Here is a 115,343-nt window from a genome sequence, read left to right as displayed (position 1 = left end):
AGCTCATAGTCCTTCCAGTCGCCGGCCATGGCGAAGGCGAGGTCGCCCTCGTCGGTGCGATCGAACGGCAGGTTCTCGGCCGTCAGCACATATTCGACCACGTCCAGCGGATCGAAGGGAACATCGACCTCTTGCGGCCCGGCGACATCCATGAGGCGAACTCGTCCTTTGGAACGGCGAAGTGATTGGTGAATCACCTCTTAACCGGACGCTAGACGTGTTCGGGGTCGCGGCTCAACCGGCTGCGTCGATAGGGGGAGTTCCGTCTGTGGAGTTTCCCGCCTCGGGCTTGTCGGCCAGCTTGGCGGCGAAGGCGGCGCGCAGCACCACCATTTCGGCGCGCAGTGCGGCGACCTCGCCCTTCAGCGCGTCCAGCTCGTCGCGGCGCACCAGGTCCATGTCGGCGGCGAGGCGGTCGGTCTGGGCGCGCCAGGCGGACTTGGCTTCCTCGCCCGCAGCCTGGGCCAGGCCCATGGCGCCGGTGGTCAGCTTGGCGAACTCGTCCAGAATGGGGTTGCGGGTCTGCATCGGCGTGCTCCGCCCGGCGCGCCGGGCTGGTTGAAGGGTCTGAAGCGGATATAGGCCCTGCTTCGGCCACGGCGAAGGGCCAGGCTCTGGCAAAAGCGTCGCAGCCGCCGCAACAAACCGGCGACGACGATGGCGACGCTTGCTAAACCACGCCGCACCGAAGCGCTCGAGGACCGCCCTTGCCTTTTCCCGAATTCGATCCGGTTCTGATCAGCATCGGCCCCTTTCCGATCCGCTGGTACGCCCTGGCCTATGTGGCGGGCATCGTGCTGGGATGGTGGTACGCCTCGCGCCTGATCAAGGCCGAGCGGTTGTGGACGCCGGCGCGGCCGCCGCTGACCTCGGCGCAGCTGGACGACCTGGTGCTGTGGATCGTGCTGGGCATCATCCTGGGCGGGCGGCTGGGATACGCGCTGTTCTACGATCCGGCCATGTACGGCCAGCTGTTCACCGGCCAGAGCTGGGCCGAGCGGCTGGAGTTGTTCCAGCTGTGGACCGGCGGCATGAGCTTCCACGGCGGCTTCCTGGGCGTCTGCCTGGCCATCGTGCTGTTCGCGCGCGGGCAAAAGGTCGACATGCTGCGGCTGGGCGACATGGTCGCGCCGGTGGTGCCGATCGGCCTGTTCTTTGGCCGCATCGCCAACTTCATCAACGGCGAGCTGTGGGGTCGCGAGACGACGGTTCCCTGGGCGGTCCGCTTCTGCAACGACAGCATCCAGCGGATGTACGGCTTCTGTCCGGCGGGCGATGCGCCACGCCATCCCAGCCAGCTGTACGAGGCGGGGCTCGAGGGCCTGCTGCTGCTGGGCCTGCTGTCGCTGGGCATCTGGAAGATCGGCCTGCTGAAGAAGCCCGGCTACATCACCGGCCTGTTTCTGCTGTTCTACGGCCTGTCGCGGGCGGCGCTGGAGAATGTGCGCCAGCCGGACGTCGGCATGCCCGAGTTCCCGCTGGGGCTGACCATGGGGATGATGCTGTCGATCCCGATGATCCTGGTCGGCGGCTGGCTGGTGTGGCGGGCGTGGAGCCGTCCGCCCGTCCAGGGATGACGCGCGACAGCCTGAAAGCCCGGCTGGCGCGCGAGATCGCCCTGTCCGGGCCGATCACGGTCGCCGACTACGTCACCCGCTGCCTGCACGACCCGGCCGGCGGCTACTATGCGGCGCACCCGGCGCTGGGCGCGGGCGGGGACTTCATCACCGCACCCCTGGTCAGCCAGATGTTTGGCGAACTGATCGGCCTTTGGGCCGCCGAGACCTGGAACCGGCTGGGCGCGCCCGAGCGGGTGCGGCTGGTCGAGGTGGGTCCCGGCGACGGCACGCTGATCGGCGACGCCCTGCGTGCCGCGCGGCTGGCGCCCGGCTTCCTGGAAGCCTGCGACCTCGTCCTGATCGAGCCCAGCGGCCCCTTGCGGGCGCAGCAGGCGCGAGCCCTGGCGGGCGCCGACCTGCAGCCTCGCTGGGTGCGCGGCCTGGACGCCGTCGAGACCGACGCGCCCGTGATCCTGATCGCCAATGAGGTGCTGGACTGCATGCCGGCGCGCCAGTTCGTCCGCACCGAAGGCGGCTGGGCCGAGCGGCGCGTGGGCGTCACCGACGACGGCGGCCTGGTGTTCGGGCTGACCGGCGTGACTGCCGGCTTCGCCAGGCCGGACTTCGACATGGCGCCGGGCGAAGTGCTGGAGATCTCGGATCAGCAGGCGGCCTTTGGGCGCGACCTGGGGGCCCTGATGAGGCAGGCGTCCGGGGCGGCCTTGCTGATCGACTATGGCCGGGCAAGGCCGGAGGCCGGCGACACCCTGCAGGCGCTGCGGCGCCACCACAAGGTTGACCCACTGGAGGTGCCCGGTGAGGCGGACCTGACGCAATGGGCCGATTTCCCGCAGGTGCTGGAGGCGGCGGTCCGCGCCGGGGCCGACGTGACCGGCTGCCTCGGGCAGGGCGAGTTCCTGCGCCGGCTCGGGATCGATGCCCGCGCTGACGCCTTGAAGACGGGACGGCCGGACGCCGCGCCCGTGATCGACCGCCAGCTGAACCGCCTGACCGCCGAGGACCAGATGGGAACCCTGTTCAAGGCCGCCGCGATCTTTTCGCCCCGTTCTCTGGTCGTGCCCGGATGGGACTCATGAGCGCGCCGGAGCCGATCACCCATCCGCTGCTGGACGGCGTGCGCCACGGCTTCTTCACCCGCGCGGGCGGCGCGTCGCAGGGACTTTACGCCGGGCTGAACACGGGTGTCGGCTCGCATGACGACCCTGCCGCTGTGGCCGAGAACCGCCGCCGGATCGCCGTGGCGCTGGGCGGATCGGCCGCCGATCTCGCCAACTGCTACCAGATCCACTCGGCGGTGACGCGTGTGGCCGAGGGACCGTGGAACGGCGAACGGCCCGAAGGCGATGCGGTGGTGACGGCGACGCCCGGCGTGATCTGCGCGGTCCTGACGGCCGACTGCGCCCCGGTGTTGCTGGCTGATCGCGAGGCGGGCGTCGTCGGCGCCGCCCACGCCGGCTGGAAAGGCGCGCTCGGCGGCGTGATCCATTCGGCGGTTGCAGCCATGGAAGCGCTGGGCGCGCGAGCCGACCGCGTCACGGCCGTCGTCGGTCCTTGCATCGCTCAGAACAGCTATGAGGTCGGGGCCGACTTCCAGGACCGCTTCGCCCACCACGATCCCGGAAGCGAGCGCTTCTTTCGCCCCGGCTCTGCGCCCGACAAGCGCCGGTTCGACCTGCCGGCGTTCGTGCTGTGGCGGCTGGAGCAGGCAGGCGTGAGTCAGACCGCCTGGACCGGCGACGACACCTGCGTGGACGAGAACCGCTTCTTCTCCAACCGCCGCGCGCACCTGCGGGGCGAGCCGGACTTCGGCAGGTTGATGAGCGCGATCAGGCTGTAGACAGGCAGGCTCAGCCCGCGCGCGCCAGCTCCGGCACCCGCACCGTCTCGCGCCAGGCGTGCGGCTGGGCCAGCAGGGCGCGCACCAGCTTGTTGTTCACCGCGTGGCCGGCCTTGTAGCCGTCGTAGCGGCCGAGCAGCGGCGCGCCCAGCACATAGAGGTCGCCGATCGCGTCCAGCGCCTTGTGCCGCACGAACTCGCGCTCCATCCGCAGGCCGCCGGGGTTCAGGATCTGGTCGCCGTCGATCACGACCGCATTCTCCAGCGAACCGCCGCGCGCCAGGCCGGCCTGGCGCAGCGCCTCGACCTCATGGGCGAAGCCAAAGGTGCGGGCCGACATGATGTCGGTGCGGAAGGTCGCCTCGTCCACCACGAAGTCGATCACCTGATTGCCGATGACCGGCGTGGGGAAGTCGATCTCGAACCGCATCTCATAGCGGTCGCAGGGCGTCAGGGCCGCATGCTTGTCGCCCTCGGTCACATGCACCGGCTCGAGGATCTCGATAAAGCGCACCGGCGTCGGCTGGCGGCGGAAGCCCGCCCGGTCCAGCAACTGCACGAATCCCAGGGCCGAGCCGTCCAGGATCGGCAGCTCGGGCCCGTCCACCTCGACCACCACATTGGCGATGCCAAGCGCCGCAAAGGCCGCCATCAGGTGCTCGATGGTCGACAGGCGAACGCCCGCCGCATTCTCGATCATGGTGTTCAGCCGGGCATCGACCACAGCCTCGCCCGACACCCGGATGCGGTTGTCGCGGTCGGTCACGTCCGTGCGCACAAAGACGATGCCCGCGCCCGCCGGCGCCGGGCGCACGACCAGCCGCACCCGGCGGCCAGTATGCACGCCCACGCCGGCGCAGATGGCCGGCGCCAGAACGGTGCGTTGGTGAGGGTCGTGGCTGACCGACAAGGCTGAACTCGCTTCTTCGCATGGGCGCCGATTGAACCGCTCGCGGTTCGCGCCTCATGAGTCCTCTAGGGCGAGCGCGGCAATGCCGAAAGCAAAGTCCGGTTTCCGATTGTTTCGTAACGGCACAGCGACGGAAACGTAAAACGCCCCGGAGCGAACTCCGGGGCGTTTCAGGTCAGGCCTGGCCTCGATCAGTTGGCGAGGCGGCGTAGAAAGGAAGGGATTTCGAGATCGTCATCGCCGGAAGAGGCCTGCGGCTCGGCGACGGGAGCCGCCTGGGTCGATTGGCGCATCTGCGGCTGCGGACGCGGGCTGTAGGCGGCTTGCGGCTGCGGACGCTTGCCCCGGCCGAACAGGCTCCAGCCGCTGCGGCGGTGATCCCGGTCGTAGTCGTCGTCTTCCGCCACCGGCTCAGGGCGAGCGACGGGGGCTTCGCGGCGCGGCTCGGCGCGGACCTGCTGCGTCGGCTGGGCGCTCGGCGCGGGCGTCCGGTGGGTTTCATACTCCTCGACCCAAGGATCGACGATCGGATCGAGGCTGCGCATTTCCGGCGCGGCGTGGATCACCGGCTCGGGCCGGGCTTCGATGCGAGGCTCGAGGCGCGCCTCGACCTGGCGGGAAGGCTCGGGCGCGCGGGCCGCGGGCGCGGACTGGAAGGTCGGCTGAACCGGCGCCGGCTCGATGCGCGGCTCGGGCGCACGCGGGGCCTCTGTGCGGACCGGTTCGCGATACGGCGCGCGGCTGGGCTCGGGCGCGCGGGCGGATGCGCCGTACAGGCCGCCGGCCGAGCGACGGGCGTCATGGTTGGCCAGCGGCGAAGCAACCTCAGGCGCCGAGCGGCCCGCCACGCTGGCCCCCTGGCCGCCGCCGGGTCCGCCCTGGGCGCGGGCCAGCGATTCCTCGTCCATGCCGGTGGCCACGACGGAGACGCGGATCTTGCCGTCCAGCGCCGGATCGAAGGCCGCGCCGAAGATGATGTTGGCGTCGCCATCCACCTCGGCCGAGATGGCGTTGGCGGCTTCGTCGACTTCCAGCAGGGTCATGTCCAGGCCGCCGGTGATGTTCACCAGCACCGCCTTGGCGCCCTTCAGCGAGGTCTCGTCCAGCAGCGGGTTGGCGATCGCGTTCTGGGCCGCCAGCAGGGCGCGGTCGTCGCCCGTGGCCTCGCCCGTGCCCATCATCGCCTTGCCCATCTCGGACATGACGGCGCGCACGTCGGCGAAGTCGAGGTTGATCAGGCCCGGCAGGATCATCAGGTCGGTGATCGAGCGCACGCCCGAATGCAGTACCTGGTCGGCCATGCCGAAGGCGTCGGCGAAGGTGGTGCGCTCGTTGGCGACGCGGAACAGGTTCTGGTTCGGAATGACGATCAGGGTGTCGACGTAGCGTTGCAGCTCGGCGATGCCCGAGTCCGCCAGGCGCATGCGGTGACGCCCTTCGAAGGTGAAGGGCTTGGTCACCACGCCCACGGTCAGGATGCCGCGATCGCGCGCGCATTTGGCGATGATGGGGGCCGCGCCCGTGCCGGTGCCGCCGCCCATGCCGGCGGTGATGAACACCATGTGCGCGCCTTCCAGGTGCGCGTGGATCTCGTCGGCGCTTTCCTCGGCGGCGTTCATGCCGACCTCGGGGTGTGCGCCGGCGCCCAACCCTTGCGTGATCGTCTCACCCAGCTGGATACGGCGGTCGGTCTTGGCGAAGCTGAGGTGCTGGGCGTCGGTGTTGGCGACGACGAACTCGACGCCCTCAAGCCCGGCGTCGATCATGTTGTTCACGGCGTTGCCGCCCGCCCCGCCCACGCCGAACACGACGATGCGCGGCTTCAATTCCGTGTTCTGCGGCTTAACCAACGAGAGCGACATGACTTTACCGACCTTCCGACCTGCCCTGTGACGCCGATGCGAGCCCGCCGATTCGCATCGTTACGCGTCCGTTAATGAATCAACGCGCGGGGTAAAGGAAGGGTTAACTGCAGCAAGCTGCGACGCGCTGAATTCAGAGCCGGTCTGGACGCACGCGCCAAAGCAAAAAGGGGCGGCCTTTGAGGCCGCCCCTTCTCGCGAGATTGACCGCTAGGATCAGTAACGCAGCGTGATGCTGCCGAAGTAGCGACGACCGAACAGGTCGAACTGGTCGGCAAGGCCGGACTGGATGTTCGGCTCCTCGTCGAACGCGTTCAGCACGCCGCCGCGGAACGTGGCCTTGTCGGTCAGGTCGTAGGCGAAGGTGAAGTCGTTCTGGTAGAAGTTGCCGGTACGCAGCAGATCCAGATCTTCACGGGTGTCGAAGTTGGCGAGCACCTGATCAATGCGCGTCAGGGTCTGCGACCCTTGAACATCCAAGCGCCACGTCACCGAAAGCGGCCCCTTGCTCCACGTCGTATTGGTGCGGAAGCGGAAGCGAGGATTGTTGGCCGTCGTGTCGATCCGGGTCGGGAAGTTCGGATCGGTCGGGCTGGTGAAGTTGGTGCGCTCGATCAGCCAGCTGCCGGTGAGGCCCAGATCGATGCGACCATAATCGTCGCCGACCAGGTCCGACGTCTCGAAGCCGAAGCGGGCTTGATAGTCGATCCCGCGCACCTTCAGCGCCGCGAAGTTGAACGGTCCTTCAACAAAGTCGCTGATTTCGTACTCCTGCGGATCGCCCGCGGGACGACGCGTGAACGCATCGCACGCCGTCTGATTCAGCTGCTCCTCATCGGTGCAGAGATTCAGCAAGGTCTGCGCAGACAGGGTTGCGATCGCGTTCGTGATCTCGATGTCGTAGTAGTCCGCCACGAACGAGAAGCCCGGAGCAAACCGCGGCGTGAACACGAGACCCACGCTGTAGCTTTCCGACTCTTCCGATTCAAGGTTCGGGTTCGACCCGCTCTTGCCTTCATTGGAAGAGGTTGGATTTGGATCGACGTACGTCGTGGGAATGCCCAGAAGCGCGCAGTTCGTAATGCGGTTTTGCCGAATGCGAGCATCTGCCGTCCCGTTGATGACAGCCGAAGAGCAGTTGTCGGTCAGGTTGGGGAAGGTGTCGAAAGGCGGCGAGAACAGTTCCCCCAGCGTGGGCGCGCGGACGGAAACCCCGTAGGTGCTGCGGAACGCGATGTCCTGAACCGGACGCCAGAACAGATCGGCGCTGTAGGTTTCGGTGTGGCCCGTCGTCGAATACTGAGACGTGCGGTAACCGCCGCCGATTTCCAGCTTCTCGGCCAGGAAGACGTCCGAAAGCAGCGGGATGCGAAGCTCCGCAAACGCTTCCGCAACGTCGTATCCGACTTCCGGCAAATCGTCGCCGGTGTTGCCGAAAATCACTCGCCCGTTAAACGGCGTCAGATCGGTGCTCGTGCGTTCGTCGCGGTATTCCCCGCCAATAGCGACGCCGATCGGACCTGCGCCCCAGAAGTCCCACAGGTTGCCCGAGATGACGCCGCGGACGTCATGCTGCGTATTGTTGTCGATGGTGGTCAGCTGGGTCAGGATGTAGTCCCGCGCAACGGTCATCCCACCTTCGCCGAAGATGTTCGACGGCACGCAACCGGCGATGGTCGGATCGGTGGCCGCCAGAACGCGCCCATCGTCTTGCGAGTTGATCGTGACGCCGCGGGCGGCCAGCAGCTGCACGCGGCAGACGATGGATCCTGCGCCCCGCCCGGTTTCATTCAGGGTGTCGCGAACAGCATCGACCGAATACAGGTAGCGTTCGACGTCGATCGTCTCGGTTTCGACGTTCACCGAGTCGAGCGACCCGTAAGTGTAGCCGATGTCCCAGGAGATGTCCTTGACGAAGGCGAGCTGATCCAGATCGCCACGGAAGCCGCCGACGAAGCGGGTCAGTTCGCGATCCGTGGTCTGAGGCCGGAACCCGAGATCATAGCTGAAGGTGCGGAACTGAGCGCGAGCGTCAGCGACGGTGGCGGTCTGAACGCCCGCAGCATTATACACCGCGCGAGTATTCGCGAGAATGGCCGCGCGAACGGTCGGATCGAGATAGGCGTTGTCCAGCCCAATTTCACCCGAGGTCAGGCCAAAAAGGGTCGCGTTCTGCCTCGGGCCAAAAGCGCGGATCCCCAGGTCGATGAAATGCGGCTGGAAGACATCGACGTTCCGCTCATCGACGTACTTCAGCTCCGCATAAGCCTGCACATTCTCGAGTACGTCGAAGTTGGCGCCAACCTGGAACCGCTTGTTCTCCTGCCGAGGCAGACGGTTGGTCTCAACTTCAACCAGGGAGTCGCCGCTGCCGCCGATGGTGGTCGTGCGGTTCACCGCACCTGTTGTCTGACCAAACCCGAAATCAGCCAGATAGGCTTGGCCGCCGGGGCGGAACTGATAGGATTTTCCGGGGGTGGTGGCGAAGCAGATGCTGGGCGAGAAGGCGTTGGGCTGCTGCGTCGCCGAGCAGTTGCCGAAGGGAATGTCCGGATCGGTCGTTGGGCTCGGCCGCACGCCATTCGCCAGAGAAAGGATGCCGCCACGAGGGCGGTTCAGCGAACGTAGATTGCCAACGGCAATGACGTCAAAAACGCCATCGTTCGGTGCGGCGGCCGGGTCAACGTCGGCCGTGGCCAACCGAGTTTCCGTGTTGATCCAGTCGATGTCGAGTTGGCTGTCAACGAGGACATCAGACGTGTTGTACTGAGCAAACCCGTAGATGTTCAGCCTGTCATCGAACAGGTTCGTTCCGGCGATGATGGAGTAGCTCTCGTTCAGGGCGCTTTCGCCCTGCGTCAACTGGGTTACGCCAGCTTCGAACTCGATGCCCTCGAAGTCATCGCGCATGATGAAGTTGACCACGCCGGCCACGGCGTCGGCGCCGTAGGTGGCGGACGCCCCTCCCGTGATGATCTCGACGCGCTCGATCAGCGGGCTGGGGATAGTGTCGACGTCCACGGCGTTGCCGCCGGCGATCCCGGCCACGTGCCGGCGGCCATCGACCAGCACCAGCGTCCTGTTGGAGCCGAGATTGCGCAGGTTCAGCAGCGAAAGGCCGCCGATGCCGATGAAGCCGCCCGTGGTGTCTTCCGGCGTCTGGCTGCTTTGCAGAGCGGGAATGTCAGCAAGGAAATCGACGACGTTGTTTTCGCCCGACTGAAGGATTTCCTCGCGCGACGCCACCGTCAGCGGCGTCGGGGTCGTGGTGGGATCTCTGCGGATCAGAGACCCGGTGACGACGATTTCGTCCAACTGGGCTTCATCCTGCGCCGGCAGAGGCGGAACAGGGACAGCCGGCTGCGCGGTTTGCGCGAGCACCGGTGCAGCAAGAGCCAAGGCCCCGGCCAGAATGGTCGATCCAAACAAATAATGTCGCTTCAGCATCAATGCTTCCTCGTCGCGGTTCGCCTCCCCAACGGGCTGGCCGCCTTCGGTTGCACCATCAACAAGGATCGGCGCTCCATCAACCGCGATCCGCGAACAATGGCGCGATCATGTCGAGAGAGCGACATTTTCGCTACAGCTTCAGTCAAGCCGTTGTTGCGCTAAAGATTCTCCCGTAGCCAGCCCGCCACACGGCCGACAACATTGCCCCTGTAAACCCGGGGCGCGTCGGCTGCGGTGATCTGACGCGCCATCAGCTTGCGGGCGGAGACGGCTTCGCGGGGGCCGTAGGCGGCGCGGAGGAGGACGCCGGCAGAGGCGCAGAAGGCGGGGCCGGACGCGGCGTCGGCCAAATGTGGCGCCCGTTGGGGCTTTCCGAGGCGGACCGGGCGGTCAAACACCCGCACGGCCAGTTCGCGCACGCCGTTCAGCTGGCTGGCGCCGCCGGTGAGCACCAGGCCGGCGCCGGGCTCAAGCCCCACGCCTGCGTTGCGCAGCCGGTCGCGCAGCAGCTCAAGCGTTTCCTCGACGCGAGGGGCGATCACGGTTTTCAGCATAGCGCGGGGCACGATCACGGGACCGGCGGAGGCGTCCTCGCCGCGCGGCGGGGCTTCCAGCATCTCGCGGTCCTCGTTGGCGCTGGCCATGGCCGAACCGTGCAGGGTCTTGAGCCGCTCGGCGCCCGCCTTTGAGGTCGATAGGCCCCGCGCGATGTCGGAGGTGACGTGGTCGCCGCCGACGTTCAGGCTTTCGATGTGCAGCAAGGAGCGGCCGCCCCAGACGGCGGCGCTGGTCGAGCCTCCGCCCATGTCGATGCAGACGGCGCCGAGGTCCATCTCGTCCTCTTCCAGCGCGGCGAGCGAGGAGACGACGGGGGCGGCGGCCACGCCCTGAAGGTCCAGGTGCGCCAGCTCGAGGCAGTGGCTGAGGGTCGTGAACACGTTCTCGGCCATGGACACGACCAGCAGGTCGAGGCCCAGCGATCCGCCGCGCATCGAGCGCGGGTCGTGCACGCCGCGCGCGCCGTCCACCGACCAGGCGATGGGCAGGACGTGGATCGGCCGGCGATTAGGCAGGCGGATCTGGGCCAGGGCCATGCCGATGGCGCGCGCGAGATCGGCGTCGCCCACCGGATTGGCGCCCAGCGACACGCGGGCCTGCACCCGGTGGCTGGCCATCTGGCCGATGGCGGTGGTGACGATGACGCCGGACACGGGGCTGGAGGCGGCCCGCTCGGCGCGCTCGACGGCGTGACCGATGGCCTGGGCGGCCTCGTCCATGTTGATGATGGCGCCGCCCTTGACGCCGCGCGACTGGACGTGGCTGGCGCCGGCGACGCGGATCGTGCGGTCGGCGTGGCGCACGCCCTCGGGCTTCATGATGAAGCAGGACACCTTGGACTGGCCGATGTCGAGCGCGGCCACCACCGGCGCGCGGCCCGTGCGCGGGTCCCCGCCCCTGCCGTGATCGTTGGCTGCGCCGCCGCGTTCCTTGCCGCCCATGACGTTCTTGTCCTTCTTCTTGTCAGGCGTCGCCGGAGGGCCGCACCGCGACCTCTTCGGGGGTTCTGAGATCGACGCGGGCGAAGCCCAGGTCGAGCAGGCGTTCGCGCTGGTCCAGCGCATCGAGGCGGATCAGGGCCGCCTCCTGGTCCACGGCCGGAAGCTGGATCAGGCTGCCGTCCTTGAGCCGCAGATCCCAGCGGCGCTCGTCCACGCGCACCAGGGCGTCGACGCGGCCCATCAGGCGGGGGCGCTGGGCCAGCAGCGGCAGCACCTCGGCCGCGGCCTGATCGGCTCCCTTGCCCACCACCAGCGGTAGGCCGGGATACCGGCCGGCCTCGGCGCCGGGGATGACCTGGCCCTGGCCGTCGATGACCTGGGCGCGCCCGGCGGATTGCCACACGGCCAGTCGGTCGTGCTCGACCACCTCGACGATCAGGGTGTCGGGCAACAAGCGCACCACGCGCGCCTCCTTGACCCAACCGACGGCCTGGACACGCTCGCGCACCGCATCGAGATCGAGACCGACCAAGGGTTGGCCGGCGCTGAGGCCCAGCGCCTGGCGGATCGCCGGTTCGGCCTCGCCCGAGGCGCCGGCGATGTGCACGCGCTTCAGCGAAAAACCCATGCCGATGGTGACCGCATCCACCCCGTGCGAGATCGAGGCGCCGATGCGCTCGGCCCGCGCCCCCGTCGCCAGCACGACGGCCAGCGCCAGGACCCCGGCGGAAATGCAGACAACGACGGCGCGGGGGGACAGGTCCAGGCGACCGATTGCCGCCATCTGGCCGGGGATGGCCCCGGCGCTGCGTGAAGAGCCGCCGCGCGCCTGCCCCCTCCCCCCGGAAGAGGCGCCGCGCGGCGATCCTTGAACACCTTGTCGCCGACCGCCGCGAACTACCGCGGGCATGAGGCGTCCTCCACCATCCAACGCACCAGATCTTCGTAACTCATGCCTGCATGAGCGGCCTGCTCGGGCACGAGCGAGGTCGAGGTCATGCCGGGCTGGGTATTGACCTCCAGAAGAACGAGATCGTCGTTAACATCGTCATAACGGAAGTCGGATCGCGACACGCCGCGGCAAGCCATGGCTGTGTGGGCAAGCTCGGCTTCGCGCAGCGCGGCCTCGAAAACGTGCGCCGGCAGCACGGCCGGCAGAACGTGCACCGAGCCGCCCGGCGTGTACTTGGCCTCATAGTCGTAGAAGCCCTTGGTCGGGGTGATGTCGGTGACGGTCAGGGCGCGAGGGCCGGCGGCCTCGCCCAGCACGGCGACGCACAGTTCCTTGCCGGCGATATAGGGCTCGACCACCACCTGCTCGCCATAGGTCCAGCTGTCGGCGCCCACGGCCGCGACAGGGGCGTCATCGGCGCCGCGGACCAGATAGACGCCCACGGAGGAGCCCTCGGCATTCGGCTTGACCACATAGGGCGGGTCGATGACGTGGCGGCGAGACACCTCCAGCCGGTCAAACAGGCCGCCGCCCGGCACCCGCACGCCGGCCCCGCGCAGCACCGCCTTGGACTTTTCCTTGTCCATGGCCAGCGCCGAGGCCAGCACGCCCGAGTGGCTGTAGGGGATGCGCAGCGTCTCCAGGACGCCCTGAACGCAGCCGTCCTCGCCCCAGGCGCCGTGCAGGCAGTTCAGCACCACGTCCGGCCGGATCAGACCACCCAGAACATTGGCGAGGTCCCGCCCCGCATCGACGCGTGACACGCGCGCGCCCTGCGCCTCCAGCGCCCGCGCGCAACCCTCGCCCGAGTTCAGCGACACCTCGCGCTCGGCCGAAAGCCCGCCCATCAGGACGGCGACATGCAGGTCGGAAAGAGGACGGTTCATGCGCGGCTCCGGGAAGCCTCCCTGAATGCCGCCGACGCGGTTAACAGCGCGTCAACCAAAGGGGCCGGACTGGCCCGTAGAAGCCTGGCTGTCCATGTTCACGCTGTCGGAGCAAAAGCCTCAAAACCAGCGTTCCCATCATTGGCGCAGCAGGATGGTGCGTCATCCGCCTAGTAGGATTTGATCTTCCGGGAGGCGCCGCATGCAGCGGGTCAGAACGTCGGCGGGTTCGATCGCCGTCGAGATTTCAGGTCAAGGACATCCGCTGCTTCTGCTTCATGGCTTTCCGCAGACGGGCCTGATGTGGCGAGACATTGCGCCCGACCTGTCACGCGACCACACCGTCGTTGTCGCTGACCTGCCCGGCTACGGTGAAAGCGATCCTCCAAAGGAGGACGCCGGTAAGCGGATGTCCAAGCGCAGCATGGGATCGATGCTGGTCGATCTGATGGCGGCACTGGGTCACGAGCGGTTCGCGGTCGCGGGCCATGATAGAGGCGGTCGCGTCGCATATAGAATAGCGATGGATCACCCTCACAATGTCACTCACCTGGTGGTGATGGATGTCATTCCGACTTCGGAGGTTTGGGGGCGAGCGGACGCGCGAATGGCTTTGGCGTTTTGGCCGTACTCGTTTCTCGCTCAGCCCGCGCCTCTGCCGGAAACCCTTCTGCTTGCCGCGGCGGAGGCCGTCGTGGATGACGCGCTGACGAACTGGGGCACGCCGCCCGAAAGCTTTTCGCCCGAAGTGCGTGATGCCTATGTTGCAGCGTTGCGGGATCCTTCAACGGCAGCGGCGATCTGCGATGAATATCGCGCGGCTTCAACCATCGATCGCGAGCATGACCAAAGCGATCGTCAAAACGGCAAGCTCATAGAATGTCCCACGCTGGTTCTTTGGGACGCAGAGGGAGGTCTGGGGCAGTGGTATGAGGACGCGGGCGGGCCGCTCGGCATCTGGCGGCGCTGGGCTGTTCATGTGACTGGCGAACCCATGGAAGGCGGCCACTTTTTTCCAGAGCATGTTCCCGCACGAACCACCCGAGCCATGGCCAAGTTTCTGTCGGTCGGGAATGACCGCTTACGCTGGCCGTGACGCTTGAGCCTGGTTGCGTTCTAACCCGTCAGGCGGATCGTCCAATCCGCCTGATCTCCCAATCCAGCTGCACACCGGTCTTCTTCAGCACGTCCGCGCGGACGGCTTCGCCGAGACCTTCGATGTCGGCGGCGGTGGCGTCGCCGGGGTTGATCATGAAGTTGGAGTGCAGTTCGCTGAACTTGGCGCCGCCGCCGGTCTCGGCGTGCAGCCGGCCGCGCCAGCCGGCGTCGTCCACCAGCTTCCATGAGGAATGGCCCGGCGGGTTCTTGAAGGTCGAGCCGCCGGTTTTTTCGCGGATCGGCTGGGTGGTCTCGCGGCGGGCGGTGATCTCGTCGATGCGCGCCTGGACGGCGGCGGGCTCGTCGGGGGTTCCCTGATAGATCGCCTCGATCCAGATGATGTCGGCCGGCGCCTGCGAGTGACGATAGGCATATCCGAAGTCGGCCAGCGCATAGTCGACCCGCGCGCCCCCGCGGGTCAGGCCCCAGGCGGAGACCAGCACGTCCCTGGTCTCGGCGCCGTAGCAGCCGGCGTTCATGGTCAGGGCGCCCCCGACGGTTCCGGGGATGCCGGCATAGAACTCAAGGCCCGCGACGCCCGCCTTGGCCGAGGCGCGCGCGACCATGGCGTCCAGCGCGCCCGCGCCCGCTGTGATCGTGTCGCCGTCAGCCGAGACGCCGGCGAACGGCCGCCCCGCCAACCGGATCACCACGCCCTCGACCCCGCCGTCGCGCACGATGACGTTGGAGCCGACGCCCAGCACCGTCACAGGAACGGCCGGGTCCAGGGCCTTCAGAAAATCGGCGAGATCGTCCGCATCGGCCGGGATGAACAGCACCTCGGCCGCCCCGCCCACCCGGAACCAGGTAAAGGGCGCCAGGGGCTCATTGCGCAGCAGCTTGCCGCGGACGGACGGCAGGTCGATCACGACAGCGCCTCCAGCTGCGCCGGCAGGGCGTAGGCCCAGGCGGTGACGTCGCCCGCGCCCAGCAGCACCACCAGATCGCCGGGCTTGGCCTCCTCGCGGATGAGGCGCGGCAGGACGGCGGCGTTCTCCAGCGCCTGAACATGGCGGTGGCCGTAGCGGCGGACGCCATCGACCAGGGCGTGCTTGTCCACGCCGGGAATCGGGGCCTCGCCCGCCGGATAGACGTCGGCCACGATCACGCTGTCGGCGTCGGAGACGCTGGTGGAAAACTCCTCCATCAGGTCGCGCAGGCGGGTGAAGCGGTGCGGCTGGACCACCGCGATGACGCGGCCTTCCGTGACCTGGCGAGCGGCCTTGAGCACGGCGGCGATCTCGACCGGATGGTGGCCGTAGTCGTCGACGATGCGCACCCCGTTCACCACGCCGGTGGTGGTGAAGCGCCGCTTGACCCCGCCGAAGGAGGCCAGGCCCGCCTTGATCGCCTCGTCCGCCACATCCAGCTCGCGCGCCACTGCGATGGCCGCCAGCGCATTGGAGACATTGTGCCACCCGGCCATGGGCAGGTGCAGGCCCTCGATACGGGTGGTCTCGCCGTTTTCGATAACCACGTCGAAGCGGCAGCCGTCGGCCCTCATGTCGCAGTTCTCGGCCCGCACCATGGCCTGGGGATTGAGGCCGTAGGTGACCAGACGCCGATTATCGACGCCGGCGACGAGCTTCTGCACCTCCGGATGATCCAGGCAGACGGCGGCGAAGCCGTAGAAGGGAATGTTCTCGACGAAGTCCACGAACGCCTGCCGCACCCGGTCGAAGTCGCCGTAGTGGTCGAGGTGCTCGGGATCGATGTTGGTGACGATCGCGACCGTCGATTTCAGCCGCAGGAAGCTGCCGTCCGACTCGTCGGCCTCGACCACGATCCAGTCGCCGTCGCCGACCTTGGCGTTGGTGCCATAGGCGTTGATGATGCCGCCGTTGACCACCGTAGGGTCCAGCCCGCCCGCATCCAGCAGCGCCGCCACCATCGAGGTGGTCGTGGTCTTGCCGTGCGTGCCGCCGACCGCGATCGAGAACTGCAGGCGCATCAGCTCGGCCAGCATCTCGGCGCGGCGGACCAGGGGAATGCGGCGCGCGCGTGCGGCCTTCATCTCCGGATTGTCGGCCTTGACGGCGGTCGAATAGACCACCGCCGAAACCTCGTCGCCCAGGTGGGCGGCGTCGTGGCCGATGAAGATGCGGGCGCCGAGACGCTCAAGCCGCTCGGTGTTGGCGCTGGCCTTGGCGTCCGAGCCCTGAACCGAATAGCCGATCTTGAGCATGATCTCGGCGATGCCGCTCATGCCGATGCCGCCGATGCCGATGAAGTGGACGGGACCGAGGTCGAACGGAATGGGGCGAAGGCGCGCGATCATCGCCGCGCCTTAGCAAGGCTTCACCGCGATTGCACGATCTCAGATGCGGCGGCCGACAGGCGCGTCGAACGCGGCGAAACCGCCGGGGGCTGACGTGGCCGGCTGCGTCACTCGAGCAGCGAAGCGGGCGACCGCCTCCACATAGGCCTCGTTCCGTTCGACCGGGCCCATGTGGCCGGCCTCGGGGACGCGGACCAGTTCCGCATGCGGAATGGCCTTGGCGATGAACTCGCCCGCGTGATCCTTGGTCACCAGATCGCGGCCGCCGACCAGCACCAGCGTCGGGACGGGGATGGCCGGAAGGCTGTCGGTCACCGACCAGCGGATCATGGCCAGGTTGCCGTGGGCCTGGACCGCCGGCGAGGTCCGCACCGGCAGGCGCGAGGTCAGCTCCAGCTGCGCGCGCGTCGGCCAGGCGCCGAAGCCGGCGATCCGCATCGCCATGTGGGTCGAGCCGCTGAGATAGCTCTGCCAGTTCATCAGCCAGACCAGCGGCGACAGCAGGATGTCCAGCCGCATCATCAGCACGATCAGCGGCCGCAACGCGGTCACCAGGCCGCTCAGGATCATGGTGCGCAAGGGGTTATGGTGGGTGGTGTTCTCCAGCACCACGCCGGCCACCCGCCCGTTCAGGATCTCGGGATGGCGGGCGCAGAAGGTCTGGGTCGTCATGCCGCCGATGCTGTGACCGACCACGACGATCGGGCGATCCTCGGGCAGTCTGTCGATCACCGCCTTCAGGTCGTCCGCGAAGCCCTCGATCGACCATCCCTTCGTCGGCCGCGTCGAGAGACCCGATCCCGGCAAATCCCAGGCGGCGATGCCGAACCGGTCAGACAGGGAGGCGCGCGCGTCGGCCCAGATCCGCGAGGACATGCCCCAGCCGTGGGTCAGCAGCAGGATCGGGCCATCCGTCCGACCCTCGATCTCCAGCCGCAGGCGTGATCCATCCGCGCCATCGACCATGACGCCGTCGCGCCGCTTGTCCGACGCCATGCCGCCGCCGCGACCCAGGAGCAGCAGGATCAGGAAACGACCCAGGAAGGAAAAGGCCAGAAGGCCGAGCCCCCAGTAGAGCCGATCGTTCGACGGATCGCCGAACCCCAGCGCCTCGAAGTCCCGCTCGCGGTCCCACCAGCTCCAGATCAGCCAGCCGGACAGGCCAAGGACAGCCAGCGAAACCAGGGCGAACAGGCGCTGGAAAAGAGCAAAGAGGATCATCGAGGCGCCTGACAAGAAGGTTGCAAGGCTAACCGCTGCCTCTCGCCGCCGTTCCGCACCGCCGGAAATAACCCCGCCTTAACCGTAAGGATTCACCATCCCGGCATCTGAGTTGCGGGGCCGCTTTCCATGTCCGAGTTGAAGACCGACGTCATCCATCGCGGCGACTGCATCGAGGTGCTGCGCAGCCTGCCCGACGCCTCGGTCGACATGGTGTTCGCCGATCCGCCCTATAATCTGCAGCTGGGCGGCGACCTGCTTCGTCCCGACAACTCCAAGGTCGACGCGGTCGACGACGACTGGGACAAGTTCGGCAGCTTCGCCGAATATGACGCCTTCACCCGCGCCTGGCTGGCCGAGTGCCGGCGGGTGCTGAAGCCGGACGGCTCGATCTGGGTGATCGGCAGCTACCACAATGTGTTCCGCCTGGGTTGTGCGATCCAGGACTTGGGCTTCTGGGTGCTGAACGACGTCGTCTGGCGCAAGTCCAACCCGATGCCGAACTTCAAGGGCACGCGGTTCACCAATGCGCACGAGACCCTGATCTGGGCCGCCCGGAGCCGGGACCAGAAGCGATATACCTTCAACTACGATGCGTTGAAGGCCTTCAACGAGGACGTGCAGATGCGCTCGGACTGGACGTTCGCGCTCTGCACCGGCGAGGAGCGGATCAAGGACGCCGAAGGCCGGAAGGCGCATCCCACGCAGAAGCCCGAGGCGCTGCTGCACCGCGTGCTGCTGAGCTCGACCCGCCCCGGCGACGTCGTGCTGGACCCCTTCTTCGGCACGGGCACGACGGGCGCGGCGGCCAAGCGGCTGGGCCGGCGCTACATCGGTATCGAGCGGGACCAGACCTATGCCCAGGTCGCCGAGACCCGCATCGCCTCGGTCATTCCCGCGAACGCCGAGGACCTGCTGGTCATGGGCTCCAAGCGCAACGAGCCCAAGGTGCCGTTCGGCGCCCTGGTTGAGGCCGGCCTGCTGCAGCCCGGCGACCGGCTTTACTGCCCCAAGGGCCAGCGCGAGGCGCGGGTGCGCGCCGACGGCTCGCTGATCTCGGGCGACCTGACCGGCTCGATCCACAAGCTGGGCGCGCTGCTGGAAAACGCGCCGGCCTGCAACGGCTGGACCTACTGGCGCTTCAAATCGGACCAGGGCTTCAAGTCCATCGACGCCCTGCGCGCCGAGGTGCGGGCGGGAATGCAATAGGTTTACCCAACGGCAACTTCCGGCCGACGGAGGGCGGAACCTTGCCGGCCTGAAGACATTCATGCTCACGGCCGCGCTTGAGCGGGTCGGAGCACACACGTCATGAAGATCGCGCAGGTCACCCCGCTTTACGAGGCCGTGCCTCCGAAGCTGTATGGCGGCACCGAGCGTGTGGTCGCACACCTGACGGACGCCTTGGTCGATCTGGGTCATGACGTCACCCTGTTCGCGAGCGCCGACGCAGAAACCAAGGCCCGTCTCGTGCCCGTGCGCGACCAGGCGATCCGTCTGGATCCCGCGCCGCTGAAGTCCGATCTGGCCGCCCACATGACCATGCTGGCCGAGGTGCTGGACCGCGCCGACGACTTCGACGTGATCCACTTCCACACCGACATGATCCACTTTCCGTTCTTTCGGAAGTGCGCGGACAAGACCCTGACCACCCTGCACGGGCGACTGGACCTGAAGGACCTGCCGGAGGTCTATCGTCGCTGGAGCGAGTTCGGCCTGGTGTCGATCTCCGACGATCAGCGCAAGCCTCTGGCCTTCGCCAACTGGACGGCGACGGTGCACCACGGCATGCCGGGCGATCAGTACAGCTTCCACGCCCGGTCCGACGGCTACCTGGCCTTTCTGGGCCGCATCTCGCCGGAGAAGCGCCCGGACCGCGCCATCGAGATCGCCACCAAACTGGGCAAGCGGCTGAAGATGGCGGCCAAGATCGACGCCGCCGACAAGCGCTACTGGGAAGAAAGCATCCGCCCGCTGGTCGAGGGCAATCCGTTGATCGAGTTCATCGGCGAGATCGGCGACCACCAGAAGTCGGATTTCCTGGGCGGGGCGGAGGCGCTGTTGTTCCCGATCGACTGGCCCGAGCCCTTCGGCCTGGTGATGATCGAGGCCATGGCGTGCGGCACGCCGGTGATCGCCTTCCGTTGCGGCTCCACGCCCGAGATCATCGAGGACGGCGCCACCGGCTTCCTGGTCGACACCATGGAGCAGGCGATCGCCGCCGCCGGCCGCGCGCATCTGCTGGACCGCGAGGCGATCCGCGCCCGTTTCGACCTGCGCTTCTCCTCCGTCGCCATGGCCCGCCGCTATGTCGGGGTGTACGGCGACCTGCTGGCGGCGAGTCGCCCGAACCTGAACCTCGGCGTCAACGACGATGGCGCCGTGCTGCGCCGCATCGGCGAGGAACGATCGTTCGCCGTCTCGGCCTGATCGGCGCCTTCGTATTTTGCAGGCGGCGTGGTGAACCCGCGCCGCCTGTTTTCCTTAGATTCACAAGAGAATCCGGAAAGCGGCCAGCCAGCGCCGCATTCCGGTGAGACGTTCCGACGACGGCCTCGAACTTCAAGGAGACCTCATGGACGACGCCTATTCGACCCAGATGGCCGCCGCCGAGTCGGCCGAAAGCTCAGGCCTGGCCGAACTGATGGCGCTGAAGGAAGGCGACGCCTTTCTTGTCGCCGATCACTGGGGCGACCTGAAGGGCGGGGCCGACGGCCTGTTCGCCGGCGACACGCGAGTGCTGTCGCGCTGGATCATGACGGTGGGCCTGGCGCGCCCGTCCAAGCTGAGCTCGGGCGTGTCGCAGGACAACGTCTTCTTCTCCTGCCACACCACCAACCGCCCCTTGCCGCCGATGGGCGGACGCTCGGCGCCGGCGGGCGTGCTGCACATCGAGCGCCGCCGCTTTCTGTGGAACCGGCGCATGTTCGAGCGGGTGCGCATGGTCAACCATGGCGTCGAGGATGTGCTGCTGCCGCTGGCCTTCGACTTCGCCGCCGACTTCGCCGACATCTTTCAGGTGCGCGGCACACCTCGCGCCAAGCGGGGAACGGTCGAGACGCCGACCACCGACGGTCGCCGCGTCGGCTTCCGCTACCAGGGCCTGGACGCGGTCGAACGTCGCAGCTGCCTGGCCTTTTCGGAACCGCCGGCTCGCCTGACAGGATCGCGGGCCGAGTTCATGTTCAGCCTGCCCAAGGGCAAGGACCTGGACCTCTTTATCGAATGCGGGATCGACGTCTGCGACACGCCCGATCGTGACCGCTGGCGGCGCTTCTCGGTCGAGGCCAAGCTGGCCATGCGCGCCAAGCGGCGTCGCGGCGCCTCCGTTCGCGGCCCGCGCAGCCCCCGCTTCAACGACTGGCTGGACCAGTCCCGCGCCGACATCGCCCTGCTGACCACGGACCTGCCGACCGGACCCTATCCCTACGCCGGCACGCCCTGGTTCTCGACGCCGTTCGGGCGCGACGGCATCATCACCGCCTGGCAGATGCTGTGGCTCGACCCGTCGTTGGCCGAGGGCGTGCTTACCTATCTCGCCATGCGCCAGGCGACTGAGACCAGCGCCTTTCAGGACAGCCAGCCCGGCAAGATCATGCACGAGACGCGCGGCGGCGAGATGAGCGCGCTGGGCGAGGTGCCGTTCGGCCTTTATTACGGGGGCGTCGACACCACCTGCCTGTTCATCGCCTTGGCCGGCGCCTATGTCCGCCGCACCGGCGACTACGCCCTGATCCGCCGGCTTTGGCCGAACCTGATCGCCGCCGCCGACTGGATGCGCGACTACGGCGACAGCAACGACGACGGCCTGATCGACTATCAGCGCGGCGCCGAGACGGGTCTGTCGAACCAGGGCTGGAAGGATTCCGAGGACTCCATCAGCCACGCCGACGGGCGCTTTCCCAAGGGACCGATCGCGCTGCTGGAGGTGCAGGGCTACGCCTACGCCGCCTGGAAGGCGATGGGAGAGTTCGGCGATCACCTGGGCGATCCGCGCGCCGCTGAATGGCGTGAGCGGGCCGAGACGATGCGGACTCTGGTCGAAGAGCGCTTCTGGATGGAGGACGAGGGGTTCTACGCCATCGCGCTCGACGGAGATGGCGAGCCGTGCCGCTCGATCGGCTCCAACGCCGGGCACCTGCTGTTCACCGGCCTGCCGCTGGCGACGCGGGCGCACCGGGTGACGCGCCGGCTGCTGTCGGCCGAATTCCGAACCGGTTGGGGCGTGCGAACCCTGGCGCATGGGCAGGCGCGCTTCAATCCGATGAGCTATCATAACGGGTCGGTATGGCCCCACGACACGGCGCTGGCCGCCGCCGGCATGGCCCAGTACGGAGAGCGCGACGCGGTGGCCTTGCTGCTGGGCGAAATCTACGCCGCCGCCGCCCATTTCCACCTGCGCCTGCCTGAGCTGTTCTGCGGCTTCACCCGCCAGCCGGGCGAGCCGCCCATCGCCTATCCGGTCGCCTGCCTGCCGCAGGCCTGGGCCGCCGGGTCGGTGTTCCTGATGCTGCAGGCGTGTCTGGGCGTGTATGTGGACGCGATCGAGGGCGTGGTCACGGTGGATCGCCCGGTGCTGCCGGCCGGCATCGACCGGCTGACGGTGTCGAACCTTCAGGTCGGCGCTGCGATGGTCGATCTGGCGTTCCAGCGCGTCGACGGACACACGGTGGTGATGCCGAGGAACCGGCGGGGCGACGTCTCGGTGCGCTCGCTGCGTTAGGCGAGCGCCCGGTCCAGCGCCTTCTTGAACACGGTGGGAAGGGCCGCGCGCGCCTCGGACGCCGGGCGCCAGTCGAATTCGCCCGCGCCGGTCGCCTCCACCACCCGCAGCGTCAGGGCGAAGTGGGTGAAGACGTGCTCCACCGCCCCCGCCTCGCGCCAGTCGGCCGCGACCGGCGGATCGAAGGCGGGGGCGGCGGTTCTCCACTCCGAGGTCGGCAAGCCGGCCATGCCGCCCAGCAACCCCTTGTCCGGCCGCCGCACCACAGCGACCCGACCGCCCGCGTCGCGCAGCACATAGGCGATCCCTTGCCTGTGCGGCCGCTCGGCCTTCTTCGCCTTCAGCGGAAACCGCTCAGGCGCGCCAGACCGATAGCCCACGCAGGCGAAGGCGACCGGACACAGCAGGCACAGCGGCGCCTTGGGCCGGCAGACGGTCGCGCCCAGGTCCATCAGTCCTTGCGCCCAATCTCCCGGCCGCGCGTCCGTGACCAGGGTTCCCGCCAGTTGCCGCAACTCCGGCCGGGCGGCGGGCAGCGGCGTCTCCACCGCGAAAAGGCGCGACACCACCCGCTCCACATTGCCGTCGACCACATTGGCCGGCTGGTCGAAGGCGATGGCCGCCACCGCCGCCGCCGTATAGGCGCCCACGCCCGGCAGGCTCAGCAGCCCCGTCTCGGTGTCGGGGAAGACGCCGCCGTGCTCGTTCGCCACCGCCCGCGCGCAGGCCAGCAGGTTGCGGGCGCGGGCGTAGTAGCCGAGCCCCGCCCAGGCGGCCATGACGTCGGCGTCCTCGGCGGCGGCGAGGTCGTTCACCGTCGGCCAACGCTCGGTGAAGCGCAGGAAGTAGGGTGCGGCGTGCGCAACCGTGGTCTGCTGCAGCATCACCTCCGACAGCCAGACGCGGTAAGGACCGGTGCGCTCGGCCGAACCCGGGGGTGCACGCCACGGCAGCACGCGCGCGCCCGCGTCGTACCAGTCGAGCAGGGCCTGTCGGAGAGCGGAGACGTCGGGCATCTGGCGAGCTATATAGGGCCATGCGCCGCCCCCTGCCCACCGACGCCGAGGTCCGCGAAATCCTGTCGCGCCGCAGGACGCGCCCGGCCCCGCGTCCCGCGCCCCGCGCCGGCCGCGCCTTGCAGCCGCTGATCAAGAAGCTGGACGAGACCTTTGGACGCGGCGCCTCGGCGCTCGAGCCGCGCTGGGTCGAGATCGTGGGCGAGCGGCTGGCCCGCGTCTGCCGCCCGCAGAAGCTGACCAAGGGGCGCGGCGGCCAGCCCGGCGTTCTGGAGTTGCGCGTCGTCGGCGCCGCCGCACTTCTGGTGCAGCACCAGTCGGCCGAAATCCTGTCGCGCGTGAACCTGTTTCTGGGTCCCGGCTCGGTGGACCGCCTGAGGATCGCGCAAGGACCGGTCAAGCCCCTGCCCGCCCCTGCCGCCAAGCCTAGCCGCGCGGCGCGGCCGCCCCTGCCCGCTTCGTCTGAGGCCGAACTGGCGGCGTCCGTCGCAAGCGTGCCCGGCGCGCTGAAGGCCGCCCTGCAAGCCCTCGGGCGCTCCGCCCTCGCGCGCGACGCCGAGGAGCGTGGATCGTAGACGAACCTCGGCACAAGTTCTGCGGGATGGCGAAACTACGCGGGATTGTGTAGCCTGCGCACAAGATCGAGAGCGCCGATCCGGCAATCGACCTTGGCCACTTGCAAGAATGCGTTCGCAGCAGATCCATCGGACAGGTCACGCCATGCAGAACTACAGATGGGGCCTTTACAACGACCCTGCGGATCGACGGCTCATTGTTCCGAAGATGAATCCTGCATTGGGCTGGACCGTCAATGTCGCCCATCCATCAGCACGCCTCGCCTTGGTGCTGATGGCCGTGATCATCGTGGCGGCCGTGGCGGCTTCAGCCCTGCTGGGGTGACTGTTGACAAACCTTCGCCGCACCTGTTCTCGATGATGGATCGAGGCGCCGCTCGGGATGCGCCGCTCGCCAATCCAAGGAAGCCCCATGCGCGCTGAACGTCCGTCCCGCTTCGCCCAGATGAGCCGCCGCGCGGCGATCACCGGAGCGGCGCTCGCCGCCATGGCCCTGTCGGCCTGCGGCGGGAACAAGGGCGGATCGGCCGAGGGCGACATGGCGCTGGGCGCGCCTGACGGCACCAAGGTCACGGTGGTCGAATACGCCTCGGTCACCTGCGGCCACTGCGCCCTGTGGCAGCAGAACACCTGGCCGGCGTTCAAGGCCAAATATGTCGACACCAACAAGGTCCGCTACGTCTTCCGCGAACTGCCGACCCCGCCGGTGGACGTGGCGACGGCCGGCTTCCTGGTCGCGCGCTGCGCCGGCGACGACAAGTATTTCCAGGTCGTGCACCAGCTGCTGGCCACCCAGCAGGAAATGGTCACCGGCTCGCCGCGCGATTGGCTGCTGCGCACCGCCCAGGCCGCCGGCATGAACGAGCAGCAGTTCGCCGACTGCGTCTCCGACCGCGACGCCGTGGCCGCGTTGGAACAACGCATCCAGCAGGCCCAGGCGCAGGGCGTCACCGGCACCCCGGCCTTCTTCGTCAACGAGCAGGAAGTCATCACCCCGGGCAGCAGCGAAGGCCCGAGCCTTGCCGACCTGTCCACCGCCATCGACGCCGAGCTGGCCAAGTGAGCCTGATCCGCCGTCATCTGCTCGCGTTGGCCATGCTGGCGACGACCGCAGCGGCGGGTTCGGCGCTGGCCGCCGACGTGCCGGCGGTGACGGCGGCGGATCGCGTGCTGGGCCGAGCCGATGCGCCGGTGACGGTGGTCGAATACGCCTCCTTCACCTGCTCGCATTGCGCCACCTTCCACAATGATGTGCTGCCGGCGTTCAAGGCGCGCTTCATCGACAGCGGTCAGGTGCGGCTGGTGTATCGCAACCTGCCGACGGCGCCGGCCAATGTCGCGGCGGCGGCGGCGGCCGTCGCCCTGTGCGCGGCGCCCGAACGCTATTTCGACGTGGCGGGCGCCTTCATGAAGGGTCAGGCGGCGCTTTCGACCACCGGGGCCAAGCCCTGGTTCGACGCCGGCATCGCCGCCAGCGGACGCACGCGCGAGCAGATCGAGACCTGCCTGGAAGAGCCCGCGACACGCCAGACGCTGGAGGCGCAGATCGAGGGCGCCACGGCGGCCGGGGTCGAGGGCACCCCCACCCTGTTCGTCAACGGCAAGCGGGTCGCCGAACCCACGCTTTCCGCCCTGACGGCTGCGGTCGAGCCGCTGCTGAAGCGGTGATCCGCTGATCCGATGCAGTTCCAGCGGCTGCGGATCGTCGGCTTCAAGTCTTTCGTCGACGCCGCCGAGGTGCAGATCGAGCCGGGGCTGACGGGGGTCGTGGGCCCCAACGGCTGCGGCAAGTCCAACGTCCTGGAAAGCCTTCGCTGGGTGATGGGCGCCAACTCGGCCAAGGCCATGCGCGGCCAGGGCATGGACGACGTGATCTTCGCCGGGGCCGCGGGCCGGCCGCCGCGCAACCACGCCGAAGTCCAGCTGACCATCGACAATGCGGAAGGCCGCGCGCCCCAGCCCTTTACCGACGCGCCGGTGCTGGAGGTGTCGCGCCGCATTGATCGCGGCCAGGGCTCGACCTATCGCATCAACGGCAAGGCTGTTCGGGCGCGCGACGTGCAGCTCTTGTTCGCCGACGCCTCGACCGGCGCCAATTCTCCCGCCCTGGTGCGCCAGGGCCAGATCAGCGAACTGATCGCCGCCAAACCGCAGAACCGGCGCCGCATCCTGGAAGAGGCGGGCGGCGTCGCCGGCCTGCACACCCGTCGGCACGAGGCCGAGCTTCGGCTGCGCGCCGCCGAGGCCAATCTCGAGCGACTGGAGGACATCGGCAGAGAGCTGGAGACGGCGCTTAACCGGTTGAAGCGCGAGGCGCGCCAGGCGGAGAAGTACAAAAAGGTGTCGGCCGACATCCGCGCCCTGCAATCGGCCCTGCTGTTCGTGCGCTGGAACGATGCGCGGCTGGCCGCCGAGGTCGCGGCCGGCGATCTGCGCGAGGCCGATCGCGCCGCCGCGGAGACGACGCAGGCCGCCGCCCGCGCCTCGACCGAAGCCCTCCAGGCTCAGGAGGCGGTCAGGCCGGCGCGGGAAGAAGACGCCGTGGCCGCCGCCCTGCTGCACCGCGCGACGCTGGAGCGGGACCGGCTGGACATGGCCGAACAGGCCGCGCGCGCAGAGGTCGAACGGCTGCGTGGCGACGTTTCTCGGCTGGCCGCCGACCAGGCGCGCGAGGAAGCCGGTGCGGCCGATGCGGGACGCGAGCTGTCGCGCCTCGACGCCGAGCTCGAACGGCTGCGCGGCGAGATCGCCGCCGCCCCCGCGCGCGGTCCCGAACTCGACCAGGCCGTGGACGCCGCCGAGGCCGCGCGGCAGGCGGCGGACGCCGAGGTCGAGCGACTGGCCGCCCTGTCCGCCGCCACCGAAGCCCGCCTGAACGCTGAGGCCGCGCGCCGCCGGGAGGCCGAGACCCGCCTGTCGCGCCTGGAGGCGCAGCATGAGACCGCACGGCGCGAGCGTGACGCGGTCGGCCCGCTGAAAACGCCCGAGATCGAACAGGCTCAAGACGCGCTTGCGGCGGCGCAAGCGGCGCTGGCCTCCGCGCGGGCCGAGGTCGAGGCGGCGGAAGCCGAACGCGCCGAGCGCGCCCGCGCCGAGGGAGACGCCCGCTCCACGACGCGCGCGGCCGAGGACCGGCTGGGTCGGCTGCAGACTGAGGCGCGGGGACTGGCGCAACTGCTGACCACCACCCGTCGGGACCATCCTCCGGCGCTGGATCAGGTGTCGGCGCAGCGCGGCTATGAGGCGGCGCTGGCGGCGGCGCTTGGCGACGATCTGGACGCCGCGCTCGATCCACGCGCGCCCGCGCACTGGTTCGGCGCGGCGACGCCGACGATGGACTGGCCGCAAGAGATTGAGCCGCTGGCGGTGCGGGTTTCGGCGCCGGACGCCTTGGCCGCCCGCCTGGCCCTGTGCGGGGTCGCCCCGCGCGATCGCGTCGCGGCTCTGGCCAAGACCCTGCCGCCGGGCGCGCGCCTGGTGACGCAGGAGGGCGACCTCTATCGCTGGGACGGGTTTGTCAGCCGGGCCGACGCGCCCCGCCCCGCCGCCGTGCGCCTGGCGCAACGCACCCGGCTGGCGGAGTTGGAAGACGCTATCGACACGGCCCGCCCCGAACTGATGCACACGCAGGCGGTGCTGAAGGCGGCGGACGATGGGCTGCGGGCGGCGGACGAACGGGTCCGGACTGCGCGTCTCCAGCCCTTCGCCGCCGACAAGACGGTCACGGCGGCGCGCGATCAGTTGGAAGCACTCAATCGGGACCAGGCCAGGCGCGAGGCGCGGGCGGCTGCGCTGGATGAGACGTTGGCGCGGCTTGGCGACGACCGCGACGAGGCGCGCCTGGCGGTCGCTGCGCTCGCATCGCCCGACGCCGCCTCAAGCGAGGGACTGGCGGCGCTGAAGGTCGATCTCTCGGCCGCGCGGCTCGCCGCCGAGGCCGCGCGTGGAACGGCGGCCCGCGCCCGCAGCGACCGCGACGCCGAGGCGCGCGAGCGCACCGCCCGCGAACAACGTCTGGGGGCCCTGACCCGCGCCCGCGAAGGCTGGGTCTCTCGCGCGTCCAGCGCCACCAAGCGACTGGCCGAACTGGCAGCCGACGCCGAAGGCGCGCAAGTCCGCCTGAAGGCCGCCGAACAGACGCCGCAGAACTTCGCCGATCAGCGCGCGCGGCTGATGGACGCCCTGATCGCGGCCGAGACGCGGCGCAAGGCGGCAGGCGACGCCCTGGCGGTGGCGGAAGCCGCAGCGACGGAGGCGGATCGCGCCGGCCGCGCCGCCGACGCCGACGCCTCAAAGGCCCGGGAAGCGCGCGCGGGTCTGGCCGCCCGCGCCGAAGCCGCTGCCGAACGGCTGACCGAAGCGGAGGCCAATCTGCGCGAAGGGGCCGGCCTGTCGCCGCAGGACCTGGAGCACAAGCTGACGGCCGACGCCGTGGCCCGCCCCCCCGACGCGGCCGGGGCCGAGGCGTTGCTGATCGGGCTGGAGCGCGAGCGTGAGCAGCTGGGCGCCGTCAACCTGCGCGCCGAGGACGAGGCGGCGGAATACGCCGAGCGGCTGAACAGCATGCGCTCGGAACGCAGCGACCTGACCCAGGCCATCGCCCGCCTGCGCGACGGCATCGACGAGCTGAACGCAGAAGGCCGCGAGCGGCTGGTCGCCGCATTCGACGTCATCAACGACAACTTCAAGGCCTTGTTCGCTGCCCTGTTCGGCGGCGGCGAGGCCGAGCTGAAGCTGGTCGAAAGCGACGATCCGCTGGAGGCGGGCCTCGAAATCTACGCCTGCCCGCCCGGCAAGCGGCTGTCGGTGATGAGCCTGATGAGCGGCGGCGAGCAGGCGCTGACGGCCGCGGCGCTGATCTTCGGCGTCTTTCTGGCCAATCCCGCCCCGGTGTGCGTGCTGGACGAGGTGGATGCGCCGCTGGACGACGCCAACGTTGATCGCTTCTGCCGCATGCTGGACGAGATGCGGAAGCGCACGGACACCCGCTTCATCGTCATCACCCACAATCCGGTGACCATGAGCCGCATGGACCGCCTTTACGGCGTCACCATGCCGGAGCGCGGCATGAGCCAGCTGGTCAGCGTCGACCTGACCCAGGCCGAGAGGATGGTCGCATGATCGCGCTGATGCTCGCCCTGAGCGACCCGCAATTGGTGGAAACCGGCGTCGGCCGCTTCGCCCACTACGCCGACGTCGCGTCGATCCGCCGAGAGGGCGACATGGCCTGGATGCGCGAGCTGCAGGTGGCGGAAGAGGGCTTCCGCGTCGGGTCCGTTGTCTACGTCGGCGGCTGGTCCCGCTGGGCGTTCGATTGTCGCCTCGTGACGGCTGATCGCCTGGACTTCGCTTCGCTGCGGGCAGACGGCGTAGAAGGCCCCGCGACGGCGGACAACGCCCCGCCCTATGCCGCCGCGCCGGGCGGCGACGCGGCCGAACTGCTGGCGGTCGCGTGCGGCGCCACGCCGCCGTCGCAGATGCTTACGCTCGAAGGAGCGGTCCGCCGAGGCCAGGAGGCGCTGCGGGACTAGGCGGGCTGAGGCGGCGCCGGCGGTTCCTGTCCCTGCGGCCACTCCAGCCGGTCCCTCGGCAGGGCTTCACGGCATTCGTCGCGCATGAAGGCCATCAGCTTTTCGCGGATTTCGCAGCGCAGGTCGAAGGCGATCGGCGCCGAGCGGGCGCTGGCCAGGCAGCGCACCTGAAGCACCCGCTCGGTGATGTCGGTCACCTGCATCACCTGGACGTCGCCGTCCCAATGCCTTGACGCCTTGACGATGCCTTCAAAGGCCTCGCGCAGCCGGTCGATCGGCGCCTCGTAGTCGACGTAGAAGAAGGCCGTGCCGATCAGGCGGGCGTTCTCGCGCGTCCAGTTCTGAAACGGCGTGGTGATGAAGTAGCTGAGCGGCAGCACCATGCGCCGCCAGTCCCACAGCTTGACCACCACATAGGTCGCGGTGATCTCCTCGACATTGCCCCACTCGTTTTCGACGATCACGGCGTCGTCGATGCGGATCGGCTGGGTCAGGGCGATCTGGATGCCGGCGACCATGTTGGTCAGGATCGGCTGCAGGGCCAGGCCGGCGATGATGCCGACCACGCCGGCCGACGCCAGCAGGCTGACGCCCCACTGGCGAAAGCCCGAGATGGTCATCAGGGCCAGGCCGATGGTGACGATCACCAGAAGCACCCGCGCCACCCGCTGCAGGATGCGGGCTTGGGTCAGGTGCTTGCGGGCAAGCAGGTTGTCTTCGGTCGAAAGATTGTACTTCTTCAGGTGGACCACGGTCCACATGTCCAAGACGCCCGACACCAGCCAGCCGCCGGCGAGGATGAAGACGAACAGCAGCACAGAGCGCACAAGCGCCGACGGCTCCGGGTCCATCGGCGAGACGCTGACGCCGATGCCGATGGCGACGATCACCAGCAGCACGCGGATCTTGGCCCGGGCGCGCTCCACCACGCCGCGCCAGAAGACGTCGCGGTTCTTCACCACGCGCCTCAGGACGGCGAAGGCGATGCGGTGCGCCAGCAGTCCGCCGCCGACGAAGATCGCCAGCACGATCAGCACCACCGCCCATTCCGGCAGCCAGTCGAACCGGCGCCACAGGCGCAGAGTCTCTCGGGTCAGGTCAGTGATCCAGGGAGGCATGGGGCATAGGACGCCTCGCGGACCGAACGGTTCCCGCCACGCTTCACTGCTTGCTCTCGCTCCCCATCGCAGATGGAGGAGGCGATCAGCCCGCTACGCGCTCGGTTAGGTCGGCTAGGCGCGCGGCCGCGTCGGGGATGGCGACGGAACGGGCGCCCGCCGACATGGTCGCCAGCCGCGCAGGATCAGACAGTATCTGCTGCAGGGTCACGGCCAGCCGCTCCACCGTCAGCATGTCCTCGATCAGCACCTCGGCGGCGCCGGCGTCGACCAGGGCCTTGGCGTTCAGACGCTGGTGGTCGTCGGTGGCGATTTTCAGCGGGATCAGCACGGACGGCAGGGCGCACACCGCCAGTTCCGCGCAGGTCGAGGCGCCCGAACGGCCGATCACCAGATGCGAAGCCGACAGCCGGCTGGCCATGTCGCGGAAGAAGGGCGCGACTTCCGCCTCGATCCCGGCCTCCAGATAGGTCTGGCGCGCCTCGTCCATGCTCTCGGGCCGGGCCTGCTGATGCACGATCAGGCGACGGCGCAGGGCGTCCGGCAGCGCGGCCAGAGCCTTGGGCGTGGTTTCGGCCAAGAGGCGCGCGCCCTGGCTGCCGCCCGTGACCAGCACCCGGATCGGACCGTCCTCGGCGGGCGGCGCATAGGCGCCGTCGAACACCGCGCGGATGTCGGCGCGCACCGGGCTGCCGACCACATGCGCCCGCCCCTGCACCCTGGCCGGCGCATGCTCCAGCGTCGGAAAGGACGAGGCGACCTCTTTCACATAGGGGGCCAGGATGCGGTTGGTGCGACCCAGCACCGCGTTCTGCTCATGGATCAGAGTGGGGCGGCCCTGCGTGATCGCCGCCACCAGCGCCGGCGCCGACGGATAGCCGCCGAAGCCCACCACCACGTCCGCGCCCAACCGGTCGAACGCGGCGCGCGCCTGCATCACGCCGCGGAAGATGGCCGATCCGGCCTTGATCATGCCGAGCGGCCCCGAGGCCGTGGCCGCGTCCAGCGACAGCCGCTCCTCGGCCGGAAAACCGTGGGCGTAGACCTCGCCGCGGTGATCGCTGGCCAGCACCACGCGCCAGCCGCGCCCGATCAGTTCGCGCGCCAGCGCCTCGGCCGGAAACATATGGCCGCCGGTGCCTCCGGCGGCGACAACGCAGAGCTTGGACATGGATTCTCCGTCGATACGGCTTCGCTTACGATGCTCGCCCGGGCCTTTCCAGCCCTATGCTCCGAGTGGCGATGCTCCCCACCCGTCATCCTAGGCCTTGTGCCTAGGATCCAGAGACTCGAACGGCGCCGTTCTCCCGCTGACTTCTGACACCGGGAGTCTGGATCCTAGGCACAAGGCCTAGGATGACGGACTGAAAGGTCCGGCTCAGAGCAAGCGCCGCCGTGTCCCAAGGGTCGCGCCGGGCTCATAGGCGCCGGGCCGGCGCCGCGTCAGCGCCAGCGCCAGCCCCATGGTCAGCCCCATGGCCAGCATCGACGATCCGCCATAGCTGATGAACGGCAGGGTCATGCCCTTGGTCGGAATCAGGTTCAGGTTCACCGCGATGTTGATGCAGGCCTGCAGCCCGATCAGCATGAACAGCCCGGCCGCCGCCGTCTGCTCGAACGGGTCGTTCAGCTTCATGGCCTTCTTCATCCCGCGCAGGACGATAAAGGCGTAGAGGCCGATCATCAGCAGGCTCAAAATCAGGCCGAACTCCTCGGCGCCGACCGAATAGATGAAGTCGGTGTGCAGGTCGGGCACGCGCCGCTTCATCACCCCTTCGCCCACGCCGCGCCCGATCAGGCCGCCCGCGCGAATGGCCTGCGAGGCGCTGTCGATCTGGTGGGTGTCGGTGGTCTCGGGCGAAAAGAAGCGGCTGAGGCGATCGCGCATGTGACCGAACACGAAATACAGCGACACCAGCCCCGCCATGCCCAGGCTGGCCAGCACCGCCATCCACTTGAACGGCACCCCGGCCATGAAGAAGACGGCCATGAAGGTGGTGGTGATCAACAGGGTCTGGCCGATGTCCGGCTGGATCAGCAGCAGGCACACGGTCAGGGCGTAGAACCCAAATGCAATGGTGACGCCCGGCACCCCCTGCCCCTTTTGCGCCTCGGCGAACATCCAGGCGGCGAAGACGATCAGGCCGGGCTTGGCGAACTCGCTGGGCTGCAGGCTGAACGGCCCCAGGTTCACCCAGCGCGCGGCGCCCTTCACCGTGTCGCCGATGAACGGCAGGGCGGCCATCACCATAATGGCGCCCAGCAGGGCCAGGATCGCAATGCGCCGCACGCCCTTGGGCGACAGCAGCGAGGAGCCCAGCATCAGGGTCAGGCCCAGACCGGAGAACACCATCATTCGCCAGGAATAATGGAACGGGTCCGAGATCGACTCGTCGGCCAGGATGGCGGCGGGGCTGGAGGCGAAGCTCAGCGCCACGCCCAGCGCCATCAGGCCGAGCGCTGCGCCCAGCAGGCCGCGATCCACGGTCCAGAACCATTTGGCCAGCGCGCTCTGGTCGTTGCGCGAAAAGGCGGGGGCGTAGGAACTGCTCATGCCGAGGGCTCCGGTGCGGCGCCGAGGTTCAGGACGGCGGCTCTGAACGCCTCGCCTCTGGCCTCGAAGTCGGGATACTGGTCGAAAGAGGCGCAGGCCGGCGAAAGAAGCACCACCTGCGGACCGCCCACTGCGCCGGCATTGGCGGCGGCGGCCTGAACGGCGGCCTCCATCGTGCGGACGACGACGTGCGGCGCAGCGTCGAGCGTTGCGGCGAAATCATCCGCCGCCTCGCCGATCAGATAGGCGCGGGCGATGCGGGGAAACAGGTCGCGCAGAGCCTCGATCCCGCCCTCCTTCGCCCGACCGCCGGCGATCCAGAAGACGCGCTCATAGCTGGCCAGCGCCTGACGCGCGGCGTCGGCGTTGGTGGCCTTGGAATCGTTGATGAAGCTGAGCTCGCCGAGGCGCCCCACCGTCTCCATCCGATGGGCGAGGCCGGGGAAGGTCAGCAGCCCCTCCACCGCCTGTTCGTGCGACACGCCAACCGCCCGCGCCGCCGCATAGGCGAAGGCGGCGTTCTGGGCGTTGTGTCGTCCGGGGAGAGAGCGTGCGGCGGACAGGTCTATGCCTTGATCTTGGATTCGGATCACCCCCGGAACGGCTTCAATTCCGCTCATCCCCGCGAAAGCGGGGACCCAGTTCTTTGGGCGCTCCGATGATTGAGATGCGGCACGACGCTGATCCGCGACATCGTGTCCTGACGAAAGCACTGGGTCCCCGCCTTCGCGGGGAAGAGCGGAAGAGGAAATTGCGATTACCCGTTGGGAGAGTGTATCCGCGATCTCCCGCCCCCACTGCTCATCCACGCCGACCAGCGCCAGCCGAGCATGGGTGAAGATGCGGCGCTTGGCGGCGACATAGCCTTCCATGTCGCCGTGGCGGTCCAGGTGGTCGGGCGAGATGTTGGTCAGGATCGCCACGTCGGGCGCGAAGCTGTCGGTCAGGTCCAACTGGTAAGAGGACGCTTCGATGACATAGACAGCGTCAGCCGTTGGCTCCGGCAGGGCCAGGACGCCGATACCGATGTTGCCGCCGACATGCACCGTCAGGCCCGCCGACTTCAGCACCCAGCCGATCAGGGCGGTGGTGGTGGACTTGCCGTTGGTGCCGGTGATGGCGACGACCCTGGGACGCTCGGACTGGGGCAAGGCGGCGACCGCGCGGGCGAACAGTTCAAGATCGCCGATCACCGGCACGCCGGCCGCTCTCGCCTTGTCCACCGTCCAGTGCGGACGCGGATGGGTGAGCGGCGCGCCCGGCGACAGCACAAGGGCGGCGAAACCTGACCAGTCGGCGGTCGTCAGATCCTCGACCACAAAGCCTTCCGCCTGGGCCTGCATCCGCCCGGACACGCTGTCGTCCCACAGCACCGGCTGCGCGCCCCCGGCCGCAAGCGCGCGGGCGGCCGTGATCCCCGACCGCCCCAGGCCGAACACCGCGACCCGCCGGCTTTCGTATCCGGGAACGGGGATCACGCGGGCGTCTTTCCGTCATCCTCGGGCTCGACCCGAGGATCGAAGGGTCCGCCGCTGGTGCGCAGGTACAGGCGCACAGCCCGATCCGCGCCCGATCCTCGGGTCGAGCCCGAGGATGACGATGAAAGAAGCGTCATCACCGCAGCTTCAGCGTCGAGAGGCCGACAAGCGCCAGGGCGCCAGCGATGATCCAGAAGCGGATCACCACCGTCGATTCCGGCCAGCCCATCTTCTCGAAGTGGTGGTGCACGGGCGCCATCAGGAAGATGCGCTTCTTGGTCAGCTTGTAGTAGCCGACCTGAATCATGACGGAGGCGGCCTCCACCACGAACAGGCCGCCGACGATGCCCAAGACCAGCTCGTGCTTGGTGGTCACGGCGATGGCGCCGAGCGCGCCGCCGAGCGCCAGCGAGCCGGTGTCGCCCATGAATATCTTGGCCGGCGGGGCGTTGTACCAGAGAAAGCCCGCGCCCCCGCCGATGATGGCGGCGCAGAAGATCGACAGCTCGCCCGCGCCCGGCACGTGGTGGATCTGCAGATATTCGGAAAACACGAAGTTGCCGGCGAGATAGGAGATGACGCCGAACGCCCCGGCCGCCATCATCACCGGCACCGTCGCCAGCCCGTCCAGCCCGTCCGTCAGGTTCACCGCATTGGAGAAGCCCACGATCGTGAAGGCGGCGAACGCCACATAGAACCAGCCGACGTTCAGCAGCACCGCCTTGAAGAACGGGAAGGCGATGGAGGTCTCCAACCCCGGCGAGGTCGGCGAATAGGTCATCCACGCCACCGTCATCACCCCGGCGACCACGGAGACCAGCGTCTGGGCCAGCAGCTTCTGCTTGGAGGTCAGGCCGGCCGAGGTCTGCTTGGTCACCTTGGCGTAGTCGTCGATGAAGCCCAGCACGCCAAACGCCGCCGTGACGAAGGACACGATCCAGAGATAGGGATTGGTCAGGTCGCCCCACAGCAGCACGCCCGCGCCGATGCCGGCCAGGATCATCAGCCCGCCCATGGTGGGGGTGCCGACCTTGGACAGGTGCGAGACCGGCCCATCCTCGCGGATCGGCTGGCCGCGGCCCTGCTTGGCGCGGATCCAGTTGATGAAGCGGCTGCCCATGGCCACGGCGACGATGGCGGCGGTCGCCAGCGCCAACGCCGTCCGCACCGTCTGGTACTGAACCAGGTTCAGCAGCGGATACTGATCCGCCACGTCGGCGTAGTAGAGGTAGAGCAGGTAGAACATACGGTTTTCCTCTACCGCGTCAGGCGAGAGACAGGTCGGCGAGCGCGCGCGCGACCAGGGCGGCCCTTGAGCCGTTCGAACCCTTGACCATGACCACGTCGCCGGGGCCGGCCAAAAGCGCCGCTTCCGCCGCCAGCTCGGCCGCCGTCTCGCGCCAGACGCCCCGCCGCGATGTCGGCAGGGCGTCATAGAGCCAGCGCATCTGCGGCCCGGCCGCATGGACCATGTCCAGGCCCGCCGCGTCGATCGCCTCGGCCAGGCCTTCGTGCAGACTGCGGCTCTGGTCGCCGAGCTCCAGCATGTCGGTCAGCACCACGACGCGCCGCCCCTCCGCCGGTCGCGCGCCCAGCGTGCGAAAGCCCGCCGCCATCGACAGCGGATTGGCGTTGTAGCTTTCGTCGATCAGGATGAAGGCGCCGCCCGGCGCCTCGATCATCCGCACCTGGCCCCGCCCCGCCAGCGGCTGGAACCCGGCCAGCGCCTCAAGCGCCGTATCGAGCGGCACGTCCAGCGCCTCCAGCATCAGGATCACCGCCAGGCTGTTCAGGCCCCAATGGTGGCCGCTCTGGGCCAGTCGATAGTCGATGCGCCGGCCGTGCAGCTCGGCCGTGACGGCGGCGCCTTCGGCATCGGCTCGGAAGTCCAGCAGGCGCGCGTCATGGGCGCCGTGCGCGCCAAAGGTCGCTAGGCGCGCTCCGACCGCGCGCGCGTGCTCCGCCAGCACCGAGGCCTGCGCCACATCGCCGTTGGCCACGGCCACGCCGCCCTCGACCAGTCCGTCGAAGATGGCCGCCTTTTCGCGCGCGACCCCGGCCTCCCCATCCGCGAACGCTTCGATATGGACGGGGCCGACGGTGGTCACGCAGGCGGCGTGAGGCCGGACCATGCGCGACAGCGGCGCGATCTCGCCGGGCGCGTTCATGCCGATCTCGAACACCGCGCGCTCGGTCTCGCGCGGCATGCGGGCGAGCGTCAGGGGCACGCCGATGTGGTTGTTGTAGCTCTTGATCGATCCGTGCGCCGGACCGGCCAGGTCCAGGCCGGCGCGGATCGCCTGGGTGACGCTGGTCTTGCCGACGCTGCCGGTCACGGCGCCGCGCTTCACGCCCGGGCTGCGGTCCCGCGCGGCTGCCCCCAACGCCTCCAGCGCCGACAACGTGTCGGCGACCTGCACGAACGGTCCGCCCTCCACCGGCCGCTCGACCAGGGTCAAGGCCGCACCGGACTGGAAGGCGGCGCCCGCGAACTCATGCCCGTCGCGCGCGCCCTTCAGCGCCAGAAACAGGTCGCCGGGCGCGATCTCACGGCTGTTGTAGGTCACACCCGTCACGGCGGCGTCCGGGCCGGACAGGACGCCGCCCGTGGCGGCGGCGATCTCGGCGGCCGTCCACAGCGGGCGCGAAGCGGGATCAGGCATGGACGGAAAGGGCCTCGGCAGCAACGGTGGCGTCGTCGAACGGATGGGTCACGCCGCCGACGATCTGACCCTGTTCATGCCCTTTTCCGGCGATCACCACCACATCGCCGTCGCGCATCATCTCGATGGCGTAGCCGATGGCGCTGCGACGATCGCCGATCTCGACCGCGTCCGGACAACCGCGCCGGATCTCGGCCCGGATCGCCGCCGGGTTTTCTCCACGCGGATTGTCGTCGGTGACGATGGCGTAGTCGGCCAGACGCCCCGCCACTTCGCCCATCAGCGGCCGCTTGCCCCGGTCGCGGTCGCCGCCTGCGCCGAACACCACGATCAGCCGCCCCTTGGCGTGCGGACGCAGCGCCTGCAGCACCGTCTCCAACCCGTCCGGCGTGTGGGCGTAGTCGACATAGACCTCGCCGCCGCGCTCGCCGGCGTCGATCCGCTGCAGCCGACCGCGCGCGCCCTGAAGCTGTTCAAGCGCGCCGATCACCGCATCCGGCCGCTCGCCCGCCGCGATACACAGGCCCGCCGCCACCAGGGCGTTCGAAGCCTGAAAGGCGCCGGCAAGCGGCAGCAGTATCTCGCGCGCGTCGCCGCGCACGTCCAGCGTCAGCCGCTGGCCCTCGGCCGTCGCACGTCTGGCCAGCAGCGTCAGGTCGCGCCCGCGCTCGCCCACGCCCATCACCCCCAGCCCCGCCATGATCGAGGCGGATGCGAAGGCGCCGTAGGCCTCCGAATCGGCGTTCAGCACCGCTGTGCGGCCGCGCGGCAGCAGGGTCTCGAACAGCCGCATCTTGGCCGTGCGATAGCTATCCATGTCGCCGTGGTAGTCGAGGTGGTCCTGCGTCAGGTTGGTGAAGGCCGCCGCCTTCAGCGCCACGCCGTCCAGCCGCCGCTGGTCGATGCCGTGGGAGGAGGCCTCCAGGCAGACGTGCGTCACCTCCTTGGCGGCCAGCTCGGCCATCAGGCGCGCGGCGTCGGCGGCGTCCGGACTGGTCAGGCCGGGATCGGTCAGGGCGTAGGTCTTTTGACCCTTCTGCCCCACCACGCCCAGCGTGCCCATGCTGGCCGACTTGTAGCCGAGGCTGGCCCAGATCTGGCGGCTGAAGGCAGCGACCGAGGTCTTGCCGTTGGTGCCGGTCACGGCCACGCAGGTCCTGGGCTGGGCGCCATAGAAGCTGCGCGCGGCGATGGCGTAGGCGCGGCGCACGTCGCCCGAGGTGACCAGCACCGGCGCGGCCTCGACCGGCGTGTCGACCGGCGCCAGCACCGCCGCCGCGCCCTGCGCCAGCGCCTGCGGGATAAAGGCGCGGCCGTCGGAGGCCGTGCCCGGCAGGGCCACGAACAAGGCGCCGGGGCCGACCTTGCGGCTGTCGGCGGTCACGCCGGTGATCACCGGATCGGCCGCGACGTCGCGGCGCAGGAGGTCGGACAGTCGAAGCGCGCTCAACGACCGTCTCCCTCGATGTCCTGAAAGGCCGGGACTTTCTCGCCAGTCGCGGTGCGATAGCGATCGGCCCGGCGCTCGACGCCCAGGAAGCCGGCGACGCGATCGGCGATGCGGCCGACGGCGGGCGCCGCGACATAGCCGCCGGTCTTTGGATACTGCGACGGCTCGTCCATCAGGATCAGGATGGAATAGCGTTTGGCGTTGACCGGGCCATCCGCCGGGAACACCGCGGCGAACGAGCCCACGGCGTGCGAGGGATCATAGCGGCCGTTCACCAGCTTGTTGGCCGATCCGGTCTTGCCGCCGACCCGCAGGCCGGGCGCATCCGCCAGCCCGCCCGAACCGCGCACCACATTGCGGCGCAAGAGGTCCAGCATCGTCAGCGAGGTCTGTTCCGACACCGCCTGGCGCGGCCGGGCGCCCGGCGCGCCGCCCTTTCTGAGGCTCAGCGGAATGTAGCGGCCGCCGTTGGTCAGGGCGCCCATGGCCGCCGACACCTGGGCTGGGGTCGCCATGATGCCGTAGCCGAACGACAGGGAGGCGAGCGTGGAGTTGTCCCACTTGCGCGGCACGACCGGCCGGGCGGATTCCTTCAGCTCGATCGGCGCGGCCGCCAGCAGACCCAGATTGGTGAAGTAGGTCCGCATCACGTCCGGACCCATCTCCACCGCCAGCTGCGAGGTGCCGATGTTGGACGAGTGGAGATAGACCTCCTCCAGCGTCATGACCCGGTTCTGGGCGTGGAAGTCCTTGATCTTGCGGGTGCCGATCTGGAACGCCTGGGAGGCGTCGAACAGGGTGTTCATGTCGGCCCGGCCGGTGTCGATGCCGGCGGCGACGGTGAAGCTCTTGAACACCGACCCCATCTCGTAGTGGCCGGACACCGCCCGGTTCAGCGTCGCGCCCTGCGGCGCACGCGCGCGTTCGGCCGGATTGAACGTCGGCCACGACGCCATGCCCAACACTTCGCCGGTCTGGACATCGGCGATGATGCCGACCGCGCCCTTGGAGCCGGTCTCGGTCGCGGCGCGCGCCAGTTCGTTTTCCAGCACGCCCTGCACGCGCAGGTCGATCGACAGCGGGAAGCTTTCGCCGCGCTGGCCGGCAGCGCGCACCTCTTCGTTGAAGGCCAGCTCGGCGCCCGCGACGCCCTGCCCCCCGGTGTCGGCGTCGCCGATCAGGTGAACCGCCGAGGTCCCCAGCGGATAGACGCGGCGGTCCTCAGGCTCGAACGACACGCCGCCCAACGCCAGCGCGTGCACCGCCTCGCGCTCCGACGGCGTCAGCCCCGTCAGCACGATCAGCCGACGGTCGCCGTCCAGAACCTTGTTCAACCGCTTGGCCGGCAGGCGCGGAATGGCGCGACGAAGCTGAGTAAACGCCAGCCGCTTGTCCCAGATCTCGGCCGGGTCGATGTACAGGCCGTAGTGGGTGATGTTGGTGGCCAGAAGCTCGCCGTTGCGGTCGGTCAGGTCGCCGCGCACCAGGGCGTGCGGATTGGCCGCCGCCCACAGCCGCCCCTTGTCGGCCAGAAGCGCCGCGTGCGCGGCGCCCAGCGCCAGCGCGCCGAACACCACCGAAAAGACGATCAGCACCAGAAAGATGCGGACGCGCGTGTCCTCTTCCGGTCGCGCATCGGCCTTGGCCCTCTCGAACCCGTGCTCGAGCCGCCACATGACCTCGGACAGCCAGCGCCAGAACGGCGACAGCCGATCCGAGACGCTGGGCCCCGGTGCGGGGCGATAGCCGCGGTGGTCCTGGACGGTCATTGCGCCTCCTCGGCCGGCGGGGCGGCGACGGGCGCGGCGTCCTGAGCGGGCGCGGGCGGTGGCGACGGAGGCGCCACGGCCTTGTCGGAAAGATCAGCCTGCGGCGCCTTCAGCGCCGGCAGCGCCGTCTCGTCGGCCTGACGATGCACATCGACCGGGGCCATGCCGATCTGCCGCGACAGGCTTTCCAGCCGCGCCGGCTGCTCGAGCCGCGCGGCCTCGGCGCGCAGCAGGCGCACGCGCTGGCCGTTCTCGGCGATGTCCTGCTCCAGCTGGGCGATGCGGCTGCTTTCACGCGCCGCGCCCGCCTTGGCCGCATAGACCGAGACGATCATCACGGCGACCAGAACGGCGCCGATCAGCTCGACCCAGCGCACGCCGCGCACCTTCATCTCGAACAGGCGGACCAGCGTCTCGCGGCCGGACAGCAGCAGGGCGCTCATGCGGCGGCCTTTCCGTTGAAGCGACCCCAGGCGGGCGCGTCGGTGCGCACCGCGGCGCGCAGCTTGGCCGACCGCGCACGGGGGTTGGACAGCCGCTCGACCTCGCCCGCCTCTCTCGCGCCCTTGAAGGCGAGGTCGAAGGACGGCCGGCGCGGGTCGACCGAGACGGGTGCATGGCGCGATCCGGCCGGCGCATTGCCGGTGCGCTCGGTCAGGAAGGCCTTGACGATGCGGTCCTCCAGCGAATGGAAGGTCACCACCGCCAGCCGCCCGCCCGGCGAGAGCACGGCCTCAGCCGCCTCCAGCCCGCGCGTCAGCTCGCCCAACTCGTCGTTGACGGCGATACGCAGCGCCTGGAACACGCGCGTCGCCGGATGGATCGGCGCGCCGCGACGGCCGCCCAGCGCCTTTTCCACCACCTCGGCCAGATCCAGCGTGCGGGTGAAGGGCTGTTCGGTACGGCGGCGCAGAATGGCGGTAGCGATGCGTCCGGACTGACGCTCCTCGCCGTACAGCTTGAAGATGTGGGCCAGAGGACCGTGGTCCCAGGTGTTGACGATGTCGGCGGCGGTTTCGCCCCCATGATCGGCATTGGCGGACATGCGCATGTCCAGCGGACCGTCGCGCATGAAGGAAAAGCCGCGCTCGGCCTGATCCAGCTGCATTGAGGAGACGCCGATGTCGAAGACGGCCCCGTCCAGACGGTCCGCGCCCGCTTCCTCGAACGCCTCGGCCAGACCGGAGAACGGCGTGCGCACCAGCTGGAAGCGGCCGGAAAAGTCGTTGGCGACGGCCTCGGCGTGCGGCTGAACCGTGGGGTCGCGGTCCAGCGCGATCACCTGCGCGCCCGTCTTCAGGATCGCGCGGGTGTAGCCGCCAGCGCCGAAGGTGGCGTCGATCATCACCTCGCCCGCCTGGGGCCGCAGGGCCTCCAGCACCTCGGCCAGCAGGACAGGGGCGTGCGGAGCCGCATCGGTCATGCGCCGCCTCCCGCCGCCAGCTTCATCTGCGCCTGCAGCTTCAGGGCGCCGACCTGGGCCAACCCGGCCTTCGCCAGGGCACGCTGCTCGGCGCGGCGCGCCTGCCACTTGTCCTTGCTCCAGATCTGGAAGCGATCGTCCAGGCCCACGATCATCACGCTGTCGCCCCCATCAGCGCCCAGCCCGGCCTCCTCGCACAGCGCCTCGGGCAGGGTGATGCGGCCGCCGGAGTCGAAGTTCAGACGCGTCTGCTCACCCATCACCTGCCATTCCAGCGCCGACCGCTCGGCCGAGCCGAACGGCAGGGCGCGGATCATCTCGGCATAGACGGCGAACAGCCGGTCGCCGCCGGCCTCCAGGCAGTCCGCCTCGATCGACGGGAAGATGAAGATGGCGCTCTCGGCCCCATTGTCGGCGGTGCGATAGTCCTGAGGGATCAGGAGGCGGCGCTTGCCGTCCAGCTGCTTCTCGTAGGTCGAGAGAAACACGCCCTGCCCATCGGATCTCTCGACCCGTCCCTGAAACCGAAAAATGCAGGCGCCCGAGACGCGCGCCTCTCACCCCAACTCACAGCGGATGGGATATCATGGGACGGAATGGGCCTCAATGGGATTGGTAGCCTTGCTTTAACCATGAACGGCAGTGTTGCGCCCGATCCACGCCGACTAGATCGGAACATACACAGAACATGACAAGTATTCACAGTCTGTGGAACAGCTTAGTGAAGGCCCATCGCGCAAGGGTTAACGGCGCCTCGGCCTGTGGACAGCCGCCGGCCGTGGGTGAGCTGCACGCCCATCCCATTCACCGAGAGGAAAAAAGTGGAAAAGCCAGACGGCCTGTAAGCCGGGTTCTGTTCCGCCTCGAAAGGCGGCGACGATCATTCCTCTGGACCGCCCATTGCTGAGCGGTTCTCGCGACCTACCCGGACGTCTGGGGCGGTGAACCCTTGCGGGGCGAACCCCGCGCGACGTCCCTATTTGGTCTTGCTCCAGGCGGGGCTTGCCATGCCGTCGACGTTGCCGCCGACGCGGTGGGCTCTTACCCCACCCTTTCACCCTTACCGGCCTCGCAAGGCCGGAGGTTTGCTTTCTGTGGCGCTATCCCTCGGGTCGCCCCGGGCGGAAGTTATCCGCCGCCTCTTCACCGTGGAGCCCGGACTTTCCTCGACGGACGCGGGGCCCGCCGCGACCGCCCGGCCGTCTGGCGGGGCAGTAGATGCGCTGCCCGGCGGATGCGGTCAACCGTTCTTGCTTCTGTCCGGCGCGGCTAAAGCATGCCGGTGACGGTCTCGACCTGCGACAGCTGCAGCAGGCCGACCAGCCGCGCCCGCGTCTCGCCGTCGGCTGTGCCATCGACGCGCGACGGTCGCCAGTGGCGCTGAAAGGCGCGCACGGTGGTTTCCGTTTCCGCGTCGTAATCGCCGCCGGGCGCCAAGCCATAGCCCAGCCGATGCAGGCCCGAGCGCAGCACAACCACGCCCAGCCCCTGGTCGCCGTGCTGCAGCAAGCCGGTCAATGCGGCGATCCGCTCCGGCGCCGGTTCGAACCACAGGCCATGGCTGGCCTGCGCCAGCGTCTTCCACGGGAAACGCTCGCCGGGATCCTGCTTGCGATCGGGGGCGAGATCGGAGTGGGCGATGATGCGCGCGTCCGGGATCGTCCATCGGCCGCGGATGTCGTCCAGCAGCGCGATCACCGCCTCGACCTGCACGGCCGGGAACTCGCGATAGCCGAACTCATGTCCCGGATTGACGATCTCGATACCGATCGAGGCGGCGTTCAGGTCCGTTTCGCCCTGCCAGGTGCCGCGTCCTGCGTGCCAGGCCCGGCGCGCCTCTGGAACCAGGCGAAAGACGCGCCCGTCCTCCTCGACCATGTAGTGGGCCGAGACACGAGCGTCCGTATCGCGCAGCCGCGCAAGCGCCGCCTCGCCCGTCTCCATGCCGGTGTAGTGAAGGACGATGGCGTCCGGCGGCGCGCGCCGGGTGTCGAAGTTCGGTGACGGCGCCTCGATCAGGTCAAGCGCCACGGATCAACGTCCGCGCGGCTCCCAGCCGTAGGCGACCCAGGTGCCGTCAACCTTGCGCGCCTCGATCACGCCCTCGGGGGCGGCGCGGACGGGCGCCAGATTGCGGCGCGCGCGCATCACGAAACCCGCCAGGAACACCACCATGCCCGCGAACAGGGCGATCACCGCCACGGCCGCGGCGGTGAACACAGCCAGCACCGCGCCGAGGGCCATGGCGGCCACGGCGGCCAGGGTGCTGACCAGCCAGATCACCGGCGCGAACAAACCGTCGGAACGACGACGGCGCACGCGGCCGGACAGGGCGATGGGGTCGGGCTGGAGCATGGCGATCCTTTCAGGCGCTCCAAGGAACGCCGAAAAGCCAATGTCGGTCCATCGCACGCAGCCGTCAATGCGTCGCCCGGTCACGGCGCCGTCATACAGGCGTCGGTCAAGGCAGCGGCTGCTCCGCCAGCACCGAGGCGCCCTGGCCTCGCATCCGCTCGCCCTCGACGCGGCGCATCACAGCCTGCGCCTGCGGATCGGCCATGACGCCGCCCAGCATGACCAGGGCTCGCGCCGCCTCGCTTTGCACGCCAAAAGCCTCCGACAGCGCCTCCCACGGCGACTTCTGCTCGGGGAAGCGCTTGAACCGCACCGATTGGTCGGCCGGAATGCGGGCCAGTGCCTTGGCCTTGGCCACAGCTTCGGTCACCCCACCCAGCTGGTCCACCAGGCCCAGCGGCAAAGCCTGCGCGCCCGTCCAGACCCGGCCGCGCGCGATCTCGCGCACCCGCTCGGCCGGCAACTTGCGGCCGGTCGAGACGCGGGCGATGAAGTCCTCATAGGTCCGGTCCATGCCGGCGGCGAAGGCCGCACGCTGGGACGGACTGAACGGCTGGCTGGTGGAAAAGGCGCTGGCGTAGTCGCCGCCCACGCCGATCTGGCGCGTATCGACGCCGAAGCGCGCCAGCGCGTCGGCCAGCACGAACTTGCCGCCGAACACGCCGATCGAGCCGGTCAGGGTCGAAGGCTGGGCCACGATCCAGTCGGCCTCCGAACTGATCCAGTAGCCGCCGGACGCGGCATAGGCGCCCATGGACACCACCACCGGCTTGCCCGCCGCGCGCGCGGCGCGCACCGCCGCCAGGATCTGCTCGGACGCTTCCGGCGAGCCGCCGGGCGAGGAGACGCGGAAGACGATGGCCTTTACGTCCTTGTCCTCGATGGCGTCATAGATGGCCTCGGCCGTATCGTCCGACTGGATGGACGAGCCGCCGCCGAAGCTTCCGCCGCCGCCGCGTCCGGTGACGATGGCGCCCTCGCCGCCGACGATGGCGACGGCGCTGCGGCCCGAGCCTTCGCGCTCTCCGACGTTGGAGGCGTAGTCGCCGAACTCCACGATCTCGCCGCGCGAGCCGGCCCGGCGCTTGGCCTCGGCCTCCGCTTCCTCGACCTGACCGACACGGTCGATCAGGCGGGCGGTCAGGGCGGCCTGCGCCGAGTACGGCCCGGCCTCGATCACGCCGCGCAGAGCCTGAGGCGTCATGCCCCGTCCGCGCGCCGCACCGCTGACGGCGCTGTCGTAGATGGCGGTCATCCAGGCGGTCATCGCCTCGCGGTGCGCGGGCGTGAAATCGCTCTGGGTGAACTGGTTGACGGCGTTCTTGTATTCGTAGCGTTGCTCGAACTCGGCATCGACGCCGTACTTTTCAAATGCGCGACCCAGGAACATCTCGTCGGTCGAGAAGCCCGCCGCGCCGAATGTCGCGGTGTTCTGCATCCACAACTGGTCGGCCGCCGCGCCGACCATATAGCTGGAAACGGCCGTGCCGACCGGCATCCAGCCCTGGCTGTGTGCGATCACCGGCTTGCCCGCTGCGCGGAAGCGGCGGATCGCCTGGCTGAGCTCGTCCGCCGTCGCCGGCGTCATGCCCATCTCGGGCAGGCGGATCAGCAGCGCCTTGACGTTGCGGTCCTCCCCGGCCTGGGCCAGCACGTCCACCACGCGCGTCACCGAAAGCCCCGCCCCGCTGAAGGCAGCGAACGGATTGGACGACGGCTGGTCGCTGAGACCCTCGCGCAGATCCAGCTCCAGCACCGTCTGGGCCGGCGTCGTCGGCTTGGACGAGGTCGTCAACGCCGCCGTCAGCAGCACCACCGGCACCACCACCAGGAACAGGATCAGCCCGGTGAAGACGCCGAGAACCGTCAGGAAGAACTGTTTCATGGCCCGACCATAGAGCCGCAGAGGCGCCCGTCAAATGAAGGCGATGTCACACACGGGCCTGAGATTGCCGCCCTTTCGCGTAATCCCTATATGCGGCGCCTGCGAGCGGGGGCCCATCGCCCCGCGTCATGCCCGGGAAGACGACCGCCATGCTGGTCACCCTGATGAAGTCCAAGCTGCACCGCGCCACGGTGACCCAGGCCGACCTGGACTATGAAGGCTCCATCGCCATCGACATGGACCTGCTGGACGCCGCCGGCATCTATCCGCACGAGCAGGTGGACGTGTTGAACATCACCAACGGTGCGCGCTTCACCACCTACGCCATCGAGGCCCCGCGCGGCTCGCGCGTGATCGGTGTCAACGGCGCGGCCGCCCGCCTGGTGCAGAAGAACGACAAGGTGATCGTCGTCACCTACGGCCAGCTTCCCCAGGAAGAAGCCCGCCAGTGGTCGCCCAACGTCGTGCTGCTGGACGACCGCAACGAGGTCAAGCCGGCGGCTTAAATCTTCTTCTTCCCGCCGCGTAGCGGCGGGAAGAAGAATGCGATGATCACCGCGCCAGGTCGTAGACGCCGGTGACGTCGATCCGGACCGTCAGTTCACCGGCGGCGACGGGCGTCGAAGCCATGTCGGCCATGGCGGCGCGAGCGTACATCACCGGCGGGCGCGGGGGCTGGGGCGAATAGCCGCCGCCTTCGGTCAGGCTGCGGATCGATCCCAGCGGCTGGTTCAGAGCCTGGGCGTAAAGCGCGGCCTTGGCCTGCAAGGCGCGCACCGCCAGTTGGCGCGCCTCGTTCTCGGCCGTCGTCGGGTCCTTCAGGCCGAAGCCGATGCCGTCGATCTGGTTGACGCCGGCGGCCACGACCGCATCGGCGGTGCTTCCGACCTTGGTGAGATCGTTGATGGTCACCGTGACCCGGTTGATCGCCTGATAGCCCCGCAGGCGAGGCGGCTGGTTTTCTTGGTAATCGTACTGCGCCTGCAGGTTCAGGCCCGAGGTCTGGACGTCGCGCTCGGCGATCCCGGCGCGGCGCAGCGCAGCGATGACGCGTGTCATCTGCTCGGCGTTCTGCTGCATGGCGGCCTGGGCGGTCGGGGCCTCGGTCTGCACGCCGAAGGTGATGGTCGCCATGTCCGGCGCGGTCTTGACCTCCCCATAGGCCGACAGGTTCAGCGACGGCCGCTCCGTCACCGCCTGGATGGTCAGGGGCGCGCCGCCGATCGGCTGGGACTGGGCCTGCGCTGTGGCGGCGATGGCGGTGGCGGCCAACAGGGCGCCGCCCAAGGCCAGGGCGCGGGTGGTGCGGGTCATGCGTTGTTCTCCTTCGGATCGCAGCGGCGAAGGCCGCGCGTCTTCCATGCGCGACCTTTGCCATTGTTCATCTGAATGAACGCAGACGGCCCGCTGTCAGGTTCCGTTCATCGCGGCTGTATTGGGCCGCATCGCTTGGCCACACAGCTTGGCAAGCCGCGCCCTCGCCTGCTAGGCGTTCGGCCCCGCGAACGGCGGCGGGCGCGTAGCTCAATGGTTAGAGCCGACCGCTCATAACGGTCTGGTTGGGGGTTCAAGTCCCTCCGCGCCTACCACCCTCTGTCGGGACCACGTAATAGTGGCTCAAAACCACTTAAGGATGGCTCAGCGTCTCAATCCGTCTAGCCGTCGGTTGGCTAGTTTTGTCCACCATGACTCTCAGCGGTCTTTCGAAAGATTGGCTTCACGCCGGCCGCGTCTGAATCCTTCCCGCTGCGACACTTTCGCGCCGTACCGGGCTGCCGGTCGCCTGGACGAAGTCTACTTCGCTCCGAGCTTGGCGGAATGACGGGTGACCGCTGTCGCAGTAGGCTGGCTGCATGATCCTCTTTTTGGCCGGCATCCTCGATCAGTTGGACTTAGCGCTTGAGCACGTCGCCAAGGGTGACGTCCATAATGCGCGGTTCGGCCTGATGCTGACCGATAACGCTCTCGAACTGGTGATGCACCAGATCGCCAAGGACAAGCGATCCGAGGCGGCAAGCTGGCGCTATCGCGAGAAGCCATACGAACATGAGGTGAAGCTAAAGCGGGCCTTCCTTGGTTCGTTCGACAACAAGATCGACTTCGCCAAGGTCGATGCTGGTATGTCAGCGGACCAAGGCCGAACTTTCAAAATCCTGCATCGCTATCGAAACGAGGTGCACCACGCAGGTCTTGCACACGAGACGATTTTGATGCCTCTCTCGCGCTTCTACCTCGCCTCGGCATGCGATTTCATCGGCACATATCGGGCACGTGGCCTCGGTTGGGCGTCGAACAATGTGATGCCTGAGCGCGCCGCCAAATATTTCACCGGCGGAAAGGGCTTCCCAGCAAAGGAAGACGACTTAAAGACAGGCTGCGCCACCATGCGGGGCGCTTCCGGCCACGATGACGACGCTCTAATCGAGGCTTTGGCTGACGACTATGAACGCATCGTCGAAGGAACTGACAACGACTGGTGTCCAATGTCCTGACGTCCCTTGGCGAAGGAAAGGCCGTCGAGGACGAGGCTCGCGCTGCCGCCTTACCGCCTCCTCCACTCAAGATAACCGCCTCCCCTCGCTATGCGCCTGCATCGCTAGCGAAGGGGCAAAAAGAGGCCTACGATCTGAACGATGACATTCCGTTCTAGTCAGATGAGTACTTAGCAGTTCCTCGATTTTGGGTAGGAGTAATGATCCAACAGCGTCACCGGACGGTACGGCTGCGAGTGACGGGGGATAAATGGGTGACATTCGAGATCAACTGAATGAACGTCTTAGGACGCTGCGAATGACAGCGGACCATGACCGGCAGGAAGTGGCTAATCCCAACAATCATCCGGCTGTCCGGGAAGCTGCTCTAGGCAAATTAAATGAGCTCTTCCATATCGAGAGCACCTTGGCGACCTATCAGTTGGCTGATGCTCAGCGCGAACTTGTGGCGGCACAGACAGCAGCAACGAGAGCTCAGGAGGCTGCGACAGACGAACTCAGGATCGCAAATGCGGCGGCGGATGACGCGAAAACCAAAGGCGAAGAAGTTCAGTTTTGGAGCCGGCGATTCCTGACCAACCTCTTGGTCGCCAACGCGGCGGGTTTTGTCGCCGTGCTGACGTTCATGGTCAAGACAGACAGCCCCGTGATCCGGCAGGAAGACGTTCTGAATGCATTAGCCTGTTTTGGCTCTGGCGCTGTGCTTGGCGGCTGCGTGCCGCTGTTCCGCATCATTGAAGTACGTTTTGGATCGGGCTTTCACAAAGTTGGGCCTGATGCCCAACCGCGTAAAAGTCCTTGGGGCAGGTTCTACAGCGACAACGGCTTGAACTTCGTAGCGGCGGTTGGCGGCAGCATTCTGCTAGCTATGGGCATCATGGTCGTTATCGGCTGTGCTCGCGGCTATTACGCCGCCAAATCGGCAGAAATGCCGCGCGAGCGCGAGGTCGTTGTTAGGGTGGTGCAGGTTCCGACGTCGCAACCGACGTGACAAACATAGCGGACGACAGTGTGCGGAGTCATGGTCCGGCTCAAGCGGGAGACGAGCATTGCTCATAATCGACCACTTGAACGTCGGCTTCCCGGAACCGCTTAAATGACGCCAGGGTGCCGGTTGCGACACGACAACGGCCTCCAACTGTTCCAACGCCGGCAGCCGACCAACCGGGCAAAGCGTCTGTACGCACCCTATCGATGTCACGGTAGAATTATCTGGTCGTCGACCAAAGTTGGTCCGACATCGTAGGTTCGCGTCTGCCCCGTTCGAAGGCGCTGTTCTGAGCATCAGGCGTCAGCCATCGCCGACTTACTACCTAGAACATCCGTTTACGTATTGTAGTGACGGCTCGGCGGCGCGTCCCCCACCCTAATAATACAGAACATATATGTTATTGCATATATCGGGTCCCGACATTCAACCCGACCCAAAACGGTAGAATTTATTCTGTGACTCCACTCGCGAGTCTTGCGAAAATCCTTCTGTAGCAATCTCGGCCCTTGGTCGAAGCGCTGACACTTTCAGACCGGGAAACCGGCCGCAGAGTAGAAGGACCGCACCCAATGCGACCGCCCTAAACACCTGCATTTTCAAAGTTGTACGCCAGATACAACTCGAGCCCCAGGCTATGCCAAGGGCTCGGTCGGGAAGCCTTCCGGCTCCAATCGTTGTCGCGACGATGGACGGATGTTCTCCCTGATCGAGCAGTAAGTCAACACGCTTCTATAGAGAAGCGTGACGACCTCGGCTGGCCGGATCCAAATCCACTCGTCGATCAAGGAAATTCGGATGGGCAATGTCCGTCGTCGATCCCTGCTGCCCGCAAATCAGCCCCCCCACAATAGATGTCGCCGTTCGCTCCGTAGCCCTGAAGGACGTGGAGCCTTTATCCTGGGAAAGCCTCTCGGCGTCAGCGACCCTGGTCGCCACGCCATGTGGAACCCCCATTCGCACCATCGTTACGGGGCGAAGATTCATTACGACCGGCGTCTACGCCAGCCGCAAGGCGGGCCGGCCGCAGCCCTACGAGAGCATGAACGAACGCGCGTTCTTCATGCATTGTGAGGTCGATACCGAGGTGCTCGATTATCGGGCACAGCCATTTCGGCTGGAGTTCGCGCAAGAGGGACGCAGGCGCACTTACATCGTCGACTGCGTACGGCTTATGGCCGACGGCAGCATTGAGGTGGTCGAGGTTAAATCCGACCCTCGTGCGCTTCATGATCATGACTACGCAGAGAAGCTCCACGCGATTCGGACGATCTGCGAGCAGGTCGGATGGCGCTTTCGCCTTGTATTCAAAATGGCGCTGCTGGAACCGGCGGCGGTCCATCAGAACGTGCTGGACGTCCAGTCTTGGCGAATGACCGAATACACGAGCGCGGATGTGTTTCGGATCGTGGAGGCGTTCCGACGAACAGGTCGCGCCGTTCTCGGAGACCTGGTCGAGCATTTCGCCTCACGGGCGCTCGCGTTTGCCAAACTGAAGGCCATGATGGTCGGGCGGATCGTGCGCATCGACCTGACGCAACCGATTGGGAATGCCACTCCAGTCGCTCTCGTCTCCGACTCAAGGGAGGCCTGGAAATGAGCCTCATGCGACTAGGCATAGGCGACGTCTGGGAGATCGACGGCGAGCGCCACTACCTCGATCGTATCCTTGAAGGCGGTTTTCTCGTCCTACGAGCCTTCGAAACTGGTCAGCCGTATCAGCGTCTGTTGGACACAGGCGAAGTCACCTCGCCCACAAGACAGTGGCTCGAAGATGAGTTCGCTGCCGGAACTGCGAAGAAGATCGACGTCGTTCCAGCCTCCAAGGCGCAGTTCGCACGCGAGGCGGATGTTGAACTCATCATTGAGACGGATCCAAGAGCGATTGTCAGGCAGATCGTTCTGAAATCCTTGGACCGGATGGGAGACTTTTCTCGAAGTGACGACAGCCTCCTAAGGGCGCTGGCCATCATCTGGGAAAGCAAGCCGCGACAACTGCTGCACCATCGCCCGCCGTCTCCATCAACAGTTCGCCGCTGGCTGAGACAGCGCGGCGCCGCCAATAATCGCCCACTTCGGGCAATGGTGTCCGCGTCAGGAAGGGTCTCACGGCGGAACCGGCTACCAGCCTCGGTCCGCCGGCGAATGCACGAGGCTGCTGCCGCGTACTGGTCAAATCTGAGGTTGAGCGTGGGTGACGCCTACGACGACCTGGTGGACCGCCTTCGACGGATCAATGGTGAAATCGAAAATCGGGCTGGCGTAAGCGTCCCTGTGCCGTCGAGGGAGACATTTCGAAAGCACCTTCGCAGCCTGGAGTGCTTCGAGACCGTCGCCGCACGCTACGGTGTGAAGGAGGCCAACAAGCGCTTCAAAGCCACCGGCAAAGGCCTGACGGCGCACAGACCGCTGCTCCTTGCCACCATCGATCACACGCCTGCGGACGTCCATATCGTGATGGAGGCCGACGAATGGCGCTACGTCGGACGACCCTTCCTGACGCTCATCGTGGACGTTCACTCGCGATGCATCCTCGGGTGGGTTTTGAGCTTCGAGCCACCTTCGCTGTACTCGGTGATCGAATGCATCAGGCGGGCTAATCGGCCGAAACCCCGGATGCGCGATCTGTTCCCAGACTGCCCAGAGCTCGCTGACATCTACGGCAAGTGCGACGAAGTTGTCGTCGACAACGGCCTGGAGTTCATCGGCCCGTCTTTCGAAAGCGGGATGACGGATCTCGGCGTCAGCATCCGTTGGGCGCCGATCAAAAGCCCGACCTACAAAGCGCTCGTGGAGCGCTTCTTCCTCACCTTGAACCTTATGCTTCACAATAAGCTGCCAGGGGGCACCTTCCCCCTGCAGAAGCTCAGGGAATGGGATCTAGACCCTCAGAAATTTGCGGTGCTGACACTTGAGCAGGCTGAGGGGCTCCTGGACCTCGCGATAGGGACTTACCATCAGTCTCTGCATCGATCCCTGAAGGATACGCCGGTCCGCACCTGGCTGCGGGGCGTGAACGCCGACACCGGGATAAATATCCTCGGGGACGACAGCCAACTCGACAAGCTTCTCGGCGCCCGAGAAGAACGGCTGGTCACCCGAAGCGGCGTAGAGCTTTTCAATCTGCGCTATCACGACCCGGCCATCACAGGCCCCCTCCTGGAGGATCTCGCGCGTCGAGAGGCCGTACGTGGCCGCCGGGAGGGTTCCGCCTCTGCCAAGGTGGCGGTGAAATACAATCCCGCGAACCTCGGCAAGATCCACGTCTGGAACGGTCCGCGCGGCGTTTACGTCACGCTGCCCTGCACTGATCGGGAGTACGCGGAAGGTCTATCCAAGTGGCAGCACGATCGGCTCCAGGAATGGCAACGCGAAAGCAATGCCCGGACTGAAGATGACCGCCGCGCCTTAAGGCTAAGGCTGCGATCTGCGATCGGTGCGCTGGAGGACCCGAAGATCCTTCGACGCCAGAAGCGAGCGCAGGCCCGATTGCTGGCTTCTCCCAAGATTGAGGCCCTGGGCGGCGGTGGGCTTCGCATCGCTCATGCGGAGCCGCGGCCTGACGGCATGGCTCCAGTCATCCCGACGGTCGCGCTAGCGGCTGAGCGGACGGACGACAGCGCGAAGCCTGTCCGCCCTCAGCGCGGCGGGAGACGAAAGATCCCCCGTCCGCCAACGATTCCAACGCCTAACGAGCAACCCGAATGGAACGTCGCCGATCTGGCCGACCAGTCTGAATGGAAGGACGTCCTGTGACCAGCTATCCCATCACAATCGAAATGAATGCTGAAGTTGCTAGGAAAATTTCTGCCTTCAAGGAGATATTCATCCCGTATCCGAAGCAGATGGAGCTCCATGTTGAGCTTGACTTTCTTCGGAAGCTTGGTCGCCAAACAACCGGGCAGCCTCAGATGGGACTACGTGTGCTGGCGCCCTCAGGATCGGGCAAGAGTACCGCCGCGCTGGCTTACATTGCGGCCGTCGAACGCGCCCGCCCCAGAACTGATACTTTTATTCCCATCGTGAAAATTGATTTGGAGCGAGGTTCCACACCTAAAAAATTCATGATGTCCGTCCTCATCGCTTACGGTGATCTGCATGCGGGCCACGGGAATGAACTCACCTTGAAGCGCCGCGTCTTCGCCTGCGTCGAGAGGTTCCAGACCGAGATGCTCATCGTCGATGAGTGTCAGCACCTGAACTATCGCAACGGCTTGAAGAATGATGTGACCGACACACTCAAGGGATTGCTGGACGCGGGCCTTCTGCCGATGGCCTTCCTCGGGACTGACGAAGCCATGCCGATGTTCGTCAGGAACCTACAGCTGAACGGACGCCTGCTGCCGCCATGCGACCTTCATCCGTTGAGCGTGCGCAGACCAGAAGATCGGCAGCTATTCGCGACTTTCGTCGTCAAGCTGGAAAAGGCCATTGTTGAGAGGGGCATTCTCCCGCAGCTGTCGACCTTGGCTGCAGACAATATACTTCCTGGTCTGTTCGAAGTTTCGGACGGTGTCATCGGCCGCGTCTGCCGCCTTTTTGAAGCCGCTCTGGTCCACGCTCTCAGGCGAGGAGCACACAAGCTGGAACGCGTCGATATCTCCTGGGCCACCGAGCGCTGGGGGATGGAGCAGGCGTTCATCGACCGCAATCCATTCGCGGGGAAAGCTTATGGCTGACGGGGCCTATTCGACGAATAGGGCTCCAGAGGCGCCGATTCCAAAGTTGCTGTTCCCGGTTGAGCCACAGCGGCACGAAACCTTGCTGGGATTTGTTGTCCGTTGCGTCGAACGGAATCGTTTGGGAACGCCCATCAGCTTTATGCGGGCCGTCGGTCTCGAGCTGAAGGCGAAGGGGGACTTTCTAGCTCGCCTCCAGCCCGAGCTGCCTAGGCTGGCGGAGGCTTTCAGTACCTCGCTCGACGCGCTTGAAAGCCTCTGGGGCGCCACGCCCCCCACCGAGGACCGAAAGCGCCGCCTAGGCGGCGTCTGGCTGCGCCCGTCGCTCATAGAACAGGCCGTGCGACGGGTGCCGCCTGGCCTTGAGGCGGGCGCCGCCGATGACGCGAAATGGATGATCAGGCCTATCGAATTTTGCTCCACGCGCTGGGAAGTCCTGATCGACCGCTGTCCCAACAGGTGGTGCGGCAAGGTCCTGACCTGGCCCAGGGCGGAAAGCCTGCACGTCTGTCGGCACTGCGGTACGCCAATCGCCGCCGCTCCTCGGCGCACCCTGCCTCGCCAAGATCGCCCTTGGCTGCAGTGGATGATGGCTCTGTTCAGTGACGACGAGGCGGCACGCCAGGCCACCGTGCGCCGCGTTCCCCCATCCTTCAGGGTCGAGACCGCCACAGAGATATTCGAACTCCTTCTGGCGTTTCGACACGCGTTCAGGGTCTCAGGCGCCGAGCCAGCAGAGGAGCTCGCTGATGACCCGGACGACGATGGCGAACAGGGGGATTGGCGCCACTGGGTTGCAGCCGTCCGTTTCATGCTGGAGTACCCGCGTTCCCATTGGGATATTCTGCAAAAGCGGGCCTCGCGAGAGCGCGACGCGTTCCACGTGGCGTTTAAACGCATCGCTCACAACTCCAATGTGCCGATCGTGCGTTCGGAACTGCTTCGCATCAACCTGGAGGCAGGCCATCTTCCCACGCGCTCCTCGTCCTGCGGATGGCGACCGGCTCCCGAGATTAGCTCGAACGCGGCTGCAAAGAAGCTGGGCGTGACGCCGGGCGCCCTGAAGCAGTTGGTCGAAGCGAAAATGCTGACGCCGCTGCGAACCCGAGGCGTCAAAGACAGGATCAATCTCTATGCAGAGGCCGATATCGATGCGTTGAAGGCTGCCCGCAACGAGGGGATATCATGCAACTGGTTCAGGGCAGTCTGCGCGCTGCCTGAGGTCGCGATCGAGCAGCTTGTCGCACTTAGCCATCTCGACTTCTGTCGGAACCCAGTCGCGTCGCTCCTTTATGGAGAAAGCCGGCTGAGGGCCGACACGGCTGAACCGGTATTGGAACGGATCATGGCCGTCGGCCGCCCCCGGAACAGCGACGGCTGGATCTCCTTGACCGATGCCTTCATGGGCGTCGGGGGGCGAGAGAAGCCTTGGGGACCGGTTCTGGCGGCTTGGCTCATGGGAGACCTTCCTGGAGGCCTTGCCAATAAATACGCATTCGCACCTCCCGTGCTCTCGATATCAGCCGCTGTGGCGCGCAGCCTTGTCATGGGCGGTCCTTCGACCACTCCGTGGTTCAGCTTCGAGCTGGAGCATTACGGCGATCTGCGGCGGGACTGGTTCTCGCCCGGCGAGACGGTTGCGTATTTGAACTGCTCTGCCGTTGAGATCAGCTATCTGGTCGAAAGAGGTCATCTGAGCCCTCTCGCCGGCCAAGGCCGGACCCGTTTCGGGCGCAGCGAAGTCGAAGAATTCGCTCGCGCGTGGATGAACACCAGGGAAGTGGCGGCGCGCTTAGGCGTGTCTCCTCGACATGTTTGGCGAGAACTGGAGCCGTACTGCATCCGGCGGTCGTTGGGTCGCGGGTTTCACAAGCGGGACGAGCTGGAGCCGATAGTGGAGCTTGAAGCCAGAGCTCGCAGGCATGACGCCATGCGACCGCATTCCTCGCTTTCAACCCTCGTTGCTTGAGGCGCCATTGGCCATGGATCGGAATGCTGCCCATGCAGGTATGCCTGAGCTCAGTGCAGGAGGGACCTCGAGCGCGGCGTTCTTCGAGAGGCAACTCGTTGGCCTCTGGATGGCGCAGGCATGAACAACGAAAGCAAACGCCGACGACGACAGCGTCAAATCTTGCATTGGGCGCAGGGTGGTCGTTGCGCTGGATGCGGCCGACCCATGGGGCTGAAGCGTGGACTACCGAGGGATCGGCCTGACTATCCCACCTACGATCACATAGTGCCCCGAAGTCGGGGTGGAGGTCATGGCCTGGTGAACGGCCTTCTTAAGCACTTCGCCTGCAACATGCGGAGAGGATCAGACCCACCTACTGGGTGTGATCGGATATGGCATGCGTTGGTGCTGGAGCGTCTTTATTCGCCGGCAGCGACTGAACGGTGGCGCCTGGAGATGGATAGACCCCAGACCTTTGTGATTGGACGCCGAGAAGAGGATTGAGAGAGGCGATTACGCCTGCCCGGCATTTTGGGAAGCCGATAATTTTCTTTGACTCAATGTGACGGTTGCCGAAGACCGCTTTCGAGCGAGGCGTCGATCAACGGCGGAACGCGCAAGACTGACTTATCAGAGACGTTTGGAAGGGCTGTTTTGCGGGATGGCCTCATCCCAGCAGCTGCATGGCGCAATCCGCCACGCTGCTACGCAGATCCCTCTTTATCAACGGAACTCAACGGGAACTTCCAAAGGGGTCCCCTTAGCGCTACCGTATCCGCAGTATCCGGTGACGGGCCATCAGGGTTGTGTCAGCTACGCGAAGAGATGCGATGACGCAGGCCACATTGTTCGACCAGCTGGTAACGTTGCATATCCCGTTACTCAGCTACAGCCCCATCGCATCCGGCGCAGGCACGGTGATGCCGCGCGCAGACGAAACCGTTAAATCGGAGCCACATGGCTACATTCCCACCATGCTGAGGGCCTGGTTAGAAACAGATGCGGCTATCAAGCACACCAGCCGCGCGGTCAGCGAAAGGCTTCAGAACGCTTGGACGATCTGGGTCATCGAGCGCCTGCGACGCGTGTAGAGCCGGAGCTATGAATCGATGAGCGACGCGAGGGACGGGACGGGCGCGGCTTCTCCCTTTGGGCCGCGCTGCGCTGACCTCAGGGCGGCGTACGTCTGGACCCTCGCCTCTATAGAGGGGCAGCACGATGACGGGGGCAGAGCCGATGCCGCGTAAGCTCAGACTTCAGCGGCCGGACCGCGCCCATCTCGCAGATTTCGTGGCGGGTCTCCCCCAGCCCGCCAGCCGGCTCGGCCTGACCCATGTGACGACCGGCTATCTGATGCGTGAAATCCTGGACGCCTCCAAGATCTGGTCACCCATGGACTGTCCTGTCCTGGGGGAGCCCCTGGTCTACGCATTCTACGGTCGAGCCGCGTTTCGCAGCGGCCGCGCCGACGTTCCCTCGGATCTGGCGTTCCAGTTTCCCGCCGTGCTCATTCTGGATCCGGACCAGACGCCCGCGCCGAAACATGTGTTCGGATTCGACAGCGGCGCTTTCATGGACGGACGGATGGACGACTATCTCGATCCGCATATGCCGCTCTTCGATTTTCACCTGAAGCCGGACGTCGCCTCGGCCGCTGCGCTGGCCGCCTATTTCTTCGAGACGAGCGAGAAATTCTGGAAGAATCAGCCGAACGTCAACCTCGAGGCCCCGCCGAGCAACTTCGAGCTCGACAGCTATATGCGCATGGTGCGCGCCGGTCCGAGCTCCAACCGGCTAGATGATCGCGTAAGCACGCCGGAACTAATCTTTGACCAGGCGATCGATCTCGTTCCGGCCGTGCGCGCCGCCGTCCTGCCGGATGTTCTGGCCGGAGACCCACAAATAGGGGGGCGGCTGGCCGCGTCGGGTATTCTCGTGCGTGAGTACGAGTGGCAAAGCCTTAGCCGACCAGCGGAATATCATATGGATATCCGCAAACTCATCCGAGGCATCTACGACACCCTGGGCTGGAGCGGCTGAATCTATGGAACAGGCGCTCGTCACCGAGGTGATGCTTTTGGCCGACGTGCGGCCAAGCTTCGCCATTCCCATTCTCCAGTCTGCTCCACGAGCGAACACCCGCTATATTCAAAGCGTCGATTATCTCGGACGATTGGCGGCGCTCGATCCCTGCGAGCCCCCGAGCGAGCGTCTGCGCAGCGTCGAAGGCCCGCATGTCGAGGCGGCCGTGGGCGGCGAGCAAATCCATGCGATCGTCACACCGGACGACCGGATTGTGGTCGGGGACAGGGCGGTTGTCGCCACAGAAATCGCCGGATGGGTAGAGGAGGTGAAGCACCCGCTGACCCGTCTGGCCCTGTCGGACTTCGCGGGTCTGGATAAGGTCGCCCGCGAGGCGGCAGGAGCGGCTTATGCCCGCCTCCGTCGTCGCGAGAGTCAGGGTGCGGCGACCCGTTGGTACCTGGATGCTGTCCTAGCGCCCCGGGTGACGCGCGCCGTCTTGCGTAATGCCGGTCCCCTGGCGAATCCGAGCGCGGTCGAACGATTGCTTAGCCACATTAGGTTGACGGCCGAACGTGGTTCGCTCCATGTCGAGCTCCCGGCCGAGTTGACGGCGGATCACGGCCTGAGCTTCGATCCGGCCGCGTCACGCTATCGTGGGCTCCTGTCGCTGGGGGCGCCACTTCAGCTCGATCACCTGGTGTTCGAGACCATCTCGGTTGGTCGGGGCGCTGCTACACGTCGGCGTGCCATCACCGGCGAAATCGACGTGGAGGGCTGCGCTCTTGTTGTGGTCGGCAACGTCCGTCTTCACGGGCGCCTGATGCACGCTGCGTCCAAGACGGACAGGGGCGCGGATCGTGGTGAGCCTATCGGTTCCGACGAATACACTGTGGGCGTAAGATCTGATGGGGTCTTGGTGGGCCACGTGGGCCGCAGCCGGGATCTGGCCATGGGCTTGGAGGCCCTGCTGTCGGGGCGGACGGCCATGGGCGCCATTCTCTTGGTCGTGGACGCGGCGGGAGACGCCGGCGCCCGTGCGGACGATGTCGCCGAAATCAGGATGGCTCTCGAGGCTTGGCGACGACGCGCCGGGGCGCTCACGGGTACGCCGGTTGATGTCGCCTTGCTCCACCCGGAAATCCGACGAACCCAACGAAAACAAGATCTCGCGCTCGCCGAGACGCTTCCTGTCCGTGCGGTCCTGAGCCTTGCGAATGCCTGGACACCACTGTGGTGGGGAGCGGTGGGACGCCTGGACGCGCTCGCCCAATGTATCGACGGATGGGTCGGGGCGCAGAATCAGGGACTGCTCGATCGACTGGGAATTCGCCCTGGACCGACGGGCGTCCCCATACTGACCGCCATTCGCCTGTCGGGGCGGAGTGACCGCGCAATCGAACGCGTCGGAACGGCGCTTGCCAATCCGCTTTGGCCAGACGTCGGAGCCGGAGAGCTTGTCGTGGGCATTCCGGCCGAGGCTCTGCCGAAAGGCCTTTCGCAAATGGGAGAGCATTGGGGTCGATCGGCGACGGGGCCGCTCCGGTACAAGAAGATCAGGGGGATGGAGCGTACTTATGCCGACCGGGTGCTGGCCGATGCACTGGTCGCAGTCTCGATCATCTATCCAGATGATGACGTCAACGAACCGCTCGAGTTCGAAAGTTATGTCGCAGATCGCCTGCGTGAACTGGGATGGCGGGTCAATGCGCCGTTCCGTTCCTTACGGGCAGACTACGCCATCAAACGCAACGGTCTGCCCGAAGTGACGGTCGAGGTGAAGCTGCGCGCCGCAGAGGCGAAAGGCAGGCCTGTGCGTGGACGCAGCGAGGCCTGGCGCGCCGTCATCGTCGGCGAGAGCGGCTCAGGCCTGTTCCCGGATCGCCCGGTGCAGGCGATCAGCTTCGAAAATCTGAGCCATCTTGAGCGACTGGTCGGGGAAGAGTTGCGCCAAAAGGGGATGTGGATCGACGCCAGTGACTTGCAGGGCGGATTGATTGCCGCAGGCGAGGCCTTCTCCGGCGCCCGGCTGGCCGGCGAATGGATGCTGACGGCGCAGGACGCCCAGGCCTGGCGGATCGAGGGCGAAGACCCGGGACTCTTCCTTCCGGTGCTCTCCGGTCGAGATATTGTGCGGTTTCCCGAGGGACGTTGTCTCATCGATGTACAACAGGCGCCCTATATAGTGTCGCGCGGTCTGGAAGAGCTGATCCAGACCCGTCGCGCGGATCAAGCGGGACCTCCTCGCCGGTTCGTGCTGCCGTCGCGCATCCGTCATCTTCACGAGCGGCCGAGCTATTTGCTGACGGCAGCAGATTCGCGTCACCGTATCTTCCTGCGCGCGCGCGGGCGCATTGTCCCCACGGCCGGCGTCTTGATCATCCCTGACACCTGGCCCTGGCTCCTGGGCCTGCTATCGTCGTCGGTTCATCGACAATGGAGCGAGGCGGTCGGGCTGCAGCGATCAGGCGCCGTGCGCTACACCGTCCGAACCATCACCGCATTTCCGATGCCGCCGCACCTGCGCGATGGAGCGAACACCGCCATGGCAGCAGAATTGGGCTTTCTTGGTGAAGAACTGACCCGCCGCCGCGCAGCCTGGCAGTACGAGGATCTTCGCGACAACGACCAGGGGATTCTAACCCCGGAGTTGCTGAACGCCCTGGCGTGGCGGCTCCCCAAAGATGTTCGTGAAGATCTGGCGCGCGGCCGCTCGTTGGCTCGTCTTTATGACGCGGCACCGGACTGGCTTCTCGATCTTCAGGCGCGGATCGATGCCATCACTTTCGAGGCCTACGGCCTGCCCTATGACGCTGACCGCCAAACTGTGATCGAAAGGCTCCTCGATGTCGTCAATGGCGACTACAGCTACAGTCCGATTATGGCGTGATCTTTGGGGTGACGTGCACCCCATTGCCCCCCTCGATCATTATGAGGGTCCAGGGGTGTGTGATCCGCTCCCATTCCCTGGAGCACCCGGAGCTGGAGTTTGCGGGGAGCGGATCACGCATGATCTCCAGAGCCAATGAGTCGCTCTACTGACCCGACTCAAACCTCGGCGCTATATTGTCCCGATGTTTGAAGTCACGCCTGACGATATCGCCAAGCTAGATGACTCCGCGCTGAGCGCTCTGGTCACTAGGCTCTGCGAGATGGAGTTGATCAAGCGAGGTCTTCCGACCTCCAGCCTTATAACGGGCGGGTCTCAAGACGCCCCTGATGGAGGCGTTGACCTCATGGTCGAAGCCCCGGATCAGATCGCCGACTCTGGCTATATTCCACGCGGCCGGACCATCTTTCAGATTAAGGCCACGCCAATGCCTCCGAGAGCATTGGCCAAAGAGATGCGGCCAAAAGGCGAGTTGCGTCCAGCGATCGGCAACGTGCTTTCCGCCGGTGGAGCATACGTTATTGCCTGCTCAAAAACGTCGCCAGCGGGGGTGGGACTGGAGCGCGTGCGATCGCTTATGCGGGACGCGGCAGGCCCGGTAATCACCGATCAAGCCGTGGTTGATTTCCTCGGTCCTGACAGGCTTGCTCTTTGGTGTCGAATGCACCCGGCCGTCATGTCTTGGGCGCGACTTCAGGCGGGGCGGCCGCTCGAAGGCTGGCTGCCTTTCGAGAACTGGTCAAAGCCTAGTGAAGGCACAGGTCCCGAGTTCATTTTGGATGAAGACGCTCGTCTAATCGACGAGAGTAGCCCGCAGGACGGCGCGTTATCCATCCGAGATGGATTGGATCGAATGCGTGCCATGGCGATGACTTCGTCATCTCCGATCCGCCTGATTGGTTTGTCGGGTGTTGGCAAAACTCGACTGGTTCAAGCGTTGTTTGATCCACGTGTCGGGACGAACCCACTCCCGGAGCAGCAAGCGCTGTATTGTGACTTCGGCCAACCAGTCAGCCCCTCTCCAAATGAGGTCGCGCGGCAGCTCGTGGCCCGAGGCGACAAAGTGGTTCTGATCGTCGACAACTGCTCACCCGAGGTCCATCGTGCCTTGGCTGGGATCACTGCCTCGTCGAAAGTCAGCCTCATTTCCGTCGAGTACGACGTGCGCGACGACGACATGGAAGGGACGGAGGTATTTCGCTTAGAGTCAGCGTCGGACGAGGTGACAGTCAGGCTGATTGAGCGGAGGTTTCCGCACATCAATCTGTCCGACCGTGAAAGAATCGCCGCGATTGCCGGGGGCAACGCCAGGATCGCGATGGCTTTGGCGCACACCGTCAGACAAGGAGAAAGCCTTGGTCGGTTGCGAGATGATGGGCTTTTTGACCGGCTATTCGAACAAAGGAAGCAGCCTGATCCCACGCTTCTGGCCACTGCCGAAGTTGCCGCGCTGGTCTATTCGTTTGATGCCGAAAACCATGCGGCGGACAGCGAAATGGCCGCGCTGGCAAGTCTGGCGGAGCAGTCCACTGTCTCGTTCAAAAGTGGAGTAGTCGAACTTGCTCGGCGGGATCTGGTTCAGCAGCGCTCTCAGTGGCGTGCGATCCTCCCCCACGCGGTCGCCAATCGTCTTGCCGCGCGTGCCTTAGAGCGCCTCGACGTAACACGGGTAACCAGGACCTTGGAGGCGAATGGCGAAAGGCTGCTGCGATCATTTAGCCGACGGCTAGCGTTCCTTCATGACATCGCGGCTGCGCAACGTTTGGCCGACGCCTGGTTCTCGGACGAAGGGCGGCTGGGCCGCGTCGAAACTCTTGGCGAATTCGACTTCTCCTTATTCAAGAACCTCGCTCCTTTAGCACCGGAGGCGGCGCTCGATGCGATCGTTCGAGGTGCCGAACGCGATCCGGCGTGGTCAGGTTTCCGCTCCGGTTGGGGAAGCGGCCGTGATCGATATGAACTGTGCCGGCTCCTGCGCGCCTTGGCATTTGAGACGCACATGTTCGAACCGGCGGTCAGCTGCCTTGCGAATATAATCCTACGCGAGACCGAGAACGAACGACAGCCCAGCCGACCTATCCTTGAAGGCCTGTTCAAACTCTATCTTTCCGGAACATTGGCGCCGCCGGACCAGCGGCTGTCGTTTGTCCGATCACTGGTGGAAACCAACGAAGTTGAGCGTGCGAAGCTTGGGTTGGATCTTCTCGACGCGATGTTGGAATCGCATTGGTTCGGCGCGACGGACTCTTTCGACTTTGGAGCTCGACCTCGCACGTTTGGTTGGCAGCCGAAGACCGCGGCTGAGATCCAAGCGTGGTTCAAGCCTGCCCTCGCGTTTCTGCGGGAACAGATCCTAGCCGGAGACCTTCGCGCTGAGCCGGCTAAGAAAATCTTGGCTGATCGCTTCCGCCAGCTGTGGTGGAATACGGGACTACAGACCGAACTTTCGGAGTCTATGGGCTTGGCTGCAGCGGACGGGTTCTGGTCGGAGGGCTGGATCGCGACACGGACCACCCTCAAATACGCCGAAGCAGGAGCCGACACTTCTAACCTCCAATCGCTTGAGGAACGCCTGCGACCGTCGAACTTGCTGGAGAAGGCTAGAGCCTACGGTTTCTCTAAGGGCTACGGATACCTTGACGTCGACGAGTTTGACGATGGTAGCCAAGATGACGAAAGGCCCACAAGCCGATGGGACCGGGTCGAGGCGTATACAAAGGAGATTGCAAGGGCCGTCGCCACGGATGACGACGTTCGCGCCGAGCTCTTACCGGATCTGGTCAGATCAGGCGTCCAGCGGCACTGGTCCTTTGGAGAGGGACTGGCATGGGGCACGAGCGCTCCAGAGGTGATCTGGGACGAATTGGTCCAATCAATTCGCGCCGCGCCACTTGAAGATGCAGAGCCGGCGATCTTGCGGTCTTTTTTGCGGGCTTGGTCGATGCGCGATGAAGACGCAGTCGAAACCCGCCTCGACGTTGTCTTACGCGACCCCCTTCTGGGACGCTGGTTCCCGTTTCTCCAGACGGCCATTCACCCCTTGAATGAGGCAGCGAAAGCTCGAATTCAGCTTAGCTTTAACTTAGGTCTGACCTCGGGCTGGTCGTACCAATCGCTCGCCTATGGGCGGGTTCCCGACGAGTTCACCCCAGCAGAGTTTGCTGCACTGATCGCCGGCATCGCGGAGTTGCCAGATGGTCATGGATGCGCACTCCACGTATTTCACATGCGGTTGTTCTCCGATCGCGACGAGAAGAGGATCGATCCGGCAATTCAAATAGCCGGCCGCAATCTGTTGCTCCGATATCCGTTCGGCACAAAGCGTCACCAAGAAGACTCGCGGTTAGCGGAAATTGTCGACGCGTGTTTGCAGGGATCTGAGAACGCTACGACTGCAACGCGACTTCTCCGCCGGCTCAAGGTGGCGGTCAGTCGTTATGACGCATACGGCCACGAGTTCGATGACTTCGTTGAATCGATCTTTCGAGCCCAACCTCAGGCTGCCTTGGACTTCTTCTTGGATCGCCAGTTCCGTCCTCACCAAGGTCGCTACGCAAGATCGCTGCTATATCAGTTTGATTTCAGGACACGCCCAATCACAGCCGTTTCCGAACTGGATTTGCTGACTTGGGCAGCTCGTGACCCTGGCGAAAGACATCGGCGCGTCGCCGCAAACATTCCACTTTTCGTTGGAAAAGAACCCGACCCAAGGGAGGACGCGGATCGGCTCTGGCCGACCGCCCTGGCGCTTCTGGATGCGGCACCGAACACGGAAGAAGTCCTCGCCGAGTTGGAAGAGCACATCAGACCGACGTCTTGGTCTGGCTCGTTGGCCGACATACTAGATCGTCGTCGATCAGGGCTGAAGAAGTTGGATAACCACGCGAATCCGACCGTCAGGGCTTGGTCTCAACGGTGGCAGTCGATATTAGCCAAACGAGCAATCCAAGAACGGAAACAAGAGACGCATCGTCAGCAATCCTTTGAATGACCGGACAGATCGCATCGTATTTGCCCGTTGGGCGATTGCCGGCACGCTGTCAGGTTGGGTGCGCGGGGTTGACTCCCTACTCGCTTGCCCAATCCTGCCACTGAGGCACCGTTAGGTTGTCCGCCAAATGGTGCCTGGAAAATGTGCCTAGATTTTCAAAAGGGGGGTGAGCCACTCTCAAGTGGTCCCGACACCCTCGCCTCACGTCTCGGAAGGCGCATCCATGAGGCCGGACCTGACCAAGCGACTGCTGCTGGGCGTGGCGATCCTGGGCATCGTGCTGGCGGTGCTCGGATCGGTGGTGATCGTGCTGCGCGCCTTCCAGGCCGGCCTGTAGAGAGCGTTTTCCATGAGCTATGTCGCCCGCGACGACCGCCCCGCCGACAAGGCCGACCGCTATGCCGAGGTCGAGGCCGAGATCCTGGCCGTGCTGGAGGGCGAGCCGAACCTGACCGCGCGCATGGCCACCGTCGCCTCCATGCTGGCCGACGCCTTTGACCACTTCTTCTGGACCGGCTTCTACGTCGTGGCGCCCGACAAGGCCGAAGAGCTGGTGGTCGGTCCGTATCAGGGCACGCTGGGCTGCCTGCGCATTCCGTTCGGACGCGGCGTCTGCGGCGCCGCGGCGCGCACGCGTCAGACCCAGCGGGTCGAGGACGTTCACGCCTTTCCCGGCCACATCGCCTGCGACAGCCGCTCTGAAAGCGAGATCGTGGTTCCGGTGCTGGACGCCACCGGCGCGCTGATCGCGGTGTTGGACGTGGATGCGACCACACGGGCCGCCTTCGACGCCGTGGACCAGGCGGCGCTGGAGCGGCTGATGGCCAGGGTCTTCGCCGGCGGCTGACGCCGGGCGAGCGGGAGGAACGAGGATGAGCGAACGGGTCGTTGCGGTCACCGGCGGGCACGGCGTGCTGGGGCGGGCGGTCGTGGAGGCGGCGCTCGAGCGCGGCTGGCGCGTCGCCGTGATTGACCACGCCATGGGCCATGCGGCGGCGGACGGGGCGCTGGAGATCGGCGGGGTCGATCTGACCGATCCGGTTCAGGCGGACAGCGCCGTCGCTCGCGTGGTCGAGCGGTTCGGCCGGCTGGACGTCCTGCTCAACATCGCCGGCGGCTTTGTCTGGCAGACGGCGGACGATGCGGCGCCGGCCTGGGACCGAATGTTCGCCCTGAACCTGTCCACCGCGCTTCACGCCACCCGCGCCGCCCTGCCGCACCTGAAGGTGGCGGATGACGGCCGCATCGTCAACGTCGGCTCGGCCGCCGCGCTGAAGGCCGGCGCGGGCATGGGCGCCTATGGCGCCTCCAAGGCGGCGGTGCACGCCCTGACGCAGAGCCTGGCCGAAGAGTTGAAGGCGACCTCCGTCAACGTCAACGCCGTCCTGCCCTCCATCATCGATACGCCCGCCAACCGGGCCGACATGCCGGACGCCGATCCGGCCCAGTGGGTGGCGCCGGCGGACTTGGCGGCCGTGATCCTGTTCCTGGCCTCGCCCGAGAGCCGCGCGATGACCGGCGCCCTGGTCCCGGTGACGGGCCGCGTCTGATGCGGACCCGCAGCGTCCTGTTCCTGCCAGCGTCCAACGCCCGCGCGGTGGAGAAGGCGCGGACCCTGCCCTGCGATGTCGCGATCCTCGACCTGGAGGACGCCGTCGCGCCCGAGGCCAAGGTCGAGGCGCGCCGCGCCGCCGTCGAGGCGATCCGCTCGGGCGGTTACGCCTCCCGCCTCGGAGTGCGCATCAACGGGCTGGACACGGAATGGGGCGCCGACGATCTTCGCGCGGTGTCGGAGGCGGGCGCGTCGCTGGTCGTCGCGCCCAAGGTCGAGAGCGCCGCCACGATCCACCACCTGTCCTATGGCCTCCACGACGACGCCGCCCTTTGGGCCGTGATCGAGACGCCGGTCGCTGTGCTGAGGCTGGACGCCATCGCCGGCGCGGGCGCGGCGCTCCGGGGGCTGATGTTCGGCGTCAACGACCTCTCCAAGGCGCTCGGCTGCGGCGACAGCCTCGATCGCGAGCCGGTCAAGCCGTGGCTGGCCACAACCGTCGCCGCCGCCCGCACCCATGGCCTGTTGGCCATCGACGGCGTGTTCAACCGCATCGACGACACGCAAGGCTTTGACGCCGAAGCCGCACAGGGCCGGCTTTACGGCTTCGACGGCAAGAGCCTCATCCATCCCTCCCAGATCGATCCCGCCAACCGCGCCTTCTCGCCCAGCGAGGCCGAACTCGCCCTCGCCCGCGCGATCGTCGCCGCCTTTTCCGCGCCCGAAGCCGACGGTCGCGGCGCCCTCCAGATCGACGGCCGCATGGTCGAACGCCTGCATCTGGACCTGGCGCGCGCCACCTTGGCCAAGGCGCCCTGACGGCGCACGCCCCCGGGAAAGCGAGGGGGATCGCGGGTGATCACATCCCTTTGGACGGATCGTCGCTCGGCGTGTTCGGGTCCAGGCGCTGGTTGGACTTGCGGTTTCGGAACTTGGAAAAGGCCAGCGCCAGCCCCAGCAGGATGGGGCCGCCGATCACGACAAAGGCCCAGGGTGCGGCTTCCGCCATCGCATCGCTCCTTACATAACGTCACTGGAACAACGACGGGATGCGGGGTTTGATCCGAAGCCTTCCGCCGCACCGCGAGATCCGACCATGAGCCCTGCCGCCGACGACCTGCTGCGCGAAGAGGTCCGCCTGCTCGGCGGACTGCTGGGCGAGGTGATCCGCGACGAAGGCGGCGACGAACTGTTCGAACAGGTGGAGGCGGTGCGCCAGGCCTCCGTCGCCTACCACCGCGACCCGAACTCGCACCCGGCCGGACGACTGCAGAAGCTGCTGACCGCCATGACGGTGGACCAGGCGGCGGGCCTGGCGCACGGCTTCGCCCTGTTCTCGCTGCTGGCCAACATCGCCGAGGACCGCGCCACCCGGCGGCGCGCGAAAGGTCAGGCCGAGGCCGGGGCCCGCCCCGACACGCCCGAAGGCGCGCTGGCCCGTCTGACCGAACAGGGCGTGGACCGGGCGGCGGTCCGCGCGCTTCTGGAGGACGGCCTGGTCTCGCCCGTCCTGACCGCCCACCCGTCGGAGGTGCGCCGCAAGAGCGTGATCGACCGCATCGCGGCCATCAGCGGCATTCTGGACGCCTGCGACCAGGCCGGCCTCGCCTGCGCGCCCGATCAACTGACCGCCCGGCTGCGTCGCCAGATCACCATCCTGTGGGCGACGCGACTGGTCCGCACCCAGGGGCTGGTGGTGCAGGACGAGATCGACACGGTCGTCTCCTTCCTGGATCGCATCTTCCTGCACGTCGCGCCGCAACAGCTGGGCGCCTGGCGTCGGCTGCTGGATGCACCGGACCTCCAGCCCTTCATGCGCGTCGGCACCTGGGTCGGCGGCGACCGGGACGGCAACCCCAACGTCGACGGCGCGGTGCTGACCGCCGCCTTCCGCAGCCAGAGCCGGGCGGTGCTGGGCTTCTACATGGACGAGGTCCACGCCCTGGGCTCGGAACTCAGCCTCGCCGCCGAACTGACGGAAGTGACGCCCGAGCTCCAGGCCCTGGCGGATGCGGCGCGCGATCCCTCTCCCCATCGCTCGGACGAGCCGTACCGACGCGCGCTGACGGGCGTCTACGCCCGCCTCGCCGCCACGCACGAAGCCCTGGCCGGCGCGCCGCCGCTCCGCCGTGCGGCGGTTCAGGCGGACCGCTATTCCGGCCCCGACGCGTTCGAGGCCGACCTGCGCGTGCTGCACGACAGCCTGGCCGCCCGGCATGGCGCCGTGTTCGAGGACGACCGCCTGACCGACCTGATCACGGCGGTTCAGATCTTCGGTTTCCACATGGCGACGCTGGATTTGCGCCAGAACGCCGACGTGCACGAACGCGTGGTCGCCGACCTGCTGCGGGTCGCCGGCGTCTGCCCTGACTATCTCGCGCTGGATGAAGACGGTCGCATGCAGGTTCTGGCGCGCGAGCTGACCTCGGCCCGTCCGCTGTTCAGCCCCTATGCCGAATATGACGAGGAGACGCTGAAGGAGCGCGCCATCCTGCAGGCCGCGGCCCAGGCCCTGTCGGACTTCGGCCCGCAGGCGATCCGCACCCACATCGTCTCAAAGACCGACGCCGCCTCCGACCTGCTGGAGGTCTATCTGCTGCTGAAGGAGGTCGGCCTCTACCGGCCCGAGGACCCCGCCGCCTGCCCGATCCAGGCCGCGCCCCTGTTCGAGACGATCGAGGACCTTCGCGCCGCCAAGCCGACGCTGGAGCGCCTGCTGCGTGAACCGTCGGCCATGGCCGTCGCCCGCGCGCGCGGGGTGCAGGAGGTGATGATCGGCTATTCCGATTCGAACAAGGACGGCTCCTACCTGACCTCGGGCTGGGAGTTGCACGAGGCGTCACGCGCCCTGGTCGACGTGACCCAGGCCGCCGGCCTCAAGCTGCAGCTGTTTCACGGCCGGGGCGGCACCGTCGGGCGCGGAGGCGGCTCGGCCTTCGCCGGCGTCCTGGCCCAGCCGGAAGGCACGGTCCAGGGCCGCATCCGCACCACTGAACAGGGAGAGGTCATCGCCAACAAATACGGCGAGCCCGAGATCGCGCTGCGCAACCTCGACGCCCTGACCTGCGGCGCCGTTCTGGCGTCGCTGGGCCAGGGCCGCGACCAGGCCTTCACCGCCGAGCACGGCCGCCTGCTGTCGGCGCTGTCCCAAGCCTCGATGAACGCCTATCGCCGGCTGGTCTATGAGACCGACGGCTTCAACGACTACTACCGGGCCGCCACGCCAATCGCCGAGATCGCCGACCTGAAGATCGGCTCGCGCCCGTCCTCGCGCTCGGCGTCTCCAAAGATCGAGGATCTGCGCGCCATTCCTTGGGTGTTCAGCTGGTCGCAGTCGCGCGTCATGCTGCCCGGCTGGTTCGGCTTCGGCTCGGCGGTGGAGGGCCGCGACATGGCCGAGCTGAAGGCCATGGCCGAAGCCTGGCCCTTCTTCCGCACCCTGGTCCAGAACATGGAGATGGTGATGGCCAAGGCGGACATGACCATCGCCCGACGCTACGCCTCGCTTGTGCCCGATCCGTCGCTCGCCGCCCGCATCTACGGCGAGATCAGAAGCGAATGGGACCGCACCCACGCCGCCGTGCTGGCCATCACCGGCCATGACAAACTGCTGGGCGGCCAGCCCGAGCTCGACCGGCTGATCCGCCTGCGCATGCCCTATGTGGAGCCGCTGAACCACGTCCAGATCGAGCTGATCCGCAGGCGGCGCAACGGCGACGACGATCCGCGCGTGCGCGAAGGCATCCTCCTGGCGATCAACGGCGTGGCTGCGGGGCTCAGGAACAGCGGCTGAGCCGCCCCCCTCGTACCGTCATCCTCGGGCTCGACCCGAGGATCGGACGCGGATCGGACTTTGCATCGCCTTCAGCGGACTGCTGCGGAACGCCCGGCCCTCGGGTCAGGCCCGAGGGTGACGCCGCCTCTATCGACTGGCCTTATAGCCACTTCGACCGCTTGAAGCTGATGAACAGGCCTGTGCAGACGACGCCGATCATGCCCAGGACGATGAAGTAGCCGTAGCGCCAGTGAAGCTCGGGCATGTTGTCGAAGTTCATGCCGTAGATGCCGGCGATGGCCGTGGGGGCGGCCAGGATGGCGGCCCAGGCGGCGAGCTTTCGCGTGATCACGCCCTGCCGCTGCTGCTCCAGCAGGTTGGCCACCTCCAGCACCGAACCCAGGGCTTCGCCCAGCCCCTCGGCCCGGTGGTTGACCCGCCGCGCATGGTCGGCGAGGTCGCGGAAGTAGGGCCGGACCTCCGGATCGATACACGGCAGATCCAGCGTCTCCAGCTTTGAGCCCACATCCTCCATCGGCCCCAGGATGCGACGGAACTTCAGCAGCTGCCGTCGCAGCCGGAACAGTCGCTTGATCTGCAGCCGCGACAGAAAGGCGTCCAGCGCCTCGCGCTCCATCTCCAGCGCCCGGTCCTCGGCCTGGTCGATGATCGGCAGATAGCCGTCGACCACGAAGTCCAGCACCGCGTGAAGCACGAAGTCCGGGCCGTGCTTCAACTGGCGCGGCGAGGCCTCCAGCTGTCGCCTGAGCGGCGCATGCGACTTGGCCGAGCCGTGCCGGACGGTGATGATGTGGTTGGGCCCGACAAAGACGTGGGTCTCGCCATAGATGATGCGGTCGTCGGACAGTTCGGCCGTGCGCGCCGCGATGAACAGCTCGCCGTCATAGGCCTCGACCTTGGGCATCTGGTGCGCCGACAGGGCGTCTTCGACCGCCAGCGGATGCAGGCGAAACCGCTCGACCAGGGCGGCCATCTCGGCCTCGTCAGGCTCGTACAGCCCGACCCAGACGAACTCGCCCGGCTGAAGCTGCAGCCCCTCGCCCGTCAGCGGCGCCTCGCGCACCCGCGCGCCGTCGCGGTAGACATAGGAAGCGACAACGGTCATGTGCGAACTCCCTCCTCACTCTCCTCCCCGTCGCGCAGCGATGGGGAGGTGGCGCGGCGCGTGAGCGCCGTGACGGAGGGGTTCTGACGTCGGCGCCATCACCCCTCCGTCTCGCCGGCTTCGCCGTCGATCCACCTCCCCATTCGCGAAGCGAACAGGGAGGAGAAGCCAAACCGCCTTACGACGTCGGGAAGCCCCGCACCTTCAGCAGCGCCGCCACGTCGGGATCGCGGCCGCGGAACTCGCGGTACGCCTCGGCGCGGTCGGTGGTGTTGCCCGGCGCCAGCATGATGGCCTTGAAGCGCTGCGCGATCTGCGGATCGAACACGTCGCCGGACTCTTCAAAGAAGGCCCAGGTGTCGGCGTCCATCGTCTCCGACCACAGGTAGGAGTAGTAGCCGGCCGAATAGGCGTCCGACGTGAACAGGTGATTGAACTGCGGCAGGCGGTGCCGCATCACGATCTCACGGGGCATGCCGATGCGCGCCAGCGAAGCCTTCTCGAAGGCGTCGATGTCGGTCGGCGGCACAGCTTGCGTGTGCAGGTCCATGTCCACGATGGCCGAGGACAGGTAGCTGACCGTCGCATAGCCCTGGTTGAAGGTCGCCGCCGCCTCGATCTTGTCGACCAGCGCCTGCGGCATCGACTGGCCCGTCTCCACGTTCTTCAGATAGCCGTCCAGGATCGGGCGCGTCAGCACCCAGTGCTCGTGCACCTGCGACGGATATTCGACGAAGTCGCGCGGCGTGCCGCCCAGCGCCGGATAGACCACGTTGGACGAATAGGCGTGCAGGGTGTGGCCGAACTCGTGGAACAGGGTCTCGGCGTCGTCCAGCGAGATCAGGATCGGCTCGCCGTCGGGCGCCTTGACGAAGTTGTTGTTGTTGGAGCCCAGCGTGTTTTCCGGCCCGTCATAGATCGAGTGCGACCGATAGGTCGTCATCCAGGCCCCAGACCGCTTGCCCGGCCGGGCGTAGTCGTCGGTGTAGTACAGGCCGATCGGCCGGCCGGCGTCCCTGACTTCGTACACCGTCACGTCCGGGTGGAAGACCGGAACAGACCCCTGCGGCAACTTGGCGAAGGTGAAGCCGTACAGGCGCTCGGCCATGTAGAAGGAGCCGGCGCGCACGTTGTTCAGCTCGAAGTACGGACGCAGCTCGTTCTGATCCAGGTCGTACTTCGCCTTGCGGACCTTCTCGGCGTAATAGAGGTAGTCCCACGGCTCGATGTCATGGCCGGCGATGCCGCGCATGTCGGCGACTTCTTCCGCCACCCGCGCCTTGGCCGGCGCCCAGACCCGCTGCATCAGATCCTCGGCCGCGGCCGGGGTCTTGGCCATGGTGTCCTGCATCCGCCATTCGGCGTGGTTGCGGAAACCCAGCAGCTTCGCCCGCTGGTCGCGCAGCTTCACGATCTCGGCGATGGTCGCGTTGGTGTCGTTCGCATCGCCGTTGTCGCCACGATTGACGAACTTGTTCCACACCTGCTCGCGCAAGGACCGGTCGTCAGCAAAGGTCAGGAACGGATCGACGCTGGAGCGGGTGTTCAGGATCGCCCAGCCCTGCAGGTTCCGGGTCCGCGCCGCCGCCGCCGCCGCCGTCTTGTTGGACGCCGGCAGGCCGCGCACGCCGGCCTCGTTCGGGATCAGCGTCCAGCTGTTCTCGTCGGCCACGACCTTCTGGCCGAAGCGGGTAAAGGCGTTCGACAGGGCGGTGTTGATGCGGCCCAACTCGGCCTTGCCGGCCGCGTCCAGCGCCGCGCCGTTGCGGACGTAGGCGTCGCGCGACCGCGTGGCGATGCGCGTCTGCTGCGGGTTCAGCCCGGCGCCCCGCGCGCCGTCCGCCACCGCCTTGATGCGGGCGAACAGGGCTTCGTTGAAGGTAATCTCGTCCGACGCCGCCGACAGCAGCGGCGAGACCTCGCTGTCCAGCGCCTCCCACTCTTCGCCGCCGATGTTGGAGGTCATGACGCCGAACACGCTCATCACCCGGTCCAGCGGCTCGCCCGCCATCTGCATGGCGACGGAGGTGTTGGCGAAGGTCGGGGCGTCGGGATTGTTGGCGATGGCCGCGATCTCCGCGCGCTGCAGCTCGATCCCTTCCAGGATCGCCTCGCGCACCTTGGCCGGCGTCGCCTTGTCGAAGGGCGGCGTGCCGCCATGGGCGCCGGTCCATGCCTGCAGCAGCTCGGCGCGCGGCGTCTGGCGCGGCAGCACGGCGCGCGCGATCGCGGCTTCCTCCGAAAGCGTGGCGGCCGATGGCGCATCGCCCGCGGCCGACGAGCCGGCGTCCATGCCGTTCGCGCTGGCGCAGCCGGTCAGCACCAGAAAGCCCGCGCCGCCGAGAAGAAGCTGTCGTCTTTGCATCGATATTTCCTTGCTGGGATCATCTGGCGCGGACCCTAGACCCATCACCAGCCTCAGTCACAGGGGCGGGTGCGGAATTTATCGTCGCGGTCCGGTCGCCGCCGCGATAAACCGCTGCCTCATGGCTATAGGCGTTTTCGACTCCGGCGTGGGCGGCCTGACCGTCCATCGCGAACTGACCCGTCGCTTTCCGGAGCGCGACTTCATCTATCTGGCCGACCAGGCCAACGCCCCCTATGGCGGGCGCGGCGGCGAGGAGATCGTGGAGCTGACCCGCGCCGGATGCGAGCGGCTGTTCGAGGCCGGCGCCTCGGTGGTGGTCCTGGCCTGCAACACCGCATCGGCCATCGCGCTGCGCCGGCTGCAGCAGACCTGGATCCCATCGCTGCGCGAACGGCTGGGTCGGCCGGTCAACGTCCTGGGCATCATCGTGCCGACGATCGAGGCCGCCACCGGCCTGCCGTGGACCTATGAGGCCGAAGCCGTGCCCGAGGGCGACAAGGTCGCCGCCATCGACATCACCGGCGTCTTCTGCACCGCCGCCACCGCGCTGAGCCGCGTCTACGAGATCGAAATCGACAAGCGCCGCCACGACCTGGCGGTGTTCGCCGAGCCCTGCCCCGGCCTGGCCGGCCTGATCGAGCTGGGCGCCCCGGTCGAGGAGCTGAGCGTGGTGGTGTCCGACCACGTCGACGCCCTGCGCCGCAAGATCGGCCGCCATCCGGACAAGGCGGTGCTGGGCTGCACCCACTACGAGATCGTGGCCGAGTTGTTCGCCTCGGCCCTGCCCGCCGGAACCGAGCTGATCCACCAGCCCACCGCCGTCGCCGACGCCCTGGACCGCTACTTCGCGGCCCATCCGGAATATGCGCTGGGCGAAACCGGCCGCCGCGACTTCATCACCACCGGCCAGGCCGGCGCCCAGTCCGCGCTTGTGGCCCAGTTCTGGGGCGAGCCCCTGACCTTCGAACAAGCCTGACAGCCACCCGCTCCTCCCCCTCTGGGGGAGGAGCGGGTGGCGCGAATAGCGCCGCGACGGAGGGGGCTGTGGGACGTTCCCCCCTCCACCCCGCCCTTCGGGCGCGGTCCCCCTCCCCCAGATGGGGAGGAGCGGCAGGATCAGTCCGGCACGTTGGCTTCAAGCTCATCCAGCCACACCCGCGCCGTGCCGTCGGAGGGCGCGCGCCAATCGCCGCGCGGCGACAGCGAGCCGCCCGTCACTACCTTCGGCCCGTTGGGCAAGGCCGACCGCTTGAACTGCGCCGTCTGGAAGAACCTGATCAGGAACTTGCGCATCCAGTCCTTGATGATCGGCAGCTCGAAGGTGATCCGCTCGTCGTCGGGCGTGCCCGCCGGCCATTCGCCCCGGCCGGCGTCCTTCCACGCCTGGTGCGCCAGATAGGCCACCTTGGACGGCGCCATGCCGAAGCGGGTGACGTAGAACAGAAAGAAGTCGTTCAGCGCATAGGGTCCGACCGCGCTCTCGGTCGACTGAATCTTGCCGTCCTCGCCGGCCGGCACCAGCTCGGGCGAAATCTCGGTGTCCAGGATGCCGTACAGCGTCGGGCTGGCGTCCGATCCCACCAGTTGCTTGTCCGCCACCCAGCGGATCAGGTGGCGGATCAGCGTCTTGGCCACCCCGCCGTTGACGTTGTAATGGCTCATGTGGTCGCCGACGCCATAGGTGGCCCACCCCAGCGCCAGTTCCGACAGATCGCCGGTGCCCAGCACGAACGCCTTGTTCTGGTTGGCCAGCCGGAACAGGTAGTCGGTCCTGAGGCCCGCCTGCACATTCTCGAAGGTGATGTCGTAGACGGGCTCTCCGCGTCCGAAGGCGTGGCCGATCTCCTCCAGCATGGCGCGCGCCGCCGGCTTGATGTCGATCTCGGCGCCGGTGATCTCCAGCGCGTTCATCAGCGCCCAGGCGTTCGACTTGGTGCCTTCCGAAGTCGCGAAACCGGGCATGGTGAAGCCCAGGATGTTGGCGCGCGGCAGCTCCAGCCGGTCGAAGGCCCGGCAGGCGACCAGCAGCGCCTGCGTCGAATCCAGCCCGCCAGAGACACCGATCACGATGCGCTGGCCGTTGGTGGCGCGCAGCCGCCGCATCAGCCCCTGCACCTGGATGTTGAACGCCTCGTAGCAGTCCTGGTCCAGCCGCTCGGCCCGGTCCGGCACGAAGGGAAAGCGATCGACGCCGCGCATCAGCTCGCCGCCCGGCCCCTCGCCCGCCTCGAACGGCACGAACTCGTAAGCGTGCGGCGCGACCTCGGCCCGCGCGCAGTCCGCGAAGGTGCCGGTGCGAAGCCGTTCAAGCCCGATCCGATCCACGTCCACGTCGGCGATCGTCAGGTGGCTTTCAAGTGAGAACCGCTCGCCCTCCGCCAGCTTCGATCCCAGTTCGTACACCGTCGCCTGCCCGTCCCAGGCTAGGTCCGTGGTGCTCTCGCCCCAGCCGGAGGCGGTGAACACATAGGCCGCCATCGCCCGCGCCGACTGGCTGGCGCATAAGAGGGCGCGGTCGTCCGCCTTGCCGATCACGATGTTGGAGGCCGACAGGTTCAGCAGGATGCGCGCCCCCGCCATGGCCTGGCGCGTCGAGGGCGGCAGCGGCGCCCAATAGTCCTCGCAGATCTCCACCCCGAAGGTGAAGCCCGGCCGGTTGTCGGCCTGGAACAGCAGGTCCGTGCCGAACCGCACCGCTTCGCCCGCGATCCGCACCTCCCGCTCGTCCGGCTGCAGTTCGATGGCCGGCGAGAACCAGCGCTTCTCATAATATTCGCGGTAGTTCGGCAGATAGGTCTTGGGCACGACGCCCAGCACCGTCCCGTTCGCCAGCACCACGGCGCAGTTGTACAGCCGATCCGCGCTCCGGATCGGCGCGCCCACCACTGCGACGATCCCGAACTTCACCGTCAGTTCGGCCAGTGCCGCGACCTGCCGCTCCACCTCGTCCAGCAGCGCGCCTTGCAACAGCAGGTCGTCGATGGCGTAGGCCGACAGCGACAGTTCGGGGAACACGATCAGGTCGCAGCCCTGCTCGCCCGCCTGCCGGATCAGTGCGGCGTGCTCCTCCGCATTGGCCTTCGGGTCGGCGATGTGGCTGACGGGCGTGGCGGCGGCGACGCGCACGAAGCCGTGGGTCGCGGGCGAGTGGAAGGGGTGGGGCTTGTGCATCAGGATTTCCGCTCATCCCGGCGAACGCCGGGACCCAGTGAGTAACGCCGCACGGACTTGGACGATCATCCAGTGCATACAGACCCGAACGGCTCCGCCAAAGGTGTGGGTCCCGGCTTTCGCCGGGATGAACGGAATCTCACACGAAACGTGACCTCGCCCGGGGATGACGCTAAGGCCATTCGCATGACCGATACGGGTAAAAAAGGCTGGTTCCAGCGGCTCAGCCAGGGCCTGTCGCGCTCGTCGAAGCAGATGACCGATCAGGTCGTCTCCGCCTTTGTCAAGGAGCCCCTGTCCGAGGCCTCGCTCGACCAGCTGGAGGAGCACCTCCTGGAAAGCGACCTGGGACCCGCCGCCTCGGCCCGGATCGTGGAGCGGTTCCGCACGCTTCGCTTCGGCAAGGACGCGCCCGAGCGCGAGGTCAAGGAAGCGCTGGCCGAGGCCGTGGCCGCCGAACTCCTGCCGCGCCAGGCGACGTTCGACCCGCTGTCCGGGCCCAAGCCCTATGTGGTGCTGTTCGTCGGCGTGAACGGCTCGGGCAAGACCACGACGCTGGGCAAGATCGCGGCCGACCTGACGGGCAAGGGCGCCAGGGTGATGATCGTCGCCGGCGACACCTTCCGCGCCGCCGCCCGCGAACAGCTCAAGGTCTGGGCCGAACGCGCGGGCGCGGCTTTCGAGAGCCGCCGGGACGGCGCCGACGCCGCCGGCCTCGCCTTTGACGCCTACACCAAGGCGCGCGCGGAAGGCTTCGACGTGGTGCTGATCGACACCGCCGGCCGGCTGCAGAACAAGTCCGCCCTGATGGACGAACTGCTCAAGATCGTGCGGGTGCTGAAAAAGATCGACGCGGACGCCCCGCACGAGACGCTGCTGGTGCTGGACGCCACCGTCGGCCGCAACGCCCTGGCGCAGGAGCAGATATTCGGCCGCACCGCCTTTGTGTCGGGCATCGTCATGACCAAGCTGGACGGCACCGCACGCGGCGGCGTGCTGGTGCCCGTGGCCCAGGCGTCGGACGCGCCGCTGAAGCTGATCGGCGTGGGCGAAGGGATCGAGGACCTTCAGCCCTTCGACGCCCGCGCCTTTTCCCGCTCCCTTGTCGGACTGGACGACTGATGACCCAATCCGCGACCGACAGGAACCGCCAGTCCATCCGCCAGGCCGTCGACTTCGGCGCCCTGGTCGCCTTCATGATCGGCTATGCGGTCAACCGCTTCGTACGCGGGCTGGAGGGTCAGGAAGCGCTGGTCCAGGCGACCTGGGTGCTGGTCGGCGCCTCCGCCCTGGCCCTGGCCATCGGCTGGATGGTGGAGCGCCGGCTGGCCCCGCTGCCGCTGCTGACCGGCGGCTTCGCGCTGGTGTTCGGCGTCCTGACCCTGGTGTTCCACGATCCGACGCTGTTGAAGATCAAGCTGACCATCCAGAACGCGGCCCTGGCGGTCGTGCTGCTGGGCTCACTGCCGCTGCGCCGCTATCCGTTTCGCTATCTGCTGGGCGAGGCGTTTCAGCTGACCGAACGGGGCTGGCGCGGCCTGACCCTGCGTTATGGCCTGTATTTCGCCGCCGTCGCCATCGTGAACGAGGTCGTCTGGCGCACCCAGAGCGACGACGCCTGGGTCAGTTTCCGGGGCGTGCTGTGGATCGCCTCGGCGGTGTTCGGCGTCTGGCAGGTCTTCTTCATCATGAAGCACATGGTGAAGGACGACGAAGCCGCCCCCGTCTCGCCCGACACCGGGCTGTAAGGCTCCGCACGGACGAACTGTCGCCAAACCGACGCACGATCCGCGTCAAACCGTAAAGCGCCGCTGTTACCTGTGCCGCAAGGCGGAGGTCGGATCATGGTCAAGGCGGGCAAGGCGGCGAAAAAGATCGGGCCGCTGGCGAATTCGCCCAGCCACCTGATGCACCGCGCCCTTCAGCTGGCGCTCGACATCTATGCCGAGGAGGCGGGTCCCGACGGCCTGACCCAGCGTCAGTTCGCGGTGCTGGAGGCCGCCTCGCTCAAGGCCGGCCTGACCCAGACCGAGCTGGTGCGCCTGACCGGCATCGACCGCTCGACCCTGGCCGATCTGGTGGCGCGCATGACCGCCAAGGGCTTGCTGGAGCGCGAACGCTCGACGCTGGACGCCCGCGCCAAGGCCGTGCGCCTGTCCGATGCCGGCCTTGCCCGGCTGGAGGCCGCCCGCCCGCGCGTCGAGGCCGCCGACCGCCGCATCATGGGCCTGTTGCCCAAGGGCCACCGCGACGGCTTCCTGAAGCAACTGACCGAACTCGCCGCCGCCGCCGACGACGCCCCCACCCTCGCCAAGGCTCAGGCCAAGGCCGCCAAGAAGGCCCAGAAGCTGGCGGACAAGGAGGCCAAGAAGGCGGAAAAGGCTGCTCGCAAGGAAGCCAAGGTCGAAGACGAAACGGTTGAGGACGCGTCGCCCGAGACGGTCTGATCCTCGCGCCTCTGCTCCCGCGCCTTTCGAGCCGGCAACCCATCCCCCGTCATCCTCGCCTTGTGGCGAGGATGACGAATGACGGGGCTCTGCCGAGACGCCCCTTAGACCCGCGCTTCCTCCGCGAACGCCATCACGTCGCGGATCAACGCCGGGATCGCCGTGTCGATGATCCTCTGGCCCTTCTCCGGACTGGCCTGCGCCGGGTCCGAGCCGATGCGGCCATCGGGAAAGCGTGCGCGGTAATCCAGCGCGTCGCGGATCGGTCCGTTCGGCGCGATGCGCGGCTGATAATCGGCCGTCTTGATCCGGTCGGGATAGGCGGCCTGCGTCACCGCGATCTCGGACGGCGTGGCGTGGGCGCCGTGGCCGGTCGGGAACAGGCTGTTGCACAGGCCCAGCACGCCCGGCAGGTCCCACCAGTTGCGCAGCTTCAGAGAAAACTCCGGCTGTTCCCCGCCAAAGCTCCAGTCCGCATAGATTTCGCTGAACGTCGCCTCGATGGTGGCGACATTGCCGCCGTGTCCGTTCAGGAAATAGATGCGCTCGAACCCGTGCCGGCTCAGCGACGAGACCCAGTCGATGATCGCGGCCATGAAGGTCGATGGCCTCAGCGAAATGGTGCCGGCGAAGGCCAGGTGATGCTGGGCCATGCCGATGTTGAAGGTGGGCGCCACCACCAGCCGCTCGTCGCCCTTTTCCGCCGCGTGGGCGATGATCTCGGGACACAGCCAGTCGGTGCCCAGCAGGCCGGTCGGCCCATGCTGCTCGTTCGATCCGATCGGCACGATCGCGGTCCTGGACAGCACCCCGCCGTCGCTCAGTCGCGCATCGATCTCGGGCCAGGACGACAGGTGCATCAGCATGGGCGAACTCCTTTGAAGGAACGCCCGCGATCTAGGCCGACCGCTCGCCTGCGTCCACCGGCGCGAATGCGCGGACGAAGCGCGCCGCCGCCTCGCGCGCGCGGACCTTACGCTGCTCAGGCCCGATCTGGGGGATGTCCAGCACGGCGCGCAGGTGGCCGTGACCCAGCACCATGCCGGTGAACATCTCGGCCGCCTCGTCCGGATCGGGGGTGTCCAGCCGCCCCGCCCGCGTCTGGTCCGCCAGCCACGCCGACAGCCGCTTCAGGCTTTCGCCGGGTCCCGCCTGATAGACGATGCGCGAGATCTCGGGCGCATCCGCCGAAACCAGGCAGACGCCGCGCAGCGACGCCGTCTTTTCGGGCGCGCAGACCCGCTCCAGCAGCGACAGGGCCAGCGCCTCCAGCACCGCCTCCGGCTCGCCGCCGCCTTTCAGCGGCGCGGTGACCGCGGCCGAGCGCTGCTCGGCCAGCGCCTGGGCGATTTCGGACTTGGAGGCGAAGCGGTTGTACAGCGTCTGCTTGGACACCCCCGCGCGCCGGGCGATCTCGTCCATGGAGGCGGCCAGCCCCCGCTCGGCGAACAGGGCGCCCGCGGCCTCCAGGATCGCCTCGGTCTTGGCCTCGTCCACCTGGCCGGGATGGCGGGGCATCAGTGGGCGTCCGACGGCGGCGCGCCGGCTTGCGCCCGCACCGGCTGGGCGAAAAGGGTGACGAACCCCGCCACCGCGCAGGCCACGGCCAACAGCGCAAAGGCGTCGCCGAACGCCAGCGTCGTCGCCTGCCGCTGCAGGATGCCCCACATGGCCTTCAACGCCGAGGCCTGCGGATCGACCGAGTCGGCGAACCGCTGGGTCAGCCCGGCGATCATGCCCTGCACGCCCTGGCTGCCCTGCGGGATGGCCTGCGTCAGCTCTCCCATGTGCACCGCGGTCTGGGTGGTGATGGAGGTGTTCAGGATCGCCAGGCCAAAGGCCCCGCCCACGTTGCGGCTGAGGTTCACCAGGCCCGATGCGTTCTTGACCATGTGCGGCGGCAGGGTCGCCATGGTCACTTGCTGAGAGGCGATCATGGCCAGCATGACACCCACGCCCCTCAGCGCCTGCACGCCCGCGAACTGCCAGAAGCCCCACTCGGTCGTCACAGCATGCGCATCCCACATGCCCCAGGCGCACAGCATGAAGCCGCCGAACATCAGGAGCCGCGCATCCACCTTGCGCACCAGCCGTCCGGCGAACGGCCCAGTGGCGAACATGGCCAGGCCAGACACCACCATGGTGGTCCCGACCTCCGCGGCCGAATACTCGCGCACTCGCCCCAGGAACAGCGGCAACAGGAACGTCCCGCCGAACAGCGCCGCGCCCACGATAAAGGTCATGATGACGCCGACCACGAAGTTGCGGTTGCCGAACGCCCTCAGCTCCACGATCGGATTGCGATAGGTCAGCGATCGCCAGACAAAGGCTGGGAACGCCAGCGCCGCGATAACGGCCAGCAGCAGGATCTCGTCGTCCTGGAACCAGTCGTTTTTGGCCCCCTCCTCCAGCACGAACTGCAGGCTCATCAGAAAGGCGGCCATCAGGAACAGGCCCCACCAGTCAAACCCCTTGGCCAGGCTCGGATCGCCCTTGTCGAAGTTGGCGTAGCGCCCGACCAGGAACAGCACGACCATGCCGGGGATGACATTGATGAAGAACAGCCAGCGCCAGCTCAGCCACTCGGTCAGATGCCCGCCCAGCGTTGGCCCGACGGTCGGCGCCAGCGTCACGATCAGGCCCATGACAACGCTGGCGGTGACCCGCTTGTCCGGCGGAAAGGCGGTAAAGGCGACGGCGAACACGGTGGGGATCATGGCCCCGCCGACAAAGCCTTGCAGCGCGCGAAACAGGATCATGCTCTCGATCGAGGACGACAGACCCGTCGCCACGCTCATGATCAGAAAGCCGATGCAGGAGGCCAGAAACAGCTTCTGCGTGCCCCACAGCCGCGACAGGTATCCCGACAGCGGGATCATCACGACTTCCGGGATCAGATAGGCGGTCTGGATCCAGCTGATCTCGTCGGCGGAGGCGCCCACCCCCGCCTGGATCTGCGGCAGCGAGGCGGCCACGATCTGGATGTCCAGAATGGCCATGAACTGGCCGATCACCATGCCGGCGAAGCCGAGCAGCAGCACGCTCCAGTTGATGTCCGGCTGTGCAGGCGCGCCCTCCGCCGAACGGACGCCTGCCGGAACGGCCGGGCTGGCGGCGCTCACCGCGCGGCGGCGCCGTTCGCCGCCATCTGCGCCCCACCGGCTTCGGCGAAGCTCTGGCCGCCCTGGCTCTTCAGGTCGACCTTGACCTCGACCGACAGCCCTGGCCGCAGCGACAGGCCCTGGTTGCGGTCCACCACGATGCGGACGGGGACCCGCTGGGTGATCTTGGTGAAGTTGCCGGTGGCGTTCTCGATCGGGATCAGGGCGAACTCGGAACCCGTCGCGGGCGCGAAGCTGTCGATCCGGCCATGCAGGGCGCGGCCCTTGAAGGCGTCGGCCTCGATCTCGACCGTCTGGCCGAGCCGCAGCCGGTCCAGCTGCGTTTCCTTGAAGTTGGCGACCACATAGGTGTCGCCCAGCGGCACCAGCGACAACAGCTGCGCGCCCGGCCCCACATACTGCCCGGCCCGGACGCTGCGGGCGCCGACGACCCCGGCGGCGGGCGCGCGGATCACCGTGCGGTCCAAAGCCACGCGGGCCAGTTCGACCTCGGCGCGCGCCTGCTGCACGGCGGCGACGCTGCGTTGGCGGGTCGAGCCCAGCACGCCCGAGCTGCGCTGCTCGGCGGTCAGGGCGGCCTGCGCCTGGGCCACGGTGGCGTTGGCGCTGCGGGCGTTGGCCTGTTGCGTCTGGATGCGCTGCTGCGAGACCCAGCCGGCCTCCGCCAGCTGGCCATAGCGGTTCAGTTCGGCCTGGGCGAGGCCCGCCTGGGCGCGCGCCTGTTCGACAGCAGCGGCGCGGGCGGCGATGGTGGCCTGCTCCTGCTCGGCCTGGGCGTCGACATTGCCGACCGCGGCTTGCGCCGCCTGCAGATTGGCCTCGGCCTGCGCCAGCTCGGCCCTCTGGTCGCTGTCGTCCAGCCGCACCAGCACCTGGCCCGCCTCGACCCGCTGGTTGTCGCCGACCAGCACCTCGACCACGCGTCCGGAAATCTGCGGGCTGACCAGGGTGGTGTCGGCCTCGACAAAGGCGTTGTCGGTGGCCTCCCACCGCTGACCGTTGATCCACCACACGGCGCCGCCCCCAACCACGATCAGGGCCGCGACCCCGGCGGCGATCAGCGGCAGGCGTTTCTTGAGTTGAGGCGACATCGATCCGTCCGGTGCGACACTTTGAAGCGCCGCATAAATGGACACCGCCGTCCAGAAATCAATGTGTTTCGTGCGCGGCGTGAACACGACCGGTTTCCGCGTGTTTTCACTGCCTCATGACCGACGCCTCCGCCTCCCCGCCCCTGCCCAGCCAAGTCGATGTCGCTGTGATCGGCGCGGGCGCAGCCGGCGTCGCCGCCGCCCGCCGCCTGGCCCGCCCCGGGCTGTCGCTGCTGGTGCTGGAGGCGCGCGAGCGGGTGGGCGGACGGGCGCACACGGTTCAGACCCGCGACCCGCAGGGCGCTACGCACGGCCTCGATCTCGGCTGCGGCTGGCTGCATTCGGCCGAAGACAATGCGCTGGCCGCTCGCGTCGAGGCCGAAGGCCTGACGCTCGACAAGACCCCGCCGCCTTGGGAAAGCCAGGCCTTCAACCACGAGATGACCCCGGCCGAACAGGCCGAGTTCGGCCAGGCCTTTTCCGACTTCGAGGACCGGGTGGCCAAGGCGGCGCAGGAGGGGCAGGACCCGCCCGCCTCCGCCTTGTTCGATCCCGACTGCCGCTGGAACGCGCGCATGGACGCGATCTCGGGCGCCCTGAACGGCGCGCGCTTCGCCGAGGTTTCGACGATCGACTATGACGCCTATCGAGACACGGGCGTGAACTGGCGGGTCAAGGAAGGCTATGGCCGGCTGATCGCAGGGCTGGCGCGCGGGATCGACCCCTCCTCGCTGGTGCTGAACTGCCCGGTGCGCTGCATCGACCGCTCGGGCGCGCTGCTGAGGCTCGAGACCGCGCGTGGCCCGCTCCACGCCCGCGCGGTGGTGCTGACCACGCCCACCAGCCTGATTGCGTCGGAGGCGATCCGCATCGAGCCGCCGGTCGCCTCATTGCTCGAGGCCGCATCGGGCGTGCCGCTGGGCCTGGCGTCCAAGCTGCACATGATCGTGGACGGCGCCGAGGACTTTCCGCCCGATAGCCAGCTGTGGGGCCGCCGCGACACGGCCCAGACCGGCGGCTACCATCTGCGCCCCTTCGGCCGCCCGATGATCGAGGGCTATTTCGGCGCCGACCTCGCCTGGGGTCTGGAGGCGCAAGGGCCGGCCGCCTTCTTCGACTTCGCCGTGGACGAACTGGTTTCGCTGCTGGGTTCGGACATGCGAAAGCGGCTTCAGCCCGTCTCGGCCTCGATGTGGGGCGCCGATCCCTGGTCGCGCGGCGCCTATTCCCACGCCCTGCCCGGCCGCGCCGGCGATCGCGCCAAACTGTCGGCGCCGATCGAAAATCGCATCTTCATCGCCGGCGAGGCCACCGCGCTGGACTTCTACGGCACAGCCCACGGCGCCTGGACCGAAGGCGAACGCGCGGCCGATCAGGTCCTGGCCGCGCTTGGCCTTGACCCGGTCCGCGCCCCCGGCGACAGCGAGGCATGAAGGCCAAGACCGTCCGACCCAAGAAGGCCGCGCCCAAACGTCCCGCCGTCATGACCGGCGCGGCCATCCCCATCCTGGCCTGGCCGCCGGACGAGGACAGGGTGGAGGCGATCTTCACCCGCCTGTCCGGCGTCATGCCCGACCCCAAGACCGAGCTGAACTTCGCCAATCCCTTCACCTTGGTCGTGGCCGTCGCCCTGTCGGCCCAGGCCACCGACGTGTCTGTCAACAAGGCGACCGAGCGGCTGTTCGCCGTCGCCGACACGCCGGAAAAGATGCTGGCGCTGGGCGAAGAAGGCCTGATCCCCTTTATCGCCTCCATCGGCCTCTATCGCGGCAAGGCGCGCAACGTCATCGCGCTGAGCCGCATCGTGCAGGAGCAGCACGGCGGCGTCACGCCCCTGACGCGTGAGGCGCTGCAGGCCCTGCCCGGCGTCGGCCGCAAGACCGCCAGCGTGGTCCTGAACGAACTGGGGATCGAGCCTGCGATCGCCGTCGACACCCATGTGTTCCGGGTCTCGCATCGGCTGGGCCTGGCCAACGCCTCCACGCCCGACAAGGTCGAGGCGCAGTTGCACCGCATCGTGCCCGAGGACTGGCTGCCCAAGGCGCACCACTGGCTGATCCTGCACGGCCGCTACACCTGCACGGCCCGGAAGCCGGCCTGCTCGGCCTGCGTCATCGCCGACCTGTGCCCGTCGCGCGCGGGCCTCGCCGCCCTGGGCGAAGCCCGCTGATGCGGTTGGGAGAGGCCCGCTGACGCCCTACCGCTGCGGCAGGGCGTAGGCGATGACGTAGTCGCCTTTGGGCGTCTCCATGAAGTGGTGCCCGCCCGCCATGATGACGAGGTACTGGCGCCCGTTCTGCTCATAGATCATCGGATTGGCCTGGCCGCCGGCCGGCAGCACGTCGGACCACACCGTCTTGCCCGTCTCGATGTCGATGGCGCGGATCAGGTCGTCAGTGGCCGCGGCGATAAAGATCAGCCCGCCCGCCGTCACCACCGAGCCGCCGTTGTTGGGCGTGCCGATCTCCAGCGGCAGGTGCGAGGGGATTTTCCACGGCCCGTTCTTGCGCGCCGTGCCGAACGGCCGGTCCCACAGGGTGCGGCCCGTGCGCATGTCGATGGCGGTGATCCCGCCATAGGGCGGCTCCTTGCACAGCAGGCCCGTCCACTTCACGCGCCAGCCGGCGTTGACGTCGATGGCGTAGGGCACGCCGATCTGCGGGTCGCCCGCGCCCTCGCCCTTGGACAGGTTGCCGCCCCGCTCCTTGGCTTCGCGCTGCTGCTGCTGATAGCGCGGGTCGTCGCGCGGGAACCAGCCAAGCGCGTTCGCCTCGTCGCGCGGCACCAGTCGGTTGTAGTTGGGCATGTCGTTGTAGTTGGCCACGATCACGCCGCGCCGCGGATCGACCGACACCCCGCCCCAGTCCGAGCCGCCGTTGTAGCCCGGGTAGGTGATGTAGTGGTTGGTCGACGGCGGGGTGTAATAGCCTTGGTAGTCCGCCTTCTTGAAGTTGATGCGGCACATCATCTGGTCAATCGGCGACATGCCCCACATGTCCCGCTCGGTCAGGTTCGGCTTTCGCAGCGTGGCGAACAGCGAGAACGGCTGGGTGCGCGCGCGCTGACCCGGTTCGACGCCGCCGCTGACCGGAACCTGGCGTTCCTCGATCCCGTGCAGCAGCTGACCGGTGGCGCGGTTCAGCACATACATGTCGCCTTGCTTGGACGGCAGCAGCACCGCCGGAACCACGCCGCCCGCCGTCGGGAAGTCGATCAGCGTGCCCTGCGAGCCCAGGTCATAGTCCCAGACGTCGTTGTGCACCGTCTGGAAACGCCAGCGCGGCCTGCCCGTCTGCACGTCCAGCGCCACCAGCGCGGTCGAGTACTGCTTCTCCAGCGGCCGGCGCAGGCTCGAATAGTAGTCCGCCGCCGAATTGCCCATCGGCAGATAGACCAGGCCCAGCCGCTCGTCGCCGGTCGCCGTGGTCCACATGTTGGGCGTGCCCGGAGTATAGGTCTGGCCCTGCGGCGGCAGGGTGGTGATGTCCGGCCGCATCATGTCCCAGGCGAAGCGCAGCGCGCCCGTCTCGACGTCGAAGCCCTGGATCACACCCGAGGCGTTCCACCGTTTCTGGCCGTCCAGCACCTGATGGCCGGTGACGATGACGCCGCGCACGATCACCGGCGGCGAGGTGATCGACACCATGCCGGGGAAGGGATCGCCCATGCCGACCTTGATGCTGACGGCGCCGTTCTGGCCGAACGCCGGGCAGGGCCGACCGGTGCGGGCGTCGACCGCGATCAGGCGTCCGTCCAGCGTGCCCTCGACGATCCGGGTCGCGCACGGCTCGGCCGGGTTGGCGTTCGCCCGCGCATGATAGGTCACGCCCCGGCAAGCCGCGGTGTAGGGGATCTGATCGTCCGCCACCTGCGGATCATAGGTCCAGCGCTGCTGGCCCGTGGCGGCGTCCAGCGCGAACAGCTTGTTGCGGGCCGAGCAGAGATAAACGGTGTCGCCGATCTTCAGCGGCGTGGTTTCGGCGCCCCAGCGTTCCTCGGGCAGGTCGCCGGTGCGGAAGGTCCAGGCCCGCTCCAGCCCGCCCACGTTGTCGCGATTGATCTGCGTCAACGGCGTATAGCGTTGCGAACTGTCGGTGCCGCCCCACGCCGGCCAGTCGGCGCCCGTGCGCATCATCGCCGGGTCGTCATAGCTCAGCTGCGCACCCGGCACGGGACTGTCGATGTGCGCGCGATTGGCCTGGGCCACCACGACGCCTAACACCACCGTCGCCGCGACCAGCGCCAGCGCGCTCACGCCCGCCAGCCGGCGTCCGCCGCGCCCCTTCAGCGCCGGCAGGGCGGCTATGACCAGGAACATCAGCACCAGCGGCCCGATCAGGCGAGGAACCAGAGCCCAGCCGTCCAGGCCCTTTTCCCACAGCGCCCAGATCAGGGTGCCGACAAAGGTCGCCGCATACAGCCAGGCCCCGCGCACGTCGCGCAGCACGATCATCACGCCAGACACCACCAGCGCGATCCCGGCGATCAGATAGTACCAGGAGCCGCCCAGCGCCGCGAGCTGCACCCCGCCGATCGTCAGCACCACGCCGATCAGCAGAAGAACGACGCCCAGAACGACCGTCAGCCATCCTCCCGCGCTGCGGGGTTGGTTCCAACGCGGCATGAAGGTCTCCTGAGACGGTACGGCGAAGCCTCGAAAACGCCTCGGAAGCGGTGCGGTTCCTTGATGTCGCACCCCGGAACCTTTTGGGATGTTCTGCAAGAGCGCTGCTAGGCGACAGGAACTAATCAGCCTCAAGCTCTCTGACGCAACGATTTGCCGCCGCTTGCCGACCAGTACAGGCGTAGAAGAAAGATATTGCCTGCCGGGCAGCGCTTTGTTCATTATGCAGCTGTGACCCACAAGACCATCAAGCCGGGCGGGACCTTTGTCCTTGAGCCTCGTCGCCTGTCCAAGGCCTCGGCGGAGCTGCGCGCGCGCGGCTTCGGCGAAATCACCCTGCCGCCCTCGACCGAAAAGGCTGAGGCGCAGGCCGCGCGCTGCACCGACTGCGGCGTGCCCTTCTGTCAGAACGCCTGCCCGCTGCACAACAACATCCCCGACTGGCTGCGGCTGTCGGCCGAGCACGAGGCGCGCGAGGCCTGGCGTGTGGCGTCCCTGACCTCGACCATGCCCGAAATCTGCGGCCGCATCTGCCCGCAGGACCGTCTGTGCGAGGGCGCCTGCACCCTGAACCAGTCGGGTTGGGAAGCCGTCACCATCGGTTCGGTCGAGGCCTGGCTGGGCGATCAGGCCTTCGACAACGGCTGGGTCGAGCCGATCCGGCCGAGCATCGAGCGCCCTGATACCGTCGGCATCGTTGGCGCGGGACCCGCCGGCCTCGCCGCCGCTGATCGCCTGCGCAGCCAGGGCTATCAGGTCACGATTTACGACCGCCACGACCGCGCGGGCGGCCTGCTGACCTACGGCATTCCCGGTTTCAAGCTGGAAAAGCGGGTGGTGCAGCGGCGCGTGGACCGGCTGATCGACGGCGGCGTGCACTTCGTACTGGATTGCGAGGTCGGCCGCGACGTTTCCCTGACCCAGCTGCGCCAGAAACACGACGCGGTGCTGCTGGCCATGGGCGTCTATCAGCCGCGCATCCTGTCGGCGCCGGGCCGTGGCCCGGGCTCGACCGTCGCCGCCCTTTCCTATCTGACGCATCAGAACCGCCGCGACCTGGGCGACGCCGAAGTGGACGGCTGGCACGAGGCGCGGGGCAAGCGCGTGGTGGTCATCGGCGGCGGCGACACGGCCATGGACTGCGTCCGCACCGCCGTGCGCCAGGGGGCGGCCTCGGTCACCTGCCTGTATCGCCGCGACCGCGACAACATGCCCGGCTCGGCTCGCGAGGTGGTCAACGCCGAAGAGGAAGGCGTCCGCTTCGAGTGGCTGGCCGCGCCCAAGGCCCTGCTGTCGCACGCGGATCAGGTGGTGGGCGTGCGCGCCGCGCGCATGGCTCTGGCCGAACCGCGTCCGGGCGAGCGCGCCGACATCGTGCCCGTCCCCAATTCCGACTTCGACATCCCCGCCGACATCGTCATCGAGGCGCTGGGCTTTTCGCCCGAGCCCTTCGCCGCGCACGAGCCCGACCTGCGCCTGCGCGAAGACGGCACGATCCGCGTCGGCTCGGTCAGCTTCGCCACCAGCCTGCCGGGCGTTTATGCGGCGGGCGATGCGGTGCGCGGCGCCTCCCTGGTGGTCTGGGCCGTGCGCGAGGGCCAGGACGCCGCCGCCGAGATCGACCGCTACCTGATGTCCCGCACCGAGGAGGTCGCGGCGTGATATTCCCGTTCCCGCTCATCCCCGCGAAGGCGGAGACCCAGATCTTTGGGCGCTTCGCCGGCGCTGCTGGGTCGCCCATGTCGATCCCGGCTCCACATCTCCTGGCGCAGCACTGGGTCCCCGCCCTCGCGGGGATGAGCGGAGGATTGGGCCGATGACTTGGCTGGCCCGGTACCAAGCCGATCGGCAAAGGCTGATCGATGCCCACGCCTATGATCCCTCATCCGAGCGCGACGCCTGCGGCGTGGGCCTGGTCTGCTCGATCGACGGCTCGCCGCGCCGAGACGTGGTCGAATACGCCATCCGCAGCCTCAAGGCCGTGGCGCACCGCGGCGCGGTGGACGCCGACGGCAAGTCGGGCGACGGCGCCGGCATCATGGCCGAGCTGCCGCAGGGCTTCTTCGCCGACCAGGTCGCCTCCATCGGCCAGACCCTGCGTCCCGGCCCCGTCTGCGTTGGCCAGATCTTTCTGCCGCGCACCGATCTGGGCGCCCAGGACCGCGCCCGCGCCATTATCGAGACCGAGGCCCTGCGGGCCGGCTTCTGGATCTACGGCTGGCGTCAGACGCCGATGGACCTGTCGGTGGTCGGCGCCAAGGCCGGCGCCACCCGCCCCGAGATCGAGCAGATCATGCTGGCTCCGCCGCTGGACGACGCCGGCGCGCCGCTGGCCGGCGAGGCGCTGGAGCGCGAACTGTTCCTGTGCCGCCGCCGCATCGAAAAGGCGGTTCAATCCGAGGGCGTGGCGGGCGTCTATGTCTGCACCCTGTCGGCGCGCCAGATCGCCTACAAGGGCATGGTGCGGGCCGAGCTGCTGGGCGAGCTGTATCCGGACCTCGAGGATCCGCGGTTCGTCTCGGCCTACGCCGTCTTCCACCAGCGCTATTCGACCAACACCTTTCCCGAGTGGCGCCTGGCCCAGCCGTTCCGGATGCTGGCCCACAACGGCGAGATCAACACGCTGAAGGGCAACCTCACCTGGATGCGGTCGCACGAGATCCGCATGGCCGCCTCTGCCTTCGGAGCTCGCGACGGCGAGGTCAAGCCGGTGGTCCAGCCGGGCGGCTCTGACTCGGCCTCGCTGGACAATGTGTTCGAGGTGCTGGTCCGCGCCGGGCGCCCCGCGCCCATGGCCAAGGCCCTGCTCATCCCCGAGGCCTGGGGCAAGGACGACGGCGTCATGCCCGAGCCGCACCGCGCCTTTTACGCCTACTGCAATGCGGTGATGGAGCCGTGGGACGGCCCGGCCGCCATCTGCGCCGCCGACGGCCGCTGGATCGTGGCGGGTAAGGACCGGAACGGCCTGCGTCCCCTGCGCGTCGTGGAAACCGTGGACGGCCTCCTGATGGCCGGCTCCGAGGCCGGGCTGGTTCCGATCCCGGAAAGCCGCGTCAAGCGCCGCCTGCACATCGGCCCCGGCAAGCTGATCGCCGTCGATCTGAAGCACGGCCGCCTCTACGACGAGCACGAGGCCGTGGACGCGCTGGCGGCCGCCCACCCCTACGGCGACTGGCTGGGCAACATGGTCGATCTGGAACCGCTGATCGGTCCCGGCCCCGAGCCGCGCGCCGCGTCCGGCGAGGCCCTGGTGCGCCGCCAGATCGCCGCCGGCTTCAGCCGCGAGGACCTCGACCTACTGCTCGATCCCCTGGTCCGCGACGGCAAGGAGGCGGTGGGCTCCATGGGCGACGACGCCCCGCCCGCCGTGCTGTCGGCCCAGCCCCGCCCGCTTGCCCACTATTTCCGCCAGAACTTCAGCCAGGTCACCAACCCGCCGATCGACCCGTTGCGCGAAGCGGGGGCGATGAGCCTGAAGACGCGCTTCAAGAACCTCGGCAACATCCTGGCCGAGGAAGAGGCCCAGACCGACGTCTTCGTCCTGGACAGTCCGGTCCTGACCACCGGCATGTACGAGCGGATGCTGAACGTGGTGGGCGCCGGCTCCACCGCCGTGATCGACTGCGCCTATCCGCTGCCGACCGAGGGCGCCCGGCCCGGCTCGGGCCTCAGGCACGCGCTGGACCGCATCATGGACGAGGCCGAGGCCTCAGCCCGCGGCGGCTCCGGCCTGATCGTGCTGACGGACGAGCGCGCGGACGCCGCTCGCCTCGCCGCGCCGATGATCCTGGCCGCCGCCGGGGTGCACAAGCGGCTGACGGACGCCGGACTTCGCACCTACTGCTCCATCGTGGTCCGCACGGCCGAGACGCTGGACCCGCACGCCTTCGCCGTCCTGATCGGCGCCGGCGCCACCGCCGTCAACGCCTGGCTGGCGCAGGACCTGTTCCAGGAGCGTCTGGACCGGGGCCTTTATCCTGGCATGAGCCTGCGCGACGCCTGCCTGAACTACAAGCAGGGCATCGAGGCCGGGCTGATGAAGACCCTGGCGCGCAAGGGCGTCAGCGTCATCTCCGCCTATCGCGGCGGCTGCGAATTCGAGGTGCTGGGCCTCAGCCGCGCCCTGACCGCCGAGTTCTTTCCCGGCGCCCCGTCGCGCATCTCCGGCATTGGCCTGTCCGGGCTGGAACAGGCGGCGATCAAGCGGCACGCCCTGGCGTGGGGCGAGGCGCGCCCCGTCCCCTCCATGGGCGGCTTTTTCCGCATCCGCGCGGGCGGCGAGGCCCACGCCCATGAGGCCCGCACCATTCACCTGCTGCAGGACGCCTGCAACCGCGGCGACTACCGCCGCTTCCGCCAGTATTCCGAGGCCGTCCGTCAGCAGCCGGACCTGTCCTTGCGCGACCTGCTGGACTTCCGCGACGGCCTGCAGCCCGTTGCGCTGGAAGAGGTCGAAAGCGTTTCGGACATCCGCCGCCGCTTCCTGACCCAGGCCATGTCGCTGGGGGCCCTCAGCCCCGAGGCGCACGAGACGCTGAACGTCGCCATGAACCGCATCGGCGCGCGCTCCGTCTCGGGCGAGGGCGGCGAGGACCCGGAGCGCTACCTGCCCCGCCCCAACGGCGACGACGCCAACTCGGCGGTCAAGCAGGTGGCGTCCGGCCGTTTCGGCGTCACCGCCGAATATCTGAACCAGTGCCGCGAGATCGAGATCAAGGTCGCGCAAGGCGCCAAGCCCGGCGAGGGCGGACAGCTGCCCGGCTTCAAGGTCACCGAATTCATCGGCCGCCTGCGCCACGCCGTGCCCGGCACCACGCTGATCAGCCCGCCGCCGCACCACGACATCTATTCGATCGAGGACCTGGCCCAGCTGATCTACGACCTCAAGGCGATCAATCCCGACGCCAAGGTGACGGTGAAGCTGGTTTCCGCCTCCGGCATCGGCGCCATCGCGTCGGGCGTCGCCAAGGCCAAGGCCGACGCCATCCTGATCGCCGGCCACAACGGCGGCACGGGCGCATCCCCCCAGACCTCGATCAAGCACGCCGGCCTGCCGTGGGAGATCGGCCTGGCCGAGGCGCATCAGGTGCTGACGCTGAACAACCTGCGCGATTCAGTGTCGCTGCGCGCCGACGGCGGCCTGCGCACCGGCCGCGACGTGGTGATCGCGGCCTTGCTGGGCGCCGAGGAGTACGGCCTGGGCACCACCGCCCTGATCGCCATGGGCTGTTTGATGGTGCGCCAGTGCCATTCCAACACCTGCCCCGTCGGCGTCTGCTCCCAGGACGAGCGGCTGCGCGAGAAGTTCACCGGCACGCCGGACAAGGTCGTCAACCTGGTCACCTTCATCGCCGAGGAGGTGCGCGAGATCCTGGCCTCCTTGGGCGCGCGCAGCCTGGACGAGATCATCGGCCGCACCGACCTCTTGCGCCAGGTCCGGCGCGGCGGCTCGCACCTGGACGACCTCGACCTCAATCCCCTGCTGGTCCAGGTCGAGGCGGGCTCGGCCGGCCGCCTGGCCGACAAGGGCCGGCGTCCGGTGCCCGAGAGCCTGGACGCGCGGGTTCTGCGCGACGCCGTCCGCTTCCTGGATCGCGGCCAGACGCTGGAGCTGTCCTACGCCCTGAACAACACCCAGCGCACGGTGGGCGCCTCTGTCTCCTCCGCCATCGTGCGCCGCTTCGGCGCGCAGGGGCCGGCCGGGCGGCTGCGCCTCCAGCTGGACGGCATCGCCGGCCAGAGCTTCGGCGCATTCGCCGCGCGGGGCCTGGAGCTGCATCTGACGGGCGAGGCCAACGACTATGTGGGCAAGGGCCTGTCCGGCGCCGACATCTCCATCCGCACGCCAGACTGGCGCGAGGGCCAGCTGATCTGCGGCAACACCACCCTGTATGGCGCGACCTCCGGCCGGCTGTTCGTGGCCGGCATGGCGGGCGAGCGTTTCGCCGTCCGCAACTCGGGCGCCGAAGCGGTGGTCGAGGGCCTGGGCGCGCACGGCTGCGAATACATGACCGGCGGGCGGGTCGCGGTGCTGGGTCCGGTCGGCTGGAACCTCGCGGCGGGCATGAGCGGCGGCGAACTGTTCGTGCTGGATGCGGACGGTCGCACGCGCCTGGCCCTGAACGGCGACCTGGCGGGGCTCGCCGACATGGACGAGGAGGCATCGCTGCGGCTGCGCGACCTGATCGAGGCCCACGGAGCGGCCACCGCCTCGCCGCTGGCGCGACGGCTCCTGGGTGACTGGGCGAACACAGTGCGGCGGTTCGTGCGCATCCTTCCGCACACGGCGATTGTCAGACCGTCGGAACGCCTTAAGACTTCCGCGTGAAGCTTCACCGTCCCGCCTCCTCCCCGAGCCCGACGCCCATGACCAAAGCCATCTCCGCCGCCCTTGTCGTCACGGGCGCGTCGCTGCTCGCTGCGCCTGCGCTGGCCTCGCCTGCGCTTCTGGCGCACCAGGCGCCGCTGGCGATCGACAACGCCGCCACCGGCTGGATCCTGACATCCACGGCTCTGGTGCTGCTGATGACCCTGCCGGGCCTCGCCCTGTTCTACGGCGGCATGGTCAGGAAAAAGAACATCATCAGCGTCCTGGCCCAGTCCGCCGCCGCCTTCGCGGTGGTCAGCGTCCTGTGGTTCCTTCTCGGCTATTCGCTGTCGTTCGGTCAGGGGTCTGAAGCGACGAACGGGCTGATCGGCGGCGTGCAGGCCGCCTTTCTGAACGGCGTCACGGCCGAGACGGCGCACAGCCTTCTGCCCGGCCTGCCGGAACTGCTGTTCGTGGCCTTTCAGATGACCTTCGCCATCATCACCCCGGCCCTGATCGCCGGCGCCTTCGCCGAGCGGATGAAGTTCTCGGCGTCCGTGCTGTTCTTTGGCTTGTGGCACCTGATCGTCTATGCGCCGATCTGCCACCAGGTGTGGGGCGGCGGCTATCTGGGCGGCCTGGGCGTGCTGGACTTCGCTGGCGGGGCGGTGGTTCACGTCAATGCCGGCGTCGCGGGGCTGGTCTGCGCCCTGGTGCTGGGGCCGCGCCATGGCTTTGGCCGCGACAACATGGCGCCGTCCAACCTGGCCTACAGCGCCATCGGCACGGGCCTGCTGCTGGTCGGCTGGCTGGGCTTCAACGCCGGTTCGGCCGGCGCGGCAGATGCGCTCGCCGCCACCGCCGCCTTCAACACCATCCTCGCCGCCGCCGCCGCCGCCATCGGCTGGACGGCCGTGGAGTGGATCGAGCGTAAGCGCCCGACCCTGCTGGGCCTCCTGTCCGGCATCGTCGGCGGCCTGGTCGCCATCACGCCGGCGGCCGGCTTCGTCGACCCCAAGGGCGCCTTCTGGATCGGGCTGATCGCCGGCCCGGCCTGCTATGCCGGCGCCGTCTGGCTGAAGCACGCGCTGAAATACGACGATAGCCTGGACGCATTCGGCGTGCACGGAATCGGCGGCATCGTCGGCGCCCTCCTGACCGGCGTCTTCGCCACGGCCGCCGTCAATCCGCTGGCCGACGCCGCCACCGTCTGGAAGCAGGCCGTGGGCCTCGCCGGCGCCATGGCCTGGAGCGCGGTCGGCACCTTTATCGTCCTGATGATCTGCAAGTTCACCACCGGCCTGCGCGTGTCCAAGGACGAAGAGGTCGAAGGCCTCGACTACACCCAGCACGGCGAGACCCTGCACTAGGGACTTTCGCGCTCGCTCGTCCGTCATCCTCGGGCGACGACCGGGGGCGACGTCGGTTGATCCTTGCGGCGTCCATCCCCATCTTCATCCCGTCCGGACGCCCTGCCGAATGCGGGGGGCGACTGCCGGCAGGTCGCTTGTTCGAGGACCCGAGATGACGACGCGCACCCTTCTGTTCGACAGCCCGTTCTTGCTGGGCTTTGATCACACCCGCGCCCTGATCGACCGCGCCGCCAAGGCCGCGGCCGAAAGCTATCCCCCCTACAACGTCGAACAGACCTCCGGGAACGCCGTCCGCATCACCCTGGCGGTGGCCGGCTTCACGCCGGACGAGCTGGCCGTCACCGTCGAGGGCCGCCAGCTGACGGTCGCCGGCAAGCGCGACGAGGCGAACCGGGGCGAGCAGGCCTTTCTGCACCGGGGCATCGCCGCGCGTGGCTTCGTGCGCAGCTTCGTCCTGGCCGACGGGCTGGAAATCGCGGGGGCCAAGCTGGAGCACGGCCTGCTGCACGTCGATCTGATCCGCCCGGAAACGGAACGCGCCGTGCGGCGCATCCCCATTTCCGTTGGCTGATCCACAACTTGGCGAACCGCTCGGCCATCCGGGCGTTGCCTTATTGCAAGGAGGCGGTCCTATGACGCCGATGATGATGACCAAGGAAGACTTCAAGGGACTGGGCGCCCCCGACCTCGTCTATGTGCGCCCGGTCAAGGCGTCGGACCTGATGGCGGACGCCGCCGAGATGCAGGATCTGGAGATCGATCCGGAGCAGTCGCTGTATGCGGTGCACAGCGCCGACGGCGAGCGCCTGGCCGTGATGGTCGATCGCGACACCGCCTTCGCCGCCGCCGTGGCGCACGAACTGGCGCCGGTCTCCGTTCACTGAGACAAGAGGATCAGGCGGCGGCCACGGCCGCCGTATCCTTGACGAACAACGCCCTGACTGCATCCACGGTCCGCGCCTGGCGCAGGCGTTCGCGCAGTTCGGACGACCGCAGCGCGCGCGACACCGCCGCCAGCGCCCGCAGGTGCTCGGTGCCGTCCGACGGCGGCGCAAACAGGGCGAACAGAACGTCCACCGGCCGGTCGTCCACGGAATCATAGGCCACCGGCTGGTCCAGCCGCACCAGCACGCCCGCGACCCGGTCCAGCCCCGTGAGGCGCGCATGCGGCACGGCCACGCCGCAACCCAGGCCGGTGGAGCCCAGTTGCTCGCGCTCCATCAGCGCCTCGAACACCTCGGCCTCGGTCAGGCCCAGGGCCTGCGCCGCCGCGCCCGCCACCAGATGCAGGGCCTGGCGTTTGGACGACGCGCCGGCGCGCAGCTTCACGCCTTCGGACGCGAGCAGATCGCTGATGTCCATCTTCTGAAGTCCCCGACTCACAAGCAGCGGCGTTCGGGTCGCCTGTCGACGACCCGAGCCGCGCCTTAAAGCTCTATTGTGACGAACCGTTCCCGTTGGCGTGACCGTTCGTGACGGTTCGCTCGGGATCGATCCAGCCGACGTTCCCGTCGGGGCGGCGATACACCACCGACAGCCCGCCGTGCGCGGCGTTGCGGAACAGCACCACCGGATAACCGGTCATGTCCAGCTCGGCCACCGCGCGACCCACGGTGATGGTGCGGATTTCCGACTGCGTTTCGGCGATCACCATGCCGACGGGGGGCGGGCCGTCCGGCTCGTTCGCATCGCCGAAGTCCTCATCCTCGACGGTGTCCGGATCGCGCAACACGATGGAGCGAGCCACTTCGCGCGCCGCATCCTCGGTCTTTTCGGGCGACAGGCCCTTGGGCCCAATGTGGTGGTCCTTCAGCCGGCGCTTGTAGCGGCGCACCCGCTTTTCCAGCTTGTCCAGGCTTTCGGTGAAGGCCGAGTGGGCGTCGGCGCCCAGGCCGGTCGTCACCAGCGTCTGGCCGGACGCCAGCCTGACCCAGCAGTCGACCTTGAAGCCGTGACCGTCCTTGGCGACGATCACCTCGGCGTCCTGGCCGCCTCGGGCGAAGTATTTGCCGACGCCCTCTTCGAGTTCCTGGGAGATGCGCGAGCCTAACGCTTCGCCGACATCCACTTGCTTTCCACTGACTTGGACTTGCATGCACACAGAACGCGACGGCCCGGCTTTGGTGTCAACCGGATCACCGTTTTGTGGTCAGCCTCAGCCGGTCTTGAGCATGCGCCGGCGTTGCACCGACGACGGAATCCGCAACGCTTCCCGGTACTTGGCGACGGTTCGCCGCGCGATATCGACCCCCGCTTCTTTCAGCACTTCGACGATGCGATCGTCGGACAGGACGTCGCCGCCCTCCCCCTCGCCGTCGATCATGGTCTTGATCCGATGACGGACGGCTTCGGCCGAGTGGCTGGCGGCCCCGTCGGTGGCGGATATGGCGGCCGTGAAGAAGAACTTCAGTTCGAACACCCCGCGCGGCGTGGAGACGTATTTGTTGGAAGTGACGCGGCTGACGGTGGATTCGTGCATGCCGATGGCGTCGGCCACCGTCTTCAGGTTCAGCGGCCGCAGGAACTCGACGCCGAACGCCAGAAAGGCGTCCTGCTGACGCACGATCTCTGACGAGACCTTCAGGATGGTCTTGGCGCGCTGATCCAGCGACTTCACCAGCCAGTTCGCCTGCACCGCGCAGTCGGCGACAAAGGTCTTTTCGGTGTCGGAGCGCGCGCCCGCCGCCACCACGCCGTGATAGCGCTTGTCGACCAGCAGGCGCGGCAGGGTGTCGCTGTTCAGCTCCACCTTCCAGCCGCCGGCCGGATCGGGCCGCACATGGACATCAGGAACCACCGTCTGGGCCGGTTCGCCGCCGAACCCGGCGCCGGGTCGCGGCGTCAGGGCCTTCAGCTCCCAGATCATGTCCTGCAGGTCGTCGCCGTCCACGCCGCAGACGCGCCGCAGCCCGGGCAGGTCCCGCCGCGCCAGCATCTCCAGATTGTCCAGCAGCGCCGCCATGGCCGGATCAAAGCGGTTGCGCTCGATCAGCTGCAGTTTCAGGCACTCGGGCACGGACCGCGCCATCACGCCCGTCGGCTCGAAACCGTGGCACGTCGCCAGCACCGCCTCGATCCGCTGGAGATCGCAGCCCAGCCGGTCGGCGAACTCCGCAAGCTCGCCCCGCAGATAGCCGCCCTCGTCGGTGGCGTCGATCAGGGTCAGGGCGATGCCGTGGTCGGCCGGCGACAGCCCGGCGGTCGCCGCCTGCGCCCGCAGATGCTCCCACAGCGACAGCGCGCGCGTGTCCGGCCGCTCGCTGTCATCCCCCTCGGGCAAGCCGCCGCCCGATCCCACGCGCGACCAGTCGGACAGGCCCGGCTGCGCGGAATCGGCCGCATCGGTCATGCGGTCGCCGCCGCGCTCGCCCGGCGCCGCGTCGCCGTAGAGGTCGTCGGACGAGGCGTCGACCGCCCCCAGGGCCTCTCGCCCCTCGTCGGTGTTGAAGCTCAGTTCCCCGTCGGCTGCCGGCGCCTCGACGGCGGTTTCGGCCGGCGCGTCCGCCTCTTCGCGCTGCAGCAGCGGATTGCGCTCCAGCTCGGTCTCGACGAACTCCTCCAGCTCGAGGTTCGACAGTTGCAGCAGCTTGATCGCCTGCTGCAGCTGGGGCGTGATGACCAGCCCCTGCCCCTGCCTGACCTCCAGCCTCTGCCCGATCACCGCGCCTGGTCCCCGCCGGGCGCGACATGGCCCGGAACTTGCTAGGACGGCACAATGTCGCCGGACCAGTTAACGCGAGGCGAACGCCGCCGCCCGCCTCGCGTCCTCGCGGATCAGTCGGCCAGGTCGGCCGGGACCTTTCCGCCATTGTCGCGCAGCCGCTTCAGCACCTGCTTGTGCAGCCAGATGTTCATCGCCGCCGAATCCGACTTGTCGCCGGTGTAGCCCAGCTCGTCGGCCAGCTCCTTGCGCTCGGACAGCGAGCTTTCCATGCCGACCAGCTTCATCAGGTCGACGATGGAGCTGCGCCAGTTCAGCTTCTGGTCCCGCTCGGCGTTCAGCCCGTCCAGCACCTCTTCGATATCCACGACCTGTGCGGAAGGCGCGGGCTGAGCCGCCGGAGCTGGCGCGGGCTGGGCTTGCGGATGCGGCTGCGTGGGGGCCTGAGCCTGGGGTTGCGGCTGCACCTGCGGCTGGATGCGCGGCTGGGCGCCTTCGGGCGCGGCCTTGGGCTTGCTGTGGCCGCCCGGACCGGACTTCGCCCGATCCCAGATGCCGCCGAGGATTTTTCCAAAGATGCTCATGTGCGCCTTCCCTTGCTTTGAGGCCAAGGGAGCGGTCGCCGCGCGCGTCGGTTCCCGCCGTGGGGCGCGCGCGATCCGAGACTTGAAGGGAGGGTGGAGACCGACACGACCCGAAGGGGAATTCGTTGTGGCTGCTGCCTTCCGGCCCTGACCAGATTGGCGAAGCCTTCGCCCGCACCGATCTCCGTGGCGGCATATGGCAGGCGGCGCGCGCGCTTTCAACCCTTCTCCCCGCCCCTTCTCCCCGACCGTGCAGGCGCGCTAAGTGGCGCCATGACGCCGATCAACACCTTTGCCGGTTCGCCGCTCGACCGCGCCGGCGACCTTCGCCAGGACCCCGCTTGGCTGGCCGAGCAGGAGGCGAACCCTCAGGCGCGCGCCCTGGTGCTGTGGGAGGGCCGGCCGCTGCTGAGCGACGACGGCGCCCTTGTCTGGCTGTCGCTGGCCCATGCGCGCGACATCGCTCCGGACCGCGACCTGTTCCTGGGTCTGGACGGCGAGGCGCCCGTCTTCGCGGTCGAGATCGAGGGCTCGGCCGATCCGGCCCAAGGGCCGCTGAAGGGCATGGGCGTCTTTTCCGATCTGCGCTCCGCCGCCGCCATCCTGCCGGACGGCGAGGCGGCCATGGCGGGCGCGGCCAAGAGCCTGTTCGACTGGCGCCGGCGTCACGGCTTCTGCGCCGCCTGCGGAACCGAGAGCCGCACCGCGGCCGGCGGCTGGAAGCGCAAATGCCCCGCCTGCGGAACCGAGCATTTCCCCCGCGTCGATCCCGTGGTCATCATGCTGCCGGTCTTCAACGGCGGCCCTGAGCCCCTGTGCCTGCTCGGCCGGCAGGCGTCCTGGCCCCAGGGCCGCATGTCCGCCCTGGCCGGCTTCCTGGAGCCCGGCGAAAGCATCGAAGAGGCCTGCGCGCGCGAGGTGGCCGAGGAAGCGGGCCTGCGCGTCACCCGCGCCCGCTACCACTCCAGCCAGCCCTGGCCCTTTCCGTCCCAGCTGATGATCGGCCTGATCGCCGAGGTCGACAGCGAGGAGGCCCGCCCGGACCAGACCGAACTCGAGGCCGTCGCCTGGCTGACGCGCGCGGACGCCCGCGCCCTGCTGTCCGGCGCCCACCCCGTCCTCGCCGCCCCGCCCCCCACCGCCATCGCCCACCAGCTGATCCGCGCCTGGGTCGACGGATTTCCCGCGTAGGCGAGCGGCGCTCCCTGCGAAACGCAAGGCCGAGATCGGAAAGGAAGAGGGCGGCGAAGGCTAAGTCTTCAGCCTGTAGCCCACCCCCGGCTCTGTCTCGATCAGCTGCGGATGGGCAGGGTTGGCTTCCAGCTTCTGCCGAAGCTGGCCGATGAGCACCCTCAGATACTGGGTGTCGTCCTTGTGGGCGGCGCCCCAGACGGCCGTCAGGAGGGCCGCGTGGCCGATCACTTTGCCGGCGTCCCGCGCGAGGTGGGCCAGAACTTCGTATTCCTTTGGCGTCAGCCGCACGGCGACGCCGGCGCGTTCGACCCGTCGGTGTTCGAGGTCGATCGACACATCGCCGATCTTGATCGGACCCGACGTTGTGGGACGGGCCGAGGTTTGACGGAGGGTGGCGCGGACGCGCGCCAGCAGCTCGCCGACGCCAAACGGCTTCTCGACGTAGTCGTTGGCTCCCAGATCCAGTGCCGCAATCTTCTCGGCCTCCCGGTCGCGGGCCGACAACACGATGACCGGCCCCTTGTAGAACTCTCGCGCGCGAGCCAGCACATCCTTGCCGTCCATGTCCGGCAGGCCGAGGTCAAGCACCACCGCGTCGGGGGACCATAGGGCGATCCCGCGCAAACCCTCCTGCCCGCTGTCGGCGCGCTTCGTGTCATAGCCAGCGGCGTCCAGCGCCGGCGACAGGAAGCGGTGTATCTGCGGCTCGTCGTCGATGACGAGGACTTGGGGGCGGAGCGCGGCCATCCGGAAGGCTAGAGCAGATCGGGGTGGGTGACGATAGACTTGGGCAGGCTGATCAGGATGCGCGTGCCCCGGTCGCCCAGGATCGGGCTGGCGGCGGCGATTCGGCCGCTCATGGCCTCGACGAACCCCTTGGCGATGGCGAGGCCCAGACCTGCGCCGTGGGAGCGGTCCGGCTGCTCCTCCATGCGGCGGAACTTGTCAAAGACCAGCGACAGCTCGGAGGTGGGGATGCCCTTGCCCTCGTCCTCGATGCTGATGACCACCGAGCCGCGGTCCTCATAGGCGGCCAGTTCGATAGCGGAGCCGTCGGGGCTGTAGGCGATGGCGTTCTCCAGGATGTTGACCAGGGCCTGCTCCAGAAGGCCCTGGTCCAGACTGACCACGCTGAGTTGGGCGGGGAAGTCGCGGGTCAGACGGCGCGATCCAAGCCGGCGCGAGACGCGCTCGACCGCCGCGTTCAAAACATCGCGAACATCGGTCCAGTCGGATTTGATGTTGAGCGCGCCGCCTTCAAGCCGGGTCATGTCCAGCAGGTCGCCGACGTATCGGCTGAGGCGTTCGGCCTCCTGGCGGATGCTGAGCAGCAGGTCCTTGCGCACCTCGGGTTTCAGAGTCGGGCCATAGTCGATCAGGGTGGTGGCGGCGCCGAGAACGGTGGACAACGGAGTGCGCAGGTCGTGGCTGACCGAGTTCATCAGGGCGCCGCGAAAACGGTCGGTGCGGCGCAGGGTTTCCGTCTCGACCGCATCGCCAGCCAGCTGCGCCCGTTCCAGCGCCACTGCGCCCTGTTCAAGCAACGCGAGGGCCAGACGCTCTTCGTCTGAACCGGGCGCGAGGGAGTCCGCTCCGATCCCCGCGACGCCGGACCGGGAGCGAACGCCTTGAAGGGGGCGGAAGGTCCAACTCGCCTGGGGCAACGTGCCCGTGCCGTATCCGGCGGGCTCGCCACGCTCCCAGGCCCAGCGCGCGGCGGCCATGGCGGCGGACCCCAGCGGTTCCAAGGTCGGAGACCCGGCGACAGGGGCGATGTCGCCGTCGTGAGGCAGCAGCACCACGGCCTTGGCCCCGGCGGCGGCGGCGGTCTGCTCGGCCAGAACCGTCGCGGTGGCCAGCTTGCCCTCGGCGGCGGACAAGGCCCGGCTGGCGGCGAGCAAGGCCGAGACGGCCGAAGCCCGCCGCTGGGCGTTCCGGGCCTGATCGCGCACGCGCCCGGCGAGCCCCCCGGTGACAAGGGCGACCGCCCAGAACACGACCAGGGTGAGCAGGTCGGTCGGCGAACCGATGACGAAGCTGTAGCGCGGTTCCAGGAACAGGAAGTTGTAGGTCAGGAAGGCGATCGTGGCGGCGGCCAGCGCCGGCCGAAGTCCATGCGCCACACCCGCCGCCAGCACGGCGGAAAGATAGACGATGCCGAGATCGACGCGCTCGGAGGCCCGGTCCAAACCGAGAGTCACGGCGGTCGCGACCGCGACGAACACGGCTCCGACCGCATAGCCGCGCCAGTGACGGGACTGAGGCACCGCCAAGTCTTTCAACGCGCGTCCAGCCGGCGCGCCCCCCGGCTCGGTGACGACATGGAGCGCCACACCCTTGGCCGAGCGCAGCAGTTCGGCGGCCAGCGAGCGACCGAGAAGTTCGCTGATGCGGCTGTCTCGACCCTTGCCGATGACGATCTGGGTGACATTGTTGCGGTGGGCGTAATCCATCACCGCCTTGACCACGTCGTCCCCTGTCAGGACGACCGTCCGCCCGCCCAACTGCTCGGCCAGGATGAAGGCTTCGCTGAGCCGGGCGGTCCTCTCCGGCCCGGAGACGGAACGGCTGGGTCGTTCGACGTGGGCGATGGTCCAGGGCGCGTCCATCATCATGTCGGACAGGCGACGGCCCGCGCGCACAAGAGACGCGGCCATGGCGTCGCCCCCGACCAGGACCAGGATGCGCTCGCCCGCCGCCCAAGGACCCTCGACTCCGCGTTCGCGCAGCGTCGCCAGAAGCTGGTCATCCACGGTCTGGGCCGCACGGCGCAGCGCCAGTTCGCGCAGGGCCGTCAGGTTCTCGACCTTGAAGAAATTCTCCGAGGCCAGCCGCGCCGTTTCGGGCACATAGACCTTGCCCTCGGCCATCCGCTGGCGCAGTTCGTCGGGCGTGATGTCCACCACCTCGATGGCGTCTGCGCGGCTCAGCGCGCTGTCGGGCACCGTCTCGCGCTGGCGCACGCCGGTAATGCGCAACACCACCTCGACCAGGCTTTCCAGATGCTGGACGTTCAGCGTGGTCCAGACGTCGATGCCGGCGGACAGGATCTCCTCCACGTCCTGCCAGCGTTTGGGATGTCGCGAACCAGCCGCGTTGGAGTGGGCGTATTCATCGACCAGCAAGAGGTCGGGCTTGCGCGCCAGGGCCGCGTCGATGTCGAACTCCATCAGGACGCGGCCCCTGTAGTCGATCGGGCTGCGCGGCATCACCTCCATCCCGCGCAGCAGGCTTTCGGTCTCGCGTCGGCCGTGGGTCTCGACTACCCCGACGACCACGTCGCCGCCCTCGGCCCTTCGGCGGCGGGCGGCGCGCAGCATTTCATAGGTCTTGCCGACCCCCGGCGACATGCCGAGGAAAACCTTCAATCGACCGCGCTTGGCTCGCTTGGCGGCGACCTTCGCGGGATCCGGCGGGGACGGCGTATCAGGCAAGTCAGGGCGCGACGGGAAAGCGGGCGTCCAGCGCCCGGTTGGTCAACAGCACATTGACGCGCGGCTGGCCGATGAAACCGAGGAATGCGCCCTCGGTGTTCTGGTCGATCACCTGCTGCACCACGCCTGCTTCCACGCCTCTCGCCTGCGCCACGCGCGCTGCTTGCAGGCGAGCGTAGGCCGGAGAAATGTGTGGGTCGAGGCCCGAGGCGGAAGTGGTTACGGCGTCTGCGGGAACCACCGTCGCGCCAGTCTCGGCGCGGAGGGCGTCGGCGTCTGCGCGCACCCGTTCGGCCAAGTCCGTGTTGAGCGGACCCAGGTTGGATCCCGACGAGGCCGAAGCGTCGTAGCCGTCCCCGGCCGCTGAGGGGCGCGGATGCAGATACCGCGCCTCTGCGAAGGGCTGGCCGATCAGGGCCGAGCCGCGCACCGTGCCGTCCGCGTCGCGGATCAGGCTGCCGTCGGCCTGGGCCGGGAACGCGACCTGGGCGATGCCCGTAACCGCCAGCGGATAGGCCAGGCCCAGCAGCAGGGTGAACAGGGCGATCATGACGATCGCGGGGCGGAACGACTGGAGCATCAGAAGACGGCCTTGATGGAGGCGACGACGCGGCTGTCATAGACCGCGCCGAACGCGTGTTCGTCCGTGTCGTAGTAGCGGCCATCCAGGACCAGGGTGTCGGTCAGCTGATAGGCCACGCCCAGGTTCCAAGTCGTATAGTCGAAGTCGGACGACACGAACTGACGGCCCAGGGCGCCCGAGACGGTCCACTTGTCCGCCGGGCTGAAGGCCGCGTTGGCCTCGACATAGGTGGCTTCGTCTTCCGACGCGCCGAAGAAGTCGGGCGAATAGAAGATCGCGCCGCCGACGGTGGCGGAGCCGACCGCCCGGGAGACGGCCAGCTTGGCCTCGACATAGTCGTAGTCCGCGCCGTTCGGCTGGTTGGTGTAGATGTAGCCGACGCCGCCCACGTCCACGGCCCAGCCGGAGATTTCGGCGCGATAACCGCCGTAGACGTCGATCTCGGCGTTGGTGTCGGGGTCGCCGGCGTAGGAGACGTTGGAAGCCCAGGCCCCGGCGTAGAAGCTGCCCGACGTCAGGTCGAAGCCGGCGGAGATCGCCGGGTCTTCCTCGGTCTGGCTGACGCCGCGGAAGACGTAGTCCGAGCCGACGGCGACGTTGAAGGCCACGTCGGGGCCCTTGGCTTCTTGGGCCTCGCCTCTGGAGGCCAGGCCCCAGACGATCAGGCCGATCAAACAGGCGCCGGCGAACCAGGCGTCGTTCGGGCCGGAGGCCTTGAAGCGGGATTTGCGGGTCATGGAACGAGACTTTCTTTGCGCGGGAGGGCTCAGGCCAGGCCGAGCGTGGTGATGAGGAGGTCGATCAGCTTGATGCCGACGAAGGGGGCGATCAGGCCGCCGAGGCCGTAGATGAGCAGGTTGCGGCTCAGCAGTTTTCCGGCCCCGATGGCGCGGTATTTCACGCCCCGCAGCGCCAGCGGGATCAGCGCCACGATGACCAGGGCGTTGAAGATCACCGCCGACAGGATCGCGCTCTCGGGGCTGCCCAGCCGCATGATGTTCAGGGCCCCCAGCGACGGCAGGGCGACCACGAACATCGCCGGGATGATGGCGAAATACTTGGCCACGTCGTTGGCGATCGAGAAGGTGGTCAGGGCCCCGCGCGTGATCAGCAGCTGTTTGCCCACCTCGACGATCTCGATGACCTTGGTGGGGTCGCTGTCGAGATCGACCATGTTGCCGGCCTCGCGGGCGGCCTGGGCGCCGGTCTGCATGGCCACGCCGACATCGGCCTGGGCCAGGGCCGGGGCGTCGTTGGCGCCGTCGCCGCACATGGCGACCAGACGGCCCTTGGCCTGTTCGGCCTTGATCAGCCGCATCTTGTCCTCGGGCGTGGCCTCCGCCAGGAAGTCGTCGACCCCGGCCTCCGAGGCGATCGCCGCCGCCGTCACCGGGTTGTCGCCGGTGATCATGACGGTGCGCAGGCCCATGCGGCGCAGGTCGGCGAACCGTTCCTTGACGCCCGGCTTGACCACGTCCTTCAGGTGGATGACGCCGACCAGAGCGCCGTTCTCGGTCACGGCCAGGGGCGTGCCGCCCGAGCGGGCGATCCGGTCCACGGCCTGACGGAACTCGGCCGGGCCCTGGCCTTCGGCCAGACCCAGGTCCTTGAGCACCGCATCGACCGCGCCCTTGCGCCAGACCTGGACGCCCCCTTCTGCGCTTGGGGCCTCGACGCCCGACTGGCGGGTGACGGCGGTGAACGGGATGGCCTTGGCCCCGGCGGGCAGTTCGGCGGCGATGCCGGCGTTCCTGCCCAGTTCGATGATCGAGCGGCCTTCCGGCGTCTCGTCGGCCAGGGAGGCCATGACGGCGGCGCGCAGGGCGCCCTCGGGACGGACGCCGGGGGCGGGGATGACCTCGGTGGCCATGCGGTTGCCGAAGGTGATGGTGCCGGTCTTGTCGAGCAACAGGGTGTCGACGTCGCCTGCCGCCTCCACCGCGCGGCCCGAAGTGGCCAGGACGTTGACCTTCAGCAACCGGTCCATGCCGGCGATGCCGACGGCGGACAACAGGCCCCCGATGGTCGTGGGAATCAGGGTGATGAACAGGGCGCCCAGCACGATGGGGTCCAGGTCCACGCCGGAATAGGTCCCCAAGCCCAGCAGGGTCACGACCGCGATCAGGAACACCAGGGTCAGGCCGGCCAGCAGCACGGCCAGGGCCAGTTCGTTCGGCGTCTTCCTGCGGTCCGCGCCCTCGACCATGGCGATCATCCGGTCCAGGAAGGTCGAGCCGGGGGCCGCGGTGATGCGCACCTTCAGCCAATCGGAGACTACCGTGGTGCCGCCGGTGACGGCCGAACGATCGCCGCCGCTTTCGCGGATCACGGGGGCGGATTCGCCGGTGATCGCCGCCTCGTTGACCGAGGCCACGCCCTCGACGATCTCGCCGTCCGAGGCGATCACGTCGCCGGCCTCGACCAGGATGATCGACCCGACCTGCAGTTCATGCGCTGGGGTCGGAACCACCGCGCCAGTCTTGGGATCCACGATCAGCTTGGCCTTGGTCGTCACGCGGGTGGCGCGCAAGGAGTCCGCCGCCGCCTTGCCGCGCCCTTCGGCGACGCTTTCGGCGACGTTTGCGAACAGCACGGTGGCCCACAGCCACAGCGCCAATTGCAGGGCGAAGCCGAACCCTTCGCCCGAGGCCGCGGCGGCGACGGCCGAGACCGTGGCCAGCAGGGCGACGATCCAGGTGGTGAAGATCACCGGGTTCTTGAGCAGTTTGACGGGGTTCAGCTTGACGAAGGCGTCGCCGAAGGCCCTGCCAAGCATGGCGCCGTTCAGTCCCCCACCGATGGGGGAACGCGGCGCGTTCAGGGACATGTCAGTCATGTCAGGGGTCCGATTCCGATCAGAAGCGGGCCGCGACCTGGAGCATGTCGAAATGCTCCACGATCGGGCCGAGGGACAGGGCGGGGAAGAACTGCAGGCCGCCCAGGATCAGGATCACCCCGATCAGCAGGCCGACGAACAGCGGGCCATGGGTGGGCAGGGTCCCGGCCGATGGGGCCAGCTTGGGCTTGGCGACCAGAGAGCCGGCGATGGCCAGCACCGCCACGGCCGGAATGAACCGTCCGGCCAGCATGCCGATGCCCAACGTCGTGTTCCACCACGGGGCGTTGGCGGTCAGGCCGGCGAAGGCCGAGCCATTGTTCGCCGCCGCCGAGGTGTAGGCGTAGAGCATCTCGGACAGCCCATGCGGCCCGTCGTTGAGCAGCCCTTCCATTGCGGTCGGGAACACCGCCGCCACCGAAGTGAAGCCCAGGATGGCCAGGGGCAGGATCAGCACCGCGATCATGGCGAACTGGATTTCGCGCGCTTCGATCTTCTTGCCCAGATACTCGGGTGTGCGCCCGACCATCAGACCGGCGACGAACACAGCCAGCACGGCCATTACAACCATGATGGCGATTCCCGAGCCGATCCCCCCGGGCAGGATCTCGCCCAGTTGCATCAGGAACATTTGGAGCGCGCCGCCCAGCGGCATGTAGCTGGCGTGCATGGAGTTGACCGAACCATTGGAGGCGCCGGTGGTCTGGACCGCCCAGGCGACAGAGGCCGGCACGCCGAATCGGACCTCCTTGCCCTCCAGGTTGGCGGATGCATCAACACCCGCCGCGACCAGCGCAGGGGCCGGTTGGGTCTCGATCGCATACATGGCGGCGGCCGACAGGCCGAGCAGCACCACGGCGGCGAGGGCGAGAGCGCGAACGTCCTTCCTGGCCAGGACGCTGCGACCGAAAGCGAAGAAGGCGGCCCAGCCGAGCACATTGATCGAGATGGCGGTGATCAGATTGGTCAGCGGCGTCGGGTTTTCGAACGGGTGCGCCGAGTTGACGTTGAAGACGCCGCCGCCGTTAATGCCCAGTTGCTTGATCGCCAGTTGGCTGGCGGTGGGGAACAGGGACAAGGTCTGCGAACCGCCCTCAAGACCGGTCGCCGTGGCGGATGCGGCCAAGGTCTGGGTCACGCCCAGACCGACCAGCAGCAGCGCCAGGACAATCGACAGGGGCAACAGCACCCATAAGGTCGTGCGGGTCATGTCGGCCCAGAAGTTGCCGACCCCCTCGCCACGATCGGCGACGAACGCCCGCGCCAGAGCGGCGGCGATGGCTGCGCCGGTCGCGGCGGACAGGAAGTTCTGCGTCGTCAGCCCAACCATCTGGGTCAGCGTCGACATGGTCGTCTCGCCGCCATAGGACTGCCAATTGGTATTGGTGACGAAGCTGACGGCGGTGTTGAAGGCCAGATGCGGCGACACGCCCTCGAATCCCTGCGGGTTCATCGGCAGCAGGCCCTGCATCCGCAGCAGCGCATAGAGAAACAGGAAGCCGACGGCGTTGAACGCCAACAAGGCGCCGACGTAGCCGAGCCAACCCTGGCTGCGCGCCGGATTGACGCCCGAGGCGCGGTAGAACAAGCCCTCGACCGGCTTCAACACCGGATCGAGCCAGGTCCGCTCGCCGTTCCAGACGCGCGACATATAGGCGCCGATCGGCCAGCCGATCAGGGCGGCGAGACCGATGGTCAGGGCGATCTCCGCCCATCCTTGAATGTTCATGGCGGCGGCTCCCTAGAACCGCTCGGGGCGCAGCAGCGCCGCGACCATGTAGACGGCGACGACGACCGCGCCGACACACCAGAGTATGGCGACCAGCATCGTCACACCCGCTTCAGCGCAGCGGCGAGAACGGCGAAGGCGACAAACGCCCCGCCGCCCAACGCCAGAAAAATCAGATCGGCCATGCCGACGCCTCCAGCTCGGATTGAGCCGGGACAAGGCCCGCGATCGGCGTAAGGGCTCCATTCAGGTTCCGCCCGGCCGCATAAGGAAATCGTAAAGGCGCGGGAACAGCCTTATGCGCGCCTTAGGTCTCCGCCGCCGTTCGGAATGGCCCGCTTACGCCCGCCGGGTGTCCACTCCGCGGCTCTGAAGCGGAGGTCGCAATGACCCGGAACCACCTGTTGAAACTTTCTCTCCAGCGCCGGACGCCTACCGTCTGGCGCATGACCCTCGACCTGATCGGTCAGGCCTTTGGCGCGCCCTTGCCGGAAGATCGGGATCGCGGCCGATGATGCCCGGCTATGTCGGCGACCGGCCGGCGTTCGCGCCGCGACCGGGATACCGCCACTATGAGGTCGAGTCGAGGAACGGCGGCTGGTGTGTTGTGATGAACGGCTGCCGGACCCGGCCCCTGCCCTGCCGCAGGGCCGCCATGCGGCTGGCGCGAACGCTCCAGGCCCAGGCCGACTGCCTGAACCACAAGCCGGAAGCGCGCCAATGACGGCGGCGGTCGCTCCAGAACCCTCTCCCGTGCCCATCCTGATTTCTCACGACCGCGGCCTGTGGCGGTTCCGGTCGCTCGACGGCTGCCTTTGCGGCAGCTTTCTCGACCGACACGCCGCTCTTCGCGCCGCACGGAACGAGGCAGACGGGCATTCCGGCTATGTCATTCTGGCCCCAGGACCGAGCCGTTGACCCGTCGTCCCGGAACTCGTCCCAGCCTAGAGGAGGTTTGCAGCGGCGACCGCGAAAGTCGCCGGCGCCTCTCCGACACTGGGCAAGATCGTGTTCCGCCCGCCATGCTCGATCTGGCAGGCCGGCGTACGCGTGCGTCCGCTTGCGACTTTCGTCGCTTGGCCTCCCGTGTCCTTTTAGGCCAGAAAGGGCGGGGACGCGGCTGGGAAGCGTCGGGAGGAAACCATGGGCAAGCTGACAACGCCGCTGATCTTTGGCGCCATCGCCATCCTCGGGGCGGTCGCCTTGGCCGTTATCGCCCTGCACCAGGGTGAGAGCATCAGCGCGGTGTGGATCGTCACCGCAGCCGTCTGCACCTACGCCATCGCCTATCGCTTCTACGCCCGCTACCTGGCCGGCAAGGTCATGGGGCTGAACGGCGCCCGGCCCACGCCCGCCGTCCGCCACAATGACGGCCTCGACTATGTGCCGACGCCCAGGAACGTCCTGTTCGGCCACCATTTCGCGGCCATCGCCGGCGCGGGGCCGCTGGTGGGGCCGGTGCTGGCGGCGCAGATGGGCTATCTGCCCGGCGTCCTGTGGATCCTCATCGGCGCGGTCCTCGCCGGCGCGGTTCAGGACATGATGGTGCTGTTCATGTCCACGCGCCGCGACGGCCGTTCGCTCGGCGACATGATCCGCACCGAAATGGGCAATGTGCCCGGCATCATCGCCCAGGTGGGCGTCCTGATGATCATGGTGATCATCCTGGCCGTGCTGGCGCTGGTCGTGGTCAAGGCCTTGGCCGAGAGCCCGTGGGGAACCTTCACCGTCGCCGCCACCATTCCCATCGCCATCTTCATGGGCCTGTATTCGCGCTTTATGCGGCCCGGCCGGGTCGGCGAAGTGTCGATCATTGGCGTGTTTCTGCTGATCGCCGCCATCGTCGGCGGCGGCCATATCGCGGCCGATCCGTTCTGGGGGCCGGCGTTCACGCTGACCGGCACGACGCTGGCGCTGTTGATGATGGCCTATGGCTTCATCGCCTCGGTGATCCCGGTGTGGCTGCTGCTGGCGCCGCGCGACTACCTGTCCACCTTTCTGAAGATCGGGGCCATCGTGGCCCTGGCCATCGGCATCGTGATCGTACGCCCGCACGTGCAGATGCCGGCCCTGACCGATTTCATCGACGGCACCGGTCCGGTGTTCGCCGGCGCCCTGTTCCCCTTCCTGTTCATCACCATCGCCTGCGGAGCCGTCTCCGGCTTCCACGCCCTGATCTCGTCCGGCACCACGCCCAAGCTGCTGGAAAGCGAGACGCAGATCCCGCTGATCGGCTACGGCGCCATGCTGTGCGAAAGCTTTGTGGCCATCATGGCCCTGATCGCCGCCTGCGTGCTGGACCCGGCCGTCTATTTCGCCATGAACAGCCCGGCCGCCCTGATCGGCACGGACGCCGCCTCCGCCGCCGCCGCCGTGGCGCAATGGGGCTTCCACATCACGCCGATGGAGCTGGAGCAACTGGCTCGCGATGTCGGCGAGCACACGGTTCTGTCGCGCGCCGGCGGCGCGCCGACCCTTGCGGTCGGCATGGCCCACATCCTGTCCAACGTCATCGGCGGCCAGGCCATGATGGCCTTCTGGTACCATTTCGCCATCCTGTTCGAGGCCCTGTTCATCCTGACCACGGTGGACGCCGGCACCCGCGTCTGCCGCTTCATGATCCAGGACCTGATCGGCGTCGCCGTGCCCAGGATGCGCGAGACCCGCTCCTGGGTCGGCAACATCGTGGCGACGGCCCTGACCGTCGGCCTGTGGGGCTATTTCCTCTACACCGGCGTGGTGGATCCGCTGGGCGGCATCAACAGCCTTTGGCCGCTGTTCGGCATCGCCAACCAGATGCTGGCGGCCGTGGCCCTGATCCTGGGCACGGTGGTCCTGTTCAAGATGAAGCGGGAGCGGTTCGCCTTCGCCACCGCGATCCCGGCGGTCTGGCTTCTGATCTGCACCCTGACCGCCGGCTTCCAGAAGCTGTTCCACCCGGACGTGCGCATCGGCTTCCTCAGCCACGCGCGGCAGTACCAGGCGGCGCTTGCCAACGGCGAGCTGCTGGGACCGGCCAAGACCATGGGCGACATGCACCGCATCATCGTCAACGACTACGTCAACTCGGCCCTGACCGCCGGCTTCCTGTTCGTGGTCATCACCATGGTGGTCTATGGCGTCCAGGCCTGCCTGAAGGCGCGTCGCATCAACCATCCGACGGTGCGCGAGACCCCGGCCGAGCACGAGCTGACGCCCGCCGACGAGGCCATGGACGTGGCCCGTGCCTGAGCCCAAGGCCGATGGAAGGGCCGCCCTCGATCTCGCCTGCCTGTGCCGCGATACCGCTGTGCGCTGGGGCCGCGACGCCCGTCGCACCGCCAGCCTGATGATCGGCCAGCCCGACTATCAGGCCTATGTCGAGCACGCGCAGGCGCGCCACCCGGACCAGCCGCCCCTGGACAAGACGGCCTTCTTCCGCCTTCACGAGCAGCGCCGTTTCGGAGGATCGGGCGGCTTCCGCTGCTGCTGAGCGGTCTCAGTCCGGCAGTCGCTGACCGGCCCAGTCGAAAACACCGCCGCTGTCGGCGGGCGTCAGCCGATCCATGACCTCCACCAGGCGATCCACGGCGTAGGCGGGCGCAAACAGCCTGTCGGGCGCCAAACCCTTCTGAAACGGGAGGCTCAGCGGCGTATTTACCGTTCCGGGATGCAGGCCGGTCACCACGGCGTTTGGATGGGTGCGGCCCAGCTCGATCGCAAGGTTGCGCAGGATCATGTTCAGCGCCGCCTTCGACGCCCGATAGGCGTGCCACCCGCCCAGCCGATTGTCGCCGATCGAGCCGACACGCGCCGACAGAACGGCGAAAACAGCCGGCCGATCTCGCGGCATCAGCGGCGCTAGATGCTTGGCGGCCATCGCCGGTCCGACCGCGTTGACCTGAAAGTCGCGCATCAGATGCTCCGGCTCCATCTGCCGGAAGCCGCGCTCCGGCTGGAACGGGGCATGCAGCACCCCGGTCGCCACGACGATCCGGGCGGGCGCGGGTCCGTCGGCGATACGCCGGGCCGCCTCGGCCAGGCTCGCTTGGTCGGTGACGTCCGCTTTCAGCCCCCTGGCGCCGCTCATGGCTTCGCCGCCGCGCGAAAGCGCCCAGACGGCGGAATGCAGGCCGTCGCCGACAAACCGATCAACAAAGGCGCGCCCCAGACCGCCGGATGCGCCCACGACTACGACCGCGTCGGCCATGCTGCTTCTCCTCAACCCCGGGGCGCCATTCCGGCGTGCGACCGCCTTGCATAGCGTGCGCCCCCACGGCACATGCACCGCTCTTGTAACCGGACCACTGCGGATGAGCATCACCACCGTCGGCTTGGACGCCGACGACACCCTTTGGCACAACGAGACGATCTTCCGCCTGACCCATGCCCGCTTCGTCGAGCTTCTGGCGGATCACGGCGATGAGGACGTGATCGAGGCGCGCCTGGCGGGTGTCGAGCAGCGCAACCTGCGGCTCTACGGCTACGGGGTGAAGGGCTTCACCCTGTCGATGATCGAGACGGCGATGGAGCTGACGGACGGAAACCTGCCCGCCTCCGTCACCCGCGAGATCCTGGCCGCCGGCCGCGAAATGCTGGCCCATCCGGTCGAGACCCTGCCGGGCGTCGATGAGGCCCTGGCCGCGCTGTCGGAACGCTATCGGCTCCTGCTGATCACCAAGGGCGATCTCTTGGACCAGGAGCGCAAACTGGCCGCCTCCGGCCTCGGCGACCTGTTCGCCGCCGTGGAGATCGTGTCGGAAAAGACCGCCGACACTTACGCTCGCATCTTCACCCGCCACGGCACCGGCGCCGAAGACGCCGCCATGGCCGGCAACTCCATGAAGTCCGACGTCCTGCCGGCGCTGCAAGCCGGCGCCTACGCCGCCCACATCCCTTACGCCGTCACCTGGGCGCATGAGGTGGCGGATGCGCCGGAGGGGCATGATCGCTACGGCGCCCTGGACAGCATCGCCGACCTGCCCGGCTGGCTCGAGGAACGCACGAACGGAGCAGGTTATCAGCCGTAACTGTGTCAATCCGGACACATAGTTGCTATACCAACGATATACTCAGGGATTGACCGCCTCTTGCTTGACGCACGGCTGTCACAAAGTGCTTTTGCGGCCCCATCGCGGCGACCTTTGACGCTTTTCCCCCAAGCGCCTGCCGCGTCTTTGACACCAAGGAGCCACATGCG

Annotated in this window: 95 protein-coding genes, 1 tRNA gene and 2 other RNA genes (2 of these 98 cut by a window edge); 47 read left to right on the top strand and 51 right to left on the bottom strand. The window is 67.7% G+C overall.

From position 1 onward, the window contains the following. Both KY493_RS02065 and KY493_RS02060 read right to left on the bottom strand, forming a co-directional pair. On the bottom strand, positions 1-152 hold the start of the coding sequence (locus tag KY493_RS02065; protein ID WP_219897348.1) for a YbjN domain-containing protein. The gene continues 352 nt to the left of window position 1, outside the view; only the first 152 of its 504 coding nucleotides appear in the window; its start codon is at positions 150-152; its stop codon lies off the left edge, out of view. A gap of 82 nt (positions 153-234) precedes the next feature. After that, the gene (locus KY493_RS02060; protein ID WP_219897347.1) at positions 235-528 is read right to left on the bottom strand and encodes an accessory factor UbiK family protein; all 294 of its coding nucleotides are present in this window, start codon (positions 526-528) and stop codon (positions 235-237) included. Positions 529-707: 179 nt separating this feature from the next. On the opposite strand from KY493_RS02060, the gene lgt reads away from it, so the two are divergent. From lgt to pgeF, 3 genes are read left to right on the top strand one after another with little or no spacing between them, the layout of a single operon-like run. Beyond that, a complete protein-coding gene (lgt, locus tag KY493_RS02055; protein WP_219897346.1) occupies positions 708-1,577 on the top strand; it encodes a prolipoprotein diacylglyceryl transferase in 870 nt (289 codons plus the stop codon). After that, entirely contained in the window at positions 1,574-2,656 is a 1,083-nt protein-coding gene (locus KY493_RS02050; protein ID WP_219897345.1) for a class I SAM-dependent methyltransferase, read from the top strand. Before lgt ends, KY493_RS02050 begins: the two co-directional genes overlap by 4 nt. Then, a complete protein-coding gene (pgeF, locus tag KY493_RS02045) occupies positions 2,653-3,417 on the top strand; it encodes a peptidoglycan editing factor PgeF (RefSeq protein WP_219897344.1) in 765 nt (254 codons plus the stop codon). The genes KY493_RS02050 and pgeF overlap by 4 nt, the downstream gene beginning before the upstream one ends. Positions 3,418-3,427: 10 nt before the next feature. Here pgeF and lpxC read toward each other — a convergent pair whose 3' ends face one another. The 6 genes from lpxC to KY493_RS02015 form a co-directional block, all read right to left on the bottom strand. Continuing rightward, on the bottom strand, positions 3,428-4,327 hold the full coding sequence (gene lpxC / locus KY493_RS02040; protein WP_219897343.1) for a UDP-3-O-acyl-N-acetylglucosamine deacetylase: 900 nt from the start codon (positions 4,325-4,327) through the stop codon (positions 3,428-3,430). Between the two features lie 191 nt (positions 4,328-4,518). Continuing rightward, positions 4,519-6,189, bottom strand: a complete 1,671-nt coding sequence (gene ftsZ, locus KY493_RS02035) for a cell division protein FtsZ (RefSeq protein ID WP_219897342.1) — start codon at positions 6,187-6,189, stop codon at positions 4,519-4,521. Between the two features lie 216 nt (positions 6,190-6,405). Beyond that, a complete protein-coding gene (locus KY493_RS02030; protein ID WP_219897341.1) occupies positions 6,406-9,636 on the bottom strand; it encodes a TonB-dependent receptor domain-containing protein in 3,231 nt (1,076 codons plus the stop codon). Between the two features lie 161 nt (positions 9,637-9,797). Beyond that, positions 9,798-11,015: a cell division protein FtsA gene (ftsA, locus tag KY493_RS02025; protein ID WP_255568104.1), complete on the bottom strand. Its 1,218-nt coding sequence runs from the start codon at positions 11,013-11,015 to the stop codon at positions 9,798-9,800. 145 nt (positions 11,016-11,160) lie between these two features. Further along, complete coding sequence (locus KY493_RS02020) at positions 11,161-12,048, bottom strand: cell division protein FtsQ/DivIB (protein WP_219897340.1); 888 nt, start codon at positions 12,046-12,048, stop codon at positions 11,161-11,163. Further along, complete coding sequence (locus KY493_RS02015; protein WP_219897339.1) at positions 12,036-12,977, bottom strand: D-alanine--D-alanine ligase; 942 nt, start codon at positions 12,975-12,977, stop codon at positions 12,036-12,038. The genes KY493_RS02020 and KY493_RS02015 overlap by 13 nt, the downstream gene beginning before the upstream one ends. Positions 12,978-13,179: 202 nt before the next feature. Here KY493_RS02015 and KY493_RS02010 point away from each other — a divergent pair, with 202 nt between their 5' ends. Further along, positions 13,180-14,073, top strand: coding sequence for an alpha/beta fold hydrolase (locus tag KY493_RS02010; RefSeq protein ID WP_219897338.1), 894 nt, complete (start codon positions 13,180-13,182; stop codon positions 14,071-14,073). Positions 14,074-14,101: 28 nt separating this feature from the next. Here the strand turns inward: KY493_RS02010 and murB are convergent, their stop codons facing one another. Genes murB through KY493_RS01995 form a run of 3 tightly spaced genes read right to left on the bottom strand, consistent with a single transcriptional unit; the run spans position 14,102 to position 17,634 of the window. Beyond that, complete coding sequence (murB, locus tag KY493_RS02005; RefSeq protein WP_219897337.1) at positions 14,102-15,004, bottom strand: UDP-N-acetylmuramate dehydrogenase; 903 nt, start codon at positions 15,002-15,004, stop codon at positions 14,102-14,104. After that, on the bottom strand, positions 15,001-16,413 hold the full coding sequence (murC, locus tag KY493_RS02000) for a UDP-N-acetylmuramate--L-alanine ligase (protein ID WP_219897336.1): 1,413 nt from the start codon (positions 16,411-16,413) through the stop codon (positions 15,001-15,003). Before murC ends, murB begins: the two co-directional genes overlap by 4 nt. 39 nt (positions 16,414-16,452) lie before the next feature. Next, the gene (locus KY493_RS01995) at positions 16,453-17,634 is read right to left on the bottom strand and encodes an alpha/beta fold hydrolase (protein ID WP_219897335.1); all 1,182 of its coding nucleotides are present in this window, start codon (positions 17,632-17,634) and stop codon (positions 16,453-16,455) included. Between the two features lie 129 nt (positions 17,635-17,763). Here KY493_RS01995 and KY493_RS01990 point away from each other — a divergent pair, with 129 nt between their 5' ends. From KY493_RS01990 to KY493_RS01980, 3 genes are all read left to right on the top strand, one after another. Beyond that, entirely contained in the window at positions 17,764-18,843 is a 1,080-nt protein-coding gene (locus tag KY493_RS01990) for a site-specific DNA-methyltransferase (protein WP_219897334.1), read from the top strand. A gap of 102 nt (positions 18,844-18,945) precedes the next feature. Continuing rightward, positions 18,946-20,064 carry a glycosyltransferase family 4 protein gene (locus KY493_RS01985; RefSeq protein WP_219897333.1) on the top strand — a complete coding sequence of 373 codons (1,119 nt, stop codon included), beginning with the start codon at positions 18,946-18,948 and terminating at the stop codon, positions 20,062-20,064. A 145-nt stretch (positions 20,065-20,209) separates the two neighbouring features. Continuing rightward, on the top strand, positions 20,210-22,357 hold the full coding sequence (locus KY493_RS01980; protein WP_219897332.1) for a glycogen debranching N-terminal domain-containing protein: 2,148 nt from the start codon (positions 20,210-20,212) through the stop codon (positions 22,355-22,357). Here the strand turns inward: KY493_RS01980 and mutY are convergent. Then, the gene (gene mutY, locus KY493_RS01975; RefSeq protein WP_219897331.1) at positions 22,354-23,373 is read right to left on the bottom strand and encodes an A/G-specific adenine glycosylase; all 1,020 of its coding nucleotides are present in this window, start codon (positions 23,371-23,373) and stop codon (positions 22,354-22,356) included. The genes KY493_RS01980 and mutY overlap by 4 nt on opposite strands. Before the next feature lie 20 nt (positions 23,374-23,393). Here mutY and KY493_RS01970 point away from each other — a divergent pair, with 20 nt between their 5' ends. From KY493_RS01970 to KY493_RS01945, 6 genes are all read left to right on the top strand, one after another. Next, positions 23,394-23,948 (top strand): DUF721 domain-containing protein, encoded by a 555-nt coding sequence (locus tag KY493_RS01970; RefSeq protein WP_219897330.1) that lies wholly within the window; start codon positions 23,394-23,396, stop codon positions 23,946-23,948. Positions 23,949-24,093: 145 nt separating this feature from the next. After that, complete coding sequence (locus tag KY493_RS01965; RefSeq protein WP_219897329.1) at positions 24,094-24,273, top strand: DUF5808 domain-containing protein; 180 nt, start codon at positions 24,094-24,096, stop codon at positions 24,271-24,273. A gap of 87 nt (positions 24,274-24,360) precedes the next feature. Beyond that, on the top strand, positions 24,361-25,011 hold the full coding sequence (locus tag KY493_RS01960) for a DsbA family protein (RefSeq protein ID WP_255567971.1): 651 nt from the start codon (positions 24,361-24,363) through the stop codon (positions 25,009-25,011). Beyond that, positions 25,008-25,616, top strand: a complete 609-nt coding sequence (locus KY493_RS01955; protein WP_255567970.1) for a thioredoxin domain-containing protein — start codon at positions 25,008-25,010, stop codon at positions 25,614-25,616. The genes KY493_RS01960 and KY493_RS01955 overlap by 4 nt, the downstream gene beginning before the upstream one ends. 12 nt (positions 25,617-25,628) lie before the next feature. Further along, positions 25,629-29,069: an AAA family ATPase gene (locus KY493_RS01950; protein WP_219897328.1), complete on the top strand. Its 3,441-nt coding sequence runs from the start codon at positions 25,629-25,631 to the stop codon at positions 29,067-29,069. Continuing rightward, the gene (locus tag KY493_RS01945; RefSeq protein WP_219897327.1) at positions 29,066-29,479 is read left to right on the top strand and encodes a hypothetical protein; all 414 of its coding nucleotides are present in this window, start codon (positions 29,066-29,068) and stop codon (positions 29,477-29,479) included. The genes KY493_RS01950 and KY493_RS01945 overlap by 4 nt, the downstream gene beginning before the upstream one ends. Here KY493_RS01945 and KY493_RS01940 read toward each other — a convergent pair. The 16 genes from KY493_RS01940 to sppA form a co-directional block, all read right to left on the bottom strand. Continuing rightward, positions 29,476-30,597: a mechanosensitive ion channel family protein gene (locus KY493_RS01940; RefSeq protein ID WP_219897326.1), complete on the bottom strand. Its 1,122-nt coding sequence runs from the start codon at positions 30,595-30,597 to the stop codon at positions 29,476-29,478. The two genes, KY493_RS01945 and KY493_RS01940, sit on opposite strands and share 4 nt — an antisense overlap. Before the next feature lie 85 nt (positions 30,598-30,682). After that, complete coding sequence (murG, locus tag KY493_RS01935; protein ID WP_219897325.1) at positions 30,683-31,768, bottom strand: undecaprenyldiphospho-muramoylpentapeptide beta-N-acetylglucosaminyltransferase; 1,086 nt, start codon at positions 31,766-31,768, stop codon at positions 30,683-30,685. A gap of 207 nt (positions 31,769-31,975) precedes the next feature. After that, positions 31,976-33,151 (bottom strand): FtsW/RodA/SpoVE family cell cycle protein, encoded by a 1,176-nt coding sequence (locus KY493_RS01930; protein WP_219897324.1) that lies wholly within the window; start codon positions 33,149-33,151, stop codon positions 31,976-31,978. Further along, a complete protein-coding gene (gene murD / locus KY493_RS01925) occupies positions 33,148-34,629 on the bottom strand; it encodes a UDP-N-acetylmuramoyl-L-alanine--D-glutamate ligase (protein WP_219897323.1) in 1,482 nt (493 codons plus the stop codon). The genes KY493_RS01930 and murD overlap by 4 nt, the downstream gene beginning before the upstream one ends. Then, complete coding sequence (locus KY493_RS01920) at positions 34,626-34,766, bottom strand: hypothetical protein (protein ID WP_219897322.1); 141 nt, start codon at positions 34,764-34,766, stop codon at positions 34,626-34,628. The genes murD and KY493_RS01920 overlap by 4 nt, the downstream gene beginning before the upstream one ends. After that, a complete protein-coding gene (mraY, locus tag KY493_RS01915) occupies positions 34,766-35,875 on the bottom strand; it encodes a phospho-N-acetylmuramoyl-pentapeptide-transferase (protein ID WP_219897321.1) in 1,110 nt (369 codons plus the stop codon). The genes KY493_RS01920 and mraY overlap by 1 nt, the downstream gene beginning before the upstream one ends. A gap of 19 nt (positions 35,876-35,894) precedes the next feature. Next, positions 35,895-37,292, bottom strand: a complete 1,398-nt coding sequence (gene murF / locus KY493_RS01910) for a UDP-N-acetylmuramoyl-tripeptide--D-alanyl-D-alanine ligase (protein ID WP_219897320.1) — start codon at positions 37,290-37,292, stop codon at positions 35,895-35,897. Then, positions 37,285-38,742, bottom strand: a complete 1,458-nt coding sequence (locus KY493_RS01905) for a UDP-N-acetylmuramoyl-L-alanyl-D-glutamate--2,6-diaminopimelate ligase (RefSeq protein WP_219897319.1) — start codon at positions 38,740-38,742, stop codon at positions 37,285-37,287. Before KY493_RS01905 ends, murF begins: the two co-directional genes overlap by 8 nt. Further along, a complete protein-coding gene (locus KY493_RS01900; RefSeq protein WP_255568103.1) occupies positions 38,739-40,418 on the bottom strand; it encodes a penicillin-binding protein 2 in 1,680 nt (559 codons plus the stop codon). Before KY493_RS01900 ends, KY493_RS01905 begins: the two co-directional genes overlap by 4 nt. An 89-nt stretch (positions 40,419-40,507) precedes the next feature. Further along, positions 40,508-40,954, bottom strand: coding sequence for a cell division protein (locus KY493_RS01895; protein WP_219897317.1), 447 nt, complete (start codon positions 40,952-40,954; stop codon positions 40,508-40,510). Further along, positions 40,951-41,934, bottom strand: coding sequence for a 16S rRNA (cytosine(1402)-N(4))-methyltransferase RsmH (rsmH, locus tag KY493_RS01890; RefSeq protein WP_219897316.1), 984 nt, complete (start codon positions 41,932-41,934; stop codon positions 40,951-40,953). The genes KY493_RS01895 and rsmH overlap by 4 nt, the downstream gene beginning before the upstream one ends. Continuing rightward, positions 41,931-42,422, bottom strand: a complete 492-nt coding sequence (locus KY493_RS01885; protein WP_219897315.1) for a division/cell wall cluster transcriptional repressor MraZ — start codon at positions 42,420-42,422, stop codon at positions 41,931-41,933. Before KY493_RS01885 ends, rsmH begins: the two co-directional genes overlap by 4 nt. 338 nt (positions 42,423-42,760) lie before the next feature. Next, positions 42,761-43,141, bottom strand: an RNA gene (gene rnpB, locus KY493_RS01880) — RNase P RNA component class A. A gap of 62 nt (positions 43,142-43,203) precedes the next feature. Continuing rightward, a complete protein-coding gene (locus KY493_RS01875) occupies positions 43,204-43,965 on the bottom strand; it encodes an N-acetylmuramoyl-L-alanine amidase (RefSeq protein ID WP_219897314.1) in 762 nt (253 codons plus the stop codon). A gap of 3 nt (positions 43,966-43,968) precedes the next feature. After that, positions 43,969-44,289, bottom strand: coding sequence for a hypothetical protein (locus KY493_RS01870; protein ID WP_219897313.1), 321 nt, complete (start codon positions 44,287-44,289; stop codon positions 43,969-43,971). Between the two features lie 106 nt (positions 44,290-44,395). Beyond that, positions 44,396-46,174, bottom strand: a complete 1,779-nt coding sequence (sppA, locus tag KY493_RS01865) for a signal peptide peptidase SppA (RefSeq protein WP_219897312.1) — start codon at positions 46,172-46,174, stop codon at positions 44,396-44,398. 149 nt (positions 46,175-46,323) lie between these two features. Between sppA and panD the strand changes: the two genes are divergently transcribed. Then, positions 46,324-46,680, top strand: coding sequence for an aspartate 1-decarboxylase (panD, locus tag KY493_RS01860; protein ID WP_219898264.1), 357 nt, complete (start codon positions 46,324-46,326; stop codon positions 46,678-46,680). Between the two features lie 46 nt (positions 46,681-46,726). Here the strand turns inward: panD and KY493_RS01855 are convergent, their stop codons facing one another. Next, positions 46,727-47,488, bottom strand: a complete 762-nt coding sequence (locus KY493_RS01855; RefSeq protein ID WP_219897311.1) for an SIMPL domain-containing protein — start codon at positions 47,486-47,488, stop codon at positions 46,727-46,729. A gap of 199 nt (positions 47,489-47,687) precedes the next feature. Between KY493_RS01855 and KY493_RS01850 the strand changes: the two genes are divergently transcribed. The 15 genes from KY493_RS01850 (at position 47,688) to KY493_RS01780 (ending at position 67,558) form a co-directional block, all read left to right on the top strand. After that, a tRNA-Ile gene (locus KY493_RS01850) sits at positions 47,688-47,763 on the top strand. A gap of 264 nt (positions 47,764-48,027) precedes the next feature. Next, entirely contained in the window at positions 48,028-48,666 is a 639-nt protein-coding gene (locus tag KY493_RS01845) for a hypothetical protein (protein WP_219897310.1), read from the top strand. Between the two features lie 298 nt (positions 48,667-48,964). Further along, positions 48,965-49,657 carry a hypothetical protein gene (locus tag KY493_RS01840; protein WP_219897309.1) on the top strand — a complete coding sequence of 231 codons (693 nt, stop codon included), beginning with the start codon at positions 48,965-48,967 and terminating at the stop codon, positions 49,655-49,657. 802 nt (positions 49,658-50,459) lie between these two features. Further along, positions 50,460-51,254, top strand: coding sequence for a TnsA endonuclease N-terminal domain-containing protein (locus tag KY493_RS01835; protein WP_219897308.1), 795 nt, complete (start codon positions 50,460-50,462; stop codon positions 51,252-51,254). Continuing rightward, positions 51,251-53,410, top strand: coding sequence for a Mu transposase C-terminal domain-containing protein (locus KY493_RS01830; RefSeq protein WP_219897307.1), 2,160 nt, complete (start codon positions 51,251-51,253; stop codon positions 53,408-53,410). The genes KY493_RS01835 and KY493_RS01830 overlap by 4 nt, the downstream gene beginning before the upstream one ends. Then, a complete protein-coding gene (locus tag KY493_RS01825; protein WP_219897306.1) occupies positions 53,407-54,333 on the top strand; it encodes an ATP-binding protein in 927 nt (308 codons plus the stop codon). The genes KY493_RS01830 and KY493_RS01825 overlap by 4 nt, the downstream gene beginning before the upstream one ends. After that, the gene (locus tag KY493_RS01820; protein ID WP_219897305.1) at positions 54,326-56,302 is read left to right on the top strand and encodes a hypothetical protein; all 1,977 of its coding nucleotides are present in this window, start codon (positions 54,326-54,328) and stop codon (positions 56,300-56,302) included. The genes KY493_RS01825 and KY493_RS01820 overlap by 8 nt, the downstream gene beginning before the upstream one ends. A 120-nt stretch (positions 56,303-56,422) precedes the next feature. Then, positions 56,423-56,788: an HNH endonuclease gene (locus KY493_RS14605; protein WP_219897304.1), complete on the top strand. Its 366-nt coding sequence runs from the start codon at positions 56,423-56,425 to the stop codon at positions 56,786-56,788. A gap of 326 nt (positions 56,789-57,114) precedes the next feature. Then, positions 57,115-57,375 (top strand): hypothetical protein, encoded by a 261-nt coding sequence (locus tag KY493_RS01810; protein ID WP_219897303.1) that lies wholly within the window; start codon positions 57,115-57,117, stop codon positions 57,373-57,375. Between the two features lie 145 nt (positions 57,376-57,520). Beyond that, positions 57,521-58,324: a hypothetical protein gene (locus KY493_RS01805; RefSeq protein WP_219897302.1), complete on the top strand. Its 804-nt coding sequence runs from the start codon at positions 57,521-57,523 to the stop codon at positions 58,322-58,324. 4 nt (positions 58,325-58,328) lie between these two features. Continuing rightward, positions 58,329-61,196: a hypothetical protein gene (locus tag KY493_RS01800; protein ID WP_219897301.1), complete on the top strand. Its 2,868-nt coding sequence runs from the start codon at positions 58,329-58,331 to the stop codon at positions 61,194-61,196. A gap of 346 nt (positions 61,197-61,542) precedes the next feature. Next, positions 61,543-65,187: a hypothetical protein gene (locus tag KY493_RS01795; RefSeq protein WP_219897300.1), complete on the top strand. Its 3,645-nt coding sequence runs from the start codon at positions 61,543-61,545 to the stop codon at positions 65,185-65,187. Positions 65,188-65,536: 349 nt separating this feature from the next. Further along, positions 65,537-66,034, top strand: coding sequence for a GAF domain-containing protein (locus tag KY493_RS01790; protein ID WP_219897299.1), 498 nt, complete (start codon positions 65,537-65,539; stop codon positions 66,032-66,034). Positions 66,035-66,059: 25 nt separating this feature from the next. Continuing rightward, positions 66,060-66,737, top strand: a complete 678-nt coding sequence (locus tag KY493_RS01785; protein ID WP_219897298.1) for an SDR family NAD(P)-dependent oxidoreductase — start codon at positions 66,060-66,062, stop codon at positions 66,735-66,737. Beyond that, the gene (locus KY493_RS01780; protein ID WP_219897297.1) at positions 66,737-67,558 is read left to right on the top strand and encodes a CoA ester lyase; all 822 of its coding nucleotides are present in this window, start codon (positions 66,737-66,739) and stop codon (positions 67,556-67,558) included. Before KY493_RS01785 ends, KY493_RS01780 begins: the two co-directional genes overlap by 1 nt. Positions 67,559-67,598: 40 nt before the next feature. Here KY493_RS01780 and KY493_RS01775 read toward each other — a convergent pair whose 3' ends face one another. Then, entirely contained in the window at positions 67,599-67,748 is a 150-nt protein-coding gene (locus tag KY493_RS01775; protein ID WP_219897296.1) for a hypothetical protein, read from the bottom strand. An 87-nt stretch (positions 67,749-67,835) separates the two neighbouring features. Between KY493_RS01775 and ppc the strand changes: the two genes are divergently transcribed. Beyond that, the gene (ppc, locus tag KY493_RS01770) at positions 67,836-70,532 is read left to right on the top strand and encodes a phosphoenolpyruvate carboxylase (RefSeq protein ID WP_219897295.1); all 2,697 of its coding nucleotides are present in this window, start codon (positions 67,836-67,838) and stop codon (positions 70,530-70,532) included. Between the two features lie 142 nt (positions 70,533-70,674). Here ppc and KY493_RS01765 read toward each other — a convergent pair whose 3' ends face one another. Together KY493_RS01765 and KY493_RS01760 are read right to left on the bottom strand one after the other, a co-directional pair. Continuing rightward, complete coding sequence (locus tag KY493_RS01765; RefSeq protein WP_219897294.1) at positions 70,675-71,640, bottom strand: magnesium and cobalt transport protein CorA; 966 nt, start codon at positions 71,638-71,640, stop codon at positions 70,675-70,677. 178 nt (positions 71,641-71,818) lie between these two features. After that, on the bottom strand, positions 71,819-74,005 hold the full coding sequence (locus KY493_RS01760) for a M3 family metallopeptidase (RefSeq protein ID WP_219897293.1): 2,187 nt from the start codon (positions 74,003-74,005) through the stop codon (positions 71,819-71,821). A gap of 121 nt (positions 74,006-74,126) precedes the next feature. Between KY493_RS01760 and KY493_RS01755 the strand changes: the two genes are divergently transcribed. Further along, positions 74,127-74,984 (top strand): glutamate racemase, encoded by an 858-nt coding sequence (locus tag KY493_RS01755; protein WP_219897292.1) that lies wholly within the window; start codon positions 74,127-74,129, stop codon positions 74,982-74,984. 140 nt (positions 74,985-75,124) lie between these two features. Here KY493_RS01755 and KY493_RS01750 read toward each other — a convergent pair whose 3' ends face one another. Then, positions 75,125-77,179, bottom strand: a complete 2,055-nt coding sequence (locus KY493_RS01750) for an NAD(+) synthase (protein ID WP_219897291.1) — start codon at positions 77,177-77,179, stop codon at positions 75,125-75,127. Between the two features lie 186 nt (positions 77,180-77,365). Here KY493_RS01750 and ftsY point away from each other — a divergent pair, with 186 nt between their 5' ends. The 3 genes from ftsY (at position 77,366) to KY493_RS01735 (ending at position 79,626) form a co-directional block, all read left to right on the top strand. Then, positions 77,366-78,301, top strand: a complete 936-nt coding sequence (gene ftsY, locus KY493_RS01745) for a signal recognition particle-docking protein FtsY (RefSeq protein ID WP_219897290.1) — start codon at positions 77,366-77,368, stop codon at positions 78,299-78,301. Further along, positions 78,301-78,927 carry an inner membrane-spanning protein YciB gene (locus KY493_RS01740; protein ID WP_219897289.1) on the top strand — a complete coding sequence of 209 codons (627 nt, stop codon included), beginning with the start codon at positions 78,301-78,303 and terminating at the stop codon, positions 78,925-78,927. Before ftsY ends, KY493_RS01740 begins: the two co-directional genes overlap by 1 nt. 96 nt (positions 78,928-79,023) lie before the next feature. Beyond that, positions 79,024-79,626, top strand: a complete 603-nt coding sequence (locus KY493_RS01735; protein WP_219897288.1) for a MarR family winged helix-turn-helix transcriptional regulator — start codon at positions 79,024-79,026, stop codon at positions 79,624-79,626. 104 nt (positions 79,627-79,730) lie between these two features. On the opposite strand, the gene KY493_RS01730 is transcribed toward KY493_RS01735, so the two are convergent. The 4 genes from KY493_RS01730 to KY493_RS01715 are packed head-to-tail and all read right to left on the bottom strand — an operon-like array spanning position 79,731 to position 83,839. After that, positions 79,731-80,492 carry a creatininase family protein gene (locus tag KY493_RS01730; RefSeq protein ID WP_219897287.1) on the bottom strand — a complete coding sequence of 254 codons (762 nt, stop codon included), beginning with the start codon at positions 80,490-80,492 and terminating at the stop codon, positions 79,731-79,733. 31 nt (positions 80,493-80,523) lie between these two features. Continuing rightward, positions 80,524-81,144: a TetR/AcrR family transcriptional regulator gene (locus tag KY493_RS01725; RefSeq protein ID WP_219897286.1), complete on the bottom strand. Its 621-nt coding sequence runs from the start codon at positions 81,142-81,144 to the stop codon at positions 80,524-80,526. Next, the gene (locus tag KY493_RS01720) at positions 81,144-82,748 is read right to left on the bottom strand and encodes a DHA2 family efflux MFS transporter permease subunit (RefSeq protein WP_370627345.1); all 1,605 of its coding nucleotides are present in this window, start codon (positions 82,746-82,748) and stop codon (positions 81,144-81,146) included. Before KY493_RS01720 ends, KY493_RS01725 begins: the two co-directional genes overlap by 1 nt. Beyond that, a complete protein-coding gene (locus tag KY493_RS01715; RefSeq protein ID WP_219897285.1) occupies positions 82,745-83,839 on the bottom strand; it encodes an HlyD family secretion protein in 1,095 nt (364 codons plus the stop codon). Before KY493_RS01715 ends, KY493_RS01720 begins: the two co-directional genes overlap by 4 nt. Before the next feature lie 116 nt (positions 83,840-83,955). Between KY493_RS01715 and KY493_RS01710 the strand changes: the two genes are divergently transcribed. Then, positions 83,956-85,272, top strand: a complete 1,317-nt coding sequence (locus tag KY493_RS01710) for an NAD(P)/FAD-dependent oxidoreductase (RefSeq protein ID WP_219897284.1) — start codon at positions 83,956-83,958, stop codon at positions 85,270-85,272. Further along, positions 85,269-86,009 carry an endonuclease III gene (gene nth, locus KY493_RS01705; protein ID WP_370627344.1) on the top strand — a complete coding sequence of 247 codons (741 nt, stop codon included), beginning with the start codon at positions 85,269-85,271 and terminating at the stop codon, positions 86,007-86,009. Before KY493_RS01710 ends, nth begins: the two co-directional genes overlap by 4 nt. A 27-nt stretch (positions 86,010-86,036) precedes the next feature. On the opposite strand, the gene KY493_RS01700 is transcribed toward nth, so the two are convergent. Continuing rightward, entirely contained in the window at positions 86,037-88,463 is a 2,427-nt protein-coding gene (locus KY493_RS01700) for a membrane-bound PQQ-dependent dehydrogenase, glucose/quinate/shikimate family (RefSeq protein WP_219897283.1), read from the bottom strand. A 231-nt stretch (positions 88,464-88,694) separates the two neighbouring features. On the opposite strand from KY493_RS01700, the gene KY493_RS01695 reads away from it, so the two are divergent. The 5 genes from KY493_RS01695 to KY493_RS01675 all read left to right on the top strand — a co-directional run bounded on the left by KY493_RS01695 (position 88,695) and on the right by KY493_RS01675 (position 97,027). Beyond that, positions 88,695-90,125 carry an NAD(P)-dependent oxidoreductase gene (locus KY493_RS01695; RefSeq protein WP_219897282.1) on the top strand — a complete coding sequence of 477 codons (1,431 nt, stop codon included), beginning with the start codon at positions 88,695-88,697 and terminating at the stop codon, positions 90,123-90,125. A gap of 154 nt (positions 90,126-90,279) precedes the next feature. Further along, entirely contained in the window at positions 90,280-94,791 is a 4,512-nt protein-coding gene (gene gltB, locus KY493_RS01690) for a glutamate synthase large subunit (RefSeq protein WP_219897281.1), read from the top strand. Positions 94,792-94,829: 38 nt separating this feature from the next. Continuing rightward, complete coding sequence (locus KY493_RS01685) at positions 94,830-96,140, top strand: ammonium transporter (RefSeq protein WP_219897280.1); 1,311 nt, start codon at positions 94,830-94,832, stop codon at positions 96,138-96,140. 154 nt (positions 96,141-96,294) lie between these two features. Next, the gene (locus KY493_RS01680) at positions 96,295-96,714 is read left to right on the top strand and encodes an Hsp20 family protein (RefSeq protein ID WP_219897279.1); all 420 of its coding nucleotides are present in this window, start codon (positions 96,295-96,297) and stop codon (positions 96,712-96,714) included. 61 nt (positions 96,715-96,775) lie between these two features. Continuing rightward, positions 96,776-97,027, top strand: a complete 252-nt coding sequence (locus KY493_RS01675; RefSeq protein ID WP_219897278.1) for a DUF1150 family protein — start codon at positions 96,776-96,778, stop codon at positions 97,025-97,027. 10 nt (positions 97,028-97,037) lie between these two features. On the opposite strand, the gene KY493_RS01670 is transcribed toward KY493_RS01675, so the two are convergent. The 5 genes from KY493_RS01670 to ffs all read right to left on the bottom strand — a co-directional run bounded on the left by KY493_RS01670 (position 97,038) and on the right by ffs (position 100,575). After that, entirely contained in the window at positions 97,038-97,505 is a 468-nt protein-coding gene (locus tag KY493_RS01670) for a PTS sugar transporter subunit IIA (RefSeq protein WP_219897277.1), read from the bottom strand. A 73-nt stretch (positions 97,506-97,578) separates the two neighbouring features. Continuing rightward, on the bottom strand, positions 97,579-98,238 hold the full coding sequence (gene hpf / locus KY493_RS01665) for a ribosome hibernation-promoting factor, HPF/YfiA family (protein WP_219897276.1): 660 nt from the start codon (positions 98,236-98,238) through the stop codon (positions 97,579-97,581). 60 nt (positions 98,239-98,298) lie between these two features. Beyond that, positions 98,299-99,804: an RNA polymerase factor sigma-54 gene (gene rpoN / locus KY493_RS01660; protein WP_219897275.1), complete on the bottom strand. Its 1,506-nt coding sequence runs from the start codon at positions 99,802-99,804 to the stop codon at positions 98,299-98,301. A 113-nt stretch (positions 99,805-99,917) separates the two neighbouring features. Further along, positions 99,918-100,388, bottom strand: coding sequence for a DUF3597 domain-containing protein (locus KY493_RS01655; RefSeq protein WP_219897274.1), 471 nt, complete (start codon positions 100,386-100,388; stop codon positions 99,918-99,920). Between the two features lie 91 nt (positions 100,389-100,479). After that, positions 100,480-100,575: signal recognition particle sRNA small type (ffs, locus tag KY493_RS01650), an RNA gene on the bottom strand. Positions 100,576-100,661: 86 nt separating this feature from the next. Here ffs and nudC point away from each other — a divergent pair. Further along, positions 100,662-101,579: an NAD(+) diphosphatase gene (nudC, locus tag KY493_RS01645; protein ID WP_219897273.1), complete on the top strand. Its 918-nt coding sequence runs from the start codon at positions 100,662-100,664 to the stop codon at positions 101,577-101,579. Positions 101,580-101,639: 60 nt separating this feature from the next. Here the strand turns inward: nudC and KY493_RS01640 are convergent, their stop codons facing one another. From KY493_RS01640 to KY493_RS01610, 7 genes are read right to left on the bottom strand one after another with little or no spacing between them, the layout of a single operon-like run. Continuing rightward, positions 101,640-102,329: a response regulator gene (locus KY493_RS01640; protein WP_219897272.1), complete on the bottom strand. Its 690-nt coding sequence runs from the start codon at positions 102,327-102,329 to the stop codon at positions 101,640-101,642. Positions 102,330-102,337: 8 nt separating this feature from the next. Continuing rightward, entirely contained in the window at positions 102,338-105,016 is a 2,679-nt protein-coding gene (locus tag KY493_RS01635) for a DUF4118 domain-containing protein (RefSeq protein WP_370627343.1), read from the bottom strand. Between the two features lies 1 nt (position 105,017). After that, positions 105,018-105,596 carry a potassium-transporting ATPase subunit KdpC gene (gene kdpC, locus KY493_RS01630; protein WP_219897270.1) on the bottom strand — a complete coding sequence of 193 codons (579 nt, stop codon included), beginning with the start codon at positions 105,594-105,596 and terminating at the stop codon, positions 105,018-105,020. Beyond that, entirely contained in the window at positions 105,596-106,336 is a 741-nt protein-coding gene (locus KY493_RS01625; protein WP_219897269.1) for a TorF family putative porin, read from the bottom strand. Before KY493_RS01625 ends, kdpC begins: the two co-directional genes overlap by 1 nt. Before the next feature lie 29 nt (positions 106,337-106,365). Beyond that, complete coding sequence (gene kdpB, locus KY493_RS01620) at positions 106,366-108,435, bottom strand: potassium-transporting ATPase subunit KdpB (protein ID WP_219897268.1); 2,070 nt, start codon at positions 108,433-108,435, stop codon at positions 106,366-106,368. Positions 108,436-108,454: 19 nt separating this feature from the next. After that, complete coding sequence (gene kdpA / locus KY493_RS01615) at positions 108,455-110,164, bottom strand: potassium-transporting ATPase subunit KdpA (RefSeq protein WP_219897267.1); 1,710 nt, start codon at positions 110,162-110,164, stop codon at positions 108,455-108,457. 12 nt (positions 110,165-110,176) lie between these two features. Further along, the gene (locus KY493_RS01610; protein ID WP_255568099.1) at positions 110,177-110,263 is read right to left on the bottom strand and encodes a potassium-transporting ATPase subunit F; all 87 of its coding nucleotides are present in this window, start codon (positions 110,261-110,263) and stop codon (positions 110,177-110,179) included. A 412-nt stretch (positions 110,264-110,675) separates the two neighbouring features. Between KY493_RS01610 and KY493_RS01605 the strand changes: the two genes are divergently transcribed. The 3 genes from KY493_RS01605 to KY493_RS14600 all read left to right on the top strand — a co-directional run bounded on the left by KY493_RS01605 (position 110,676) and on the right by KY493_RS14600 (position 113,636). Beyond that, a complete protein-coding gene (locus KY493_RS01605; RefSeq protein WP_219897265.1) occupies positions 110,676-110,888 on the top strand; it encodes a hypothetical protein in 213 nt (70 codons plus the stop codon). 419 nt (positions 110,889-111,307) lie between these two features. Next, the gene (locus KY493_RS01600) at positions 111,308-113,395 is read left to right on the top strand and encodes a carbon starvation CstA family protein (RefSeq protein WP_219897264.1); all 2,088 of its coding nucleotides are present in this window, start codon (positions 111,308-111,310) and stop codon (positions 113,393-113,395) included. Beyond that, complete coding sequence (locus tag KY493_RS14600; protein WP_255567968.1) at positions 113,388-113,636, top strand: YbdD/YjiX family protein; 249 nt, start codon at positions 113,388-113,390, stop codon at positions 113,634-113,636. Before KY493_RS01600 ends, KY493_RS14600 begins: the two co-directional genes overlap by 8 nt. A 6-nt stretch (positions 113,637-113,642) precedes the next feature. Here KY493_RS14600 and KY493_RS01590 read toward each other — a convergent pair whose 3' ends face one another. Beyond that, positions 113,643-114,353, bottom strand: coding sequence for an SDR family NAD(P)-dependent oxidoreductase (locus tag KY493_RS01590; protein WP_219897263.1), 711 nt, complete (start codon positions 114,351-114,353; stop codon positions 113,643-113,645). Positions 114,354-114,456: 103 nt separating this feature from the next. Here KY493_RS01590 and KY493_RS01585 point away from each other — a divergent pair, with 103 nt between their 5' ends. Continuing rightward, on the top strand, positions 114,457-115,173 hold the full coding sequence (locus KY493_RS01585) for an HAD family hydrolase (protein ID WP_219897262.1): 717 nt from the start codon (positions 114,457-114,459) through the stop codon (positions 115,171-115,173). Positions 115,174-115,338: 165 nt separating this feature from the next. After that, a protein-coding gene (locus KY493_RS01580; RefSeq protein WP_219897261.1) for a TonB-dependent receptor domain-containing protein crosses the window boundary here: on the top strand, positions 115,339-115,343 show its 5' portion. Its footprint extends 3,331 nt past the window's final position; only the first 5 of its 3,336 coding nucleotides appear in the window; it begins with the start codon at positions 115,339-115,341; the stop codon falls past the right edge of the window.

It is taken from the genome of Brevundimonas sp. PAMC22021, assembly GCF_019443405.1.
Lineage (GTDB): Bacteria > Pseudomonadota > Alphaproteobacteria > Caulobacterales > Caulobacteraceae > Brevundimonas.
Note: the sequence above shows the minus strand (reverse complement) of the source record. Positions and strands in the feature narration are given on the sequence as shown.

Coding starts and splice junctions, on each gene's coding strand:
- KY493_RS02060 (WP_219897347.1), bottom strand. CDS start 528: ATGCAGACCCGCAACCCCATTCTGGACGAGTTCGCCAAGCTGACCACC.
- KY493_RS02050 (WP_219897345.1), top strand. CDS start 1,574: ATGACGCGCGACAGCCTGAAAGCCCGGCTGGCGCGCGAGATCGCCCTG.
- pgeF (WP_219897344.1), top strand. CDS start 2,653: ATGAGCGCGCCGGAGCCGATCACCCATCCGCTGCTGGACGGCGTGCGC.
- ftsZ (WP_219897342.1), bottom strand. CDS start 6,189: ATGTCGCTCTCGTTGGTTAAGCCGCAGAACACGGAATTGAAGCCGCGC.
- KY493_RS02030 (WP_219897341.1), bottom strand. CDS start 9,636: ATGCTGAAGCGACATTATTTGTTTGGATCGACCATTCTGGCCGGGGCC.
- ftsA (WP_255568104.1), bottom strand. CDS start 11,015: ATGAAGCCCGAGGGCGTGCGCCACGCCGACCGCACGATCCGCGTCGCC.
- KY493_RS02020 (WP_219897340.1), bottom strand. CDS start 12,048: ATGCCCGCGGTAGTTCGCGGCGGTCGGCGACAAGGTGTTCAAGGATCG.
- KY493_RS02015 (WP_219897339.1), bottom strand. CDS start 12,977: ATGAACCGTCCTCTTTCCGACCTGCATGTCGCCGTCCTGATGGGCGGG.
- KY493_RS02010 (WP_219897338.1), top strand. CDS start 13,180: ATGCAGCGGGTCAGAACGTCGGCGGGTTCGATCGCCGTCGAGATTTCA.
- murC (WP_219897336.1), bottom strand. CDS start 16,413: ATGATCGCGCGCCTTCGCCCCATTCCGTTCGACCTCGGTCCCGTCCAC.
- KY493_RS01995 (WP_219897335.1), bottom strand. CDS start 17,634: ATGATCCTCTTTGCTCTTTTCCAGCGCCTGTTCGCCCTGGTTTCGCTG.
- KY493_RS01990 (WP_219897334.1), top strand. CDS start 17,764: ATGTCCGAGTTGAAGACCGACGTCATCCATCGCGGCGACTGCATCGAG.
- KY493_RS01985 (WP_219897333.1), top strand. CDS start 18,946: ATGAAGATCGCGCAGGTCACCCCGCTTTACGAGGCCGTGCCTCCGAAG.
- KY493_RS01980 (WP_219897332.1), top strand. CDS start 20,210: ATGGACGACGCCTATTCGACCCAGATGGCCGCCGCCGAGTCGGCCGAA.
- mutY (WP_219897331.1), bottom strand. CDS start 23,373: ATGCCCGACGTCTCCGCTCTCCGACAGGCCCTGCTCGACTGGTACGAC.
- KY493_RS01970 (WP_219897330.1), top strand. CDS start 23,394: ATGCGCCGCCCCCTGCCCACCGACGCCGAGGTCCGCGAAATCCTGTCG.
- KY493_RS01965 (WP_219897329.1), top strand. CDS start 24,094: ATGCAGAACTACAGATGGGGCCTTTACAACGACCCTGCGGATCGACGG.
- KY493_RS01960 (WP_255567971.1), top strand. CDS start 24,361: ATGCGCGCTGAACGTCCGTCCCGCTTCGCCCAGATGAGCCGCCGCGCG.
- KY493_RS01950 (WP_219897328.1), top strand. CDS start 25,629: ATGCAGTTCCAGCGGCTGCGGATCGTCGGCTTCAAGTCTTTCGTCGAC.
- KY493_RS01945 (WP_219897327.1), top strand. CDS start 29,066: ATGATCGCGCTGATGCTCGCCCTGAGCGACCCGCAATTGGTGGAAACC.
- KY493_RS01940 (WP_219897326.1), bottom strand. CDS start 30,597: ATGCCTCCCTGGATCACTGACCTGACCCGAGAGACTCTGCGCCTGTGG.
- murG (WP_219897325.1), bottom strand. CDS start 31,768: ATGTCCAAGCTCTGCGTTGTCGCCGCCGGAGGCACCGGCGGCCATATG.
- KY493_RS01930 (WP_219897324.1), bottom strand. CDS start 33,151: ATGAGCAGTTCCTACGCCCCCGCCTTTTCGCGCAACGACCAGAGCGCG.
- KY493_RS01920 (WP_219897322.1), bottom strand. CDS start 34,766: ATGACGCTTCTTTCATCGTCATCCTCGGGCTCGACCCGAGGATCGGGC.
- mraY (WP_219897321.1), bottom strand. CDS start 35,875: ATGTTCTACCTGCTCTACCTCTACTACGCCGACGTGGCGGATCAGTAT.
- murF (WP_219897320.1), bottom strand. CDS start 37,292: ATGCCTGATCCCGCTTCGCGCCCGCTGTGGACGGCCGCCGAGATCGCC.
- KY493_RS01900 (WP_255568103.1), bottom strand. CDS start 40,418: ATGTGGCGGCTCGAGCACGGGTTCGAGAGGGCCAAGGCCGATGCGCGA.
- KY493_RS01895 (WP_219897317.1), bottom strand. CDS start 40,954: ATGAGCGCCCTGCTGCTGTCCGGCCGCGAGACGCTGGTCCGCCTGTTC.
- rsmH (WP_219897316.1), bottom strand. CDS start 41,934: ATGACCGATGCGGCTCCGCACGCCCCTGTCCTGCTGGCCGAGGTGCTG.
- KY493_RS01870 (WP_219897313.1), bottom strand. CDS start 44,289: ATGCTCCAGCCCGACCCCATCGCCCTGTCCGGCCGCGTGCGCCGTCGT.
- sppA (WP_219897312.1), bottom strand. CDS start 46,174: ATGAAACAGTTCTTCCTGACGGTTCTCGGCGTCTTCACCGGGCTGATC.
- panD (WP_219898264.1), top strand. CDS start 46,324: ATGCTGGTCACCCTGATGAAGTCCAAGCTGCACCGCGCCACGGTGACC.
- KY493_RS01855 (WP_219897311.1), bottom strand. CDS start 47,488: ATGACCCGCACCACCCGCGCCCTGGCCTTGGGCGGCGCCCTGTTGGCC.
- KY493_RS01845 (WP_219897310.1), top strand. CDS start 48,028: ATGATCCTCTTTTTGGCCGGCATCCTCGATCAGTTGGACTTAGCGCTT.
- KY493_RS01840 (WP_219897309.1), top strand. CDS start 48,965: ATGACAGCGGACCATGACCGGCAGGAAGTGGCTAATCCCAACAATCAT.
- KY493_RS01835 (WP_219897308.1), top strand. CDS start 50,460: ATGTCCGTCGTCGATCCCTGCTGCCCGCAAATCAGCCCCCCCACAATA.
- KY493_RS01830 (WP_219897307.1), top strand. CDS start 51,251: ATGAGCCTCATGCGACTAGGCATAGGCGACGTCTGGGAGATCGACGGC.
- KY493_RS01820 (WP_219897305.1), top strand. CDS start 54,326: ATGGCTGACGGGGCCTATTCGACGAATAGGGCTCCAGAGGCGCCGATT.
- KY493_RS14605 (WP_219897304.1), top strand. CDS start 56,423: ATGAACAACGAAAGCAAACGCCGACGACGACAGCGTCAAATCTTGCAT.
- KY493_RS01810 (WP_219897303.1), top strand. CDS start 57,115: ATGACGCAGGCCACATTGTTCGACCAGCTGGTAACGTTGCATATCCCG.
- KY493_RS01805 (WP_219897302.1), top strand. CDS start 57,521: ATGCCGCGTAAGCTCAGACTTCAGCGGCCGGACCGCGCCCATCTCGCA.
- KY493_RS01800 (WP_219897301.1), top strand. CDS start 58,329: ATGGAACAGGCGCTCGTCACCGAGGTGATGCTTTTGGCCGACGTGCGG.
- KY493_RS01795 (WP_219897300.1), top strand. CDS start 61,543: ATGGTCGAAGCCCCGGATCAGATCGCCGACTCTGGCTATATTCCACGC.
- KY493_RS01790 (WP_219897299.1), top strand. CDS start 65,537: ATGAGCTATGTCGCCCGCGACGACCGCCCCGCCGACAAGGCCGACCGC.
- KY493_RS01785 (WP_219897298.1), top strand. CDS start 66,060: ATGAGCGAACGGGTCGTTGCGGTCACCGGCGGGCACGGCGTGCTGGGG.
- KY493_RS01780 (WP_219897297.1), top strand. CDS start 66,737: ATGCGGACCCGCAGCGTCCTGTTCCTGCCAGCGTCCAACGCCCGCGCG.
- KY493_RS01775 (WP_219897296.1), bottom strand. CDS start 67,748: ATGGCGGAAGCCGCACCCTGGGCCTTTGTCGTGATCGGCGGCCCCATC.
- ppc (WP_219897295.1), top strand. CDS start 67,836: ATGAGCCCTGCCGCCGACGACCTGCTGCGCGAAGAGGTCCGCCTGCTC.
- KY493_RS01765 (WP_219897294.1), bottom strand. CDS start 71,640: ATGACCGTTGTCGCTTCCTATGTCTACCGCGACGGCGCGCGGGTGCGC.
- KY493_RS01760 (WP_219897293.1), bottom strand. CDS start 74,005: ATGCAAAGACGACAGCTTCTTCTCGGCGGCGCGGGCTTTCTGGTGCTG.
- KY493_RS01755 (WP_219897292.1), top strand. CDS start 74,127: ATGGCTATAGGCGTTTTCGACTCCGGCGTGGGCGGCCTGACCGTCCAT.
- KY493_RS01750 (WP_219897291.1), bottom strand. CDS start 77,179: ATGCACAAGCCCCACCCCTTCCACTCGCCCGCGACCCACGGCTTCGTG.
- ftsY (WP_219897290.1), top strand. CDS start 77,366: ATGACCGATACGGGTAAAAAAGGCTGGTTCCAGCGGCTCAGCCAGGGC.
- KY493_RS01740 (WP_219897289.1), top strand. CDS start 78,301: ATGACCCAATCCGCGACCGACAGGAACCGCCAGTCCATCCGCCAGGCC.
- KY493_RS01735 (WP_219897288.1), top strand. CDS start 79,024: ATGGTCAAGGCGGGCAAGGCGGCGAAAAAGATCGGGCCGCTGGCGAAT.
- KY493_RS01730 (WP_219897287.1), bottom strand. CDS start 80,492: ATGCTGATGCACCTGTCGTCCTGGCCCGAGATCGATGCGCGACTGAGC.
- KY493_RS01725 (WP_219897286.1), bottom strand. CDS start 81,144: ATGCCCCGCCATCCCGGCCAGGTGGACGAGGCCAAGACCGAGGCGATC.
- KY493_RS01715 (WP_219897285.1), bottom strand. CDS start 83,839: ATGTCGCCTCAACTCAAGAAACGCCTGCCGCTGATCGCCGCCGGGGTC.
- KY493_RS01710 (WP_219897284.1), top strand. CDS start 83,956: ATGACCGACGCCTCCGCCTCCCCGCCCCTGCCCAGCCAAGTCGATGTC.
- nth (WP_370627344.1), top strand. CDS start 85,269: ATGAAGGCCAAGACCGTCCGACCCAAGAAGGCCGCGCCCAAACGTCCC.
- KY493_RS01700 (WP_219897283.1), bottom strand. CDS start 88,463: ATGCCGCGTTGGAACCAACCCCGCAGCGCGGGAGGATGGCTGACGGTC.
- gltB (WP_219897281.1), top strand. CDS start 90,280: ATGACTTGGCTGGCCCGGTACCAAGCCGATCGGCAAAGGCTGATCGAT.
- KY493_RS01685 (WP_219897280.1), top strand. CDS start 94,830: ATGACCAAAGCCATCTCCGCCGCCCTTGTCGTCACGGGCGCGTCGCTG.
- KY493_RS01680 (WP_219897279.1), top strand. CDS start 96,295: ATGACGACGCGCACCCTTCTGTTCGACAGCCCGTTCTTGCTGGGCTTT.
- KY493_RS01675 (WP_219897278.1), top strand. CDS start 96,776: ATGACGCCGATGATGATGACCAAGGAAGACTTCAAGGGACTGGGCGCC.
- KY493_RS01670 (WP_219897277.1), bottom strand. CDS start 97,505: ATGGACATCAGCGATCTGCTCGCGTCCGAAGGCGTGAAGCTGCGCGCC.
- hpf (WP_219897276.1), bottom strand. CDS start 98,238: ATGCAAGTCCAAGTCAGTGGAAAGCAAGTGGATGTCGGCGAAGCGTTA.
- KY493_RS01655 (WP_219897274.1), bottom strand. CDS start 100,388: ATGAGCATCTTTGGAAAAATCCTCGGCGGCATCTGGGATCGGGCGAAG.
- nudC (WP_219897273.1), top strand. CDS start 100,662: ATGACGCCGATCAACACCTTTGCCGGTTCGCCGCTCGACCGCGCCGGC.
- KY493_RS01640 (WP_219897272.1), bottom strand. CDS start 102,329: ATGGCCGCGCTCCGCCCCCAAGTCCTCGTCATCGACGACGAGCCGCAG.
- kdpC (WP_219897270.1), bottom strand. CDS start 105,596: ATGCTCCAGTCGTTCCGCCCCGCGATCGTCATGATCGCCCTGTTCACC.
- KY493_RS01625 (WP_219897269.1), bottom strand. CDS start 106,336: ATGACCCGCAAATCCCGCTTCAAGGCCTCCGGCCCGAACGACGCCTGG.
- kdpB (WP_219897268.1), bottom strand. CDS start 108,435: ATGACTGACATGTCCCTGAACGCGCCGCGTTCCCCCATCGGTGGGGGA.
- kdpA (WP_219897267.1), bottom strand. CDS start 110,164: ATGAACATTCAAGGATGGGCGGAGATCGCCCTGACCATCGGTCTCGCC.
- KY493_RS01610 (WP_255568099.1), bottom strand. CDS start 110,263: ATGCTGGTCGCCATACTCTGGTGTGTCGGCGCGGTCGTCGTCGCCGTC.
- KY493_RS01605 (WP_219897265.1), top strand. CDS start 110,676: ATGATGCCCGGCTATGTCGGCGACCGGCCGGCGTTCGCGCCGCGACCG.
- KY493_RS01600 (WP_219897264.1), top strand. CDS start 111,308: ATGGGCAAGCTGACAACGCCGCTGATCTTTGGCGCCATCGCCATCCTC.
- KY493_RS01590 (WP_219897263.1), bottom strand. CDS start 114,353: ATGGCCGACGCGGTCGTAGTCGTGGGCGCATCCGGCGGTCTGGGGCGC.
- KY493_RS01585 (WP_219897262.1), top strand. CDS start 114,457: ATGAGCATCACCACCGTCGGCTTGGACGCCGACGACACCCTTTGGCAC.